Annotated in this window: 100 protein-coding genes and 1 tRNA gene (2 of these 101 cut by a window edge); 47 read left to right on the forward strand and 54 right to left on the reverse strand. The window is 69.0% G+C overall.

What is annotated here, in order from left to right:
• Window positions 1-2,038 carry the 3' portion of a helix-turn-helix transcriptional regulator gene (locus BT341_RS41145; RefSeq protein WP_072481364.1) on the forward strand. Its footprint begins 335 nt before the window's first position, so the window shows 2,038 of its 2,373 coding nt (coding positions 336-2,373); the start codon falls outside the window, past its left edge; its stop codon occupies window positions 2,036-2,038.
• A 187-nt stretch (window positions 2,039-2,225) separates the two neighbouring features.
• On the opposite strand, the gene BT341_RS41150 is transcribed toward BT341_RS41145, so the two are convergent.
• Entirely contained in the window at window positions 2,226-3,701 is a 1,476-nt protein-coding gene (locus tag BT341_RS41150; protein WP_072481365.1) for an FAD-dependent monooxygenase, read from the reverse strand.
• A gap of 76 nt (window positions 3,702-3,777) precedes the next feature.
• Between BT341_RS41150 and BT341_RS47160 the strand changes: the two genes are divergently transcribed.
• Window positions 3,778-4,788 carry a TetR/AcrR family transcriptional regulator C-terminal ligand-binding domain-containing protein gene (locus BT341_RS47160; RefSeq protein ID WP_245805265.1) on the forward strand — a complete coding sequence of 337 codons (1,011 nt, stop codon included), beginning with the start codon at window positions 3,778-3,780 and terminating at the stop codon, window positions 4,786-4,788.
• Between the two features lie 325 nt (window positions 4,789-5,113).
• Here the strand turns inward: BT341_RS47160 and BT341_RS41165 are convergent, their stop codons facing one another.
• From BT341_RS41165 to BT341_RS41190, 6 genes are all read right to left on the reverse strand, one after another.
• Window positions 5,114-5,560 (reverse strand): nitroreductase family deazaflavin-dependent oxidoreductase, encoded by a 447-nt coding sequence (locus tag BT341_RS41165; protein WP_072481366.1) that lies wholly within the window; start codon window positions 5,558-5,560, stop codon window positions 5,114-5,116.
• A 32-nt stretch (window positions 5,561-5,592) separates the two neighbouring features.
• The gene (locus BT341_RS41170; protein ID WP_072481367.1) at window positions 5,593-6,030 is read right to left on the reverse strand and encodes a VOC family protein; all 438 of its coding nucleotides are present in this window, start codon (window positions 6,028-6,030) and stop codon (window positions 5,593-5,595) included.
• 106 nt (window positions 6,031-6,136) lie between these two features.
• Window positions 6,137-8,758, reverse strand: coding sequence for a fibronectin type III domain-containing protein (locus tag BT341_RS41175; protein WP_072481368.1), 2,622 nt, complete (start codon window positions 8,756-8,758; stop codon window positions 6,137-6,139).
• An 87-nt stretch (window positions 8,759-8,845) separates the two neighbouring features.
• Entirely contained in the window at window positions 8,846-9,589 is a 744-nt protein-coding gene (locus tag BT341_RS41180; protein ID WP_072481369.1) for a ferredoxin reductase, read from the reverse strand.
• The gene (locus BT341_RS41185) at window positions 9,559-10,158 is read right to left on the reverse strand and encodes a sulfite oxidase-like oxidoreductase (RefSeq protein WP_072481370.1); all 600 of its coding nucleotides are present in this window, start codon (window positions 10,156-10,158) and stop codon (window positions 9,559-9,561) included. The genes BT341_RS41180 and BT341_RS41185 overlap by 31 nt, the downstream gene beginning before the upstream one ends.
• Before the next feature lie 31 nt (window positions 10,159-10,189).
• Complete coding sequence (locus BT341_RS41190; protein WP_072481371.1) at window positions 10,190-10,801, reverse strand: pentapeptide repeat-containing protein; 612 nt, start codon at window positions 10,799-10,801, stop codon at window positions 10,190-10,192.
• 178 nt (window positions 10,802-10,979) lie between these two features.
• Between BT341_RS41190 and BT341_RS41195 the strand changes: the two genes are divergently transcribed.
• The gene (locus BT341_RS41195) at window positions 10,980-11,234 is read left to right on the forward strand and encodes a hypothetical protein (RefSeq protein WP_003083120.1); all 255 of its coding nucleotides are present in this window, start codon (window positions 10,980-10,982) and stop codon (window positions 11,232-11,234) included.
• Between the two features lie 1,122 nt (window positions 11,235-12,356).
• Window positions 12,357-13,181 (forward strand): hypothetical protein, encoded by an 825-nt coding sequence (locus BT341_RS41200; protein ID WP_072481372.1) that lies wholly within the window; start codon window positions 12,357-12,359, stop codon window positions 13,179-13,181.
• A gap of 90 nt (window positions 13,182-13,271) precedes the next feature.
• Here BT341_RS41200 and BT341_RS41205 read toward each other — a convergent pair whose 3' ends face one another.
• The 6 genes from BT341_RS41205 to BT341_RS41230 form a co-directional block, all read right to left on the reverse strand.
• Window positions 13,272-14,765 (reverse strand): carboxylesterase/lipase family protein, encoded by a 1,494-nt coding sequence (locus BT341_RS41205; RefSeq protein WP_072481373.1) that lies wholly within the window; start codon window positions 14,763-14,765, stop codon window positions 13,272-13,274.
• On the reverse strand, window positions 14,765-16,186 hold the full coding sequence (locus BT341_RS41210) for an ATP-binding protein (protein WP_072481374.1): 1,422 nt from the start codon (window positions 16,184-16,186) through the stop codon (window positions 14,765-14,767). The genes BT341_RS41205 and BT341_RS41210 overlap by 1 nt, the downstream gene beginning before the upstream one ends.
• On the reverse strand, window positions 16,183-17,835 hold the full coding sequence (locus BT341_RS41215) for a response regulator (RefSeq protein WP_072481375.1): 1,653 nt from the start codon (window positions 17,833-17,835) through the stop codon (window positions 16,183-16,185). Before BT341_RS41215 ends, BT341_RS41210 begins: the two co-directional genes overlap by 4 nt.
• 10 nt (window positions 17,836-17,845) lie before the next feature.
• Entirely contained in the window at window positions 17,846-18,772 is a 927-nt protein-coding gene (locus BT341_RS41220) for a ribonuclease Z (RefSeq protein WP_072481376.1), read from the reverse strand.
• A 13-nt stretch (window positions 18,773-18,785) separates the two neighbouring features.
• Window positions 18,786-19,355, reverse strand: coding sequence for an HdeD family acid-resistance protein (locus tag BT341_RS41225; protein ID WP_072481377.1), 570 nt, complete (start codon window positions 19,353-19,355; stop codon window positions 18,786-18,788).
• A 134-nt stretch (window positions 19,356-19,489) separates the two neighbouring features.
• On the reverse strand, window positions 19,490-21,472 hold the full coding sequence (locus tag BT341_RS41230; protein ID WP_425426451.1) for an RICIN domain-containing protein: 1,983 nt from the start codon (window positions 21,470-21,472) through the stop codon (window positions 19,490-19,492).
• A 221-nt stretch (window positions 21,473-21,693) separates the two neighbouring features.
• Between BT341_RS41230 and BT341_RS41235 the strand changes: the two genes are divergently transcribed.
• From BT341_RS41235 to BT341_RS41245, 3 genes are all read left to right on the forward strand, one after another.
• A tRNA-Ala gene (locus tag BT341_RS41235) sits at window positions 21,694-21,766 on the forward strand.
• A 407-nt stretch (window positions 21,767-22,173) separates the two neighbouring features.
• A complete protein-coding gene (locus BT341_RS41240; RefSeq protein WP_281256045.1) occupies window positions 22,174-23,268 on the forward strand; it encodes an AbiJ-related protein in 1,095 nt (364 codons plus the stop codon).
• Window positions 23,269-23,313: 45 nt separating this feature from the next.
• Window positions 23,314-24,129 (forward strand): TIGR02391 family protein, encoded by an 816-nt coding sequence (locus tag BT341_RS41245; RefSeq protein WP_072481379.1) that lies wholly within the window; start codon window positions 23,314-23,316, stop codon window positions 24,127-24,129.
• A gap of 163 nt (window positions 24,130-24,292) precedes the next feature.
• Here the strand turns inward: BT341_RS41245 and BT341_RS45790 are convergent, their stop codons facing one another.
• The gene (locus BT341_RS45790; RefSeq protein ID WP_177329015.1) at window positions 24,293-24,562 is read right to left on the reverse strand and encodes a hypothetical protein; all 270 of its coding nucleotides are present in this window, start codon (window positions 24,560-24,562) and stop codon (window positions 24,293-24,295) included.
• A 141-nt stretch (window positions 24,563-24,703) separates the two neighbouring features.
• On the opposite strand from BT341_RS45790, the gene BT341_RS41255 reads away from it, so the two are divergent.
• Window positions 24,704-25,900, forward strand: a complete 1,197-nt coding sequence (locus BT341_RS41255; protein ID WP_072481380.1) for a tyrosine-type recombinase/integrase — start codon at window positions 24,704-24,706, stop codon at window positions 25,898-25,900.
• Window positions 25,901-26,007: 107 nt separating this feature from the next.
• Window positions 26,008-26,304, forward strand: a complete 297-nt coding sequence (locus tag BT341_RS41260) for an OST-HTH/LOTUS domain-containing protein (protein ID WP_245805266.1) — start codon at window positions 26,008-26,010, stop codon at window positions 26,302-26,304.
• A gap of 19 nt (window positions 26,305-26,323) precedes the next feature.
• Here the strand turns inward: BT341_RS41260 and BT341_RS41265 are convergent, their stop codons facing one another.
• Window positions 26,324-26,962, reverse strand: coding sequence for a hypothetical protein (locus tag BT341_RS41265; RefSeq protein ID WP_177329016.1), 639 nt, complete (start codon window positions 26,960-26,962; stop codon window positions 26,324-26,326).
• Window positions 26,920-27,234 (reverse strand): hypothetical protein, encoded by a 315-nt coding sequence (locus BT341_RS45795; RefSeq protein WP_177329017.1) that lies wholly within the window; start codon window positions 27,232-27,234, stop codon window positions 26,920-26,922. Before BT341_RS45795 ends, BT341_RS41265 begins: the two co-directional genes overlap by 43 nt.
• Before the next feature lie 1,384 nt (window positions 27,235-28,618).
• On the opposite strand from BT341_RS45795, the gene BT341_RS44950 reads away from it, so the two are divergent.
• The 4 genes from BT341_RS44950 to BT341_RS41280 all read left to right on the forward strand — a co-directional run bounded on the left by BT341_RS44950 (window position 28,619) and on the right by BT341_RS41280 (window position 32,972).
• Window positions 28,619-28,942, forward strand: coding sequence for a hypothetical protein (locus BT341_RS44950; RefSeq protein ID WP_143168797.1), 324 nt, complete (start codon window positions 28,619-28,621; stop codon window positions 28,940-28,942).
• A gap of 201 nt (window positions 28,943-29,143) precedes the next feature.
• Window positions 29,144-30,205: a serine/threonine protein kinase gene (locus BT341_RS41270; RefSeq protein WP_177329018.1), complete on the forward strand. Its 1,062-nt coding sequence runs from the start codon at window positions 29,144-29,146 to the stop codon at window positions 30,203-30,205.
• Window positions 30,202-30,855 carry an ABC-three component system middle component 2 gene (locus tag BT341_RS41275; protein WP_072481383.1) on the forward strand — a complete coding sequence of 218 codons (654 nt, stop codon included), beginning with the start codon at window positions 30,202-30,204 and terminating at the stop codon, window positions 30,853-30,855. Before BT341_RS41270 ends, BT341_RS41275 begins: the two co-directional genes overlap by 4 nt.
• A 41-nt stretch (window positions 30,856-30,896) precedes the next feature.
• Window positions 30,897-32,972 carry a hypothetical protein gene (locus BT341_RS41280; RefSeq protein ID WP_218177823.1) on the forward strand — a complete coding sequence of 692 codons (2,076 nt, stop codon included), beginning with the start codon at window positions 30,897-30,899 and terminating at the stop codon, window positions 32,970-32,972.
• A gap of 280 nt (window positions 32,973-33,252) precedes the next feature.
• On the opposite strand, the gene BT341_RS48040 is transcribed toward BT341_RS41280, so the two are convergent.
• From BT341_RS48040 to BT341_RS41300, 4 genes are all read right to left on the reverse strand, one after another.
• Window positions 33,253-33,849 carry a transposase gene (locus tag BT341_RS48040; protein WP_425426452.1) on the reverse strand — a complete coding sequence of 199 codons (597 nt, stop codon included), beginning with the start codon at window positions 33,847-33,849 and terminating at the stop codon, window positions 33,253-33,255.
• Window positions 33,788-34,153 (reverse strand): IS5 family transposase, encoded by a 366-nt coding sequence (locus BT341_RS47555; protein ID WP_281256030.1) that lies wholly within the window; start codon window positions 34,151-34,153, stop codon window positions 33,788-33,790. Before BT341_RS47555 ends, BT341_RS48040 begins: the two co-directional genes overlap by 62 nt.
• A gap of 485 nt (window positions 34,154-34,638) precedes the next feature.
• A complete protein-coding gene (locus BT341_RS44955) occupies window positions 34,639-34,839 on the reverse strand; it encodes a hypothetical protein (protein ID WP_143168798.1) in 201 nt (66 codons plus the stop codon).
• 103 nt (window positions 34,840-34,942) lie between these two features.
• Complete coding sequence (locus BT341_RS41300) at window positions 34,943-38,182, reverse strand: RHS repeat-associated core domain-containing protein (RefSeq protein WP_245805267.1); 3,240 nt, start codon at window positions 38,180-38,182, stop codon at window positions 34,943-34,945.
• 789 nt (window positions 38,183-38,971) lie between these two features.
• On the opposite strand from BT341_RS41300, the gene BT341_RS41305 reads away from it, so the two are divergent.
• The 5 genes from BT341_RS41305 (at window position 38,972) to BT341_RS48045 (ending at window position 42,536) form a co-directional block, all read left to right on the forward strand.
• Window positions 38,972-40,054, forward strand: coding sequence for a hypothetical protein (locus tag BT341_RS41305; RefSeq protein ID WP_072481386.1), 1,083 nt, complete (start codon window positions 38,972-38,974; stop codon window positions 40,052-40,054).
• Between the two features lie 125 nt (window positions 40,055-40,179).
• Window positions 40,180-40,596, forward strand: coding sequence for an IS110 family transposase (locus tag BT341_RS44960; RefSeq protein ID WP_143168799.1), 417 nt, complete (start codon window positions 40,180-40,182; stop codon window positions 40,594-40,596).
• Complete coding sequence (locus BT341_RS41310) at window positions 40,590-41,015, forward strand: hypothetical protein (protein WP_072481387.1); 426 nt, start codon at window positions 40,590-40,592, stop codon at window positions 41,013-41,015. Before BT341_RS44960 ends, BT341_RS41310 begins: the two co-directional genes overlap by 7 nt.
• A 620-nt stretch (window positions 41,016-41,635) precedes the next feature.
• The gene (locus BT341_RS47560; RefSeq protein ID WP_281256030.1) at window positions 41,636-42,001 is read left to right on the forward strand and encodes an IS5 family transposase; all 366 of its coding nucleotides are present in this window, start codon (window positions 41,636-41,638) and stop codon (window positions 41,999-42,001) included.
• Window positions 41,940-42,536 carry a transposase gene (locus tag BT341_RS48045; RefSeq protein ID WP_425426452.1) on the forward strand — a complete coding sequence of 199 codons (597 nt, stop codon included), beginning with the start codon at window positions 41,940-41,942 and terminating at the stop codon, window positions 42,534-42,536. The genes BT341_RS47560 and BT341_RS48045 overlap by 62 nt, the downstream gene beginning before the upstream one ends.
• Window positions 42,537-42,686: 150 nt before the next feature.
• On the opposite strand, the gene BT341_RS44965 is transcribed toward BT341_RS48045, so the two are convergent.
• Window positions 42,687-43,226, reverse strand: coding sequence for a hypothetical protein (locus BT341_RS44965; RefSeq protein ID WP_143168800.1), 540 nt, complete (start codon window positions 43,224-43,226; stop codon window positions 42,687-42,689).
• Window positions 43,227-44,404: 1,178 nt separating this feature from the next.
• Here BT341_RS44965 and BT341_RS41325 point away from each other — a divergent pair.
• Window positions 44,405-45,202, forward strand: coding sequence for a S46 family peptidase (locus BT341_RS41325; protein ID WP_143168801.1), 798 nt, complete (start codon window positions 44,405-44,407; stop codon window positions 45,200-45,202).
• Window positions 45,203-45,254: 52 nt separating this feature from the next.
• A complete protein-coding gene (locus BT341_RS41330) occupies window positions 45,255-46,229 on the forward strand; it encodes a hypothetical protein (protein ID WP_143168802.1) in 975 nt (324 codons plus the stop codon).
• 206 nt (window positions 46,230-46,435) lie between these two features.
• Here the strand turns inward: BT341_RS41330 and BT341_RS44970 are convergent, their stop codons facing one another.
• Window positions 46,436-46,699, reverse strand: a complete 264-nt coding sequence (locus tag BT341_RS44970; RefSeq protein ID WP_143168803.1) for a hypothetical protein — start codon at window positions 46,697-46,699, stop codon at window positions 46,436-46,438.
• Between the two features lie 884 nt (window positions 46,700-47,583).
• On the opposite strand from BT341_RS44970, the gene BT341_RS47165 reads away from it, so the two are divergent.
• The 4 genes from BT341_RS47165 to BT341_RS41345 all read left to right on the forward strand — a co-directional run bounded on the left by BT341_RS47165 (window position 47,584) and on the right by BT341_RS41345 (window position 53,282).
• A complete protein-coding gene (locus BT341_RS47165) occupies window positions 47,584-48,387 on the forward strand; it encodes a DUF4231 domain-containing protein (protein ID WP_245805268.1) in 804 nt (267 codons plus the stop codon).
• Between the two features lie 1,665 nt (window positions 48,388-50,052).
• Window positions 50,053-50,919: a hypothetical protein gene (locus BT341_RS44975; protein ID WP_143168804.1), complete on the forward strand. Its 867-nt coding sequence runs from the start codon at window positions 50,053-50,055 to the stop codon at window positions 50,917-50,919.
• A 49-nt stretch (window positions 50,920-50,968) separates the two neighbouring features.
• A complete protein-coding gene (locus BT341_RS48050; RefSeq protein ID WP_425426506.1) occupies window positions 50,969-51,613 on the forward strand; it encodes an 8-oxoguanine DNA glycosylase OGG fold protein in 645 nt (214 codons plus the stop codon).
• Between the two features lie 1,360 nt (window positions 51,614-52,973).
• Window positions 52,974-53,282 (forward strand): hypothetical protein, encoded by a 309-nt coding sequence (locus tag BT341_RS41345; RefSeq protein ID WP_072481391.1) that lies wholly within the window; start codon window positions 52,974-52,976, stop codon window positions 53,280-53,282.
• 277 nt (window positions 53,283-53,559) lie between these two features.
• On the opposite strand, the gene BT341_RS41350 is transcribed toward BT341_RS41345, so the two are convergent.
• Window positions 53,560-54,267, reverse strand: coding sequence for a class I SAM-dependent methyltransferase (locus BT341_RS41350; RefSeq protein WP_177329019.1), 708 nt, complete (start codon window positions 54,265-54,267; stop codon window positions 53,560-53,562).
• Between the two features lie 1,968 nt (window positions 54,268-56,235).
• Between BT341_RS41350 and BT341_RS44980 the strand changes: the two genes are divergently transcribed.
• From BT341_RS44980 to BT341_RS41390, 6 genes are all read left to right on the forward strand, one after another.
• The gene (locus BT341_RS44980) at window positions 56,236-56,496 is read left to right on the forward strand and encodes a YbaB/EbfC family nucleoid-associated protein (RefSeq protein WP_072481394.1); all 261 of its coding nucleotides are present in this window, start codon (window positions 56,236-56,238) and stop codon (window positions 56,494-56,496) included.
• A 242-nt stretch (window positions 56,497-56,738) separates the two neighbouring features.
• On the forward strand, window positions 56,739-57,263 hold the full coding sequence (locus tag BT341_RS41365; protein ID WP_072481395.1) for a hypothetical protein: 525 nt from the start codon (window positions 56,739-56,741) through the stop codon (window positions 57,261-57,263).
• Window positions 57,230-57,868: a DUF3558 domain-containing protein gene (locus BT341_RS41370; protein ID WP_072481396.1), complete on the forward strand. Its 639-nt coding sequence runs from the start codon at window positions 57,230-57,232 to the stop codon at window positions 57,866-57,868. Before BT341_RS41365 ends, BT341_RS41370 begins: the two co-directional genes overlap by 34 nt.
• 1,454 nt (window positions 57,869-59,322) lie before the next feature.
• Window positions 59,323-60,738, forward strand: a complete 1,416-nt coding sequence (locus tag BT341_RS41380; RefSeq protein ID WP_072481397.1) for a polysaccharide lyase 6 family protein — start codon at window positions 59,323-59,325, stop codon at window positions 60,736-60,738.
• A gap of 109 nt (window positions 60,739-60,847) precedes the next feature.
• The gene (locus BT341_RS41385; RefSeq protein ID WP_072481398.1) at window positions 60,848-61,117 is read left to right on the forward strand and encodes a hypothetical protein; all 270 of its coding nucleotides are present in this window, start codon (window positions 60,848-60,850) and stop codon (window positions 61,115-61,117) included.
• 730 nt (window positions 61,118-61,847) lie between these two features.
• Window positions 61,848-62,981 carry an alkaline phosphatase family protein gene (locus tag BT341_RS41390; protein ID WP_072482462.1) on the forward strand — a complete coding sequence of 378 codons (1,134 nt, stop codon included), beginning with the start codon at window positions 61,848-61,850 and terminating at the stop codon, window positions 62,979-62,981.
• Between the two features lie 601 nt (window positions 62,982-63,582).
• Here BT341_RS41390 and BT341_RS45800 read toward each other — a convergent pair.
• Window positions 63,583-63,858 carry a hypothetical protein gene (locus BT341_RS45800; protein ID WP_072481399.1) on the reverse strand — a complete coding sequence of 92 codons (276 nt, stop codon included), beginning with the start codon at window positions 63,856-63,858 and terminating at the stop codon, window positions 63,583-63,585.
• Between the two features lie 128 nt (window positions 63,859-63,986).
• Window positions 63,987-65,039: a YeiH family protein gene (locus BT341_RS41400; RefSeq protein WP_245805269.1), complete on the reverse strand. Its 1,053-nt coding sequence runs from the start codon at window positions 65,037-65,039 to the stop codon at window positions 63,987-63,989.
• A 96-nt stretch (window positions 65,040-65,135) separates the two neighbouring features.
• Here BT341_RS41400 and BT341_RS41405 point away from each other — a divergent pair, with 96 nt between their 5' ends.
• On the forward strand, window positions 65,136-65,891 hold the full coding sequence (locus BT341_RS41405; protein WP_072481401.1) for a GntR family transcriptional regulator: 756 nt from the start codon (window positions 65,136-65,138) through the stop codon (window positions 65,889-65,891).
• A gap of 257 nt (window positions 65,892-66,148) precedes the next feature.
• On the forward strand, window positions 66,149-66,751 hold the full coding sequence (locus BT341_RS41410; protein WP_072481402.1) for a hypothetical protein: 603 nt from the start codon (window positions 66,149-66,151) through the stop codon (window positions 66,749-66,751).
• On the opposite strand, the gene BT341_RS41415 is transcribed toward BT341_RS41410, so the two are convergent.
• Window positions 66,742-67,245, reverse strand: a complete 504-nt coding sequence (locus BT341_RS41415) for a helix-turn-helix domain-containing protein (protein ID WP_177329020.1) — start codon at window positions 67,243-67,245, stop codon at window positions 66,742-66,744. The two genes, BT341_RS41410 and BT341_RS41415, sit on opposite strands and share 10 nt — an antisense overlap.
• 1,701 nt (window positions 67,246-68,946) lie before the next feature.
• Here BT341_RS41415 and BT341_RS41420 point away from each other — a divergent pair.
• Window positions 68,947-69,189 carry a hypothetical protein gene (locus tag BT341_RS41420; RefSeq protein WP_072481404.1) on the forward strand — a complete coding sequence of 81 codons (243 nt, stop codon included), beginning with the start codon at window positions 68,947-68,949 and terminating at the stop codon, window positions 69,187-69,189.
• 407 nt (window positions 69,190-69,596) lie between these two features.
• Here BT341_RS41420 and BT341_RS41425 read toward each other — a convergent pair whose 3' ends face one another.
• The gene (locus BT341_RS41425) at window positions 69,597-72,848 is read right to left on the reverse strand and encodes a helix-turn-helix domain-containing protein (protein ID WP_177329021.1); all 3,252 of its coding nucleotides are present in this window, start codon (window positions 72,846-72,848) and stop codon (window positions 69,597-69,599) included.
• A gap of 746 nt (window positions 72,849-73,594) precedes the next feature.
• Here BT341_RS41425 and BT341_RS41430 point away from each other — a divergent pair.
• The gene (locus tag BT341_RS41430; RefSeq protein WP_245805270.1) at window positions 73,595-75,199 is read left to right on the forward strand and encodes a glycoside hydrolase family 44 protein; all 1,605 of its coding nucleotides are present in this window, start codon (window positions 73,595-73,597) and stop codon (window positions 75,197-75,199) included.
• A 7-nt stretch (window positions 75,200-75,206) separates the two neighbouring features.
• Here the strand turns inward: BT341_RS41430 and BT341_RS41435 are convergent, their stop codons facing one another.
• On the reverse strand, window positions 75,207-76,088 hold the full coding sequence (locus tag BT341_RS41435) for an oxidoreductase (RefSeq protein WP_072481407.1): 882 nt from the start codon (window positions 76,086-76,088) through the stop codon (window positions 75,207-75,209).
• A 64-nt stretch (window positions 76,089-76,152) separates the two neighbouring features.
• Here BT341_RS41435 and BT341_RS41440 point away from each other — a divergent pair, with 64 nt between their 5' ends.
• The gene (locus BT341_RS41440; protein ID WP_072481408.1) at window positions 76,153-76,743 is read left to right on the forward strand and encodes a TetR/AcrR family transcriptional regulator; all 591 of its coding nucleotides are present in this window, start codon (window positions 76,153-76,155) and stop codon (window positions 76,741-76,743) included.
• Here BT341_RS41440 and BT341_RS41445 read toward each other — a convergent pair.
• The gene (locus BT341_RS41445) at window positions 76,697-77,278 is read right to left on the reverse strand and encodes a CGNR zinc finger domain-containing protein (RefSeq protein WP_072481409.1); all 582 of its coding nucleotides are present in this window, start codon (window positions 77,276-77,278) and stop codon (window positions 76,697-76,699) included. The genes BT341_RS41440 and BT341_RS41445 overlap by 47 nt on opposite strands.
• A 91-nt stretch (window positions 77,279-77,369) precedes the next feature.
• Between BT341_RS41445 and BT341_RS41450 the strand changes: the two genes are divergently transcribed.
• Window positions 77,370-78,521: an epoxide hydrolase family protein gene (locus BT341_RS41450; RefSeq protein WP_072481410.1), complete on the forward strand. Its 1,152-nt coding sequence runs from the start codon at window positions 77,370-77,372 to the stop codon at window positions 78,519-78,521.
• A 6-nt stretch (window positions 78,522-78,527) separates the two neighbouring features.
• On the opposite strand, the gene BT341_RS41455 is transcribed toward BT341_RS41450, so the two are convergent.
• Window positions 78,528-79,010, reverse strand: coding sequence for an ArsR/SmtB family transcription factor (locus BT341_RS41455; protein ID WP_281256046.1), 483 nt, complete (start codon window positions 79,008-79,010; stop codon window positions 78,528-78,530).
• Between the two features lie 93 nt (window positions 79,011-79,103).
• On the opposite strand from BT341_RS41455, the gene BT341_RS41460 reads away from it, so the two are divergent.
• Window positions 79,104-80,288, forward strand: coding sequence for an MFS transporter (locus tag BT341_RS41460; protein WP_072481411.1), 1,185 nt, complete (start codon window positions 79,104-79,106; stop codon window positions 80,286-80,288).
• 9 nt (window positions 80,289-80,297) lie between these two features.
• On the opposite strand, the gene BT341_RS41465 is transcribed toward BT341_RS41460, so the two are convergent.
• From BT341_RS41465 to BT341_RS41480, 4 genes are all read right to left on the reverse strand, one after another.
• Window positions 80,298-81,122, reverse strand: a complete 825-nt coding sequence (locus BT341_RS41465; RefSeq protein WP_072482463.1) for a DUF72 domain-containing protein — start codon at window positions 81,120-81,122, stop codon at window positions 80,298-80,300.
• A gap of 97 nt (window positions 81,123-81,219) precedes the next feature.
• Window positions 81,220-81,432 (reverse strand): hypothetical protein, encoded by a 213-nt coding sequence (locus BT341_RS41470; protein ID WP_143168807.1) that lies wholly within the window; start codon window positions 81,430-81,432, stop codon window positions 81,220-81,222.
• Window positions 81,433-81,518: 86 nt separating this feature from the next.
• Window positions 81,519-85,433 (reverse strand): CHAT domain-containing protein, encoded by a 3,915-nt coding sequence (locus BT341_RS41475; RefSeq protein WP_143168808.1) that lies wholly within the window; start codon window positions 85,431-85,433, stop codon window positions 81,519-81,521.
• A gap of 118 nt (window positions 85,434-85,551) precedes the next feature.
• A complete protein-coding gene (locus tag BT341_RS41480; RefSeq protein ID WP_143168809.1) occupies window positions 85,552-86,529 on the reverse strand; it encodes a hypothetical protein in 978 nt (325 codons plus the stop codon).
• Window positions 86,530-86,664: 135 nt separating this feature from the next.
• Between BT341_RS41480 and BT341_RS41485 the strand changes: the two genes are divergently transcribed.
• Window positions 86,665-88,713: a hypothetical protein gene (locus BT341_RS41485; protein WP_072481415.1), complete on the forward strand. Its 2,049-nt coding sequence runs from the start codon at window positions 86,665-86,667 to the stop codon at window positions 88,711-88,713.
• A 6-nt stretch (window positions 88,714-88,719) separates the two neighbouring features.
• Here BT341_RS41485 and BT341_RS45805 read toward each other — a convergent pair whose 3' ends face one another.
• Genes BT341_RS45805 through BT341_RS45005 form a run of 8 tightly spaced genes read right to left on the reverse strand, consistent with a single transcriptional unit; the run spans window position 88,720 to window position 96,556 of the window.
• Window positions 88,720-90,345, reverse strand: coding sequence for a hypothetical protein (locus BT341_RS45805; RefSeq protein ID WP_072481416.1), 1,626 nt, complete (start codon window positions 90,343-90,345; stop codon window positions 88,720-88,722).
• Window positions 90,345-91,106 (reverse strand): hypothetical protein, encoded by a 762-nt coding sequence (locus BT341_RS41495; RefSeq protein ID WP_072481417.1) that lies wholly within the window; start codon window positions 91,104-91,106, stop codon window positions 90,345-90,347. Before BT341_RS41495 ends, BT341_RS45805 begins: the two co-directional genes overlap by 1 nt.
• A 15-nt stretch (window positions 91,107-91,121) precedes the next feature.
• The gene (locus BT341_RS41500; RefSeq protein ID WP_072481418.1) at window positions 91,122-92,663 is read right to left on the reverse strand and encodes an AAA family ATPase; all 1,542 of its coding nucleotides are present in this window, start codon (window positions 92,661-92,663) and stop codon (window positions 91,122-91,124) included.
• Between the two features lie 13 nt (window positions 92,664-92,676).
• A complete protein-coding gene (locus BT341_RS41505) occupies window positions 92,677-93,195 on the reverse strand; it encodes a hypothetical protein (protein ID WP_072481419.1) in 519 nt (172 codons plus the stop codon).
• Window positions 93,196-93,200: 5 nt separating this feature from the next.
• A complete protein-coding gene (locus BT341_RS45810; RefSeq protein ID WP_177329022.1) occupies window positions 93,201-93,365 on the reverse strand; it encodes a hypothetical protein in 165 nt (54 codons plus the stop codon).
• 2 nt (window positions 93,366-93,367) lie between these two features.
• Window positions 93,368-95,107, reverse strand: a complete 1,740-nt coding sequence (locus BT341_RS41510; RefSeq protein ID WP_072481420.1) for a hypothetical protein — start codon at window positions 95,105-95,107, stop codon at window positions 93,368-93,370.
• Complete coding sequence (locus BT341_RS41515) at window positions 95,104-95,562, reverse strand: hypothetical protein (protein WP_143168811.1); 459 nt, start codon at window positions 95,560-95,562, stop codon at window positions 95,104-95,106. Before BT341_RS41515 ends, BT341_RS41510 begins: the two co-directional genes overlap by 4 nt.
• Window positions 95,563-95,620: 58 nt before the next feature.
• On the reverse strand, window positions 95,621-96,556 hold the full coding sequence (locus BT341_RS45005; RefSeq protein WP_143168812.1) for a hypothetical protein: 936 nt from the start codon (window positions 96,554-96,556) through the stop codon (window positions 95,621-95,623).
• Window positions 96,557-96,723: 167 nt separating this feature from the next.
• On the opposite strand from BT341_RS45005, the gene BT341_RS43955 reads away from it, so the two are divergent.
• Window positions 96,724-97,395: a hypothetical protein gene (locus tag BT341_RS43955; protein WP_084743157.1), complete on the forward strand. Its 672-nt coding sequence runs from the start codon at window positions 96,724-96,726 to the stop codon at window positions 97,393-97,395.
• 42 nt (window positions 97,396-97,437) lie between these two features.
• Here the strand turns inward: BT341_RS43955 and BT341_RS47565 are convergent, their stop codons facing one another.
• The gene (locus tag BT341_RS47565; protein WP_281256031.1) at window positions 97,438-97,566 is read right to left on the reverse strand and encodes a hypothetical protein; all 129 of its coding nucleotides are present in this window, start codon (window positions 97,564-97,566) and stop codon (window positions 97,438-97,440) included.
• Between the two features lie 288 nt (window positions 97,567-97,854).
• On the opposite strand from BT341_RS47565, the gene BT341_RS41530 reads away from it, so the two are divergent.
• Window positions 97,855-99,156 (forward strand): DUF1800 domain-containing protein, encoded by a 1,302-nt coding sequence (locus BT341_RS41530; RefSeq protein WP_072481423.1) that lies wholly within the window; start codon window positions 97,855-97,857, stop codon window positions 99,154-99,156.
• A 5-nt stretch (window positions 99,157-99,161) separates the two neighbouring features.
• On the forward strand, window positions 99,162-100,355 hold the full coding sequence (locus BT341_RS41535; protein WP_072482465.1) for a DUF1501 domain-containing protein: 1,194 nt from the start codon (window positions 99,162-99,164) through the stop codon (window positions 100,353-100,355).
• A gap of 6 nt (window positions 100,356-100,361) precedes the next feature.
• On the opposite strand, the gene BT341_RS41540 is transcribed toward BT341_RS41535, so the two are convergent.
• Both BT341_RS41540 and BT341_RS41545 read right to left on the reverse strand, forming a co-directional pair.
• Window positions 100,362-101,666: a sensor histidine kinase gene (locus BT341_RS41540; RefSeq protein ID WP_072481424.1), complete on the reverse strand. Its 1,305-nt coding sequence runs from the start codon at window positions 101,664-101,666 to the stop codon at window positions 100,362-100,364.
• The gene (locus BT341_RS41545; protein WP_072481425.1) at window positions 101,663-102,343 is read right to left on the reverse strand and encodes a response regulator transcription factor; all 681 of its coding nucleotides are present in this window, start codon (window positions 102,341-102,343) and stop codon (window positions 101,663-101,665) included. Before BT341_RS41545 ends, BT341_RS41540 begins: the two co-directional genes overlap by 4 nt.
• A gap of 208 nt (window positions 102,344-102,551) precedes the next feature.
• Between BT341_RS41545 and BT341_RS41550 the strand changes: the two genes are divergently transcribed.
• Together BT341_RS41550 and BT341_RS45815 are read left to right on the forward strand one after the other, a co-directional pair.
• Window positions 102,552-103,325 (forward strand): non-reducing end alpha-L-arabinofuranosidase family hydrolase, encoded by a 774-nt coding sequence (locus BT341_RS41550; RefSeq protein ID WP_245805271.1) that lies wholly within the window; start codon window positions 102,552-102,554, stop codon window positions 103,323-103,325.
• Entirely contained in the window at window positions 103,297-104,148 is an 852-nt protein-coding gene (locus BT341_RS45815) for a hypothetical protein (RefSeq protein WP_072481427.1), read from the forward strand. The genes BT341_RS41550 and BT341_RS45815 overlap by 29 nt, the downstream gene beginning before the upstream one ends.
• A gap of 38 nt (window positions 104,149-104,186) precedes the next feature.
• On the opposite strand, the gene BT341_RS41560 is transcribed toward BT341_RS45815, so the two are convergent.
• Together BT341_RS41560 and BT341_RS41565 are read right to left on the reverse strand one after the other, a co-directional pair.
• Entirely contained in the window at window positions 104,187-104,657 is a 471-nt protein-coding gene (locus BT341_RS41560) for a hypothetical protein (RefSeq protein ID WP_072482466.1), read from the reverse strand.
• A 111-nt stretch (window positions 104,658-104,768) separates the two neighbouring features.
• Window positions 104,769-105,476 (reverse strand): TetR/AcrR family transcriptional regulator, encoded by a 708-nt coding sequence (locus BT341_RS41565; RefSeq protein WP_072481428.1) that lies wholly within the window; start codon window positions 105,474-105,476, stop codon window positions 104,769-104,771.
• A 52-nt stretch (window positions 105,477-105,528) separates the two neighbouring features.
• Between BT341_RS41565 and BT341_RS41570 the strand changes: the two genes are divergently transcribed.
• A complete protein-coding gene (locus BT341_RS41570) occupies window positions 105,529-106,968 on the forward strand; it encodes an MFS transporter (protein WP_072481429.1) in 1,440 nt (479 codons plus the stop codon).
• Window positions 106,969-106,972: 4 nt separating this feature from the next.
• Here the strand turns inward: BT341_RS41570 and BT341_RS41575 are convergent, their stop codons facing one another.
• The 3 genes from BT341_RS41575 to BT341_RS41585 are packed head-to-tail and all read right to left on the reverse strand — an operon-like array spanning window position 106,973 to window position 109,177.
• On the reverse strand, window positions 106,973-108,208 hold the full coding sequence (locus BT341_RS41575; protein ID WP_072481430.1) for an RNA polymerase sigma factor: 1,236 nt from the start codon (window positions 108,206-108,208) through the stop codon (window positions 106,973-106,975).
• Window positions 108,205-108,528: a YciI family protein gene (locus tag BT341_RS41580; protein WP_072481431.1), complete on the reverse strand. Its 324-nt coding sequence runs from the start codon at window positions 108,526-108,528 to the stop codon at window positions 108,205-108,207. Before BT341_RS41580 ends, BT341_RS41575 begins: the two co-directional genes overlap by 4 nt.
• Before the next feature lie 46 nt (window positions 108,529-108,574).
• Window positions 108,575-109,177 (reverse strand): dihydrofolate reductase family protein, encoded by a 603-nt coding sequence (locus tag BT341_RS41585; protein WP_072481432.1) that lies wholly within the window; start codon window positions 109,175-109,177, stop codon window positions 108,575-108,577.
• Between the two features lie 151 nt (window positions 109,178-109,328).
• Here BT341_RS41585 and BT341_RS41590 point away from each other — a divergent pair, with 151 nt between their 5' ends.
• A complete protein-coding gene (locus tag BT341_RS41590; RefSeq protein ID WP_072481433.1) occupies window positions 109,329-110,051 on the forward strand; it encodes a dienelactone hydrolase family protein in 723 nt (240 codons plus the stop codon).
• Window positions 110,052-110,102: 51 nt separating this feature from the next.
• Here BT341_RS41590 and BT341_RS41595 read toward each other — a convergent pair whose 3' ends face one another.
• The 3 genes from BT341_RS41595 to BT341_RS41605 form a co-directional block, all read right to left on the reverse strand.
• Complete coding sequence (locus tag BT341_RS41595) at window positions 110,103-111,500, reverse strand: glycoside hydrolase family 10 protein (protein ID WP_072481434.1); 1,398 nt, start codon at window positions 111,498-111,500, stop codon at window positions 110,103-110,105.
• A gap of 185 nt (window positions 111,501-111,685) precedes the next feature.
• On the reverse strand, window positions 111,686-112,126 hold the full coding sequence (locus BT341_RS41600; protein WP_084743159.1) for a MarR family winged helix-turn-helix transcriptional regulator: 441 nt from the start codon (window positions 112,124-112,126) through the stop codon (window positions 111,686-111,688).
• A gap of 12 nt (window positions 112,127-112,138) precedes the next feature.
• Window positions 112,139-113,554 carry an MFS transporter gene (locus BT341_RS41605; protein WP_245805272.1) on the reverse strand — a complete coding sequence of 472 codons (1,416 nt, stop codon included), beginning with the start codon at window positions 113,552-113,554 and terminating at the stop codon, window positions 112,139-112,141.
• 104 nt (window positions 113,555-113,658) lie between these two features.
• On the opposite strand from BT341_RS41605, the gene BT341_RS41610 reads away from it, so the two are divergent.
• Together BT341_RS41610 and BT341_RS41615 are read left to right on the forward strand one after the other, a co-directional pair.
• Window positions 113,659-114,693 carry an FkbM family methyltransferase gene (locus BT341_RS41610; RefSeq protein ID WP_072482469.1) on the forward strand — a complete coding sequence of 345 codons (1,035 nt, stop codon included), beginning with the start codon at window positions 113,659-113,661 and terminating at the stop codon, window positions 114,691-114,693.
• Between the two features lie 204 nt (window positions 114,694-114,897).
• The gene (locus BT341_RS41615) at window positions 114,898-115,230 is read left to right on the forward strand and encodes a lytic polysaccharide monooxygenase (RefSeq protein WP_245805273.1); all 333 of its coding nucleotides are present in this window, start codon (window positions 114,898-114,900) and stop codon (window positions 115,228-115,230) included.
• Here the strand turns inward: BT341_RS41615 and BT341_RS47170 are convergent.
• Window positions 115,166-115,343 carry the 3' portion of a lytic polysaccharide monooxygenase gene (locus BT341_RS47170; RefSeq protein WP_425426453.1) on the reverse strand. Its footprint extends 35 nt past the window's final position, so the window shows 178 of its 213 coding nt (coding positions 36-213); the start codon falls outside the window, past its right edge; its stop codon occupies window positions 115,166-115,168. The genes BT341_RS41615 and BT341_RS47170 overlap by 65 nt on opposite strands.

Genomic DNA, 115,343 nt, shown 5'->3' on the forward strand with positions numbered 1-115,343 from the left:
CGAGGACGTCGCCCGGCTGATCGAGACGGTCACGGGCAAGCCCGCCGACCCGGCGGCCGCGGCCGACCTGCACGCACGCAGTGGCGGGGTGCCGCGGCTGGCCGAGCGGGAGCTGCTCGGGCGGCTGGAGGACTTCCGGCCGGAGCTGGACGAGCTGGACGACGACGTGCTGCGCTACCTGATCGCGGCCGAGGCCGGCGCCGGGCGCAACCTCGACCTGCTGGGCGCGCTGCTGGACCGCCGTCCCGACGAGCTGCCCGCGATCGTCGAAGCGGCCCGCGCGACGGGGCTGCTCGGCCCCGACGACACGCTGCCGCCGCTGGCCGCGGTCGCGGTCCGCGACTTCGGGCCGCCGGCGCGGCGGCTGGCGACGGTGCAGCGGCTGGTCGAGCTGCAGCTGGCGAACGGTCTCCCGGTGCTCGACCTGGCCCGCTCGCTGCTCGGGACGGGCACCTCCGGCGCGTCCGCGGCGGCCGCGTTCGCCGCGGCGGCGGCCGAAGCGCTGCCGTCCGACGCGCGGCTGGCGACCCGGCTGTTCGAGGCGGCCGCCGAAGCGGGCGACCGGTCCTCCGCGGTCACGGCGGGCTGGGCGCGCGCGGCCGCGTTGTCCGGCGATCTCGACACCGCGTTGCGGCTGGGCGACGGGATGCTCGGCGCGGCCGACCCGGAAACCCGCGCGTCGGGCGCGGCGATCGCCGCCACCGTGCTGGCGCACCGCGGCGAGCTGGCCCGCAGCGCGGAGCTGTACCACTGGGCGGGCCGCGGCGACGCGTTCGCCGCGACGGCGTTGGTCGGCACCGGCGATCTCGAGGGCGCCCGGCGGCTGCTGGACTCGCCGTCCCCCGGCGTCGCCCCGACGTTGTTCGCGGGCGCGGCCACGCGGATGGCCCGCGGCATCGCGGATTCGGTGTCCGGCTGCGCGACGGAGACGTTGTCGACGCTGCTGGGCGCGGCGGCGATGCTGGAGCCGGCGCTCGGCGGCACGCTGCTGCCGGACAGCCCGGCGGCCCTGGCGGCCATCGCCGCCCTGCACACCGGCGAGCTGGCGCTGGCGGAGTCGGTGCTGACGCGCGCACTCGACGGCCGGATCGGCGGCGACCTCCTGGCGGCCCGGCACCGGCTCCTGCTGGGCTGGGTCGCGATGACGGCGGGCGATCTCGCCACGGCGGCCGAACACCACGACGCCGTGGCGGGCCGGACGTTGGAGGCGCGCGACGAGCTGTTCTTCGCGACACTGGAGCTGGGCCTGGCGCGGCGGGCCAGTGACCTGGTCGGGCTGCAGCGGTCGTGGAACCGCGCGTACCAGGCGTCGATGCGGCAGCAGACGGACCTGTTTTCGCTGCTGCCGCTGGGTGAGCTGGCGATCGCGGCGGCCCGCACCGGCGCGTTCGCCAAGCTGTCCGGTCAGCTGGACCGGGCGCACGGCCTGCTGGAGAAGCTCGGCGAGCCTCCACTGTGGACGGTCTCGCTGGTCTGGCACGAGCTGCACGCGGCAATTACGCTGGAGGACCGCGAAGCGGCCGAGGCGCACCTGGCGACGTTGACGACCCACGCCCACTGCGGCCGCTACCCGAGCGCACTGGCGGCGGCGGCCCGGAGCTGGCTTTCGGTGCTGGGCGGCACATCGGACCCGGACGCGGTCGCCGCGGCCTCGGCGGAACTGCACGACCTGGGCCTGCGCTGGGACGCGGCGCGCCTCGCGGGCCAGGCGGCGATCCGGACGTCGGACCGCAAGGCGATGGTCCAGCTGCTGGAGGCGGCCCGCCAGTTCCAGGGCACCGCGGCCCGCCGCGACCAGGGAGCCCCGGAACCGGCGGCCGGAACGGGCCTGGCGGCGCTGAGCGAGCGCGAGCTGGAGGTGGCCCGCCTGGTGGTCGAGGGGCTGACGTACAAGCAGGCGGGCAGCAAGCTGTTCATTTCGGGCAAGACGGTGGAGCACCACATGGCCCGCATCCGCGGCAAGCTGGGCGCGACGGACCGCCGCGAGCTGCTGGCGACGCTGCGAGAGCTGCTGTCACGACCGGACGCGGGGGCTTAGGACGCGGAGGCGATCTCGGCGAGGCCGGATACACGCCCGGGCGCCGCGCACCCAAAATCGGCAAGGCAGGCCCACGACCGACCTCACCTAACCCGCGGCGCAGCCAAGGTCGGCGAGGCAGACCCGCACGGCCGACCTGACCCGCGGCGCACTCGAGGTCGGCAAGGCAGACCCGCACGACCGACCTCTAACCCGCGTCAGAACCGATCCCGGCGAGGTACTCGCGCACGGCCGAAGCGTCACCGGCGTCGGAGATCAGCCCGACATAACCATCCGGGCGGATCAGCACCAGCGTGCGACCACCCGCGCCATAGGCGGCCGCCAGGTGGCCCGCGGTGTCGGCGATCTCGCCCGGTCCGGCCGGGTCCGCGACGACGCGGAAAGTCCGCATGCCGTCCGATGCGGGCGCGCCGCCGAAGTCCAGCAGCGTGAACCGGCCGCCGCGTGTCAGGTCGAACAGCCTGCGTTCGCCCTCCGCCGTCGCCAGCCCGGGCGCGTCCGGCGCGCGGTCGCCGGCGCGGAGCGGGGCCGTGTCGTCGCGGTCGTCGCGGGCCAATGCCGAGCCGCAGTAGTTCACGGCCAGCTGCGTGGTGCTCGCGTCGCGGTGGATCGGGATGCTCTGCTGCTCGATCGCTCGCGCCAGCCGTTCGTCCGACAGCGCCAGGACACCGGCGGCGACCGGCCGCCGCTCGGCTTCGTAGCTGCCGAGCAACGCCGCCGGTGCGCCCGCCGCGAGCTTCCAGCCAAGGTTGTACGCGTCCTGGACGCCGGTGTTCATCCCCTGGCCGCCGGCCGGCGAGTGGATGTGCGCCGCGTCGCCGGCGAGGAACACGCGACCCGCGCGGTAGCGCTCGGCGAGCCGGACGTTGGCGCGCCACAACGACGACCACGCCGGCGCGTGGAGCCGGATGTCGGTCCGCCCGGTCCGCCGTTCGAGGACCGCCTGCAGGTTCGCGAGGCGAAGGTCGGCGTCCTGGCCCGGCGCGACGGCGGCCTGGTACTGGAAGACACCGGTCGAGGGCAGCGGGCAGAGGTTGACGAGACCGTCGGCGTGCTGCCACATGTGCCAGGAGTCGCGGTCGAGACCGTCGACCGCGACGTCGGCGACGATCATCCGCACCTCTTCGCGCGTCTCGCCTTCGAACGCGATCCCGGCCTGCTTGCGGACGGTGCTGTGCCCGCCGTCGCAGCCGACCAGCCAGCGCGCGGTGATCGTTTCGGTCACGCCGTCGTTGACCACCGCCGCCGAGACACCTTCGCCGGTTTGCTCGAATCCGGTGAGCGTGGTGCCGAACTCGACTTCGACCGCGCCGCCGAGCCGCAGCGCTTCCTCGACACGCCACTCGGGCGTGATCAAGCTTGCGGGGTAGGGGATGTCGGGACGCGGCCGCGGCGGCTCGACGCCGACGGTGGTCACCGAGCCATCGGACGCGACCATCCGGATCGGCATCGCCATCCGGCCGTGGGCGAGCACGCGGTCGACGATGCCCAGGTCGTCGAACACCTCGAGGGTCCGCGGCTGGACGCCCTTCCCGCGCGAGCCGGGCCGCGGCCCGGGCACGGCCTCGATCAGCCGGAACGAGACGCCGCGGCGGGCGAGGTCGCAGGCCAGCGTGAGCCCAGTCGGGCCGGCGCCCGCGATCAGCACGTCGATCATGGCCATCCCCTAAGAAAGTATTCCCTTTCTAACGACGATAGTGACGGTTGCCGAGAAAGGCAAACCTATCTAGGCTGACGGAATGGTCGCCGGTCGCCGTCATGGTGAGCAGCTCGAGTCCGCGCTGCTCACCGCCGCGTGGGACGAGCTGGCCGAGGCCGGGTACGCCCGCCTGACGATGGCGTCGATCGCCGCGCGCGCCCGCACCAGTGAGGCGGTGCTGTACCGCCGCTGGGCCAACAAGGACGAGGCAGTGCTGGCCGCGATCCGCCACCACCGGCAGTCGAACCCGGTGCCGGTCCCCGACACCGGCACCCTGCGCGGCGACCTGCTGGCGTACTTGACGGCGGTGAGCGAGTCGCTGGCCGGTTTCTTCGCGATCGCCACGGCGGCCGCGTTCGCGGGACTGCCGGCGGGCACGGGTCTCACACCGGCGCAGGTGCGCGAGAAGGTGATGGTCGCCGAGCCTTTCCCGCGCACGATCTACCGGCGCGCCCATGATCGCGGCGAGATCGACCTCGAACGCGTCCCGCCGGCTGTGCTGGCCATGCCGTTCGACCTGGTGCGGCACGACATGCTCATGGACCTCAAGCCCTTGGAGCCCACGCGGATCCGGTCGGTCGTCGACGAGCTGTTCCTGCCGCTGATCCGGCGTCCACCAGTTCAACCACAGATAGTTAAGTCATTAACAGATTGCCTGCGCTCCATCACGGCAACCCAGCGCCGGGCGGCCGAGGAGTGGGTCCGCGACCGGGATCTGACTTTCGAGCAGGCGACAGCGCTGGAGTACCTGCGACGACACCCGGGCGCCATCCAACGCGACCTCGCAAAGATGACCCACACGACCCCGGCGAACGTATCGACCCTGCTGAAGGGTTTGGAACACCGCGGGCTGGTGGAGCGCCGAACCGAAGCCGGCGACGAACGCAGCAAGCGCGTCTACGCCACGCCGGCGGGCATCGACCGCATCGCGGGCTTCGACACCGCGATGGCCAAGATCGCCGAGACGATCTTCGCCCCGCTCGACGAGGGCGAGCGGGCCACGCTCAACGCCCTGCTCGCCAGGATCGACCCGCGGCTGGCCGAGCTGTAGGGCAGCCCCGCCCGGCCCAGTCCTGCGGGCGCGAGCCCGGCAAGACCACCCGCGGTCGGCCGCAAGGCAGCCCGCGCAGCTCAGCCCGGCGCGCGAGCCCGGCAAAACCTCCGCGGGCACCCCCAGAGGCATCCCGCCCGACCCAGCCCTCCGAACGCGAGCCACCCCGCCCGGCAAGACCACTGCCGACCGCAAGGCAACCCCAGCTCAGCGCTGCGGGCGCGAGCCCGGCAAGACCCCCAGGCATCCCGCCCGACCCAGCCCTCCGAACGCGAGCCGTCCCGGCAAGATCCACCCGCAACCTGGCCGAGGCATCCTCCCCAGCTCAGTCCTGCGGCGTGAGCAAGACGATCGGGATCGTGCGCTCGGTCTTCTCCACATACTCCGCATAAAGCGGGAAGATGCCCCCCATCTGCGCCCACAGCGTCTCGCGCTCGGCCGCCGATGCGACCCGGGCGCGGGCGGTGAACCGGCGTGGGCCGACCTGAACCCCGACGCTCGGCTCTGCCTCCAGGTTCTTGAACCACTCCGGGTCCTCGTCCGCGCCGCCCTTGGACGCGACGACGACGAAGTCCTCCCCCGACGTGCCGTAGATCAGGCACGTGCGGCGGGGCAGCCCGCTCTTGCGCCCGGTGGTGGCGAGGATGAGCGTGTACAAGCCGTTCGACTCGTGGCCCTCCGTTCCCCCGGAGGCCAGGTACGTGCGGGTTTGCTCGGCGACCCAGTCCCACTTCGAGTCGGTGGCGCGGTCGAGGTCAGCGGCGACGGCCATGGTGGCGATCCCTTCGGGTGAAGGTCAGTACGTCAGCCGAGCTCTTCGACCGGTCCGATGATGACGCCCGCGGGGCCGCGGACGTACGCGTACCGGCAGTAGGACTCATACCGCACCACCTCGCCCACCAGCTGGGCACCGTAGGGACGCAGGCGCTCGAGAACGTCGTCGAGCGCGTCGACGGCGAACGTCAGGCGCGGGATGCCCGGCGTGTTCACCGGCTCCCACGGCGCGGTGCCGGTGGGCTCCGGCGTGCGGAACATCGACAGCTCGATCCGGCTGTGGCCGTCCGGGGTCCGCACGAAAGCGAGGTCCGCGCCGACGCCGTCCAGCCCGATCAGCCGGTCCACCCAGTCGCCCTCGACCGTCGTCTCACCCTCCGGCTCCAGGCCCAGCTCGACGAAGAACGCGACCGCGGCCGCGCGGTCCTCGACCACGAACCCGGCGTGATCCATCCGGCGGACTGTCATGGTTGCCTCCCGTGTCGGCGACGGCCCTCGTGACCGCCGCCGACCCTGGGACGCGGCCGATGCCGCGTTCTCGACATCGGCGACCGAACTTTTTTTCCGGCGCTGGTCAGGCGGCCGCGGTCGTCGCCGTGAACGTCGCCGCCGGGCCGGTTCCGGTCGCCGTCACCGCGGCCACCGTGAACGTGTACGCCGTCGCCGGCTTCAGGTTGTCGACCACCCGCGTCATGCCCTTGACCGTCGGTTGCGTGACCAGCGCGTCGCGGCCTTCCACCGCGATCGTCCGGCCGTCGGACACCGTGATCACGTAGCCGAGCACCGGGGTGTCCCCCGTCGCCGCGGGCGGGTTCCAGCGGATCGAGGCCGCCGTCGCGCTCGGGAGCGCCCGGGCGCTCGTCGGGACGCCCGGCAGCGCGCCCGGCCGCGGACCCGGCGTCACCGGCGCCGCGCCCAGCGACGGCTCACTCACGCCGTACGCGTTGCGCGCCGCGACCGTCACGGTGTACGCCGTCCCGTCCGTCAGGCTCGAGATCTCCGCGTACGCGCGCTTCGCGAAGTCAGCCGCGGAGACCGTCGTCGATTTCGTGGTGCCGCCGCCCGTCGCCGTGACGACGTAGTCCGTCACCGGGGCGTTGTTGAACGCGAACGTCGGGTTCCACGTCGCGTACAGCTTTCCCGGGGCCGCGAACGTCCCGACCCGCGACGGCGCCTCCGGCGGCGCCAGGCCGCCGACCTGCCGCGCGAGGAGGCCGCGGTAAGCCGGTTCGAGGCCGGCGTTCGCGACGATCGCCGCCGGGGCGTCGGACGGGTGCGCGAGGATCGTGTTGTTCCGCGTGATCGCGCCCTTGTCGGACTTGTCGCGGTCGCCCTGCTCCCAGTAGTTGCCCTCGATCAGCGTCGGGTCGTTGTTGCCGAGATCGTCGCGGTAGTCGACGTGCACCGTGCCGACGTTGAAGTACGCCGTGCGGTAGAGGACGTTGCCGCGGATCGTCTCGTAGGTGTTGCCGTTGTCGGTGTAGACGCCCTTGCCGAGTCCCCACTGGTCGTGGATGACGTTGCCGGTGACCTTCTCGCCGTCGTCGAGCGAGCTGCCGGTGATGCCCTGGGTGTAGATGCCGCCGCCGTCGTCGAGCATGAGCATGTAGTCGAAGATCAGGTTGTCGGAGACGGTGTTGTCGTGCGAGAGGTTCGGCGTCGCCGGCCGCTTGATCTTGTCCGGCCAGCCGCCCCAGCCGACCGAGATCGCCGAGTAGCCGACGTGGTCGATCTGGTTGTGGGAGATGGTGTTCCGCACGGTGTAGCCGTTGACGATCGGTACCCCGCCGTGGAACTCGCGCGGCAGGCCGTAGAGGTGGTTGTCGGTCACCACGACGTCGCGCACGACGTCGGCGTCGGTGTCCGTGACCGGCTTGTCCACGCCGCCGACCTGGACGCCGTTGCCGGAGATGTCGGTGAAGACGTCCCCGCGGACCTGGGACTCCTTGGTGCCGTCGATCAGGTCGAGCCCGGCGCCGCCGAGGTGCGCGAACACGCTGTCGGCGAATTCGACGCGCTGCCCGTGGGACACGGAGACGTTCGCGGGTTCGCGCGTCCACGACGCGTACGGGCAGGTACCGCCGGGCACGAACTGGCAGAGTCCCTGCACGGCCCAGCCGTTCGCGCCGGTGATCGTGTAGCCGGCCTGGATTTCGGAAAAGCCCTCCGGCGAAGACGGCGTCAGCCACGTCGCGTATGAGAAGCGCAGCCCGCGGAAGGCGACGTCGTGAATCCCCCGCGCGTCGACGAGCTTTTCCAGCACCGGCATCTCGACGTCGGCGCGGCGCAGGTCCTGGCCTGCCTTGGGCAGGTAGTAGACGACGTGCGCGGCGCGGTCGAGGTACCACTCGCCCGGGGTGTCGAGCAGCTCGAACGCGTTTTCCGCGTAGGTCGGGTGGCGGCCGTTGGTGAGGTCGGCCGGGCCGACCATGTTGACGCTGCGGCCGGGGATGTCCGGGAACAGCACGCGTTTCGTCGAGTTGTCCCAGCACGGCTGGGCCATCGTGATGGTCGTGCCCTCGGCCGCGGCGAGCGGGCAGCGCGGTTCGGTCCACTGGCCGAGGCCGTCGCGCTGGATGTTCCAGAGCGCCTCGCCGGCGGTGTAGACGAACTCGATGTCCTTCGGGTTGCGCCAGTGCGCCAGCGTGTCGGCGCTCGCGGTGTAGCCGGTTTCGGTGGCCTTGACGGTCACCGGCAGCGGGCCACGGGCCCGTTGCTCCCGGACACCGTCGACGTAGAGCTGCCGCGTGTTGTCCAGCCCGGCGGGCGCGGGCGCGGCGAACAACCCGAGACGACCGGGCACCGGCCGCCAGCCGGTGACGCGCACGCCGCCGTTCAGCTCGGTGTCGCCGCTGCCCTGCCAGATGACGCGGTGGCCGTTGCCGCCGGAGTCCCGGGCGTCCAGGCGCAGGGGCTCGCCGAGCCGGAACACTCCGGGCGCGAGGTGCACGGTGAGGTCCCGGGTGAGGCGCGGCGCCCGCTGCCGGACGAGGTCGCGTGCCTGTTCGAGGGTCCGCACGGGGTGGCGTGCGGTGCCCGGGGCGTGGTCGGAGCCGGCGGGCGAGACGTAGACGTCGCGGCTCGCGGCGTCCGGATCCGCCTCGGCCACCGGACCGGTCGTGGCGAGCAGCGCGCCCACGGCCAGCAGAACGGTCATCGCGGTGCGGCGCCGCTTCGAGCCCCACTTGGTCAGCATGGGACGAAACATAGGATCTCTACGCGCCGGTGTCGACAATTTCCCGCTCAGCGGGGCACGGTGTCACCTATTCATCGGAGGGGTCGGTCAGTCGCGGCTGGGCCCGAACCGTTCCGTGCGGATGCGGTGGGGGTCGTGGCCGAGGGCGACCAGGATGTCCGCGACGGTCTCGACGAAACCGGTCGGCCCGCAGACGAAGCAGGACGCGCCGAACTCCGCCGGCCAGCCCGCCGTGTTGAGCGTGGCGACGTCGATGCGCCGCGGGATGCCCGGGCGGCCTTCCGGCAGCTCGCGGGTGTAGACGTACGTGACGTCCAGGCCCGCGACCGGCGTGCGCAGCTCGTCGGCGTAGTACCGCTCGGCCGGGGTGCGCAGCGAGTAGATCAGCTTGAACGGCGTGCGGACACCGGCGGCCCGGCGGGCGCGGATCATCGCCATCAGCGGGACGATGCCCGACCCGCCCGCGACGAGCAGCACGGGCGCCGGGTCGGTGGGCCGCCAGACGAACCAGCCGCCGACCGGGCCGCGGATCTCGACCGGGTCGCCGATCGCGTACGGACCGGTGAGGTGCTCGGACACTTCGCCGCCGGCGACGCGCTGGACGGTCAGCTCGACGCGGTCGCCATCGGCCGGCGCGGCGAGCGAGTAGCTGCGCTGCGCGCGGTAGCCGTCGGCGGCCGTCAGCCGGACGTCGACGTGCTGCCCCGCGAGGTGGCCCGGCCAGCCGGGCAGGTCGAAGACGAGCGTGCGGGCTGTCGGCGTCTCGTCGCGGAAGCCGGCCAGGCGGGCGATCCGCCAGGCTAGTCGCCCTGATACCGCTGTTCGCGCCATGGATCCCCGTAGTCGTGGTAGCCGGCGTTCTCCCAGAAGCCCGGGTCGTCACGGGTCTTCAGTTCCAGTCCGCGCACCCATTTCGCGGACTTCCAGAAGTACAGGTGCGGCACGAGCAGCCGCGCCGGGCCGCCGTGCTCGGGGGTGAGCGGCTTGCCGCCGTACTCGTAGGCGATCCAGGCCTGGCCGTCGAGCAGGTCGGCGAGCGGCAGGTTCGTGGTGTAGCCGCCGTAGGAGTGCACCATGACGTAGTCGGCGGCGGTGTCGAGCCCGCCGACGAGCGTGTCCACCGCGACGCCGCGCCAGCGAGTGTCCAGTTTGGACCACTGGGTGACGCAGTGGATGTCCACTGTGGGCTTTTCGCTGGGCAGGGCCATCAGCTCGGCCCAGTTCCACGTGTGCTTCTCGCCGGTCTCGGTGGTGACCGTGAATTCCCAGGTTTCGGTGCGCACGCGCGGGGTCGGGCCCGCGGAGAGCACGGGGAAGTCCTCGGCCAGGTACTGCCCGGGTGGCAGGCGCGGGTTGCCGCTGCGAGCCCGGCCGTGGAAGCCCGGTGTCACGACGCCCATGCGGTGGCCCTCCTTCCCGGTCGGCCCGAGCCTACGCCCGGACGCGCAGCCCGAGCGACGTGACGAGCACCGCAGCCTGTTCGGGTGACACGATCGCGCCGGCCAGCTCGGCGTTCAGCGGGTCGAGCGCCGAGAGGTCGCTGCCGCGCAGGTCCGCGCGCGGCAGTTTGACGGCGTGCAGCATCGCCCCCGACAGGTCGACGTCGGCGAAGACGGCGTCGGCACAGTCGGCCCCGGTGAGGTCCGCCTCCCGCATCCGGACACCGTGGAAGGCGACGGCCCGCAGATCGGCACCGGCGAGGCCGGCGAACGACCAATCCCCGCCGGTGACGCGCAGCGGCCGCAGCTCGCACTCGCTGAAGGTCGCGCCGACGAGCTTGCAGCCGGTGAACTCGGCGTCGAAGAAGTCGCACCGTTTGAAGGCGCAGCCGGTGAAGGCCGAGTCCGCGTGCTGCGACGCGTTGAAGCGCACGTTCCCGAACACGCAGTCGGTGAAGACGGAGTTCCGGGTCTGTGTCTCGGAGAAGTCGACTTCGTGGAACTCGCACCGCACGTAGTGCCGTCCGGTGATTTCTTCCCCGTACCAGTCGTCGCGGACGAAGCGCTGCTCTTCGACGGGCGGATCCTGCGTGGCATCGGGCACCCGGCCAGGCTAACGGCTGGACGCGGTGCCGCTGACGCGGTGTGCGCGGCGGGCGCCGGAGAGCAACAGAAGCGGCCGAACGGCGCAATCTGCGCACGGGCGCGTTTGATCAGTCACCCGATCCGGGAATTTTCGGGACATGTCTCCTTGGCGAACCACCACCAGACGGAACACGGCCGTGCGGGTCATCACGGCGATCGGCGCGATCTTCGCGGGGATCGAAGTTCTCTACATGATCATGGTGCTGGCCGGTGCCAACGCCGGCAACGCCTTCTTCCAGTTCATCAAGTCACTGGCGGTTCCTCTCGCGTTGTTCTGGCCGGGCTTGTTCCCGGTGGACAGCCCGAGCCTGGCGGTCATCTTGGACTACGGCCTGGCCGCGGTGTTCTGGCTGGTCGTGACCGGCATCATCGCCCGCTTCGCGGGCCGGTGACGGCTGTCGTCGGGTAGCCGCGCGGGCCTCTTGCCGCCGCTGGTGTCCTTGAGGGACATCGGTCGGGGGTTGGGGGTCGCGCGGCTGCGGGTGTGCCTGCCGGAGCAGGTAACCCTGCGGCTGCGGTGGGGCCATGTCAGCCCGCGCTGCGAGCGGACTGCTGACGGCTTCCTGGCCGCTGCAGAGGTCTGGCGAGTTGGCCGTGCGGGCGTGGTTGCGGCTTGCCGAGCCATGCCACGGCAGGCTGAGCGCACGGCCGAGCCGCCGCCCGCCGGCCGGGGGTCGGCTGCGAGCCACAGGCGGCCGACGCGGGAATGGAGATCGCCGCTGCTCCGGGCTGGGCCGCACGCCGAGCCACGCGGTGGCGCGGTAGCGACAGCGATTCAGCCATGGACCGCCAGACCGAACCCGGCCCGCCGGTGGCGGACAACTGGAGGCCAGTGGGCCACTAAGCGCGGTGGCCCATTCCGGCCAGCCGATCCAGCGCGCGACAGCCAGCCGGAAGCTGAGCGCAGGTGCCCTTGGCGGATAGCCGAGTTCTCCCCACCCGGAGCCCGGCAGCCCGCCAAGCGGATCGGCTCAGGCGGACCAGCCCGGTCGACCCAGCCCAGCGACAGCCAGCCGGCCGCCGGGCACAGGCCCCCTTGGTGGACAGCGGAGTTCTCCCCACCCGGAGCCCGGCAGCCCGCCAAGCGGATCGGCTCAGGCGGACCAGCCCGGTCGACCCAGCCCAGCGACAGCCAGCCGGAGGCTGAGTGCAGGTGCCCTTGGCGGATAGCGGAGTTCTCCCCACCCGGAGCCCGGCAGCCCGCCAAGCGGATCGGCTCAGGCGGACCAGCCCGGTCGACCCAGCCCAGCGACAGCCAGCCGGTTGGGTTCAGCGAATGGCAGACAGCCGGAGTCTGGCGCTCACCCAGCTCCACCGCCCGAATCCGGCCCGCACCCGTGCGGACAGCCGAAGTTGACCACTCGCGGGCAACGCCAGCACGAACCCGTCATCCCCTCGGCGGACAGCGGAGCCCTGTTTGTCCCGGAGCACGGTGCACCGTCAAGCAGAGAGTCTCCTCACCAAGCGACCGCCCCAGAGCGGCGGTTGTCCGCCGCTTCGGCGACACTTGAGCGATGAGTGACGGCAGGTGGTTCGATGGCTGGTCGCCCTGGCCTGAGCTGGCTGGGCTCGCCGCCGCTGGGCGGTCTTTTCTTCCCCACCTTCCCGTCACTCCCGCCGCTCTTGCTCGTACCGTCACCGAACAACTCGTCGGGCGCCGGCTCACTGCCACCGTCGGGGACCGTGAGGTCGGGCTCACCCTCGCCGAACTCGACTACCCCGCTGACAGCCTTCGCCTCGCCACCGGGCGCGTGGGCGACGTCCGGATCGTCGCCCACGATGTCGACTGGCCCGAGCCCGACGCCGGCGGCGGCAGCAGCAGCATTCCGCTGCGGCGCGTCACCGTGCTCGCCGAAGATGTCCGCCTCCGGTCGCTGCCCACTCCGGCCGCCATTCCCGCTCGCGTTCAGCTGCGCATCGCCGTTTCCGCGGACGTGCTGCGCGAACGCGTTGCCGCGGTCCGGCCCGGGATCGTGGCCGCGCCGGCCGGAAACGGGCTGCTGCAGGTTCACTGGGCCAAGCACCCGCATTGGGGGCACCTGACCCTGCGGCCGCAGGTCGAAGACGACACCGTGGTGCTCCTGCCGCAGACCCTCCACATCGGACAGAAGGAACTGCGGGCGCCCCGGCGTTTCCGGCCCATCGTGCTGCCCCTGCCGGAACTCCCGCCAGGCATAACACTGACGAAAGTCGAGCCGCGGCAAGACGAACTCGTGCTCCACACAGTGGCGACCGAATGGCCGGAACGGCTTTCCCGCATTCCCCTGGCCGACCTGCTGAGCTGGCTGACGACCGCCGCGATGACGCTGACCCTGCCGAAACTCGGTACCCGTTCATGACCCCTCCTCGATGAGCCGGACACCGATCACGCTACTCGAACGCGCGTTCGAACATCATCACTCACACGGGTAGAGCGATCAAAAGAGTCGTCAGGGGACCGGAAACCAGGTCCCGGACTCCCATTCCGTGTCGCCCCAAGCCTTTCGCTCGTCGGCGCGCGGGTCGAGCACCAGATCCGTGTCCTCCCGGAAGACCAGCACCGGCCGCAGATCCGGGCCGTACGGCGGCCATTCCGGCCCGTCGGCGTCTGCCACGCCGTCCCGCACGAACCGCACCCAGCTGCGGTGGATCAGCAGCGCCGCGCGCTCGCGGGCCGGGTTCACGGCGGTCGCTTCGGCGTACAGCGGCAACGGCGTCTTCCACGCCATGGTCGTCTCGGTGCCGTGCCCACCGTCGAGCTGCTCGGGCACGCCCGGCGCCGCGATGTCGATGCGGTAGCGGTAGACGGGCGCGTGTGCGGACTGCGCGTCGGCGAGACGCTGCGTCGGAATGCCGTACCGTTCGTCCCCGAGCGCGGCGATCTTCGCCGACTTGAGGTCGGGGACGCGGCGAAGATACGTCTCCAAAAGGTGCGCAGCACCTTCGGGGCCAAGGATTTCGGAAAGCACATTCTTGGCGGGCGCGGTCGCGACGTCGTCGCCCAGCATCATCGCGTACGTGCTGCCTTCGTTGCTGTTGTTGCCGATCAGCAGCGGGATCCCGGCCGCGCTCCCCCGCCGGATCGGCTCGATCGGCACCTCCGGCAGCACGCGGGGATGCAACGTCGGCCGCCACAGCCACAGCGCCTGGAAACCGGACAGAATGCGTTCCTGTGCTTCGACGAATTCCTTGGCCGGAATCGCCCGCAACATCGAAATGTCGTGGCAGCCGATCTCGTCCAGGAACCGGCGTGCCAACGCCGTCCCGGCCTCCGGCGTCGCGACGTGGTCGGCGCCGCCGCTGCTGCTGATCGCCTGCGCGAACAACCCGGCGCCCAGCGGGCTGCCCATCAGGTTCCCGACGCTCTTCGCGCCCGCCGACACGCCGTACACGGTGATCCGCGCCGGGTCGCCGCCGAACGCGGAGATGTTGCGGCGCACCCACTTCAGGGCCTCGACCTGGTCGAGGAGTCCGCAGACGCCGGCGTCCGCTTCGGATTCGCCGAAGACGCCGCCGAGGTGCAGGAAGCCGAGCGAGCCGAGCCGGTAGTTGATCGTGACGACGACGATCCCGGCGCGGGCGAACTCCTCGCCGTCACCGAGCTGCTCGCCGTGCCCGACGCGGTAGCCGCCGCCGTGCAGCCAGAACAGCACCGGCCACCCGCCGTCGGGCGCGGGCCCTTCGGGCGTGCACACGTTGAGGTACAAGCAATCCTCGTCGCACACGGCGGACGGATTCATCGGATCCGGTGATTGCATCGCGTGCGGCCCGTACTCCGTCACGACGTGCACGCCACCCGAAAGCGCAGGCGGCTGCGGTGCCTTCCACCGCAGCTCGCCGACCGGCGGGCGGGCGTACGGGATCCCGCGCCAGACGCGGACACCGTCACCCGCCAGCCCCACCAGCGCCCCGAGCTCGGTCGTGACCGCCGGGACGGAAGCCATCAGAGCGAGGCCTGCTCGACCGTCGGCAGGCACACCTCGAACCGGGTATTCCCCGGCTCGGACTCGACGCGCAGGTCACCCTGGTGGCGTTCGACGACGATCTTCCACGAGATGTCCAGGCCCAGCCCGGTGCCTTCGCCGACCGGTTTGGTCGTGAAGAACGGCTCGAAGATCCGCGGCTTGATCTCCTCGGGGATGCCAGGGCCGGTGTCGCCGATCTCGACGCGCACCTGGTCGTTCTGGCCCCACGTCCGCAGCGTCAGCGTGCCTTCGCCCTTCATGGCGCCCAGCGCGTTGTCGATGATGTTCGTCCAGACCTGGTTCAGCTCGGCCGGGTACGCGGGGATCTTCGGCAGGTTCCGGTCGTACTCCTTCACGACGCGGACGCCGCCGCCGATCTTGCCGGCGAGCATGACCAGCGTGGAGTCGAGACCGTCGTGGACGTCGACCCACTGGTGCGGCGCCCGGTCCATCTGCGAGTACTGCTTGGCCTTGCCGACCAGCGCCGAAATGCGCGTGGTCGAGTCCTCGATCTCGCCCATCAGCATCTCGGTCTCGAGCGCGTACGCGAGCCAGCGGACCGCGCCGTCGATGAAGGTGTCGCCGACCTGCTCCAGCACGTTGTCCAGGTCGGCGGTGGTCAGCCCGGCCCGGACGTAGATGTCGGCGAGGTCCCAGCCCTGGTCGATGCCGTGGTCGTCGAACCAGTCGGTGATCTCGTCCTCGCGGTCGGCCTGCTGCATGGCGGTCAGCTTCTCCGCTTGCGCGACCTGCTTGACCAGGCGTTCCTGGACGTCGATGAGCTGGTAGAGCAGCTCGGGCTCGATGTCCTTCTTGGCCAGGAAGGCGAGCTTGTGCCGCATCCCGGCGACGCGCTCGCGCAGCGCCGCCGTGGCCCGCACGGCCGCGGCGGCCGGGTTGTTCAGCTCGTGCGTCAGGCCCGCCGAAAGTTCGCCGAGGGCGAGCAGGCGGCGGCGCGAGCCGATCACGGTGTCGCTGTTGCGCCAGCCGAGGTACATGCCCTCCAGCAGGTGCGTGGCCATCGGGAACCACCGGCGGAACTCGATGGCGAACTCGTTCGCCGGCAGCGCCAGCAGCGTGACGTCCGACAGTGCCCGCACCGACGCGCCGTACCGGTGCTCGGCCTCCTGGTGCACGAAGAACTGCGTCGCGCCGAAGTAGGCGCCGCGCTGGTCGGACCGGTTGGTCTCCACCTCGGTGCCGCTGACCAGGCGCGTCATCCGGATCGCGCCGCCGAGCAGGACGTAGAAGCAGGTCGCTTCGCCGCCTTCGCTGATGATCGTGGAGCCACCCTCGTGCTCCTCGAGCACGGCGTTGGCGGCGACCCAGTCGAGCTGCGCTTCGGAAAGGTGTTCGAACAGGAAGAGCCCGCGAAGCTCTTCCCGCGGCAGTGCGCTCATTGTTCCTCCAGGTACCGGTGTACCAGCGTCACGGCCATCGCGCCCTCACCGACCGCGGACGCCACCCGCTTGACCGACTGGGACCGCACGTCACCGGCCACGAACACGCCCGGGATCGACGACTCGAGGTAGTACGGATCACGGTCGAGCGGCCAGCCCGCCGGCCGCTGCCCGTTCGCCATCAGGTCCGGGCCGGTGCAGACGAAGCCGTGGTCGTCGCGCTGGAGGCCCTCGCCGAGCCAGTCCGTGCGCGGGGCGGCGCCGATGAAGATGAACAGGTGCCCGGATTCGACCGTTTCGGTGACGCCGTTCTCGCACAGCGTGATCCGCTCGAGGTGGTCGCTGCCGTGGACCTGCTTGACCGTGGTGTGGGTGCGGACGTGGATGTTGCCGATGCCCGCGATCTGCTCGATCAGGTAGTGCGACATGGACGCTTCCAGCGACGCGCCGCGCACCAGGATCGTGACGTCGCTGGCGTGCCGGGAGAAGAACACCGCGGCCTGCCCGGCGGAGTTGGCGCCGCCGACGATGTAGACGTGCTCGCCCTTGCACTCGGGCGCCTCGGTCGCCGCCGAGCCGTAGTAGACGCCGCGGCCGGTCAGCTCCTCGACCCCCTCGGCCTCGAGCGCCCGGTAGGTGACGCCGCTGGCCAGGATCACCGAATGCGCGGCGATCTCGCTGCCGTCGCCGAAGGTGACGACCCGGGACGAGCCGCGGGCTTCCAGGCCGACGACGTCACGGGCGGTCAGCACCTCGGCGCCGAACTTCTGCGCCTGGCGGCGCGCGCGGTCGGTCAGCTGCGCGCCGGAGACGCCGTCGGGGAAGCCGAGGTAGTTCTCGATCCGCGAACTCGTCCCCGCCTGGCCACCGGTCGCCTTCTTCTCGACGAGCACCGTGCGCAGCCCCTCGGACGCGCCGTACACCGCGGCGCCGAGGCCGGCCGGGCCGCCGCCGATCACCACGAGGTCGTAGAACTCCTGCGCCGGGCGCGTGGACAGGCCGACGGCGTCGGCGATCTCGCTGCCGCCGGGCTGCTTGAGGACGGTGCCGTCCGGGGTGACGACCACCGGGATGTCCGCTTCAGTCGCGTCGGCGGCCTGCAGGATCCGGCGGCCCTCTTCGTCGTCGACGGAGAACCAGCGGTAGGGCACCGCGTTGCGCGCGAGGAAGTCGCGCATCTGGAACGACGGGGAGTTGTATCGGTGGCCGATCAGCTTGACCTCCTCGACCGGCCGGTCGCCGACCGCCTTCCAGGTCTCGACCAGCGCGTCGATCACCGGGTAGAGCTTCTCCTCCGGCGGGTCCCACGGCTTGAGCAGGTAGTGGTCGACGTCGACGACGTTGATCGCCTGGATCGCGGCGTCGGTGTCGGCGTAGGCGGTCAGCAGAGCGCGGCGCGCGTGCGGGAACAGGTCCATCGCCTTCTCGAGGAAGGCGATCCCGTCCATCTGCGGCATCCGGTAGTCGGCGAGGATCGCCGCGACGGCGTCGCCCCGCAGCTTGATCTCGCGCAGGGCGTCGAGGGCGTCCGGGCCGGAGTCGGCGCGGATGACGCGGTAGTCCTTCCCGTAGCGCCGACGCAGGTCGCGGGCGACCGAGCGGGACACGGCGGGATCGTCGTCGACGGTCATCAGGATCGGCTGGCTCACGACGTGCAGCCTACGGCGCGGGGTGCCCGCCTGGGGAGGACCGCCGTTTCGGCACCTGGACCCGCTCCAGGTCCTCGGCCACCACGATGTCGCCGTCGAACTCGGCTTTGGCCTCCTCGAGAAAACGCGCCGGGTCGGCGTAGCGCTGCGAGAAGTGCGTCAGCACGAGCCGGCGGACGCGGGACTCCGCGGCGACGCGCGCGGCCTGTTGCGCCGTCAGGTGCCCGAAGTCGCGGGCCAGCTGGGTGTCCTCGGCGAGGAACGTCGCCTCGATGACGAGCAGGTCGGCGTGTTCCGCGAGGGCGTACACGTTGTCGCACAACCGGGTGTCCATCACGAACGCGAAGCGCTGACCGGGCCGGTGCGTGCTGACGTCTTCGAGCGTGACGTCGCCGAGACGCCCCTCGCCCTGCAGCCGGCCGACGTCCGGGCCCTCGATGCCGCGTTCCTTCAGCCGCTCGGGCAGCATCGTGCGGCCGTCCGGCTCGGTCAGCCGGTAGCCGAACGCCTCGACCGGGTGGCTGAGGCGCCGGGCTTCGAGGGCGAACTTGCCGGACGCGATCGGGCCGTCCTCGGCGATCGGGTGTTCGCGCAGGTCAGCCGTCTCGTAGAACGCCGTCGCGTGCCGCAGGCGCTCGAAGTAGTGCGCGCCGGAGGCCGGGAAGTGCGCGTGGACGGGGTGGCGCACCTTGTCCAGCGAAAGCCGCTGGATGACGCCGGACAGGCCGAGGCTGTGGTCGCCGTGGAAGTGCGTGACGCACAGGCGGGTGACGTCGGTCGCCGCGACGCCGGCGCGCAGCATCTGGCGCTGCGTGCCCTCGCCGGGGTCGAAGAGGATGCCTTCGCCGTCCCAGCGCAGGAGGTAGCCGTTCTGGTTGCGGTGGCGCGTGGGCACCTGGCTCGCGGTGCCCAGCACCACCAGTTCGCGGGTCGACACCCCCGCACGCTACTCAGGCGGCCGGGGTGGTGTCCCCGAGTTTGCGCAGCCGGAACGCCAGCACCAGCAGCATGATCCCGTAGATCAGGGCGTAGACGCCGACCAGCAGCGCGATGCCGAACGCGCCCGCGATCGGGTTGATCACGATGAGGATGCCGGCGAGCACCGAGATCGCGCCGGCCGCGATGAGGAACGCCTCGCCGTGGATCTGCTTGCGCAGCCGGACCGCCGCGGCGATCTCGGCGATGCCCGTGACGATCGCCCACAGGCCGACGAGCAGGGCCAGCAGCAGCACCGTGATGCCCGGCCAGACCAGCACGAGGATGCCGGCGATGATGCCCAGCGCACCGAGGATCCCGTACGCCGCGCGGTGGGCGGCGTCACCCGGGCGGAACGCCTGCACCAGGCCGCCGATGCCGTCGATGATCGCGTACACGCCGTACAGGATCGCGAGGACGAGCACGGTGGCGCCCGGCCAGATCAGCGCGAAGAGGCCGAAGAGCACGGCGAACACGCCGCGGACGGCGGCGATCGGCCACGCGCGGCGGGGTTCGACGACGGAGAACGCTGCGAAGGAGGTCATCTGCCGCTCCCGGATCGTTGGGGACCTCAGTATCGCGGCGATTACCCAGCGTCGGCTCCCCGAACACCCCGTTCGGGGGTATCCACAAAGGACCGGCGTGCGCCGCGGCCGCCACCACGGCGCACGCCGGTTGCTCAGGGGTAACTCACCAGGTCGACGGCTTCGGTCCCGGACGGCGTGGCCGGGCCGGTGTTGTTGATCACATGGGTGATCGTGCCCTGGTGGTTCAGCGACACGGTCACCATGTCGTGGAACCGGGCACCCCGCGTGTTCGGCGCCTCGAACGCGTGAGCGCCGACCACGGACGGGTTGGTGCTGAAGTAGCAGTAGCGGCCCAGGCCCCACGCCTCGTGGCCGGTGACGTCCGGGCCCACCCGGTAGGCCGAGAAGCCCGGCGTGGAGCCGTTCATCCAGCTCGGCTGGTTCGGCACGTCGTAGGGCATCTCGTTCTGGAAGAAGGACGTCCGGCCGCCGTTGCCGTTCCGGACGACCTGCGTCTTCTGGTAGTGCTCGACGAAGAGGCCGTAGGCGTTGTCGGCGGCGTGGTCGGCGCTCGAACCGGCCGGACCGACCTGCATGAGCGTGGCCGAGTCGGTCGTGCCGGCGTCGACGAGCAGGCCGGCGATCTGGACGCCGTTGTCGGGCGCGAGCGTGGCGATGCCGAGCCCGAGCACGACGGTGTCCGGCCGGGTGACGTGCAGCGCCTGGTTCAGGTGGTAGACCCCGGGCGTGACCAGCAGGTTCTTTCCCGCGGCGAGCGCGGCGTCCAGGTCCGCGGCGGTGGTGCCGGGCTTGGCGGTGAAGAACTGGCCGATCGGGATCGACGTGCCGGGCGCGGCGCCGTTCGCCCAGGTCGTGCCGGACGCGCTGGTCCTGGTGGCCGGCACGAAGACCTGGTAGTTGCCGGTGCCGTCGAGGTAGAGGAACGGCTTCTCCCGCACGACCGGCGTCTGGCCGACGGTGGTGCAGGGCGGCGCCGGGAAGGTGTTGGCGGGCACGCCCTGGACGCCGGCGAAGACCATGTTCCAGTTCGAGCCGTTCCAGCTGCCGAACTGCGAGGTGCGGGAGATCCACTGCTGCTGCGAGCCGGAGCGGACCTGGCCGTCGACCTTGCTGTCGGAGATCCAGCCGCCGCTGGCCCAGCCGCCGTCGTCGAGCTGCAGGTCACCGCGGACGTCCATGCGCCGGTAGGGCGCGGCCTGGCTGACCGCCCACCGGTCGGCAGCCCCGTTCGGGTTCACGGACAGGTTCTCCGCGCCGCGCCAGAAGTTCTGGGTGGCGTTCTGCGGCGGGAACCAGCCGGCCTCGACGTGCACGGCACCGTTGACCGTGACGGCGTCGGGGCTCAGGCCGAGGCCCAGGACCTGCGTGTAGAAGCCCACGTTGACGTCGTTGGCGTAGGTGCCAGGCTTGAACATGACGGCGTAGCGCCGGCTGCCGAACTGGTTGCGTTCCCGCTGGCTGAAGATGCTGTTGAGCCGGCTCTGGATGGTGGAGCTCGGCGTCGACGGGTCGAAGATCACGACGTTCGGGCCGAAGTCCGGCCGGCTCGTGTCGACCGGGGTGAGCGTGAAGGACTGGGCGGCGGTGCCGTCGCAGGTGTACTGGAGCTGGACGGAGTCGGCGGTGGACGCGCCGGGGACGTCGAGGCACTTCCCGCTGTTGCGGCTGACGAAGCGGTACCGGCCGGCGCCCTCGTCGACGGCCTGCCACTGCTGGTTGGCGCCGTTCGAGCAGGACCAGAGCTGGACGAGCCCGCCAGCGGCGGCGGAGATGCCGGTGACGTCCCCGGCGGCGGCCGGGTTGGTGCGGGCGTTCACGCCGTCGCCGGTGGACTGGAACTGCCGCTGTTGCGAGGCGGTCTGGTTGCAGGAGTACTGCTGGACGACGGTCCCGTTGGCGGGCCCGGCAGCCCGCGCGTCGACGCACTTGCCACTCCCGGCGGCGGTGACGGTGTACCAGCCGTCCGGCGTGACCGCGGCGTGGGCTCGCGTGCCGGCACGGTGCCGGCGACCAGGGCGAACGCCGCCGAGAGCAGCGTGACCACCCGCCGTCCCGTCTTCATGCGAACCTCCTCTGCCGCACCGGGCGGCATCCGCAGGAAACGGCAGAGGCATGCCCGGGTCTGGGAGTAGACGCCGCGTAACGGGCGGGGACCTCGGCGTCACAACCGCGCCAAAATGTAACGGCGGCCACACCCGGAGTCAATACACGACTAAAAATAAGGTGTAAAACCGCAGGTGATGAGGCTGGAGGCGATGCGGGGACCCCCGTGCGGAGGGGTGCCGGGCGGGGTGTACTGTATGGCCATACGAGATGCGGAGTTCACCTTCGCTCCGGGGCTATGGCGCAGCTGGTAGCGCACCTCACTGGCAGTGAGGGGGTCAGGGGTTCGAGTCCCCTTAGCTCCACAGTGACGAAACACCGCCCACCGGATCTAAAGGTCCAGGTAGGGCGGTTTTTTCGTGGTACCGGATCTTGAGTTTCGTCATGAAGAAGTTCAGCTACCGGCCGGTAGCTGGGGCAAAACTGGGGCACCGCGCCGGTGGCGGCGAAATGGGGTCACGAAAAGTGCCCCAGCAGCGTCCCCCGAATAGGTGAATCTGAAAGGCGCTCTTGGACCCGCGCCGACCATGCTCCGTCCGGGCTACCGTCCCCGCCTCTCGCGCCTCTCGCCGACCTGAAGCAGCCGGCGAGAACTGTCGGTCCCCTTCCCTACTCTTATGGAGGAGTCGACCGAAGTTCGTTCTGAGGAGGCAGGAAGTGAGCTCGAGCTCGTGGTTCGCCTGCGAGGTGCACTATCGCTGCTGAAAACCGCATCACCGAAGTCACCCGCCGCCGGCTCGTCAACGGCTTGCGGACCACTGCCTGGCACGGCCTCCTCGACGAGATCGATTTCCTCGAGCGCCTCTACGACCTCAACGCCCTGCCTACCCACGATGATCGCTTCCCCACGGCCAAGGGCGACATCATCCAGCACCGCTGCAACAACCCCGAAGACTGGGACGACGACTGGATCTTCCATGACTCGCGATTCGGTCTGAAGGACGACGATGCCTCACTCCTCCGGTTCCTCGCCGAGATGCTGCACCCCGACGTGCGCCTGGACTCCGACGAGGTCCAGAAGCTACGGACCTTCGTAAATGAGACACTGGTCCACGACGGGTACGAGCTTGTCGAGGTCGACGCCATCAGCGGAGCACCAGTCTTCGCCGCGCACCGAATCGGCACAGGCGTGCCCGGCCCCGTCAAGAACCTGATCTTTGCCGCCATCGGCCCAAAACCGGAGATCGTTCTCAGCGACGCCCTGAACAACGACGTCCTCGTGGTCAAGAACGGGGAGAACTGCCTGACTTACGATCGACCGCTGCGGGCGAACGGGCTCACCTGGGCCGAGCTGACCAGCTGGTGGGCTGCCCTCACGCACATGTCGGTCACCTCTGAACGCGAGGTATCACTCAACCTGTACCGGAGGCTGCAACGATCGCTCGGCGACAACGAAGCAGAGTCGCGAGTCCTCCGCACCTACGCGGAACGCTACGGTCGCCTGGGAGCTGCGATCCCGGCGCTGATCCCGCAGGTCTACCTGCACTATGACCCGTACACCCGTGCCCACCACCGCTCCACAGGTGTCGCCGTACCACTTCCACGTCAGCGCATGGACTTCCTGCTGCTATTTCCCCAAGGCATCCGAGTTGTGATCGAATGCGACGGAGTCCAGCACTACGCCAACCCATCCACCCGACGAGCAGACCCACGTCGTTATGCCGAGATGGTGGCGGAAGATCGCGAGCTGCGACTTCGCGGATACGAGGTCTACCGCTTCGGCGGCGACGAACTCACCGACACACAGACGAACCAGCAACGTCTAACCACCTTCTTCGACCGACTCGCGGACCGATACTCAGTCTGAAGCAGACGCACGCCAGCCGACGAACCCGGGCAGGAAGGACGACCCGTGCCGCAACACCACAGCCCTTGGGACAGTCAAGCCATTGAAGGCGTCGCTGATGTACTTGGTGAGACTCGGACGGGACTGTCCGGTCCCCAAATCGGCAGCTTGCTCGCCGAGTTGCGTATTCCCGACCCGCTCGACGGGCATACCAAGCGGCTCCGGCTCCGCGTCGCTCTACAGAACCGGCAAGATCGAGACGGTGCCTCGAACTGCATAATCGCGTTCATCACCAAGGCGATGGCGCCCGTACGGTACCGAGACAATCCCGGCTTACGAACGCTCCGCCAAGACGCTCTGAACGAGGTGCTCGTCTACGAAGGACTTCGAGTCAACGATGAGGGCAAGATCGCCCGCGGGCCGAAGGCAACCACGCTGAGCCAAGCCGCCCAGCACGCCAACAACCTGCGAAACGAACTTCGACGGCGCAGCACGCACCCGGACGTGCTGCTCTACTGCACCGCTGAACTCCTGATGAAGAACAGCTTCCACGCCAGGCTTGAAGCCACCAAGAGCGTCTTCGACAAGATACGAGCCCTCACCGGCCTCAGCGGCGACGGCGCAAGCCTGGTCGACGCTGCACTTGCCCTCGGCAGGACGGGCACACCCCGGCTAGCGATCAACAGCTTGGCGACCCAGACCGAGAAGGACGAGCAGACCGGCTTGGCAAACCTCATCAAGGGCCTATCGAGCATGTTCCGAAACCCAGTTGCTCACGATCCGCGGCTTCACCGCACCGTCACCGACGACGAGCTACTCGAGGTCATGACCACACTGTCGATGGTTCATCGACGACTGGATGCAGGAAGTCTGCTTCCCTGAACTCTGATGTGCTCTAGCCCGCACTCGTGGCAGTTGTGAGTCGTTCTGTCTCCCTTAGCGCAACCGGCCGGAGTTAGGAGGGACAACACCACCTCGCTCCCAGCGGAGTCGTCATGCGCACAGATCAGCACAGCCTCTCAAAGGGCTCGACCTTCAACGGCCCTCACCAGCCAAATGTGACTCCCGACGACGACATTAACGACGACGAAGCGGCACCGCCAGCAAAGCCCGCGCCGCTGTTGTACACGCCGGCAGCTGCAGCCGGGCGGTTGACCATCGGCGAGTCCTGGCTCCGGCGCAAGCCGGCCAGCGCCTCATCCCCTGCACCTTCGTCGGCAAGCACCTGCGCTTCACCGAAGACGACCTCCGCGGCATCGTCGCCGCCGGCCGCCGCGGACCGAGTAACCGCGACCAGAGCACCCGACCAGGGCACCGTCGTCGTTCTCGGCGCTAGCACCCCGATCCGGTCACACAACGAGGTTCTTCGCCGAATCAGCTTCCCCTCTGTCGCCTATGGAGCGGTCCTGGACACGCACCACCACGCGACCCCCTCACCACAGCGCAGGAGTTCACCGTGCCCTGGACCGAACCCGCCGGCGACGACACCTGGCGAGTCCGCTACCGCCGCACCGACGGCACCAAAGGCGCCATCTCCGGCTTCCCCAACGCCACCGCCGCCGAAGACCACATCACCACGATGCTCCACGAACAACGCACCGGAACCTGGATCGACCCCGAAGACAGCCGCACCACCATCGCCGAATTCGCCCCCGCCTGGCTCGACTCCCTCGACATCGACCAACGCACCGAAGAGAACTACCGCAGCTTCCTCAAAGTCCACATCCTCCCCCGCTGGGGCACCACCGCCTTCGCCGAACTCACCAACCTCAGCATCCGCACCTGGGAGAAGAAACTCCGCGCCTCGGGCCTAGCTAAGACCACGGTCGACAGCATCATCAAATGCTTCTCGCTTCTCCTCTCCGACGCCGTGCCGGAGAAGCTGATCGCGGCCAACCCCCTCGTCGCCCGCCGTCGCGGACGCCGCCGCCGCGCGCAGCGCACCCCGCGCAAGATCTGGGGCGAACCCGCCGAGGTCCTCCACGTCGCCGATCAAGCCGCGCTCAAGTACGGTCCCTGCGGCGCCGTCCTCATCGTCACTGGTGGCTGGACCGGAGCCCGCTGGGGCGAACTCACCGGCCTCGACCGCGACAACGTCCACCTCTACGACGACCACACCGGCTCCATCTATCTCGACCCTGACGTTGGCGCTCTCCACGAACCCTGCAGCGGCCCGCTTTATCTCGGCCATCTCAAAACCGACGAGTCCGAACGCACCATCAGCCTGCCCCCATTCCTCGTCCGCCTCCTGCGCTGGCACCTGACCACCCACAACCACCGCCAGGTCTTCGTCACCCCCAACCTCGAATGGCACCGCCGCAGCAACTTCTCCCGCCGGGCCTTCCGCCCCGCCGCCGACGGCAACCTCCACATCCCCAACCCGGCCATCCGCCTCCAACCAGCCAAACCCGGCCTCACCTTCCACGGCCTCCGCCACAGCCACAAAACATGGATGATCGACGACGGCATCCCCGAAATCGCCCAAGCCCTCCGCCTCGGCCACGTCCTCCAAGACAAAGTCCAAGAGACCTACTCCCACGTCGCCGCCGCAGTCGAACAACGCCTCCTCGACAGCCTGCAAGCCCGATGGGACAAAGCAGTCGCCGACTCCGAAACCACCGCTGTAGACGCAATGTGGCGCGTATGCGCATGAGATAGTGAAATAGCCTAGGCTCGGCCTATCACGACGCCGAGGCGGTTTCGATCGGTTCGACCGAGAACCTCACTTACCCCCACGGCCCGACCGCACCACTGGAAGCTGTGCCCAAGCCGAAAACCGCCATGGCTGCCGCACAGCTCAAGGCAGACACCGCGCTGGTGAACCAGCTGCGCATTGCCGTCGAGGCTGCCTCCGACGACGACGGCTGGGCTCCGATCGCCTCCGTGGGCAACATCACCAAGCAACGCCCGGATTTCAACTCCCGCAACTACGGATATGCCAAGCCCAGCGACCTGATCACCGCGACCACACTGTTCGAGCTGGATCGCCGCAGCCCCGGCGACGGCAAGCCAGCCGTCATCTACACCCGCGACAAGTATCGCCAACCTGATGAGTAAGGCCAGCCGCTCCCACTGGTTATGCCCATACCTTCCACTCGTCGCTGAACGATTGCCAGGGATGCGGTCCGGAGTCGTGGCGGTCGATCAGCCGCGAGACGCCTTCAGCCCACATCGGGAGGTCTGCCATCTCGAGCAGTAGCCGCCGCTGCATCTCGGCCCAGCGCAGCTCGATGGTTCGAGTGCCGCGGTGCGCCCGAAGTACGACCTCGTCCGGCTGGAGGGTTTCCTGATCGCGAGGGAGTACCCACTCCGCGGCGAGACCGACATCGTCCAGCGCGGCGAGCAGTGGCTCGCTGGACATCGTGACGAAGTACATGGCGTAGTCGGTGATCAGCCGCGCGCACAACGCGGGTGACAGTGGGTAGATCGACCACGGAGGCATCGTCGGCGAGCGCGCCACGAAGTCATCGCTGCGCGCCCAGACCAGATGCCCGACGTCCAGGATGCGAGCCCGTTTCACGGCCTGGCGGTGTTCGGCGGCCGTCCGGTCGATGAATTCGCGTTCTGGCCACAGTTGGTAGCCGCGCACGATGTCGGTCGCCACTAGTGCCCGGCCGCCAGGAACCTTCATCCCCTGGACGCCACGGTCGTGGGCGAGGTCGAAGGCTGTACTCAGCAGGTCAAGGTGCGTCTTATACGGGATGTCGAGCGGCACCAGTCGGCCCGGAAGGTCGCCCGGCAGCGGTCCACCGGAGCGGATCGCCTCTTCAGCCATTGCTTCGCGACGCGCCGGCACCCTGCCCGATGTTCCTGGACCTCCAGCACTCGTGCGAGCAGGTCCTGCTGGAAGTCGTAGAAGTCCTCGGCACTCCGACATCGCCGCAACGCGGTGATCAGCCGCACCAGGGTGCCGACCCCGTCCTGGTGAATCGGGTGTCGGAAGATCTGGTTCGTTCGCTCGAGCGGCATGTCGTTGAGCAGCGGCACCAACGCAGCCTCCCATGACATCGCCGAGCACCAGGTCAGTCAGCTCGCCGCGCCGCACCAAATCCGGCCGAGACGGCTCTGAACAGGGAGAATGGGTGCAGCGAGTTCTGCGCGATGAGTCGATCTTGATCGGGGTCGAGGTGAACGGGACCTCGCCCCTTCGCGAACCGCGTGCTCCGATATCCTCCGCAGCGACGCGCCACTGACCGGACGATGCCCGACGCCACGGCTGGGAAGCCGCTCGTCGTTGTCGACGACGACCGCGAAAGCCTTCTGAACAGTGCGTTTGACACTCCAACCTCAAGAACGGGCTGAGACGGAAGTGCCGCTCGGCAAGCTCGCGCCCCGCTGTTGCGAGAAGACGCGTCATCGAAGCATCGACCTCGTCTGTGGCGGCCGACGAGGGTAGCCGGCACCCCGCCGAACAGGGCTTTCACCTCAGAACGTCGCGCTCCGCCGAGCCGTGGGAGACGGTAGGACGACGTCGACGGCACGATAAGGCGACTACCAGGGCGTTCACGGAGGCCAGGTATCACGCAGTGTCGCGGGCTGGCACAACAGCAACGATGGCCGTCCTTTGCGGACACTCGAGGCACGTCGACCAGGGACTTTAGGCAGCGGCCGTCCGGTGTGGATGCGCTCTGAGCAGCAGTTCCGGACAGTTTTGACCTCCAAGCGAGGGGTTGCACTGCATCTCGCGTCTGCTCCGGTCCCTCGACGACCAACGATGTCCGATTTATCCGGAATTCTTAACCCCGCCTGCTTGTGCTGCTCAGAGCCTATTGTCGGCGCGGCCGATGTCGACGGCATGGCCCCTGGCCTGGATTGATGCGTTCCGGCGACGCGTTCCCGAGGCGTTGCGATGGTCACGTCCGTGAGCGGCGGAAACAGGAGCGACCGGCGCCAGAACGAGTGTTTTTGCAGGTCAACAGGGGTGCGGGCGACCCTGGTCCCAACAGGCACGATCCGCTCAAAATCGGTGACGCAACTCACCTTCGAGAGGCAGCCTGACCGAACAGCGTGCGTTGCCGATCGTCCGCCGCGGTCCTCCATGATGGAAAGGCCCCGGCGAGAGCGGTGACAGGCCACCACCAGCGTTGCTCTCGCCCCCGGCACGTCGACAGCCCTCAACCGCTGACACCCAACTGGAGTGACCACCTGATGTCCGCATTCTCGCTTTCGGGGCTGATGCCGCCTCGCACAACGTGTGGTGCCGCACCCCGCGCTCAGATCATCACCCTCAGCGTCCTGGCCGTATTCGTCGTCGTGATGGTCGTGCTGGGCCAACCGCTCACCGTCGCTGCCGGTGTCGCGGGATGGCTGGTCACAGTGACGGCCCCGGCCCCAGCCACGAGGCGGAACAAGCGACGGAACGAGGTCTGATGTGACGACGATGAGCATTCCTCCAACGCAAGGCAAGCCGATCAACGGCCGCGGAGAAGCGTGGCGCCCAGATGCCGAGCTGCTGCGATCGACCTTGGTGCGGCTATGCGAACGGCCTGTCTCCGGTGCGATCTGGTCGCCGACGCTCCTAGCCTTCGAAATGCGCCTGCCGATCACCGAGGTAGAACTCGCCCTCGATCCTGGCCGCCAACGCGACCGCGCCTCGAAGCCGGAACTCGCCACCTGGTCGGTCTACGAGCAACTGCCCTCTCGCGGCCGGCTCGTCACCGCTAACGACGTAGCTGCCATCTTCCCGTCAACCTGACCGGAGCTACCGCTCCGCTTCTGGCTGCGAGGCACTCATGACCTGTTCGAGCACAATCGGGTTACACGACCTCAGTCGAGCGCTCGCGTGGAGTGATCAACGGTAACGTGGTGCGCCGATCACCCGATGCGCTAAACGGCACGGCGCGAACTCGGTCGAGTCGTCGTCGGGTCGTCCTCGACCAGTTGGAGGTGGCCGCCGATGTCGCAGGATGCTGTCGCGGTGGCCCCATCGCTGGCAGGAGTAACCGCCGGTGAGGCACGCATCAACTTCGCGGCGCATCAAGCGCGGGCCAATGCGCAGGGTGCCCGGCAGGATTTCGAAGAGATGATCGGCCAACTGGTCCGAGCTGTCCGCCCTGGTGTGGTCAAGATGGTCGCGGCGAATCCCGGCGACTGGGGTATCGACGTGTTCATTGGGGACCTCGGAGGTTCCGTGACCGTCTGGCAGTCCAAGTACTTCATGCCGGAGGTCAGCAAAAGCCACCAAGCGCAAATCCGGGAGTCCTTCGACTCGGTGGTCGCAAACGCCGCAAAGGAGGGCTTCACGCTCACGCAGTGGATCCTTTGCGTTCCGTCAAGCATGGATGGTCCCACAACGAAGTGGTGGAGCACCTGGAAGCGAAAAAAGGAACGCGATTTCGGACTGGTGATCGACCTCTGGGATGAGACAGAGCTGCGCAGCTTGCTGATCTCTCCCGATGCGGAGACGGTGCGTCGGCACTACTACGAGCCCGCCCAGGCGACACGGCCGGAAACCTCCGTCGTCGGCCTCGCCGACGAGGACGCCGAGCGGCTAGAAACAGCTCTATTCGTTCGACAATTGCGGGAAGCTGGGCATGTCGAGGTCACGTCGTCCAAGCAGCAGTTCTTCAATGCCGAACTACTGGCACGCGAGATCGTGGACAAAGGCGTTCCCGCCGAAGTCGCCGCGCTGTCCTCTGCCGACGCAACCATCCACGGCGTCTGGGAAGATCACTTCAACGAAGCTTGCCAAACCGACGAGAGCCCTCGTCTGGCCGGCTTGCACAAGTCCGTCATGAGCGAGATCCGTGCCCAGCACGCAACCTTGAGCAGCGGCCTTCCCTGTGGTCCTGTGCACACCTGTGGGCTGATGCATCGTGTCGTTGACAACCGCCGGGCAGGTTGGGTGCGGCACTGGCGTCAAATCGCCGACGAGCACGTACGGAGCGACGGGGAACAATCACAAGACACCACTACCGCTATCGCACTCAACGGACCACAGCCGGCGAGCCCCTCGTGACCGCCCCTCACGTTCTCAGTTCAGATGCGAGCCGCCCCTTGCCGGTCGTCGTTCCGGAGGACGACGTCGTCTTTCGTCTCGCTCAACTACTGCTCTTGCTCGCATCATTGCAGCGTCAACAGCAGCCTGGTATCTCGCTTGAGCGGCTAGGTTGCTACGACTTCCTCGTCGCCAACCCCCTGCTGGTACTCACGGACGAGGACGACGTCGATCGTAAACGGCTGTTGATGGCTGGCTTCGACGGTCGTGCGTTGAGCTACGCCAGCCCGGCGCACCGTTTTACCACCCGGCGAGAACGACTTCAGCACGACTTGGCGCTACTGGTCGCCTACGACTTGGTTTCCCCCTCCGTCAATAGGAGTGTTCTCTACGCGGTCACCCCGGCCGGTCAGGACCTCGCCGGAAGGTTCACCGCGGTATACGCACGGTCCTATCGCTTGTCGGCGGAGATACTGGTCCGCCGCCTATCGCGCTTGACCGACAAGCGCCTCCGCGAAGCGGTACGTACGTGGACCACGGTAGGACGCGACACGCCACGCCCCGAAGCGCTTGACCTCCTTGACGCCGTCGACCTCCTGCACGACGACGCAGATGCGCAGCGGTTCACGAACACCGCGACGTCACCGCCAACTGACGGACAACTCACATGAGGGCCCCAAAAGAGCCCGCCGCCAATGGAGCCCCGCAAGCCATGTCCATTAAGGACCAAGCTGACTCCGCCTCGGACATCAAGCAGGCAGCGAGCTCGCGGCAGGGAATCCGCGTGCTCCGCCTTCGCCTCAAAGGCGTCGATCGGGACTACGAAGTCGACTTCCGCATCAGCAAGAGCGACGTCGCCCGGTCGGTGTCAGTCATTGCGGGCGCGTTCAGCACAGGCAAGTCGTCCGTGTTGGAATTCATCGCCTACTGCTTGGGCGCCAGCCACCACCCACAACATCCCGAAATCCTGCGCAAGGTCCGGTCGGCCTTGCTTGAAGTGGAACTTAGTGGGCAGCCGCACGTGATCGAGCGTGCCGTGGGCGAACCGTCGACAGCCGCGTTCGTCCGCCCAGGACGGCTCGGCGAGATCGAAATACCGCCGATGGAAAAGCGTCCGATCAAGCCCGCTGGCGACCCGGCGAGTCTGTCGAGTCTGCTGCTCTCATACTGCGGCCTTGAAGGTGTCGAGCTGAAGGAAGCGCCGACACAGCCAGAGTCAGGAACAGACCCTCTGAGCTTCCGCGAGTTGCAGTGGCTGTGCTTCATGCCGAACGAACGCCTCGACGATAAGAATCTCTTGTTCGAGAGCGCGCACATGAAGAAGCTCAAGCTACGGCAGGTCGTAGATGTCGTGTTCGGAGTCCACGACGATAAAGCCGTCGAACTCGGGAGCCGCATCAAGGAGTTGGAGACAAGGCTTAGCCGAGCACGCAGCGATTACGCCACGACTCAAGCATTCATCGACGAGCAGGAGTTGGGGACTCGAATCGAGGTCGAACTCATACGCGATGAGGCGGAGAGAGCGTCGGCCGAGACAGAACGCGCCCTTGCTAATCTGGACAGCCAGGTACGTGCGGCGTCGACTTTCGCCACCGATTTGCGCACTCGGCACCGCGACGCATCGCGCCGCGCGCAACAAACCGCCGCCCTGCTTCGAGACCGTGAGACGCAGCTGCGGAGATTCGTCCCTCTACGAGCCCAATACGCAGACGACATCACCAAATTGACGATGCTCGCCGAAGCGCGAATGCTCTTCGACCCGCTCCAAGTGAAGGTGTGCCCGGCGTGCCTGACCACCCTTCGGGGAGCACCGCACATCGCCGACGGCCAGTGCACCCTCTGCACCTCCGAGATCACCGCACCAACTGCCGAACAGACACCGGCTAGCGAAACCCGAAACGGCAGCACCTCGGCTACAGTAGCGGGCTCTGATGGGATCATGACGGAGGCCAAGTTCGACGTCTCATCGGAACTGAGGGCGACCAAAGCACGTCTGGCGGAGATTACGCAGTATGTCGAGGAACTCGATGCCGAGCTAGGCCGGCTACGGGTCGCGGCTGAAGAAGCCGAGGTCGAGGAAGCCGAACTCGCGCGTGCGGTCGACTCCGCGACCAACGAGGCTGTTAGCCCGTTCCTCAGCCAGCGCGACGACCTCATGCAACACCGACAAACCGCCGCCGCGACCCTGGAACGAGCACGCACCGCCATCAAGATGTTCGACAGCCTCGACCGCCGCGGCGCGACGGTCACGCGACTGGAAGCCTCCCTCAAGGCCCTCCGTGGCGAGTTGGAACAAGCCACGATGCAACCCGACCGCAACGACGTCATCCATCGCATCAGCGAGAGGTACGCCTCGATCCTTACATCGTGGCGGTACCCCAAGTTAGAGCAGGCGTTCGTCGACACCAACCTCGTGCCGCATATGCGCGGCGTCTCCTACACCCACGCCTCGTCGGGCGGGCGGACGCTCATCTCCCTGGCATGGATCCTGGCCATCTTCGAGATCGCCTGGGAAACCGGTAGCGCTCACCCTGGCTTCCTCATGATCGACAGCCCACAAAAGAACCTCGGCCAAGGTGGCGATCGCGACGCCGATTTCGCCGACAGCGTGGCCGTCGCAGACTTCTACAAGCACCTTCACGACTGGCTGGCAAGTCCAGGGGCAGGTGCACAGATCCTCGTCGTGGACAACGCACCACCTGCGTCAGTTGAGAACGACATCGTTGTTCGATTCTCTCGACGAGCCGACCAGCCGCCGTACGGATTGATCGAGGACGAGGTCTCCTGATTCGGGGCAGCGCTCCGGCGGATCAGCGGTATTCAAGATCGGGGCCGCCCGTGGGAGTCGCGGGTCGGGATACCGCGCTCCCGCAGCTTGGTCAAGACCGTGGTGTGGTCCACGACGTTCAGGTGCTGGCCGACCCGCGCCAGCGACCAACCAAGATTGTAGAAGTGGATGGCGTCTTCGACTTAGTCGGCGGACAGACCTCGTCGGCGCATCCGCACACCGTTGCGGTGGAGGATGTTGCAGACCGTTCGCGATCAATGCAGAACGAGGTGCCCAGCTCCTAGGGCGTGTTTCTTGGATCAAAGGACGGGGTCGCGGAGCCAGATCTTGATCGAGGCGATGTCGATGGTGCCCTGGTAGATGATGTCGAGCTTGTCGTATCTGGTGGCAACCGCCCGAAACGCTTTGAGCTTGTTGAAGGCACGCTCGACGGTGTTGCGGTCCTTGTAGCGCTCGGTGTCGAAGGCCGGTGGCCGGCCACCGGCCGAGCCGCGCTTGCGGCGGTTGGCTTCTGGTCTTCCTTGACCGGAATGACTGCCTTGATCCCGCGCTCGCGCAGGTAGGCGCGGTTGGCCTTGGAGGAGTAGGCCTTGTCCGCCATCACCCGCGCAGGCCGGACCCGGGAACGGCCCAGGCCGCGACGCCGGATCCGGATCTGCTGCAACAACGGCACGAACCGCGGCGAGTCACCATGCTGGCCTGGACTGGTCAACCGGGCAATCGGCCGGCAACGCCGGTCGGCGACCAGATGAATCTTGGTGGACAGCCCACCGCGCGAACGCCCCAGGGCCTGACGACCGGCCCCGGCTTTCGTGTCATTCGAACCGGCCCCCTGTGTCAGCGCCGGCGGCCTCGTCGTGGCGAGCTCCGGCAGCATGCTGGTGCGCGCGGATCACCGTGGAGTCCGCGCCGACCGTCCAGTCGCTCCCTTCGGCCTCGTCGCACCCGGCCCGCAACCGGTCCAGGACCGCCGCCCACGTCCCATCCTGCGACCACCGGTTATGCCGCTTGTAGATCGTCACCCAGTTTCCGTACTCGGCGGGCATGTCCCGCCACGGGCACCCGGTGCGGGCCCGCCACAACACCCCGTTGATCGTGGCCCGGTGATCAGCCCAGCGGCCACCCCGGCCCGGATCCGCCGGCAGCAACGACCGCAGCCGCTCCCATTCCTCATCACGCAAGTCATGCCGGTCAAACACCCAACACGATCTACCGAATCCCTAGATCAAGATCCAGGAAACACGCCCAAGTGCGGTGACGCTGGGGTTCAAGGTGCAGATTCCATTCCGTCTTGCTGCCCTCGGGTCGCCGGGGGGCTCGCGCCAGGCGTTGACGAACTGAGCCAACACCACGCCGGCCGCCGTGATTAGCGGTGCGCCAAGTGCGACGACGACCGCGAGCCCATACCGGGACTTCTATCGTCTTCATGCCTGGAACTTATCGCGGTCGTTGGCATCGAGGTGCCGTCGGCGCGACAAACGGCCCGTTCAGGCCGCGTGACTGAACTGTCACCTATTGGTGCAGCAGACCCCACCTGGCCAGGTTGCGGCCGAAGATGGTGGCTTTGTCGGTCTGATGTGACCGCGGATGTCGGCCCGTTGGCCGTTATCCACGGCTCACCCCTTGGCACACCAGTGGTCTCGACGACGCTTGATGCAGCGGCAGCCTACTCGCTGTTCTTTGGCTGGGACCAGGAGACGATCAAGGCAAAAGCCGTCAGGCCTACGACACCCGCGATGGCATACGGCAACCATTGCCAGCCACCGTCGCTCATCAGAGCGCCGCTGACGATGCCTCCAGTCAGGGCCACCAGAATCAAAAATCCAATTATTGCCCTACGACCGGCGGTCATTTTCGGCTTCAACACTATCGATCTCCTAGTCGAGCAAGAGGGACAAGGCTGCGGCGGAGCTGCGGGCTGTCTCCGCGGGCGCTCCGCCGCAGCCGCTAACAAGCGGTCTTGCTGTTTATCACTTTCGACAGTTGGGGCAGGGGTTGTGCAGGAGCGGAATGCGCTTGTAGGCAACGATACCGATGCCGACCACAGCCCCGATCGCACCGACAACAACGCTTCCGGTGCCGGCGCCCGCCGCGCATCCCACCGGCCCCACGACACACGCCACAAGACCGCCTGCTGCACCAATGCCGGCTGCACCTGCGGTCACCTTGCCGATCGTGTCCAGGTCCCCGATGAAATCGTCGAGGCTGTAGTCCCCGTTCGCGTCGCTGCGGTTGACTGGGTCACCCTGCCCGTAGGCGTAGGCGTTGTCTTCCTGGCCGGTGGTGTCGGGTTGGGTGAAGCGGTTGTAGGCGGGGTTGTAGTGGCGGTAGCCGGTGAGGTATTCGCTGCTGGCGAGCTGGTAGCTGCCGAGCCAGCGGAGCCGGTTGGCCGAGCCGGCGGGGCCGGTGATGCTGGTGTTGAACCCGTAGGGGGTGTAGCCGTAGGTGGCCGTCACCGCGCCGGTGTCGTCGACGAGGGCGAGGACGCTGCCCTGGTAGTCGGTGATGGCGTTGTGGTGTTTGCCCGCGTTGTCGACCAGTCCGGTGAGGGCGCTGCCGGTGTCGTGGGCGTAGGTGGTGGTCGCGCCGTTGTCCACGGTGCGGGAGATACCCAGGGCTGTGCGGGTGAAAACGTGCGTCGTGCTGCTTGACCCGGTCTGCTCGGTGATCGTGGCGGGTTGGGTCTGGTCGAGGGTGTCGTAGTTCCCGGTGAATGCGGTCCCGGTGCTGGTGGTGATGGAGGTCAGCTGGTTGGTGTCGCTGTAGTGGGCGGTGCCGCCGGGGTTGGTGGTGGTGAGGTTGCCGGCGCCGTCGTAGCCGACGGTCGTGTTGCCGATCGAGGTCATCTGGTTGGCGTCGTTGACGGTGTATGTGTGGCCGTCGCCGGCGGTGATGTTGCCGGCGTTGTCGTAGCTGTAGGTGCGACTGCCGGCCTTGGTGAGGCGGCCGAAGCCGTCGTAGGTGTTGTCGGCTGTTCCGGTGGCGTCGGTGCGGGACTGGAGCTGGCCGGTGTCGGTGCCGTCGGGGCGGGTGTAGCGGTAGGTGGTCGACAGCAGCGTCGTGCCGGCCGGGTTCTTGACCGTGATGCCGGTCTGGCGTCCGGACTTGTCGAGGGCGATGGTCTCGGTGCTGCCGCCGGGCAGGGTCGCCGAGGTGCGGTGGTCGGCGTCGTCGTAGCCGTAGGTCGTGGTCTTGGTGGTTTGGTCCTTGACCGAGGTGAGGCGGTTGGCGGCGTCGTAGCCGTAGTAGATCCAGCCGGTGGGGTCGTCGATGGCGGTGAGGTTGCCGGCGCGGTCGTAGTGGTAGGTCGCGGTACCGGTGGTGGTGGCTGCGGTGCGCACGACGCGGGTCAGGAGGCGCCGTTCGTAGCTGTTGGTGAGCGTGGCCCCGGCGTACTGCGCGATGGTGCGGTTGCCGGTTTTGTCGTAGGTGTAGGCGGCCAGTCCGGTGCCATCGGCTTTGGCGACGGAGACGACCCGGTCGAGTTTGTCGTAGCCGTAGACCAGCTTGACGCCGTTGCCGTCGGTCACGCTCGTGACCCGTGAGAGCGAGTCGTAGGTGTAAACGGTTGGCTTCAGCGGCAGCGGCGGGGTCACGGTGGTGAGGTTCCCGGCGGGGTCGTAGCCGTAGCTGGTGGCGTGGTTGTTGCCGTCGGTGGCCTTGGTGACCAGGCCGTTGGTGTAGTCGTACTTGGCGACGTCGGCGTTGAGGGCGGCGGAGTGCACGGTGGTGACGTTGCCGGCCGAGTCGTAGCTGCTGGTGACCGTGTGGCCGGAGAAGTCGGCGATCTGGGTGGGCAGGTGCGGGTGGGCGGTGTCGGTGTAGCCGGCGCTCATCGTCGCGCCGGTCGGGAGTTTCCCGCCCTTGAGGTTGTTGAGCGGGTCGTAGTCGTAGGTGACGGAGTTGTTCAGCGAGTCGGTCAGCGACGCGACGTCACCGTGGGCGGACCAGGCCTGGTCGCGTTCGTGGTTGAGGGCGTCGACGGCCTTGGTCTGCCGGAAGCTGCCGTCGAAGGTGTAGGTGGTGTCGTGGCTGTTGGGGTCGGTCACCGTTGTGGTGTGCGTGTTGGTGCCGGCGTCGTAGTTGTAGGCGTACTTGGTGGTGCTGGCGACGCCGTCGTAGTTGGGTTCGTCCACCTGGGTGATCCCGCCGCCGTCGTTGTAGGTCAGCTTGTAGACCCGGCCGAGCGTGGTGGTCAGGGTGGTGATGCGGTTGTCGGCGTCCAGGCCGAAGATCGTCTTGTCTCCGGCGCGGTTGGTGATCGTCATGGTCTTGCTGGTGGAATCCCAGCTGTAGGCGGCGGCGGTCTGCCCGGTCGGGTCGGTCACCGACTGCAGCGACCCGTTGCTGTCGCGGTTGAGGGTGGTGACCCGGTTCTGGGTGTCGGTGATCGAGGCCAGCGACCGGTCGGGGTTGTAGCGGTAGGTGATGGTGTGGCCGTTGCGGTCGGCCTGGGAGGACATCTGCCCGTCGGCGGTGAACGACTGCACCTGGCCCGAATCATCCTGGGTCAGGTGGTAGGAGCCGTCGTTCAGCTTCGTCAGCGTCGCGTGCGAGCCGGAGGGTGTGGTGTAGCTGCCGTCGTCGTTCTTGGTGTATTCCGAGCAGTACCCGGTCGCGTCGCGGACGATGACCTCGTACATCATCACCTGGAGGCCGACGCCTCTGCCGGCGGAAACGGTCCAGTGTCCGCCCAGGTCCCAGCCCCACTGGTCTTCACTGTTGTAGGTCACGTCGAGGGACATGTCCAGGCCGGTGCCCTTGATGGTTAGCTCGCGGTCGGTGAGGACGGCGTTGCCATCAGCCCGGTTGACCAGCAGTTCCATGCGGTCGGAAATCGGGTAGCGGTCCATCGGGAACCACGACTGGGTCCCCACCGGGCCGCCCATCGCGCACGTCTCGACCCGGGGCGACTGCGATTTCGGCACCGGGGCTGCGGATCTCGCCGGGATCTGGTCGGCGAGCAGACCGATCGGGGTGCGGTTGACCTTCGCCGGCGGGGCCCACGACGCCGGCAGTGGCACCCCTTTCTGCGCCGTTTCGGGGGCCGCGGATGCAGCGGCAGGAATCGCGGCGATCAGGACGACGGCTGAGGTCACCGTGATTGTGCGCAGCACACAGTGCTGCAACGACTTACGTCGCATGAAAAGGCATCTCCCCTCGGAGCCTGTCGGCTCCACCCAATGGTGTCTGCGGATCAGGGCGGCCATACGAGCCACCCGCGGCAGTTCGCGGTGTTGACCGTTCAGCGGGCAGCGACTGCCGATTTCTGGTATCTGAGGCAAGCGGCCGAGGACCGCGGCGGAAGTGCCAGCCACACCTCGGGACCTGAGAGTGGGCCACAGGGCGCGTCGACACGAGCACGCACCACAACGGACATTACGCGTCGCGCGCCGCAGCGGAACAGGTCCGTTTGGAGGGACATGTCACCGTGGTGGTTCTACGCGAGGTGGTTCAGATGTTCGATGTCCACTCGTTTGGCCGATACCCCGTACGGCTTGATCGCTTAAGCTGCTTGGGCTCGGCTCTCGAACGACGTGGGAGCAGCACCCAGGGGAGGGGTTCAATGAGCGCGCTTGCCGGCCGGGTGGCCGTGGCGGCTGGGGGTCTGACCGGGCCGGGAAACCTGTCGAGGTGGTCGGCGCGGCGAATGTGCTCGTCGGCAAGGATCCGGGCCTCACGAACGCTCCGCGGCGGAAGTCCGTGCGTGCCGGGGTATCCAGGGCCCGTGCCGTCTCTTGCGTGTGTCATGGAGACGTAGGTCGACGCGATCCACTGTTGTTCCTGGAGTAAAACCGCAGCGCTGCGACGTGCCGCGACCCGATCGGTGCCGGCCGTTGGCACTACGAGTGTCCAGCGATCACCCGCTCTTCGTGTCAATTCCGTTCTGAAACTCGGCCGCGACGCTGCTTTCACCTGGCCTGTCCGGAACGTCCAGTTGAGCAGGCAGCCGGACGACCCGCAGGCGTACCACAACTGCATCAGTTCCAGGAGTGGTCATGACCACGAATCGCCCGAAGAGCAGACGCCACGAGGGGCAGTGGCTCGCTCTCGACGAAGACAGCCTGCTCTACTCGATCGGAGATGTTCTTTACACCGGAGTTTCCCTCAACAACGCCGACATCGTCGCCAGGAAGGTCGTCGCGCCGCTGATCGAAAGTGCTCGAAAGAGCTGCTCCGAGCAACGCGCGACGGTGCACTTCGGCGGCGACCTCTTCGATGTCCGGGTCAAACCGGCGCTGGGAGGCCGTGATGGTTCGCTGGTCGCTCTGCAAGCGTGCTACGTCCCCGTCGGAGAGCGCTTCCCGACTAGGCCACTGCTCGCGGTATGGGAATGGGAGGAGCCGTCGCTCAACAGCGGTGAGCTGCTGCCCCGGCATTGGTGGGGCGAAGAGGCGCCGCGGTTTTACGGTGTCGAGGCGCCGAACGCCGACTGGCACGGTGGAACAACCGGCCGTGATCCCTACCGGTTCCTGGACAACGTCCTGACTGGAGACTCCCGGCTGGCCATCACCGCATTCATGCAAGACTTACACGACGCGGAGATCGACAAGCCACTGATCATGTTCATGGAACAGTGGCACGTCGCCACGCGGGCGCGGCGGGGCATCCGAGCGGTCGGACGCAGGAAATCGAGCCGCTATTACGCCGGCTTCGCGGCGAACGTCAGCCTGGGCCGGGTGAACCAGGCGATGTCCGGTCCGCTGATGCGCCAGATCGGAGCCTTGGCGGCGATCGTCACCGACCCGCTCATCGTGGTGGACGCGGTGCACGAGTCGGTTGTCGTCACGAGCGACGACTTCACGCGCCTCGACGTTCCGGTGCCGGCGAACAGCAGTCTTCGGGCCATGGTCCACATGGACCACATCGAAGACGTGCTGGACCTCATCCGGTACTCTGCGAATCACCCCGGTAAGCGCAGCCTGCCGGTACGCGGGTCCCTCAAAACCCGCTCAGGTGGTCGGCTCGACGTCCTCGTTCATGCCGTCGGAACGAACAACAAAGCGAGAACCAAGACGAAATTCGTCATGTGCCGGCTCGAGGCGGCCCGAACTGAAGCCGACAACCGGACGTCGGCATGAGCATGCAGCCCCATAGAGGCCCGGTCAGCGGCATAGACAGATGTTCTGCGTGTCGGTGCTCGACGAAGGAATGTCCTCCTGATGCGCTGTCGGGCTTGGTGTCCCATCGCAGGAGGAGGACGTTTATGGGTAACAGTAGTGGGATCTCCCGGGGCGATCGCAATCGCAACGTCCGGCTGGCCCGGCTCCGCGCGCTGGTCCCCGCCCAGAACGCGATCGTGGGCATCGACCTCGCTGATGCCAAGCAGATGGTCGTCGTCACCGATCACGACTCGAAAGTGCTGGCACGTAAAACTTTCCGCTGCCGCGCTTGGGATCTTGGGACTGCGCTGGACTGGGCCGCCCGGCGAGCGAGCGAAGCCGACTTTTCCGCGGTCACGGTGGCCTGCGAGCCGACCGGACATCGGTGGCGGGTGCTGGGCCAGCTCGCCGCCGACCCGGGGCATGCTGTTCGTCTGTGTCCAACCGGCGATGACCTCGTGGTCCCGGCGCGCCGAAGGACCTCACCCACGACAAGACCGACGAGAAAGGCGCGGTGCTGATCGCCCGGCTGACCGCGCAGCTTCGCTGCTATATCCCCGAACCTGTCGACGAGGTCTGGGGCAGGCTGCGTCACCTCGGCGCCCGCCGCGAGCAGCTGATCGTCGAGGTGACCAGTCAGATCCAGCAGATCCGTGCCCTGCTCGAATGTGTCTGGCCCGCCGCCCTGGACACCGCCCGTCAACCCTTCCGGTCCCGCACCTGGGCGGCAGCCCTGGGCGTGATCTGCGGCCGAGACCACGGCGACCGCCTGGCGCGCGTAAACGTGGGCGTCCAGGCGGCCAACCTCCGCAGTCAGGTCCACGTCGCCTCGGCGGATCGTGGGCCCGAAACGTGCAAGTTGCCGACAGCGACTACTGGCCGTGATCATTGGTGTAGTCGGCAGGCCCGCAGCGCCGGGGGTATGGATGATCGATTCTGATCTGCTCCGGACGGTAAGTCCAGGAGTGTTCGCGTTGTTGGGTACAACGTTGGGGGTATTCGGGTCCTCGGGGATCCAACGCCGTACTGCCCGTCTGGAGCGCGAGAAACTTAACCACGCGGTGCCTGGCCGGGTAAACGCGCTCAGTGTTGCCGTCTTCAGAGAGTTTCTCGCAGCTTGCAAGGAAGTCGAGCGGCTCGGTGAGCAGCGAGAGGCTGGCGACCGGCTCGACAGCGAACAGGTCCGCGTGAGGACGTCCGCGATGTGGCTGCGATGGGAGGAGGTCGTTGTCTTCTGCGACTCTGCCGTTGAGAAGCCTGGTCGAGAATTCGTGAACGCTTTACAACAGGTTGCTTGACATGCACCCGAGGAGGAATCCGTCACCGCGTACCTCCGGCCCCGGCGGCGGGACCTCTTTGAGATCGCCGGCCCAATCTTCAAGGAGCTGACGCCCGGAAGATCGGGGCGTTGATCGCCCGATCTCCTCTTGGTGACATGAGAGCGTGGCGCACGTCTGCGACGGCATGTCTGTCGCGTGAACGTAAATGGCACTTGGGCGTGTTTCCTGGATCTTGATCTAGGGATTCGGTAGATCGTGTTGGGTGTTTGACCGGCATGACTTGCGTGATGAGGAATGGGAGCGGCTGCGGTCGTTGCTGCCGGCGGATCCGGGCCGGGGTGGCCGCTGGGCTGATCACCGGGCCACGATCAACGGGGTGTTGTGGCGGGCCCGCACCGGGTGCCCGTGGCGGGACATGCCCGCCGAGTACGGAAACTGGGTGACGATCTACAAGCGGCATAACCGGTGGTCGCAGGATGGGACGTGGGCGGCGGTCCTGGACCGGTTGCGGGCCGGGTGCGACGAGGCCGAAGGGAGCGACTGGACGGTCGGCGCGGACTCCACGGTGATCCGCGCGCACCAGCATGCTGCCGGAGCTCGCCACGACGAGGCCGCCGGCGCTGACACAGGGGGCCGGTTCGAATGACACGAAAGCCGGGGCCGGTCGTCAGGCCCTGGGGCGTTCGCGCGGTGGGCTGTCCACCAAGATTCATCTGGTCGCCGACCGGCGTTGCCGGCCGATTGCCCGGTTGACCAGTCCAGGCCAGCATGGTGACTCGCCGCGGTTCGTGCCGTTGTTGCAGCAGATCCGGATCCGGCGTCGCGGCCTGGGCCGTTCCCGGGTCCGGCCTGCGCGGGTGATGGCGGACAAGGCCTACTCCTCCAAGGCCAACCGCGCCTACCTGCGCGAGCGCGGGATCAAGGCAGTCATTCCGGTCAAGGAAGACCAGAAGCCAACCGCCGCAAGCGCGGCTCGGCCGGTGGCCGGCCACCGGCCTTCGACACCGAGCGCTACAAGGACCGCAACACCGTCGAGCGTGCCTTCAACAAGCTCAAAGCGTTTCGGGCGGTTGCCACCAGATACGACAAGCTCGACATCATCTACCAGGGCACCATCGACATCGCCTCGATCAAGATCTGGCTCCGCGACCCCGTCCTTTGATCCAAGAAACACGCCCTAGGTCGTGGCACCGTCCAGGTAGCCTTGGATCAGCGCTTGTATCTGGGCCACGTCGAGTTGCCGTGCACGACCCTGTTTTGGCCGGTCGACGGGCAGGCCTGCGCGGCAGCAGCATGCGGCCACCGATCGACAGGCCGAGACAAGCAGAAGTTTAGCTCGTCAGCAGATCGAAATGAAATCCGATCAGGAAAAGTAAAAATGCCAACCATCTGACGGGATGCCATGTTCGCTCACCTTTAAGTAGATATATCAATGCTGGTGCAATTAAGAGAATCACAAGCATGGTCTGCCGAGTGAGTAAATTAAGTAAATTGATTAGTATCACAATGACGCCAAGCACGATCGTCGTGACAGTGATTATCTGAGAGTTGAGAGCCGTCGCAAGGGCGGCCATCATGCTCACTTCTGCAACTATCCAAACTGTTCGCGCGAAGTTATCGACAAAGGAAACGAATCGACGGATTTCCCAGTCTAGGAGGCCCTCAAAAGCGATTGTTGCGGCACGTACGTACTGCTGTATGCGGTCCTGCCCTGCCAGGTCGAGTAGGACTGTCAAGCCGCCTGCAAACTCCAGCAACTTTCCGATCCTTGCCCATGTGACGGTTGACAGTTGCATGAAGACCGTGCTGTCATCGAGTTTTTTACCAGACCACCACACTTGCCAGGCTTCCCAGTAGCTGATCCAGTGCATGGGCGAACCTCCTCCTTCCTGGGAGGTCGCAGTTCGCTCGGTCTCGTTACGGAGCCTTCTGACGGCGGCAGGTTGTCCGCAGTCCGCTCAACTTGTGACGAGGGCGGCCATGGGCCGATCGCAGCCGGTCGACAGTGCCATCGAATGCTCAATTACACCAGCAGAGATCTGGGGAACGGGACCTTCGGGCGGTTATTGGTGTAGCTTATCCACGCTGGCCGCCGGACGCGCAGTTCAGCCTGTCCCGTTCGCCTTCCTCGGCGGTCTCAATCGCCTGCTTTCCGGTGACGCCGCACCGGTTCCCGGGTACGCCTCCAACCAACCCGCCGAAGTCTTGCCGTGATCACGCAGACCCGCTCCCTTCCATGAACCTGAGCACCCTGACCATCCCCAAGTCGGTTGCGCCAACTTCGGCATCCAGCCCGCCGATGGTTGCGCCCTAACTCCGCGCCGCCCTTGGCAGGAATTGGCGGACAAGGCATAGGCGGTGATCTCGCCCCGAGTCGCGTGGTCGGGGCGGAGCATCCCTCGCTCGTGGGCCCGCTTCCGACATGACCGTATTCGCTGCGGCCGGCCATCTGAGGGCGGCTGCCCGTTGATCGCCTCATGGACTGGTGCAACCGTGGCGGAGATCGGTCGGCTGCCACTGCACCGATTGGTCATAGACCGACTCCGACACGGCACGCCTCGGTATCACTACGACTCCGAGGTTGACAGTGCTCGAGCCTCTAGTCCGTGACCTGGACTCACTGTCGTGCTGTAACGCATCGCTCGTGCGATGCGACCTTGTGGATTGCCTGATAGGTGAACGATTGAGGGCGGATGAATATCACTGAATTCGCGGATCTGTACATCGGCACCGACGGTGCCGCAGAGGGCGTCGGACCAGAGACCCGAACGTTCGCTCGGGCTCTCCGCATTGAGCCGGATCGCGCCGAACTCATGCTCGCCGCCATGCTCTGGACGCGCACTGACCCAGGACCGGGTGGCCAACGGTTGCCCTTCACGCGTCGTGATCCGCTCACGCGTCGTGATCTGCGACGACGGGGCTTCCTGGCGCCGCCTGAGCGTATGGGCTGCCCCTGCGCGATCAACTGATGCTAGCGGGTGCTTCGCGTGGCGTCTTTTTCGATGTCAAAACCCTCCTGGTACCCCACGCTAACGGTCGCCGGTATGACTTGGCAGTCCTCGACCCCGGAATGCCGCCGTATGCGAGGCCGATTGTGGTCTACATCGACATGTTCGAGTTCGCCCTCGAGCGCGGCCGTCGAATACCCGACACAGAATGGAGAGTACTCCGGCGGCTAGCCGACCGCTCGAGCGAGTACGACGTCCTCGACGTCTTCGAGCCGGCAATGCGAGAGGTCGGCAGACGACGGGCGTACGCGGCAATGGTCGTTCCCGCGCCTGAGTTCGTCCCGATGACCACCCAGCCTTGTCTGGGCATCAGAACGGTGGGCGAAGAGGATGCCATAGGCACGGTGGGCATGGCGGCCGTGACCGATGTCGGCGAAGCCGTCCTGACCACGGCGCGGCGCGCGGTCGCCAACCGAGCGGACCTCTACATTTCAGGCCATCTCACCTCCGTGATCGGGAGCAGCGAGATTATTGACTGCGCCTTGCTCACCCATCCCTACCAAGTTCACGTGGGTTCACCGGGCCGCGGAGTGCTGGGCGTGCCTCCCCGGACACAGGTCTTCGCGACCTTCGACGGCGCGCGCTCGGGCCCCACCGAGACGATGGTTCGCAGTTTCGACATGAGGCTCATGTCGGAAGTGCGCAACACCGCGCTGTGCGTGCTGACGGACGCCGACACAGCAGGCGGCGACTCGGGCGCTTCACTGTACGACAGCGACGGCAAGCTCATCGGCTTCTGCAGCGAACGGACAGAACTCGGAGCTCCATTCGAGTGCACTAGCTGGATCTGGGCACGGCAAGTCCTGCAGATGATGCGACTCAAGCCATCGGAGGAATAACCACATGGGATTGTGGCCCGCGGCCGTTAAGTCTGCCGCCAGCCCCTGGACGGTGCACGAACTCGCCCCAGACGACGCCAGAGCAGACCTGGTCCGCCGCGCGGTGGAGAACGAGTATCTGCACGTCCACCTCTTAGCCGTGCGCCTGCCGTACGAACGGCGGTGGACGTCGCGGTACCACTGCTCGCTGACCAGCTACATCCGGCTGGAGCACGCCAGCCTGACCCCTGCCGAGTTCCTCCTGACTACAAGCCCTGCGTCAATGCGGGGCATCACCGGGGACAAGCTCGCCAGGGTGCCGATCGGCCCGACACGGCTCGCGGGCCCAGTCCCCTACCTTGGCGGGCCGCTCGACATGGAGATCGGACTGTTCGCCATCAAAGAAAAGGACCTGGCCGAGCCCTATCTCAACTTCCTACAATCAGTCGGTGAGCTGGCCGGCGTCTCGTTCGTGGCGCCGGCGCTCAGTCTCATCCGGCCGCTGAAAGACGGCGTGAACGCACTGATCGGCACCCGCGATTCCGTGCTGGAGGTGGGCGCTGTCCGAACGTTTACGCCGGTACGTACGGGAGTTTTCGCGGTACTGGCGACAACGTTCGCCGCGCTCGCCGGGAGGCGATGCGTGCTGTCTGACGATGTGCTGTGCTGGCGTGACGGATCGCCAGTGACGGACGTCGCCCACGTTGTTTTCAGCATCGAAGCCAGCACGACTCGAGCAGACTGGGCACGACTGCCCGAGGTCGGTTCCGTGTATGCCGCCTTGATGAGCGCAGCGCGCGCGGACCGGCTGCAAGCCGCGAAGAAGCTACTCGCGCAATTCGAGCGTACGGTATTGCTTAGCCCCGATCTGATAGAGAGCGATGCTGAGACGATCATCGCCGCCGCCAAGCGCAAGATCGAGCGCGCGATGCCCGCGGCTGGCCAGACTCTCTCGCACATCGACCTGCCGGCCTTCGTAGACCTCGGCGTCTTCCCCGAAGCAGCCTCCGAACCCGCAAACCGGAATCTCGTGACAGTACCCGACTAAGCGCGGCTCCTGCGTGTGCCAACCGGCGGCAGTACAGCCCCTTCGGCAGGCTCGTCCCGGCGCTCGCGGCCCGACGATCTACCTACAGTTCACAATCCGGTGAAGTTCCACAATTGAAACTGCACGCGACGCGGCCGTGTCCGACAGTAGCCGATACCTGAAGGACCTGCCGGCACATCACGAACGTGGCGAACACCGTCAGCATGTCAACCAGCGGAGCCAGGCGCTCTCTTTTCGCTGATACGGACAACTCTGCCATCAGGGTCACGTATTTCGACCGCGCCGCCACCTGAAGACACCTCAGGAAATTCGGCTTCAATCCGGCTGACCATCGCGGCAAGGTCGTCGACAACCAGATTAACCCGGCTTCGGTAACTCTCGATCGTCCGCGGATCCAGATCCAGCGACCGGAACCACCGCGCCACCCACTCGGCCAACGTGACCGCGCTGTCGGCCGGGTCGATCCACACCCGCCGACGTTGATCCACCTCCAATCCCGCGGCGTAAGCCGCTGCGTCACGCCGCGAGCCGAATCCGGACACCGACCGAACACCGCTACCCGACCGCCGATATCTCACGCGCCAAGTCCGGCTGCCACACTGTTCCACCCACGCCACAACAACCTCCACCCGGACGAGAACAACGAAACGTCGCCCTCAACGACGCTGCAGGCGCCGACCGCCATCCAGGATGCGCAGGCCGGGACAGCCGGGGCCACACGCACTCTCAAGTAGCCGATGAGCGCGCCGATCATGGGGCTGGCAGGACCACCTCCACGACATCAGCCTGCGCGACTAGCCGGGCCACCGGCTCTTCGCCAGGCGTAAGTAGCGTCGTCACTTCCAGCGCGCCAGAGGCGCGTCATGGCCTTCCCGATGCAGGTCTGGCCGGAAGGCCCAGTGCGACCGGTAGCCAGAGTGGATCGGCGCGCGGCGACCACCTTGTTCCGTGGTCAGGAGCCGCAACCGTGCGCGAACGTACCCACGCTCGTATTCCGTCGCCGTCCATTGGTCGTGCTCACGGTCGGGATCCATGCCGAGATTCTGCCCGTCTCTTGCTCGCTCATGGCTCCCCTTTATGTCAAGGGGTGGTAGAGCGGCCGGACTGGAGCAGGCCCAAGGTGGTTCGGCGTGGTGCGTCGGGGGCCGCACTCGAGCTGCGGCGTCGGGTTTGCCGTAGGCATCGGGAATCTCCAACGGGGCAGTGATGATCACAGAGTGTGGTAGCTGCATCCTCAAACCTGCCGTCCGCTAGTCCATCCGGGCTGTCTTGTCGAATCCTCTGGCATGACCCACTCATCCCAAATAGGGTATCGATCCGATTACGCTGTGTTTACTGTTCGAGGGGAATTCGGGTGACGGAGCAGCCATTGTCGGAAACCGGCAGCGACGACAGGAAACGCGAGGCAGCGCATGAAGTCTCGCAACAGCAAAGCGCGCTGCGGGAAGCGAAAATTAGGCAGCGGCTTCGCTATGTCTGGCTCATCGGCAGTCTGATCGTAACAATTGGACTCGGCGGGGCCACCGCTTACGGATTCTGGATCACCAACCGGACGCCGTTCAGCTACGTAGGCCTGATCGCAGGTGCGGCATCGACGACTGCGGCCGCATGGCTGATCCTGCGGAACCGGCCGGACATCGCTGATGAAGCCTATCAATTGTCCGAGCGCGAGCACAAACATATGTTGCTGGTTTCGGCCATCTCCCGTGAGGCCAAGAAGTCCCTGCGGGTGTACAGAGCTCTATCCTGGCGTGACATCGACGTCTACCGGCGCAAGGCCACCAGAAACCGCCGAGTCCACAACCTGTTCCAAGCAATCATCATCGTAGGTTCGATCGTGGTGACCAGCCTGACCAGCGCGGGCCTCACCGAACCGATACTGCGCTGGGGTGGTGCCGGTATCGCCGCCTTGGTCAGTGTCTCGGCCGGGTTTACCGGCTATTTCAAGTTCCGTGAACGCGGGTTCAACCAGCAACAGACCGCCGACGCGATTGAGAAGGAATACAACGCCGTCGAGCTCCGCGTTGGCGACTACGACATCCCCGATGAGGATAAGGCTCTCAAGATCTACGCGCAGAAGGTTGAGGCGTTGAAGGAGGAGCAACGTAAACGCGAACTACAGTTGGAACAAAGCTCCTCGCCCGAGGAAAAACAGTAGTCGATTCTGCTGCGCCCGCGACTGGGGTTCACATCGTCCAGACGTAGAAGGTGTCACGCGGTGGGGGACGGTGCGGGCGCAGCAGGTCAAGTTCGTCGTCGGCGAGGTACAAGCCGCTGCCCTCGTTAGCGGCAAGTGCGCCCGTAATACCGCGGTACAGATCACGCCCACCGCCGTGGCCAGCGGTGGCTTCGGGAGGTCCGGCACGTGCGCCCACACCAACGCCAAGGCATCAGCGATCAGCAGGGCCACCCGTTCCTGCTGATCAGTGGTGAGTGACACGTCGGTGCGCGCCTGCACTTTCCACAACAGTCGTCAAGAGATCACCGGCCACGAACAGGCGCCTCACTCCGGTCCGACCTCGGCCGCCCACCCGACGCGCACCCCTAGGTAGCGGAGGAACCGCCCGTGCGACCCGAAGACCATCGCCCGCGGCGCCGAGTGCGGCCTGTCGGCCCGACCACCCGGTCGAGCGCCGCCGGTCGCCGCCCGCGAAGGCCACGTCGACCTCGTCCACGTCCTGGGTGAGTTCGACGATCCGATCACCGAAGATGCACTCGGCGCAGTTGCGAGCGTCGTCGTGGAGCACCCGAGACAAGTCCCCGCGCCGGATCTGATGTCCGCGAAGTGCCCGTCGTCGTCGACACTGAAGGTCTCGAGCACTTGCCCGTCCGCGTCACGGTGTGCGCGCCGGCGGTGTCGGTGCACGCCGCGTGCACCGCCGCGTCCAGTCCCATGCGCCCGATGACGACCTTGACCACACCGCGCGGCGCCCGCTTACCCACCGGGACGCAAGCGGTGCCCGCTAACCGCTGAACACCTCGCTAACATATTCACATTCAACAGGGCGGCCATCTACCTAAACCGCTATCCCGACGACGCGGTCGAGCACGGGCCCGAACTGCGATCACCGCAGCAGCCATCGCGCTCCGGCTGTGCTGCTTGCGCGGCTGGTATCCCGCTGATCAACGATGCCGCGCTGAAGCAGCGATCGCCGGCTTGCCCCAGCCCGCAGCCACCGGCTCGCTGGCCCGGATCAGGCAGCCAGTGGTCCGGCACGTCGGGGGTCCACGACATCGCCATTGGCGCCCCGGCCTGGCCGGCCGGCACCTTTCCGGATCGGCAGTGTCACCAAGTGTTCACCGCCGCCCTGATCTTCCAACTGGTCCAGTAAACACCGAGTCCAATTCGACGAGCCGGTGCAGCGCTACCTGCCCGGCGTGTAGCGCGCCCCCTGGCTTCAGTTGCAGAACTTCACTATCCTGACGCTCCTCGCTTCCAGGGAGATATGATGACGACCCGAGCAGTTATCGTTCTATTAGCCATGCTTACCACTGCAGTAAGTGCAGGATGCACTGTTCCGCAGGACCCTACACCACGAACACCGCTTCCAGTGGGCGGCGACACAGGGATCTCCCCTCTTGCAACCTCAGTGACCACGACCAGAACTACGGACGACAAACTAAATCCGAGTTCCCCCGTTGAGAATCCGAGCCCAGCTCCTTCAAAGCAAGCCGCAGCACCTACCTTGCCGATAATATCAGCTTCACCCAACACGTCGCCAATTCCCAGGCCTCCAAACCCGAGCACAACCACTACCCAGCCGTCTCCCACCAGTACAGCACCACCGACTGTCCAGCCGCCCCCCGGCTGGGGATGTGGCTGGTGGACATGTCCTTGAACTCTGCTGAAACGGCTCCTACCGCGTGGTGGGCCCGCGCGCCCGCGATCGTCCTGGACGTTGCCGTGGGAACGGCGTTGCTCTACTTCCTGGGGTGGGTTCGCACCGATGCCACGTACCGGACACTGAACGTCAACGTGAGCATGCTCAGCCTCAACCCAGCTGTCTACGTGTATCGCGGCTTCATCGTGCTCTTGCCCGCGATATTGCTTTTGGGCTTCATCGTTGTTGTGGCCAGCGCATTACACCGCCGGTTCGTGGTGCGGACGCCTGATACCCACAAGGGCCAGGGCCGTGTCCGTCGAGCGCTGATCGCGATACGATCCGCGGGTTGGCTCGGATTGACTACTACCGCCACAGCGACCATCGCCGTCGTATCGCAAGGCGGTGCGCCGCCTTACTGGCTACCATACGTATTGGCAGCGAGTTCCGCCGCCTTGGGTTATGCCGACCAGAGCGCTGCAGCCAAGACTCACAAGGGTGGACGATCACGTGGTGTACGCGCGTCGGCGCTGGTGGTGCTGTCTGTCGCGGGCACACTCATGATCATCATGTCCTACGCTGAGCGTTTAGGAGTCCAGCAGGGACAGCAATTCCTCGCTACAGCACAGGATCAACCAACTGTGACATTGCACACGAAAGAGCGGCTCAGTATTGCCGGAGCCGGAGTCAAAGTCGTCCGAATGACCGACGAAGGCAGTGAATTCCATTATCGTTATACAGGTTTGGTCCTGCTGATCCGCAGTGGAGACGACTACCTGCTTGCACCTCGCGGGCTGACCCCTGATTCGCCTCGGCCCGTCTTCGTCGTACCAAGAGACAAGGGGCGACTAGACCTCGGCACTTGGTAGTTTGCCGCAAACGCCAAGATGTAATGAACGCCCGCTGCTCGGCGACTTCATGTTCGTGTCACATGGTGCGCTCCCTGGTGAGCCAGGCCCAATTCCGGTCGACGTCACGAGGTGGGCAGCAGGACTCCCTCCCGGCGCGTGGCCGGCGGGCTTCGCCTCAACCGGGAATGTCTGGCGTAGCGAGGTCTTCGCCCTCGCTACGCCGGCGCTCGCGGAACGTCTCAAGCGTGCAGCTCGCGGCAGGCGTGCTGGCCTGGGGACACGGAGCCGCGGGTACGGACCGTTTCGGATCGGCCGCATCCTCACTCAAGAGCGGGCCGGCGATCTGCTGGAAGCCGCACTCGGAGGACTGCGCTCGGACGCCGTCACTCCGGCTGTAGTCGAACGCTGCTACGAGCGGTTCAGGACCACCGCGAAGCTCCCCGGCCTCGGAGCTGCGTTCTTCACGAAGTTGCTCTACTTCGCCGGCTATCGCCGTGGACAAGGAGGGATCCAGCCGTTGATCCTGGACCGAGTCGTGGAGGGCCGGCTGCCCGCATCGGCGGGACCAGCCGGGAAGTATCGGACGGAGCGGTGGACCGGCACCTGGCTGGCCTATCTGCACTGGGCGGCGGATCAGTCCGTCCGTCCCGAGTTCGGTGACGAGCCGGACCGCGTCGAGATGGCAGTCTTCGCCGGTTCCTGGTCACCCTGACCTCTCTCCAGAGCTTCAAGGCCGCGACGACTGCCGCTACACCCGCTCAGCCGCAGAGCGTGCGCCTCGGCAAGCGGCGCTCGGCAGCTCAACGCGGGGAACCGGCCGCACCACCGACATAGCTCGTCAGTGCGGGTTCCGTCTACACGGCGCTGCTCGATTTGACCCCGCTCGGCTGGCTCTTGCCCACCGTCGTGTGCCGACCGCATGGTTCTTCGAAACGAACGCGGGCGGTCCTCTCACCAATTTCACTGGGGCACAGCTGGGCAAACCCCCCTGTCACAACCGCACTCAACAACACACAGTTGCCAGCGACGGCACCGAAGCGCATCATTTAACCAGGCGATTCTCTATCGCCGCAGGTCAGGACCATGATCGACCTGGCAGTGAGGGGGTCAGGGGTTCGAGTCCCCTTAGCTCCACTCTCTCGCAGAACCCCTTCGATCACGCCGTCCCGGCAGGTCGGAGGGGTTTTCTGCGTTCCGGGTTTGATCTTCGGCGATCTTCTTACAGCGTGATGTTGTGCTCCTGGTGGGGCAAAACTGGAGCACTGCTCCAGCCCCGATACAGCATCCGCCCGGGCACCACTGATCCGCATTCACCACGCTCGGGCGCTTGCAGAGCTCGATCGTCACCGGGATCGACTGACTCACGGCGGCACTGGCGTCGATGACACGGTGGTGTTCGGCTCTCCGGGTGTGGCCGATCACTTCGGGATCGACAACACCGCCGCCGCTCTGAAGTGCCGCAGGGACACCCTTACAACATCAACGCCGATGGCGACCGGGTTGCACATTGGGTGCCGGAGACTGGCGGTACGGTCGAGCCCCGTACGCGATGGACGGCAGGACTCAGTTGTCGGCCGACACGGCGACCGGGCCGGACGGCGCGTCGCTGGCGGCGTCGCACGGGCACAGCGAGTACACCCGCACGACCCCGGAGGGGTCGACAGCACCAGCACAACATCGCCGCGAATGTGGCCGGCAAGCCGCAGCTGAGGCCGCGGCGCTGGCGGCCGTTGTGACGTCGGCTGGATGTAGCGATGGCCACCCGTATCTTGATCCTCAACCGACGAGACCGTCGATGTCGAAGCCACAGCACCACGCGCAGCTGGCGACCAGGCCGACACTGGATGAGGCGATCGTCGGCTACGAGAAGCTGCGCACTGCGCTGCGAGAACGTCTGACGCCGACTTCGGCGTCACAGGGAGGACTGAAGAACCCAACTCCGCCGAGTTCAGTGGCGGGCTGCCATCTGATCAAGAAGTAGGCTCGGGTCGCAATCGCGTACTCAAGGGATCCGCGTGAACAGGACACCATCTTTCGGGCTTGACGGCGGCGAGACACCGACGGCGCGCCGGGTGCTGTTCGCGGCGGCGTGCTGGCTGCTGGCCGTTATTACCGGTGTGGGAGCGGTGGTGCTCGCCGCGGCCGGGGTCATGAGCAGCGACCCGTGCAGACCCGACGACACGGCGTTCATCTGCACCGATGCGGGGCAGAGCCTCGCGTGGTGGCTTCCACTCGCCGGCTGGGCCGCCTCGGTCCTGCTCGCCTGGATGATCGTCGCGAGAGCCGGCCGGCGGTCCGGACTTCGCAGCGTCGGGCCTGCGACCGGCTTGGTGCTCTATTCGGGCGTCGTGGCCGTCGAGTGGTGTCTCGTCATCAGGTGAGTTGCGTCCGCCTGGATGCAACCCCGGCCGAAGCCGCACACCATGCCGGTGCACTGCCGCGCAGCGTATCCGCTACCTCACGCGGATCCCGCGCTGGCTGCTGGCCGCACCGACCTCTTCGCCCAGCAGGTCACCGCCGCCACCCCGGATCCGTCTCTGGAGTCCGTCCTGACGCGGTCACCTACGAACCGGCTTGCCGCAGGTGGGGTGCCGCACCCTCGTCACTTCGGTCAGCTGCCCCGCACCAGCCACACTCCCGTGACGGCGAACGGGCTGCTCAGGTTGGCGACCACGGGACTGCGCGGGGTGCGCGTGCCGTGGCGAGGACCCGGCGCAACCCGTCAAAGGTCGCGAGCACGCGTTGCCCCTCTTCCTGCATCGACCGCAGTGCAGGGTCGTCGCTGATCTCAACGGTGAGGGCTTCGCGCCACAGCGCATGCTCGGCCCGACGCCACACCGGTTTGTCGGTGACCTCGACATCCACGAACCCGGCACGCGGCAATTGCCGGGCCAGATCCAGCTGCCGCAGTCGCGGCGACAGCCGTTCGTCGTCCGCGTCGAGGGCTTCCCAGCAGGTGACAATCACACGTCCGCCGGGGCGAACGATTCGACGGCACTCTCGCAATGCGTCCGGTAGCGGCTCGGCGAACTGGATGGAATCAACGATGAGCACCGCGTCGACCGACGCCGTGCTCAGTCCCGTAGCGGTCAGCTCACCCACGCGGAAGTCAGCGCGATCCGCCAGCCCCAACTCCCGTGCCCGGCGCTGGGCCTGCTCGATCGCGACGACGGAAAAGTCGATCCCCACCACCCGACAACCACTGCGTCGCGCGATCTCCAGCCCGTATCCGCCGCGACCGCACGCCAGATCGGCCAGAGTTCGCTCAGCACACAGGTCGAGCGCCGACACAACTTCATCGAGCCCAGCTTCGCCCAGCAGGCTGGTGGACTGCAGATCCGGCGGAAGCCCCAGCACCCGCCGCACGAGCTCATCGGCTATCGGCGACTCGGCCCGATCCGCGTACCAGCTGTCAAACTCCCCAGCACTCCTCGCCACCCTTCGACCATCTCACATCTCTCCACGCCCGGATGGGTGCCTGCCCGAACGGTCCGGCCAAGGACAGATCGGGTACGAATCTACCGGGGCGGGTACCCAAAAAGCTGGGTGACCACCAATAGCGTCGTCTGCCGGGGTCGCCTGCGTCATCCGTCGCGACCCCAGCCCGTTTGGTGCACGACATGCTGTGCCGGGGACTACCCGCGGCCGTAGCGCGGCTTGCACTCGACACTTCTGCCGCAGAACACGTCCAGTTCGATAGGATTTCGTCGTGCTCCGTGCCGCAGGTGCTGATATCTCGGAGCCGGTCTCAGGCGATGCCACAACCATTGATTCGCTCGCATCGGCCGCGATACACCGGGCGTGCGAGCAGCCAAAGTGCAGGACTGGTCGCCTGACCGCCTGCTCGACCACATGACCGCGGTGTCCCTCGGTCCAGATGGCTCGAACACCAGCTTTGACCCTCTCGCCGCAACATTCAAGCTCGTCGCTCGCTGACCGGCATACGGCTCACCGGTGACCTCGTTCGCGGAGCGAGCTGGCCAGCAGAATTCCTTCCGCGCCACCGCAGACGCGAGCCAGTCTGACATCGCCAGCACGGTGAACCCATCCGAGCCGGTGTCGGATCAGGCACTCGCACCGGAAATGGACACAACCCAGAACCGAAGTCCAGAGCAAGTCTGGAGCGGGCGCCGCGCGGGCCGGGCGGTTCCACGACGTCCCGCTGTAGCCATGGGTCTGGCCGCAGTACCTGCGCCGCAGCTGCCGGAGGCCGGACGATCAGCTACGACCACTCGGTCAACTTGCGCACGACCACGTGCAACCTCCGCGAGGAGAACCACCTCGACCGGCGACGTGGCTGGAGCTCCCCGTCGATCCAGGAGATCGATCGCAGGCGTCGCCCGCTGACCTCGTGATCGATCTCAGAGCATCGAAGATCCAGGGGACGCGCACGGAAATCGTCTTGGGACTGGACGGGAACCAGGTCGGCGGGCTGAGCGTGCACTTGTGCGATGCCGACGGACACACAGTGATCTGCCAGATCGAGGTCAGCGCGCCCTATCGACGTCGTCGCGTCGCACCCTTAATTCCTGGCGCCGCACGCTGAGCATCTACGGCAAATTCCGCTATCACGGTGCCGACGACCTGCGTCGCCGTCTCGACACTCTCACCGCAACCCGCCGTAACCGCAATGTTTGACTCTTCAGTCGAGTCCAAAGCCAGCGTTACCGCCTGCGGATACCCCACGAACGGCCCGGTTCACTCACCTCATGGCGGTTTCGTGAGTTCGCCGACTCCATGCCTTCGCCGCCACAGCAGGGTCGTCCGCGGCGGCCACCACTTCGACGTACGAAGGTGTCGACGCGGCTCGGAGCCTGTTCTCCTTGGTGTATCCCCGAACTACACACCGCCGGGACTCGACCAGGAGCCCATAGCGTGCGTGGCGGGTGATCGAACAGTGGACGATGTCGTATCGACGTCGTATCGGTGACTCCAGGGACCTCCTGCAACGTGTCCGTCTACGGCTTGTTGGCTCGTCATTCGCTCGTGGTGGTGGCCGTGTACACGATGGCGGGTGTCCGGTTGTTGGAGGGCTTGGTGCGGATCGCGCCCTTCGTCGGTCGAGGGACGGAACCGCCGAGTGGCGGAGCTGGGTTGCGCGCTGTGCACGGCGGTGGCAGGGCCGCTGGTTTCGAGGTCGGGTTCGAGCCTGCTGAGAGAGCATTCAGTGGACGATGACAGTCGCGACGTTCCTCGCGCCCGCCTGCGCCGCGGTGATATCGACCCTTATTTCTCAGTTTTGGTTGCGCCACGGCGGAGTCACAGTAGGGTGCTGCCCGGGCACGGTCTGTCATACGGACAGGACCGGGAGCAGGGGAGCGTTATGCGTAGGCCGTGAATGCTCTGGGCCGCGATCTGCGGCTGGTGCAGCAGCAAGCCGGTGAGCTGGACGCGCGGCTGGCGGCCGCCCGGCACACGGGACGTCCAACCGATCAGCTGGTCACCGCCGTGGTGACCGGCCAAGGCGCACTGCTCGATCTGCGCATCGAGAATCGGGCACTCGCCGGTACGAACGCGCACAAGCTGGGCTGTCGATCGTCGAAGCGGTCCACGCCTCGCGCGCCGCGGCCAGCGCGGCGGCGGCACCGCAGTTGAACGCCCTGTTCGGCAAACAGCCTCCGGCCTCACCAGTCAGCCCGCCTCCACCGGCGAGCGGGCTCGCTGCGACGCCGCGGCCGGGACCAGCGCCGGAACCCGTCCGCCGCCAGCCCATCGCCGAGGACGACCCGAGCTTCGAGGAGCTCGATTTCCTGACCGACGAGGAGCCGCAGCGGGACGGTGGTCGCTGGTGAACAGCGAAGAGCAGCTCTATCACCTGTCGAAGGAGATCGACGCGCGTGGCCGCGGTGGAGCAGGCGGCACGGACCGGTGAAAGCCTGCCCACCAGGGTGCCCATCGGCACCGGGCTGGGCACGGCGACCGTCGACGGGCTCGGCGGTCTGGTCTCGGTCGAGCTCGACCGGGACGCGATCGCCGGGCAGTCCGGCATCCCTTCCGGCATCGCCGACTGCGTGATCGAGACCTACGGCAAGGCGATCGAGTTCATCGGCACCTGCGCCGTCGAACTCGGCAAACTCGGCTACAAGACGATCGTCGCGATCGTGACCTCGGCCATCCCCATCGTCGACGTCTTCGCCTCCAAGGACGTCATCGACGCGGTCGTGGACGCGTTCGCGACCCTCATCAACTCCATCAACGGATTGTTCGCCCAGGCCATCACCACGCTGGGCCACTTCCGCGGGCAGGCCACCGCCCTCGTCCAGGGCAACACCAACTTCCCCGACATCCCCCCGATGCCCGCCAACTCCGGAATGGACAACGAGAAGCAATGGCGCGTCGACCCGACGGCGGCGCCGGCATGAGGACGGCAATCCTCGGCTGTGCGGCACTGGTGTCGGCGAGCCTGCTCGCCGGGTGCGGCCCGTCGGAGCCCGAGCGCGTGCTCGCCCAGCCGCCCGCGCCGGTGCAGACCGGCGCTCCACTGCCCCCGGACCACGTCGATCAGCCCGTCGACCTGACGAAATTCGACACCGACCCGTGCAGCCTGCTCACCACGGAGCAAGTCGCCGCGGTGGTGGCCGATCCACCCGACGGCGTGCGCCCGGTCAGGCAAACCACCGCGCCTACCTACGGGTGTTCGTGGGTTGAGCCCTTCGGTGCGAATGCGACCGCTTCGAAACCGGCCAACGGCCCGCGCACCCTCACCGAGCTGTCAGCGACGGAGGCGAGGAAACACGACGAACTGGAGCCGTGGACCGAAACATCCATCGACGGCCTGCCCGCCATCGTCTACCACCAGCGCGGCAGCACCGATGACTGCTCGGTGGCGGTACAGGTCACCGACCAGCAGATGCTCACCTTCGAGATCGTCGGCAAAGACCTGCCGGGCAACTACTGGGCCAACGACCGCTGCGGCGGCGTCGCGAAAATGGCCGAAGCCGTCATCGGCAACCTCCGCAAACCCTGACCCGGCACAACCACCACGACAGCACATGACCGGAGCCAGCCCGGACGCCACCGCCCTGTGAAGGAGCGCATCGACTCCAGCTCGGCGAGAGCGTGCGCCGCCGGCGGCGAGCCCTCGAACGAGCTCGCCGCCAACGCGACTGGCTCGCTCAGCGCACCGAGGACGACTTCGTGCTCACCGAGACCGGCTCCGGACCTGGCACCCAGCTGATCGCCCAGTCCTACCGCGACGCGGCGTCATGCTGCTGTCGAAGGTCGAATGCACCGTGGACCCATCGGCACGGCGATGCCCTACCTGCCCGGCATCGCGGTGAACACCGACAACGGTCCGTTGCGCATCCTCGGCGCCTGCGTCCCCTCCCGCCTAGGCCACGGAAGCAAAACCACCCGCACCAGAGATCACCCCGCTCGTCGACGAACGCGCTGTCATGCCGAATCGCGTGCGTCGAGGGCCTATGGTCGTGTGCCCGGCTCCCCCGCCGGACGCTCAGGTCAGCGGTCCTTCTCTTGGGGAAGAAGGGCACGCAGCACCCGAGCAGCGCCGGTGGGGCTCGCCTCGCGTACGGCGGGTTCGCCGAGGGTGACGGCGGTGCGCGCAGGATGGTCAGAAGGGCGGCGTCGCGTCGATTGTCACAGAGTGAAAGCCAGGTGAGCACGGCTCCGCGGGCGGTCGCGTGGATGACCGAGGCCGCGAACTCCTCGTCGACGCGCAGTAGGCCGCCGGCGGCGAGGCGGTGGATGCGTCCGCGCAGGATCTCCATGCCGGCCTGATAGGCGGCCGAGTCCGTGCCGCGTCGTTCCCGCGCGCACCGGTCGCGGTGACTTGCTGGTCGCCGGCGGCCAGGGCCGTCCGGCCGGTCACGTGGCGCGGCACACCCGGCGGTGCCGATGACGCGGCACTGGTCGCGATCGACGACACGGGCGGGCGTCCTTCCCTTCTGGACGGCCGACCGGATCGCCCGGCGGAAGAAATGCACGGAAAGCGCGTCGCGCACGCCTGAAAGCCTGGCCCTGGATCCGCTGACCGCATTCGCACCCGGTCCGCCCACCTTTCGGAACTGATCTCACCATCACAGAGAGATAGGATCTCTGGCGCGCCGAATCGCGAGGTCTCCATCGCCTGACCGACCGGCAACAAGACGCGTGTTCGCATGTACCGCTCGGTGGCACACGTGCCGTCAAGCGCTGCGCATGCAGGTCGTCCAGCTTGACTCATCCGATCTTTGGTGGTTCCCTGAGTGGACCGCCGCGGAAGTCACCGGGACTGACTGTCACCCGATTCCGGGAGTGCGGATGAGCGTATGGCGAATACGGAACCGGACCGGAATCCTCCCCCGTCCGGGACGGACCGTCCGGAATTCCCCGCCGTCACCGCCTTCTCCCTAATCGGACATTCGCGGCCAGAAGGCGCTTTCTCGCCGGTACTCTACTGAATTCACCATCCGAGGAGCTGACATGGTCCCCACCCTTTCCCCGACCCGAAGTCGCAGCGCATTGGCCGCGGCCGGCGTCGCCGGACTGCTCGCCGTCTGCGGTCCGATGGCCGCCCCGGCCGGCGCGGCCGCCGGGCCCCGGACACTGACCGCGTCGTCACCGGGCCAGCTCACCGCGGCTCTGGCACAGGCGCGGCCGGGCGACCGGGTCGAGGTGGCCGCCGGCGCCTACGCCACCGGCCTGATCCGGGTGCCGCACTCGGGCACCGCGCAGGCGCCGATCACCATCGCCGCGGCCCAGCCCGGGCAGGTCCGGTTCACCGGGGCCGGCGGGCTGGACCTGACCGGTGCGTCCCACGTCGTCGTGCAGGGCTTCGCGTTCGACAACGACGCCGGGCTGACCGTGCCGGGCAACGCCGCCGCCAACCGGATTACGCGGAACACCTTCAGCGGGAATCCGGGCGGCGCCGACCTGACGGTGAAGGCCGACGACACCGAGGTCGACCACAACACGTTCCAGAACCGGACGACGCAGGGGGTCTACCTCCAGGTCGTCGGACCCGGCGCGCACGACATGGCCCAACGAGTCCACGTGCACCACAACTACTTCTACAACCACCAGTACCATGGCGCAAACGGCGGCGAGTCGATCCGCTTCGGTCTCTCCGGCCGCCAGCACGCGGTGGCGAACGGGCTGATCGAGGACAACCTGTTCGCCAAGGCCGACGGCGACTCGGAAGCGATTTCCATCAAGTCGACCAGCAACGTGGTGCAGTACAACACGATCGTCAACAGCCGGGGAACGATCTCTTTGCGGCACGGGTGGAACACGCGCGTCGAGGGCAACATCCTCATCGGCGGCAGCACCGGCATCCGCTTCTTCGGCAACAACCACGTCATCGTCAACAACGTCGTCGAGGACACCACGGGCCCGGCGATGGAGGTCGGCGGCGGCGAGGTCCGCGACGACACCACCAGCGGCACCGATCACGAGGCCGCCGACCACTGCCTGGCCGCGTTCAACACGCTCTCCGGCAGCGGCCCGCTCGTCTGGTACAACAGCGGCAAGCCGTTCCCACCGTCGGACGACACGCTCGCCGACAACATCCTGCTCGGCCACGGCCAGCCGGCGGCCAAGGAGAGCGGCACGTCCTCGCACTTCACCGGCAACATCCTGTTCGGCTCCCCCGCCGGCACCCTGCCCGCGGGCGCGTACAAGACAGTCGACCCGAAGCTGGTGAAGGACGCACACGGCCTGCTGCGGCCCGCCGCCGACAGTCCGGCGATCGGCGCGGCGACCGGCTCGTTCCCGCAGGTGACGCTCGACATCGACCAGCAGACCCGGCCGGCCGCCAAGGACACCGGCGCCGATCAGCACAACATCGCCACCCCGGCCCGGCCGCTGACCCCGGCCGACGTCGGCCCCAACGCGCCGTAACCCCTGCATGCCGGGCCTCGACGCGGACTCCAGCGCCGAGGCCCGGCGTTCTTGCGTCGCTCGCCGAGTGCCGTGACCGGGCAGCAACTCAGGAAGAGGGGGCCTAGACATGCAACGACCTGCTCAGGTCACGGCATCGCGGACCCCGGCGCCCGTCCAGGCGGCGCGGGTACTGCTGACCGCCGTAGCGATCAGCCACCTGGTCGTGCCCCTGGTGATGGGGCTCAAGCAGAACACCCTGCTCGCCCAGATCGCGATCCAGCAACCCGATTTCGGCGCGGCTGAGGTCGCCCGGTCAGCCACTATCGCCGTGACGTCCAGGGCCACCTTGCTGTCCATGGCGTTCAGCGTCGTGTCTTGGTCATCCTCGCCGTCCTGAACGCACGCTTCTGCCGCGATGAAGGCTTTTCACTGATCGCGCTCTGGACTGGCTGACAGTTGCGACCCCACCGCTCTCGATGCGTCTACCTGCAGGACGAGCCCCATCATCGACCGGGAGGCGGGCCACAGCCCACTGCATGCTCAGGCCAGCAAGGCTTGCAGCTTGGCTTCGTTGGCCGGCTGATCTGGCGCACGGCGTTCCCGAGCAGCGCGATCCGGCCGCGTGACCACGAGTCCATCCGGATCTGGAACACGAAGTCCGGTGCGGCTTGCAGCGCCCGCAACAGCCGGGGAACCTCCCACCCGCCACCCGAGAACCGTTGCACCACAAACCCCGGACTGGGGTCTCGCTCGCGCACGAACCCTGGCCAGCGGGCATACCCGTGACGACACCAGCCCGGAGCAGGGCTACTTCCCTCTGGACGAACCGACCGTCCAGTCGCCGACGCGATCCTGCACATCAACAACGCAGACACTCTCACGGCAAGCGGCATGGAGGGCGACGAGTACCCGGTCCAGTTCACCTACGCAGGCGCCAACGAGTCGACGGGCGGAAACCCGGCTCCACGGCGATCTCCTGCCGCTCGGTCAAGTCCGCGCCCCGAGCACGGACTCGGCGGTGGTCCAGTCGTCCAGCACGTGCTTGCTCTGATCGGGGAGTGTGGATGGCGGAGGGTCGGCGGCTGGGTGACGATGCCGCTGAACCGAACAACCCGGAAGGACTGACCATGGCTGTCACCGGCCCGATCTCTCACGTCGTCATCATGGTCCAGGAGAACCACACCACCGACAACTACTTCCGGTCCATGGCAGCCTTCGGCGCCAACGTCGCGAACCGGTGGCCCACCTCGCCGAACCCGCCGAAATCGGACCAGCCGCACGACCGGCACGCCTACTACCGCTGGCTGACCAAGAAGATCACCGGCGCCCATGTGCAGTTCGACACCGTCAAAGATCTTCCGTTCTACGCCTGGCTCGCCGCCCGCGGCGCGTTCATCGAGAACCATTGCGCCGGCTACGGCACCAACTCCACGCCGAACCACCTGCTCATCGTCGGCGGTCAGACGCCGACGCTGCGCAACCCGCCCCCTGGTCAGGCTCCGCCGCTGTGGGACATGCCGTCGCTGCCCGGCCTCGCCGCCGACCACGGCCTCAGCTGGAAGGCCTACACCGGCAGCAGTGGCTACCCCGTCGAGTTCTACCAGCAGCTCAAGGGCTCCCCGAACATCGTCCGCTCGGCCGACATCATCACCGACGCGCAATCCCGGACCTTGCCCGCACTGTCGATGGTCTGGCACGACTCGCCCTACGACGAGCACCCGCCCGCGAACGTGAGCAACGGGATGGACGCGATCTGGCAGATCGTCGACGCGGTCGTGAAGGCGGGCGCCTGGGAATCGACCGTCTTCATGCTGACCTGGGACGACTGGGGCGGCTACGACGACCACGTGGTCACACCCAACGTCGAGACCAGCCTCGACGGCGTCCAGCTCGCCTACGGACCCCGCGTCCCGCTGCTGATGTTCGGCGGACGTGTCCGGCCGGGCATCGACCACCGCTGGTCGTGGCACCCGAGCATCCCCAAGACCGCCATCGACCTGCTGGGCCTGCCCAAACTCGGCGTGCCCAGGATCGACGGCGACAAGGGCCTCGCCGACCTCGTGGACCTCTCCGGCTCACCGGAACTCAACCCGGCCCCGCCCGCGCACGGCACGAAGATCACCCAGCCCGTCCCGCCCAAGCCCGCTCCGACGCCGGCCCCGGTGCCCCCTCCCCCGATCGCCAAGCCCACCACGGTCGGCCCCATCGTGCTGCGCGATGGCTCCGCCTTGCCACCACCCGATGACGTCCCACTGCGGTGAACCCGGCAACCCCGCGTCTTCCAGACGACGTCGTCTGCGGCGTCGGCCACGCGCGGCTCGCTCGGCACCGCGGCCACTGGGCGCGGTGGCGGGCATCGGGTAGCCCAGCGGTGCCGGGTCAGCGGGATACGCACTCCCCTGCCGGACGCCGGACACCTCGGGCCGGTCACCGACCACCGAGGTCACGCTCGCCGCGATCGAGCGGCGATCTCGCGCAGCTGCACACCGGACGGGCAGGCACCGGCGTGAGGTCAGGCGGCGAGGTCGCAGACGGCGACGACCGTCAACGCGTTCTGCGGATTCGTCTCCCGGTTCTTGCGTGCCGCGTCGCGGCCGTCGACGTTGATCTCGCAGCCGAACGTGTCCGGCAGCTCGGGACGTGACCTGCCTGCTCGGGTTCCTCGCGCAGCTGCTGCCGTACTCGTGCCGGGTCAACCCCTCCCCGGCACGTCCCCACCGATTGCCTCGCAGGCGGCGGCCTTCCTGCGCCACCACGGCCGAGACCGGGTCGTCGTGCGTTCGGCGGGCTCCGCGCCGGACGACGCCGTCAGCTCGGCCGTCGTCCAGGTTATGCCGCCGCGGCATCCCGGCCGGTTTGCCCTCATCGCAGGTTCGCCGCTGCTAATGTCCGGCCGGTGAAGGTGTGGTGGTGCGGTTTCGCGGCGGGCGCCGGCCTGCTGCTTTCGGCGTGCGCGGGAGGCGGGTCAGGCACCGGCGTGGTGGTCACACCGACGACGACGGCGCCGTCGACGACCCAGGCACCATCCACATCGGACTCGCCGGCGACGACCACGGCCCCGGCGACCACGCAGACGACAGCCCATCCACCGACGGCGACCACGACAAGGAAGCCGACGACCGAGCGCCGCCCCACCACCCGGCGGCGTCCCCGCTGACCTCAACTGCGAGGCGTCGCCACGCTGACTCGGCACACGCGCCCGCGCTCGGGCATCCGATCGAACGGCTCGCGCAGGAGAAGGGGGTGACCTATCACACCGTCGCCGGTCAGAGGGTGCCGGTCAGGGCTTGGAGGGCGAGGCTCGCCGCCGCGACGGCGACCCAGAGCAGGCCGCCCAGCAGCAGCGGCCGGGGCCCGGCGCGGCGCAGGTCGGCCGGGCGCATCGCGAGCCCGATGCCGGCGAGCGCCGTCGTGATGAGGAACGTGCCCAGCACCGACAGCGCGGGGTGCCAGGAGCCGGGGACGACGCCGAGGGTGTTCAGCGTCGCCGCGGCGATGAACCCGAGCAGGAACAGCGGGACGATCTTCCGCCACGGCAGCGCGTGGACGCCGGAGCCCGGCCGTCCGGCCTCGCGGCGTGCCTTCAACACGGCCAGCACCATGACGATCGGGATCAGCGTGAGCGTGCGGGTCAGCTTGACGACCAGGCCGTACGAACCGGCGTCGCCGCCGTAGGCGTAGGACGCGGCGACGACCGACGAGGTGTCGTTGATCGCGGTGCCCGCCCACAGGCCGAACGCGTGCGCGTCCAGGCCGAGCAGATGCCCGAGCGGCGGGAAGAGCAGCACGGCCGCGATGTTGAAGGTGAAAATGGTCCCGATGGCGTAGGCGACTTCCGCTTGCCGCGGCTTGATGACCGCGGTGGTGGCCGCGATCGCGGACGCGCCGCAGATCCCGGTGCCGACGCCGATGAGGGTTTGCGTGTCGCCGCGGACGCCGAGCCACCGGCCCAGCAGCCACGCGCCGCCGAGCGCGACGGCGAGCGTGCCGAGCATGACCGGCAGCGACTGTCCGCCGACCCGCAGCACCTGCGACAGGGACAGCCCGGTGCCGAGGACCACGATCGAAGCTTGCAGTACCGGCTTGGCCGCCACCGCATAGCCCGGCGCCCACCGCTCGCCCCGCAGTGCCGGGACGACGGCGGCGGTGACCGCGCCGAGCACGATGCCGAAAACCGGGCCGCCGACGACCGGGACCAGTTCGCCGAGCGCGGTCGCGACCGCCGCGACCACGACGGCCACCAGCACGCCCGGCAGCGCCCGAGACCGGCGGGCGGGCGACGCCGGCGCCGCCACCGGTGCGTCTCGGAATGTGGTCACCAACGCCTCCCTGCCCAAATGTACGTACAATTAAGCTAGATGATGTTCGGACATTTGGCCACCGGTAGGGTCCGGCGGGACAGTCGGGAGGAAGCCATGGCGCCGCGGACGCTCAGCCGCTCGGGCACCGAGCCGCTCTGGCGCCAGCTGCAGCGCGAGCTGCTGACCAGGCTCGACGCCGGCGAGTTCGCCGACCGGTTCCCGGGCGAGCTCGCACTGGTCGACGAGTACGGCGTGAGCAGGCACACGGTCCGGCAGGCGCTGCGGCAGCTGCGCGCGGAGGGCGTGATCGTCGCCGAGCGCGGCCGGCAGCCCCGCGTGGCGCCGCCGGCGGAGATCGCCCAGCCGATGGGGGCGCTCTACAGCCTGTTCGCGTCGGTCGAGGCGGCCGGGCTGTCGCAGCACAGCGTCGTGCGGACCTTCGACGTCCGCGCCGACGCCCTCGTCGCCGAACGGCTGAACCTGGAAGCCTCCACCCCGCTGATCTACCTCGAACGGCTGCGCCTCGCCGGGGACGAACCCCTCGCCCTCGACCGGGTCTGGCTCCCGGCCGACCTCGCGCAACTGTTGCTGCAGGCGGATTTCACCCACACCGGCCTCTACGCCGAACTGGCCCGGCGCACCGGGATCAAGCTGGATCACGGCCGGGAAGAGGTGCACGCGGTCATCCCCACCGCCGCCGAACGCGCCCAGCTGGCGTGCGCGCACGACGTCGCGGCATTCGCGATCAACCGGCTCAGCCACGCGCGCGGGCGACCGGTGGAGTGGCGCCACACCCTGGTCCGCGGCGACCGGTTCGCGCTGACCGCGGAGTTCTCGGCGGCGGGCTACCGGCTGCTCGGACCCGCCTGAGCGACCGTCGGGCCGTCGGAGCCCGGACCAAGGTCGAAGGCAGCGATCGCGCCGCCCGCGATCCGCCCACCCTCCGAGCTGATGTAAACCGTGCCGCAAGACCCGGACTTCTCCGCTGGCCGCCCCGGCTGCGGCTCGAGCCCACGCGGAACTCAACGGTGAGCACTTAGGTCGCGACCTGGCTTGTCCTGGTCGCCCTGATCGTCCGTCTTCTGCGCAAGAGCGGCAGGCGTGAGCAGCTCGACCGGTACCGCATCATGCAGTTCGCGGCGCGCAATGGGCTGGGTTACCGGATGAAGGTCGAGGATCCGGAGCAGGCTGCCGGGATTTTCGCGCTCGGGCGGGGACGGGTGGCGTCCGATGTGGTCGTGTCCGAGGTGCCGCGTCCGATGGAGTTCGGCCGGTACCAGCATGTCACCGGGCTCCGCGAGATGGCGGCTCTCCTGGCCCGGTACGCCGAGCGCCCGGTCGACCTCGAAATCATCCAGAACCGGCTTTGCTTCTTCGCCAAGAAACCCTTCGTCACCACCGACCCGGATTCCTGGCGCTGGTCATTTCCCTGCTCGTCGACACCGCCGTACGCCGCTCGCCGATTGGTTGCGCTGTTGGCCGTGCGAGGACAGGTAGACGAGCTGGAACGGCAAGTGGCGGCGGGAACCTTCGACTGCCGCTACGTTGTTCAGCTGGCGCCCAGCCAGGTGATCGCGGCCGCCGCGGCACCGACAACGGTGGCGAGCAGCACCAGCCGCACCTTGACCTCGGAGTGGACACTCAGCGGGCGGCGGACGACAGGCAACATGGCAACCTCCGTGGCTGTTGTTCGAGTTGATCACGCAAGGGAGTCGAAAATTCAGCGATAAAGAGCGAAGAGCAGACGGCGGATGTCTTCGACGCTCGAGCCGCTCAGCGTCGCCAGCGGGGCGAACGCGTACTCGGGAACCAGCACCTCCGGCGTCGAAGCGTCCCGGAGCCGGACGCGAGCCCAGCGGCGCAGCGACTCCAGCGGCGCGGACTCGTCCTCGGCGAGCCGGTTCAGGTCCAGCGGGACCGGCCACTGGCCGCTCATGCCCAAGCGATCACCGACTCGCTCCAGCAGTTCGTGCGCCGATTCGCCCAGGGCCACGCAGATCTCGCTGAGCCGCAGCACCGCACACTGGCGAACGCCGGACTCGTATGCCGCCAGGGTGGAGGTCGAGACCGTGCCGTCCAGTTCCGCGGTCAGCTGCTGACGGGTGAGGCCTCGCCTTCGCCGTGACCGCTGCAGCTCGCTGCCCAGAACCCGCCGGTACTCGGTGAGGTCGAACTGGCGAGTTACGGGCACGGCTTCGCCGGTGGCCATCGCGCGAGCGGTCATACCGAGGCGACTGCACCCTCGTGCAGCCATGACGACGATTCCGCCCAGTAGAGCCAACCGTCACCCACACGGGTTAGCTCACATGCGACTCCGCCAACGGACTGCTCTGCCGGGGCTGCGGCGCCGTCCGCACCGATGAGGTCGGCTACCGGTGCCTGCGCGCGCTCGCCATCGGCATGAGCGCCGGCTCTGAACCCGTCTTGCCTGCGGACGGGACCGTCGGCCACCCGAGGTGCGCACTCGCCGGGACCAGACGGCGAGGTGGAATCAGGCTCGGCGTTGAATCAGGCGGTTGCGCCGAGCCGGCGAACGCCGACTTCGGCAAGCACGAGGTCGAAGTTGGGGGTGGCCGCCGACTCGGACTGGATTGCCTCACCACTGCTGTTCATCGGTGCGTCCCGTGCCGAGCGGCGCGGGCGCGCGGGCGGCGCCGGTCGCTGCGAACGTGCCCCTTGCCGGCGCGGCCGGACGTCATCAGTCCGCTGAGGACAGTCGCGGGCAGACCGACGATCGCTAACGCCATGGAGGTACTCCCGTGGGGTGCTGTGTTTCCGGACGCGCGGCGTGCCAGAAAAGCGCGAGGTCATGGGCGAGCTGCGCGGCAGGCAAACAGGCGGCGCGATGGGCCGCATCAGGCACAAGCCGAGCTGAGCTGGAAAGGACTACGTCGAGTTCGACCGCGAGTGCGCGGATGGCAAGGCGGATCGCGTCCGCGCGGCACGCGCCCGCCCTCGGTTCCACCCGGCGCCGGCCGTCGGGCAGATACCCGCTGGGCACGACGTACAAGGTCCTCGGCGAGGTTCGCGGAGCGAGATACCGGCTCGCCGCAACGTGTATAGCTCGCGTGTAACTCGCGAGCGGGCCGGCGGCACCGCACGGGCCGGCCAGCACCACCGCCGCGTTCGCGGCGGCGGCGAATCCCTGCCGCGAGGCCCGAAGCACCGGACCGGCCGCAGCCGGGCGCACGGCACGCAGACGTCCGGTACACGCATCCAGCTGCGCCAGCGCCGTCAATTTCGCTTCGATGACAACCGCTGTCCGCACGAGCTCCATAGGGCGAGACAGTACGGGCAGGAGGTATTGCACCGACGGGCGATCGGAGGACAACCCAGACGCCAAAATCCCACCGTGGAGCACTAGCCTCGCCCCGGAATCGTCACTCGATCAGGTGACGTGGAGGGGTCGAGCCTACGGTAAGCAGATCCGCGTCGACGACGAGATCTTCCGGCGACCAACAGGCCACCACGGCAGCCACCGACACGACGACCTACGCGCTACTGCTGGGACCTGGCTCTGCGTACTCGCAGGCGTCCTGGCCTTGCCCCTGGCAGGCTGCGCGGCCACTTCCGGCGACGACGCCACGCAGAGCAGCCCGGCACCACCCAGCACCCCGACGCCACGATCGGCCGCCGCCGCCCCGGCCGCATCCGGCGTCCCGATGCCCAACCCGCAGGCTCCCGCCTACACCGGACTGGGAGCGCACCTCGCCGTCGTCGAATACGGGGCTGACGCGACCAGCAGCTCGCTCACCCCGCCGCCCAACGCGTTCGAAATCGCGAACCTGCCGCCCGAACGGGAAGCACCCGCCAACGAAAACCGCGGCAGCAGCGGCGAAATCGAACCGCGCGCGGATCCGGCCAAGACCGAGCTGGTCATCTGCCTGACCGCCGCGCGGCCGACCGCTACGACGCCGGCCGGCAGGTGCCGGCTCTCCGAAGTCGACATCCCCTCACCTTCGACGTCTACCCGGCAACCTACGACTTCACCGTCTACGAGGCCCGCACGGGCACATCCCTCGCGGCGTTCTCCCTCCCCGGCGACGACGCCGTCGCGCAGTCCTGGCCGAGCAGCGCGAACGTCGTCGGCTCCGAACACTTCGGCCCGCACATCAAGCCGGCGACCTTCACCACGCAGGTGCGCGACCTGATCACCCGGACACGCTGAACCGGGCGGGTGCGGGCCGGGTTTCCGGGCACCGGCGCGTCCGCACCAGCCGAAGGTTCTGGGCAGCCGGCCTGGCAGGGCCGCCGCTCCTGTTGCCGCGTTGGGTGTCGCGCCCGGCCAATTAAGCCGTTCGATGTCCGGCAAGTCCGCCATCGCACCCGCCTTGCTCCCCTGGGTACTGACGGTGCCGACTCTCCCGTGGTTCCGTTACCGGTGCAAGTTCCGAAGAAAATCCGCGTCACCGAAGCCCATGTCGCGCATCTTGTGCGACGGATACGCGCTGGCACTCCGGAGGCTCCGGGATGGCCGGTGAGCAGTCCGGCGCCTAGTCCCATTGCGCCGGCTCGGAGGCGAAATTGTGGACGTCCCAGTAGCCCACACCATGAGCCGGCGGCCGCGGAGGCCGCTCAGCCTCGCCTCGAAACGCGCACCTCGAATGCGTAGGTGTTTCTGTTGCCCTCCACGGTGAATCGGTCGCCTGACTCGCTGAACCAGCACGCTACCGCCGGCTCCTCGAGCACCACCGTGCACAGCGGGCGGAACGTGCTCAGTTCGTAAGCGGTGATCCGGCCGTCTTCCGTCGTCGTGACCATGACCGTCCGATCCGGGTTCACCGCCAGCGCGCGGGGTTTCGGCCACACGATCTCCGCCACGAGCGCGCGGTCCGGGACGGTCCGCAGCTCCAGGCGCTCGTCCGGCCGGCCGAAGACCTTGCGGGCGGCGTGCGGCAGGACTCCGTAGTCGGTGCAGGCCTGCGCGCTGCTCATGACCCACGAGAACCCCTCGGCGGTGCAGGCCTCCACCGCCAGCAGGCCGTCGGCGCTCGTCACGACGAGCGTGTCCTCGGTGGCTGTCGTGCCGCTGACCAGGGCCCCGGACGGCAGGGGCCGGAACACGACCCCGGGTGGTGGTTCCGGTGGCCGAGCGACGTTTCCGGACAAGGGCTCGATCCGGTCGATGGCGTCATTGCCGAACAGGCGGACGGTCGAGTCGACCGATGCCGCGGCCAGCACGCCTCCGTCGGTGCTCCAGGCCAGGTCCGTCACCGCGGCCGTCCGGATGTCGGCCACGACGATCGGGGCGTCCGGGGCGAGATCGGTCAGCGCGACCAAACCCCCGCCCCAGTAGCCGCCGTTCCCGGCGATCGCGAGCAGCTCACCGTCCGGCCGCCAGGCCAGGCTCGAGACCGTGTCGCAAGCCGATTGCACGTACTTGACCAGCACCGGCCGCCCTGTCGCGGCGTTCAGCACGGCGACCGCGAAGTCCATTCCGACCGCGATCAGGCGCCCGTCCGGGCTCCAGGCGACCGAGCGCATCGTCATCTCTGCGTATGCGGGTCTGTACTCGATCTGCCTGGGCGGGTCCGGGGAAGCCGGATCCGCCCAGACGTACAGCGCGTGGTCCGAGATCGCGACCAGACCGGCGTCCGGGTGCCAGCTCAGCGCGTAGACCGGGATGTCGTGGGTCCGGGTCGGGGCCGTGCTCGGCTCTGCCTGCGGACGCCAGACCCGCAGGCGCCCGCCGCCGGCGACCGCGAGCTGCGTCGAGTCCTCGTTCCAGTGCAGGTCGGCGACGCCGTTCAGGAACATGTCGAGCCAATGCAGGTGGTCGACGGCGAGCACCGAGCCGTCTCGCGTGTCCGTGACGACGGTGCGCAGCACCCACTCGGGCTTGGTGCCTGGGTGTCCTCGGCCGGCGAGCGGATGTTCGTGGAGGAGCTGGGCGAGCCACCGGCCGTCCGGGCTGAGCCGGGCACGGAGGACGAGGTGCTCGGACACGTCGACCGCCGGCCGGGCTCGTCCGGTCTCGGCGTTCCACACCCGCAGCGTGCCGTCGTCGCCGCCGACCGTGGCCAGCGTGCCGTCCGCCAGCCACTGCACCGACGACACCTGGCCGCGGTGCCCGGCGAGCGAACGCAGCAGAGCGCTGCTGCCGCATTCCGGCAGCGGCTCGACGGGCCGGAGAGACCAGGCGGGCAGTGCCTCGTCCACGTGCGTGACGGCGACGCGGCCGGACAGGTGGCAGTACAGGCTCAGCGCCGAATCGGTGCCGTGCAGCAAATGGCCGTACGACCTCAAGATCCTCAGCAGTGTCGCGAGTTCTGCATCATCTTCCTGCGTGGCCAGGCAGGCGGAGACGTCGGCTTCGGCCGCGTGCACCCCGTCCGCGTCGACGCGGCGAGCCAGATGTCTCAGGTCGACGCAAAGCGCCGCGAGCTCGTCCGCCGCCCCGGCGCCGATGAGGTGGTGGGCGAGTTGCTGCCGCACGGCGCTGCCGGCGCGGTGCCAGCCGTCCGGCGGCCGGACGGCGTCCAGCAGGCGACGGCTCGCCTCGCGAACCCGTTCCGGGTGCGTGCGGCGCAGGTGATCCCGGATGACGTCGTGCAGGCGCACGCCGTCTCCGGTCAGCTCGGCCAGCAGGGAATGGCGGAAGAACCGGTCGCACTCGCTGGTCATCGACACCGTGTCCAGACCCCACAGGGCGGAAAGCAAGCCGTAGGGCACCGGCAGCCGCTCGGGGAACGCCGCCAGCATCAGGTACCGCTCCAGCGACGCCGCACCGCACGGGGACGTGGCGACCAGCTCGTCGAAGCTCAGGCGGAGGGTGGCGGCGACGCCCGGGCCGCTGTCGGTGTCGGTGAGTTCGTCGAGCAGCGCCACCCCGGACCGGGTCAACGCGGCGTCCAGTTCCCGGAACGCCAGCGCCGGCGGGAGACGCCGGCGAAGGAGGCTGATCAGCACACCGTTAAGCAGCGACAGCGCCAGCGGCCACCGGCCCACTCGGTCCAGCAAGCTCACCGGTGGTTCGGCGGACGCGTCGACGTCCCGGCACAACAGCGCCCTGGCCTCGGCCTCGGTCATCGCGTCGACCACCCGCTCACGTCCCCGGACCAGGCCCGTCCGCCGGGTCGTCACCAGGCGTACGCAACGCGGGCCACCCACCAGGAACGGCGCCAGGTCGGCCCGGTTGCGCACCCCGTCGATCACGAGCAGCATCTTCCGGTCGCCCAGCGCCGCCGCGAACGCCTCGGTCGCGCCGGCCACCGAGGAAGCCCGCTCCGGGCGCCGGCCGGTCAGGACGGCCACGGCGTCGCACAGCTGGCCGATCACGACCGACTCGTTGGTCGCGCTGCCCAGGCGGAACCAGTAGACGCCGTCTCGGAAGTGCTGCTGCAGCCGCGCGCACGCCCAAGACGCGACCGTGGTCTTGCCGAAGCCGCCGGCGCCGACGAGCACCACCGGAGCCGGCTGCCCGGCCGTCAGCGCGGCGAGCAACCAGGCTCCCAGCTCGGGACGTTCGACCGTTCGCGGGTCGTCCTCGCACCGGGGAACCGGGCGGGCGGCCGTCCGGCTGCCGGGTTCGGGTGCGCGGCTCGCCAGCCGCCGGACCAGGTCGGCGTGCTGCTCCTTCCACCACTTCAGCTCGCCCAGCCGGCGCGTCTCCTCGGCCCGTGTTCCCGGTGGCAGCGCCGCCACGCAGACGCCGACCAGGCTCGACACCCGCTCCCACGGCGGCACGCGCACCCAGCCGCCCCGCAGAAGATCGCCCACCGTCGACGACGACAGCCCCGCGCGGCCGGCCAGCTCGGCAATCGACAATCCCGCGTGCCGCCGCAACTGATCGAGATCAGCGGCGAACACCGCCTGCAAGCGCGCCAAACCGCCCTCCCCGGCTTCGGTCGACCGGAAACCAGCGGAATCCGGTGCCCGGAATCCGGCCATGAGCAGCTTAAACAATTCCGACGGCCGAGAGCGACCGGGAACGGTTCTGCCGCGTGGTCCGGGTGGCCAGAGTGGTCACCACGTGTTCCCCCATTTGACCTAGGAGCAACTGATGACCGATGCCCGCGATCGCAAAGTCCGCCCTCTTCTCCGCGCTGTGCTCAGCGGAGTTGTTTCCGGGATCACCCGCGCTGTCGTCACGTGGATCGCCGGCCAACTCGGCCGGTGACCAGCGGTTGCTCCGGCCGGACAATCGTGCGGACTCGACCGGGCTTCCTCGCGGGACACGTTTCTGCCGGCCTGACTGCCGCCGGATCAGTCCCAGTAGTTGAAGAGCACTTCGCCCAGATCTGCCGGCTCCCAGTACTTCAGGTCCGCCGAGGTCAGCACCTGGAACTCCCGGAACTACGCCAGGACCACGACCAGCTCCGGAGCGTCGACGAACGTCAGTGGTCTGCCGGTGACCGCCGCCGCGTCGATCGCCCTCGGCTCGGCGACCGCCACCACCGGTTCCGCGCGTGTTGGTTCGCGTCATCGGTTTTCCACGGCGCCCGAGTACGGCGCGTCCGATCGACCGATTGACGAGCGGCGCTGGGCCGGTAGCGTGTGGGAGCGCTCCCAGAAGTCGACGGCAGGAGTCTCCGATGGTTGGTCAACGACGACGTCGCCCGCGGACCGGCACGGTGAGCGGTGGTGTCCTGGCCGCGTTGCTCGTCGCGCAAACCGTCGCGGTGCCACCGGCTTCCGCGGCCGGGCCGAGCCTGTCCGTCGACCTGTTCGCCGCCCGGCACGCCATCAGTCCCGACATCTACGGGATGAACGGTGGCGATCCGGCGCTCGTCGCCGAGCTCGGCATTCCCGTCTCGCGCTGGGGCGGCAACGCGACCAGCCGCTACAACTTCAAGAACCACACCTACAACACCGGCAGCGACTGGTTCTTCGAAAACATCGTCGCCGGGCCGGACAACACGCTCGAGGCGTACGTCCAGCGGAATCGGGCTCGTGGGACCAAGCAAGTGGTCACCGTGCCGATGACCGGCTGGGTCGCGAAGGACTCACCGGCGTCGCCGCACGCGTGCGGCTTCCCCGCCGCGCGCTTCCCGGCCCAGGATTCCTTCGACCAGTGGGACGCCGACTGCGGCAACGGCCGGCTGGACAACACGAACCTGACCGGGGCCGAGCCGGCGGACACCTCCGTCCCGGCCGACGCTTCCTTCGCCGGCGAAATGGTGTCGCACCTGGTCAGCCAGTTCGGCCCGGCGGCCCGGGGCGGCGTGCCGATCTACGAACTCGACAACGAGCCGGTGCTGTGGAGCTCCACCCACCGGGACGTGCATCCCCAGCCCGTGTCCGACGACGAACTGGGCACGAAGAGCACGGCGACCGCCGCGGCCGTCAAGACGGCCGATCCGCGCGCCGCCGTTCTCGGGCCGTCCGGCTGGGGCTACTGCGAATGGGTCGCCTCCGGGCTGGACGGCTGCGCGCCCGGCGCGGACGCCGCCGCCCACGGCGGGCTCAACCTGTCCCAGTGGTTCCTGAAGAACATGAAGGACGCGGGCGACGCCCGCGGCCGGCGTCTGCTCGACTACTTCGACCAGCACTACTACCCCCAGATCAGCGGCGACAAGACACCCGAGGCCGACGCGTGGCGGCTGCGGTCGACGCGCTCGCTGTGGGATCCGTCGTACGTCGAGGAGTCCTGGATCGGCCCGAGCGGCGTCAACGCCCCGCCGCTGCAGTTCATCCGCACGATGAAGAAGTGGGTCTCGCAGTACGACCCCGGCACCAAGACCGCCATCACCGAGTACAACTGGGGTGCGCTGGACGACATCAACGGCGCGCTGGCCGAGGCCGATGTCCTCGGGATCTTCGGCCGCGAAGGGCTCGACCTGGCCACCATCTGGGGCGAACCGAAACCGGCGGACCCCGGCGCGTACGCGTTCCGGATGTACCGCGACTACGACGGCGCCGGGAGCCGGTTCGGCGACGTGAGCGTCTCGGCGGCCAGCAGCGACCAGGGACAGCTCGCGATCTACGGCGCGCAACGCCGCTGCGACGGCGCCGTGACCCTCATGGTGATCAACAAGACGGGCGCCGACCTCACCGCGCCGCTGTCGATCGCCGGTGTTCCCGGCGCGGCCACGGCACAGCGGTTCACCTACGGCCCGGCCGACCTGTCGTCGATCGTGCGAGGTCAGGACCTGCCGGTGAGCCGCGGCCAGGTCACCACGGCGTACCCGGCGAACTCCATCACCCTGCTCGTCCTGCCGCGCCACGGAGGCCGGTAGCCGCGGCCTACACCGGGGAGCGAACGCCGGTGAGCTCTTCCGACAGCACCCAAAGGCGACGCGCGAGTTCGGGATCCCGCGCGACGGCCGTCCGGTCGATCAGCTGCGGCGCGCCGCGCAGGTGGGCGAAGCGGCTGGGCCCGGCGAAGCTGTTGCCGGGAATGTCGGCCACAGCCGCGTAGAGCACCGGAAGCGCGCCGTGCTCGGCGTCCTGGGCAAGCAGCTTGAACGCCAGCGCCCAGAACAGGTCGGCCGGACGGCGAGGTCCCGTGCGGCGGTAGATGTTCGTCGCGACCAGACCGGGGTGCGCCGCGTTCGCCAGGACGGCCGAGCCGGTCGCAGTGAGCCGGCGTTGCAGCTCCGCGGTGAACAGGAGGTTCGCCAGCTTGGAATTGTTGTACGCCCGGCTTTGCCGGTACGGCCGCTGCCGCCGGCCGAGGTCGTCGAGGTCGAGCCGGGCCAGGCGTTCGGCCTGCGACGCGAGCGTCACGATCCGGCCGGTGACGTGCTCCAGCAGCAGCGTGGTCAGGGCGAAGTGGCCCAGGTGGTTGACCCCGAACGTCGTCTCGAAGCCGTCCTTGGTGTGACTCAGCGCCGGCATCGAGACGCCGGCGTTGTTGATCAGCAGGTCGATCGGGCCGGTCCAGCTGGCGGCGAACGCGCGCACGGACGCCAGGTCGGCCAGGTCGAGTTCACGGACTTCGGTGCGGCCGGGGGTGTTCGCGGCGGCCTCGGCACCCTTGCCGACGTCTCGCACGGCGAACACGACACGGGCACCGGCGCCGGCCAGGGCGTGGGCCGTGGCCAGTCCGATACCGCTGGTGGCGCCGGTCACGATCGCGGTCGTGCCGGTCAGGTCCGGGACGGCCCCGGCATCGAATGTAGTCATGAGCAACAATGTAGACAGTGACAACTATGTCGTCAACGACTACTTCGGTTGTTAGGGTGGCGTCGTGGAAGACCGCGCGTATCACCATGGCCACCTGCGCACCGTGCTGCTCGAGGCGGCCGAGCGCGCGCTGCGCGAGCACGGCGTCGAGCGCCTCTCGCTGCGAGACCTGGCCCGGCAGGCCGGCGTGAGCCACGCGGCACCACGGCGTCACTTCGCCGACCGGCAGGCTCTGCTCGACGCCCTCGCCGAGCGAGGATTCGCGCGCCTGGCCGACGAAGCAAGCGCGGCGATCGACGACGCCGGCGCGGACCACCAGGCACGGTTACGCGGCGCGGCGACAGCCTTCGTGCGGTTCGCGATCGGCAACGCGGCGTTGCTGGAATTGATGTTCACCCGGAAGAACGACGAGCCGTCCGCCGCCCTTCAGGAAGCGTCCACGCGCCTGTTCACCACGATGGGCGCGGTGATTCACGACGCGCAGGAAGCGGGCACGCTGCCCGCGCACGATCCGGAACGGCTGAACCTGCTGTTCGCGGCCACCCTGCAGGGCATCGCGGTGCTCGTCACGTCGGGCCGGGCCCAGCCGGAGCAGGCGGACCTGCTCGTCACCGACGCGGTTCAGCTGTTCGCTTCGGGCCGGCTTTCGCGTTGAACCGGGCCTTCTTCTGCCGGTTTCCGCACGTGTTCATGTCACACCACCGGCGGGTCCGGCTCTGGCTGGTGTCGAAAAAGGCGGCCCGGCACGTCGGCGACGCGCACAAAGCCAGTTTTCCGTCCCGTTCACCCGAAATGATGTCGATGGCGTCGGCGGCGATCACGCCCAGCGCGTCTTCCACCGGAGACGCCGGACCGAGCTGCCACCGCCGATTCCCCTCGGGGGTCAGGACGGCCGCGGCCCGGCCCTGAACGCTGCGGTCATTGATGATCCGGACAGCAGACCCGGGCAGAGCTTCGTGGAGCGCGGCCGCTGTCGCGGCGGCGTGGATCGATTCCCTCAGTTCCCGGGCGAGTTCGAGCTGCGCGCCGGTGCAGGAATCCACGGCGAGGCCGTTGGCTTCGAGCCAGTCGACGAGTCGCTGCGGCGTGGGAATGCGTTCCACCGGCGTGCCGAAACGCTCCGACAGAGTCCCCGTGAAGCTGGTCGCCAGCACGCTGCCGAGGCGGAACGGCGGGAACTCACCGGGCATGGAACCAGCTTAGCAGGTTGCCGGTTGCCCGCGGGCCGTGTTAGAACCGTCTTAGCTGGTTCACCACCGGTCCCGACGACGAGGAGGCCTCATGCCCACCCCAGCCGGCGACGTGCACGCGTTCTCCGCCCACGCAACCGACGCCGACCTCGACGAGCTGCGCGCGCGGCTGGCTGCGGCGCGGCTGCCGGAAGCCGAGACGGCCACCCGGTGGGACCAGGGCGTTCCGCTGGCCGACCTCGTCGACGTCGTGGCGTACTGGCGGACCGGGTACGACTGGCGGGCGTTCGAAGCACGTCTCGACCGGATCGGCCAGTTCCGCACGACCATCGACGGCCTGGAAATCCACTTCCTGCACCGGCGATCCACGCGTGCCGACGCCACTCCGCTGATCTTGACGCACGGCTGGCCGGGCAGCGTCGCCGAGTTCGTCGACGTCATCGACGAGCTGGCAGACCCGGCAGACGCCGACGCGCCCGCGTTCCACGTCGTGGCGCCGTCGTTGCCGGGTTTCGGTTACAGCGGCAAGCCGGCCACGACGGGATGGGGAACCGAAAAGATCGCGGCCGCCTGGGTCGAGCTGATGGAACGGCTCGGCTACCGCAGGTTCGCCGCGCACGGCGGCGACTGGGGCGGCGTGATCACCACGATCCTCGGCGGCCGGTTCCCGGCGCAGGTGCTGGGCATCCACACCACGACCGCGCAGGCACCGCCCGGACTGCCCACGGACGGGCTGACGGCGGAGGAGCGCCGATGGACCGAGGAAACCCGCGATTTCTGGCGCGAGCGCGCGGCCTACGCGAAGCAGCAGGCGACCCGGCCGCAGACCATCGGGTACTCGCTCGTCGACTCACCGGTCGGGCTGCTCGCCTGGATCCTCGACAAGTTCGCCGAGTGGACGGACACCGAAGACAGCCCGTTCGAGACGGTTTCCCGGGACCGCGTCCTGGACGACGTCACGCTGTACTGGCTGACGCGGACCGGAGCGTCGGCAGCCCGCATTTACCACGAGAGCCACGATTCGCTGGACCCCGAGCTGCGAGTGGACGTGCCGTCGGCGATCACGGTGTATCCCCGCGACATCGAGAAGTACCCGCGTCCCTTGGTGCAGCAGCGGTTCCGGCAGATCGTCCGCTGGCGGGCGCCCGGGACCGGAGGACACTTCCCGTCGTTGGAGGTCCCCGGGTTCTTCGTCGAGGACCTGCGAGAAGGACTCGCCGCGGTGCTGGCCGCCCATCGGTGAACGCCCTCAGCGCAGTACGGCCGCCAGCAGGTCCGCGCCCAGCGCCGTCAGATCGGGCAGGTTGACCGTGTACCGGACATAACGTCCCTGCCGGCGGGACGTCAGCAGGCCCGCTCGGCGCAGGACCGCCAGGTGGCGAGAGACCTCCGGCGGCGAAAGCTCCCACGCGTGCGCCAGCTCGCCGGTCGTGTGCGGGCCACGGGCCAGGGTGCGCAGCAGCCGCAGGCGTACCGGGTGCGCCAGTGCCTCCAGCCGGGCGGTGACCGTCTCCAGCGGCACCGGCTCCGGCCGGGCCGGCGCGGCCACCGGGTACTGCACCACGGGCTGCCACCCGCGCGCGTGGATCGCCACCAGGTGCGGGCGGCCGAAGACACTCGGGAGGAACGTGACCCCCGTGCCGCCGGCGGACGTCGCGTTGTCCTGCAGCTTGTCCACGATGATGCTCGTGCCGTCCGGAGACAGCGTGACGGCGCCGGAAACCGACGCCAGTTTCTCACCGCCCGGACGCCCCGCGGCCGCGCCGGTTGACGGTGTTCGTCAACCGGCGCGGCCGGTCCGCCGTCCGGACGGACCGTTGACGCCATGGCGACCACCACCAAGATCCGGCCGCGCGCGCTCGTCCGTGCCTCCGGCGGCCCCCGCTACGCCCTCGCGCTGGCCGTGGACGCGCTCGGCACCGGCCTCCTGCGGCCGTTCCTCCTGCTGTACGGCGTGACGGTGCTGGGGCTGTCCGGGCCGGTCACCGGCATCGCCATGACCGCCGGGGTCGTCGCGGGGCTCGGGTGCCTGCCCGTGGTGGGCCGGTGGCTGGACCGCGGCGCGCGCAGCACGGTCGTGGCGGCGTCGATGCTCGTGCGGGTGCTGGGCGTGGCACTGCTGCCGGCCACCCCGGCGGGCAACGCCTGGCTGTTCGCGACGGCGGCGTTGTTCCTCGGCATCGGCAACCAGGCCTGGCCCGCCGCCCACGCCGCCCTCGTGGCCACGATCGCCCACGGCCGCGAACGCGACGCCGCTCTCGCGACCGCCCGCACCCTGCGCAACGCGGGCTTGGGCGCCGGTGGCCTCGTCGCCACCGCATGCCTGGCGGGCGGCACCACCGCGTTGCAGGCACTGGCGGCCGTGACCGGGCTCGCCTACCTGACGGCGGCCGCCCTGGCGTGGTCGGTCCACGTGCAGGCACGTCCGGCCACGGCCGAGGCCGGCGCCGACGAGCCCGCGCCCCGGATGCGGGCGCTGCTGGCCGCCAACCTGGTCTACGTCTTCTGCCTCAACGTCCCCGAAATCGCGCTGCCCCTGGTCCTGGCGACGCAGCTGCACGCCTCGCCGGTGTGGTCGGCGGCCGTCTTCGTGGCCAACACGGTCCTGGTGGTCACCCTGCAGGTCCCGGTCACCGTCCTGATGTCCCGCTTCCCGCGCCGGACCGTGCTCGCCGTCGCCGGCGTGGTGCTCACCGCGTCCTACCTCGGTTTCCTCGCCGCCACTTCGCTGGGACACGGCTGGGGCGCGCCGGCCGTCGCCGCGGTGTCCGTGGTCTGCACGCTCGGCGAGATCCTCTACGCCGGCAGCGCCACCGCGCTCGTCGCCGCCCTCGCCCCGGTCCGCGTCCTGGGCCGCGCCCTCGCGCGTTTCCAGCTCTCCACGGGTTTCGGCCTCGCCGTCTCCCCCGCGGTCATCACCGCTCTGGCCGCACGCGGGCCGGCCGCGCTCTGGGGCGGTCTCGCCGCCGCGACGCTCCTCTCGGCCGCCGTGGCTGGAGCAGGCGGGTGAACCCGGCGGTCAGAACAGGGTCGCGGGCTCGACCGGCCCGGGCTCGGGCAGTGGGTCGAGGCCGGGCACCAGGGCGCGCACGTCGTCGTGGAAGCGGCGGGCGAGCGCGGGCGCGTCGACGTTGTCGGGTGTGTGCACGAAAACCGTCGGCGACCGGCCCTCGCGCAGCCAGCCGGCGACCACTTCCGTCCACGGCCGCCAGCCCGCGGCCGTCTCCTCGGCCGAGTCCCGGCCCAGGTAGCGGACGATCGGCCGGCCGGTCAGCGCCCGCGTCCGCCGCGGCAGCCGCGGTTTCCTGGTCCAGGACTCCTGCTCGGCCTCGCTGACCGGCGGGCTCCGGAAGAAGACGGTGGTGTCGAACGGCACCCACTCGGCGTCCGCGGCGGCGAGCGCCCGCTCCAGCGACGACGTCGCACCGACGTCGCTGAAAAAGGCAGGGTGCCGCACTTCGACGGCACGCCGGCGGTCGGCGGGGAGCCGGCGCAGGAAGCGGACCAGGGCTTCGACGTCCGGCGGCCCGAACGAGCCGGGCAGCTGGGTCCACAGGACCGCCCGGTCACCGAGCGGCTCGATCGCGTCGAGGAACGCCCGCATCTCGGTCTCGACCCCGGCGAACCGGCGCTCGTGCGTGACGAGCTTGGGCAGCTTGACCACGAACCGGAAGTCAGGACCGGTCTGCTGCGCCCAGCCGGCGACGGTGTCCCGGGCGGGAGTGGCGTAGAAGGTGGTGTTGCCTTCGACGGCGTTGCACCAGCCGGCATAGGCCCGCAGGCGCTCCTTGGCCGGCAGCGACGGCGGCAGGAACCGCCCGGGCCACGCCTTGTGGGTCCACATCGCGCAGCCGACGTGCAGACGTGCCACCGCGTCAGCTCCCCTCGGTCGCCGGTCAGATTACCGGACACCGGGATTGCCCATTGCGGGATCGCGCCGGTCATCGCTGCGCGGGTGCGTCGTCCTGTTCGGTCGCGCGCTTGATCAGCCCCACGACCAGCGCCACGGGCCAGAAGGCAGTGACGGCCATCGCCTTGAGGAACCAGCCGATGCCCATTTGCGAAACGGAGATGCGACCGAAGTGACGCACTCCGGCTCGACGACGGACAACGACGCTCGTCACGAGCATGCCAATGATGTAGACGATCGCCAAGAAGGCACCCATGAAAGTGTTCCAATCTGAGTTCGGCGGAATCCGGGAGTACCGCTTCGGTCGGTTGACGTGTGAATCCGGCTACTTCAGCAGCCCTGATGGGTGAAACCGGCCCAGTGTTCGATAGCGAATTCGCCGGCGTCGGACCGGCGAAGCTCCTTCAACTCCTCCGGCATGCTCCTCAGCGCGCGCGGCTCGGACTCCAACATGCCGATCTGTGCCTTCCGCAACGCTTCAGCCGGGGGTAGCCGCTGGTGGCACAGGTTGTGATGGAACAAGAACATCATGTGAGCGGTCGCCCAGCCGGCCGGGACCAGCCAGAGCGAGCCGACCACCGTCCGCGCGCCGATCGCCAAGAACGTCGTGGAAAGGCTCAGCGCTTCGTCGTAGTCCACGCCGGTCACATGGGTCGTGCAACCCGCCAGCACGACTACGGAAAGTTCGAGCGGCCGGGTGGGGCTCAGCTCCAGCAGTTCCGCAGCGGACAGATCACTTCGGGGTGCGCCGGCGAGCTCGATGCTCGACCGCAACGGTTCCCGCACGTTCGCCACGGCATGGCAAGCCAGATGAAGGACGCGCAGCGGGCTGCGCAGACGTTCGAGAATCTCCTCGGGCGTACCACGGCCGTCGGGGGACGGCGTCCAGCGCCGGGGTGCTTGCCCGGTTCCACCCAGGAACACTCCCTGCTCGTAGCAAGCGTCCCGAATGGCCTTGGCCTCGACGGCACCCGCGAGCAGGTTACGGCCGGGATTGCCGACCAACACAGCGTTGTGCGAAAGAATTTCGGGGCGCTCGACAGCCTCACAGAACAACCGTCCGGAGGGCGCGTACGAGATCGTCGCGTCTTGCACCAGGTAGCGGTCGCGGCCACCGATCGGCCGCCAAGCGGCGTGCCAGGGCACCAGGCCGAGAATGCCGATCGGCACCAGGACGATCCGCGGATCGCGATCGCCCGCGTGCCGCCTGCCGAACTCCAGCAGGTTCCCGGCAACCGCCCGCCACGCCCACTCGCATACGCTCCTGAGCGTGTGCCGCCAGGTGTCGTACTCAGGCCCCTTCCGATCGGCGGCGTTGTCCCATGCGTCGTAAGCGGCCTGGTACCGCTCGACCGGAATACCCATCCCCAGATCCGGCAGCATCCGCACCACCGGCTCTCCCCTTGCGGGAATCATGACGGCCACGGCCTCGTGCCGGCCGTTTGCCGGCACCAGGTAGGCCAGGACGTCAGAGCCTTGTGTCCGCAACGTCTTCTGCAGCTCTTCGATCGTCGGCGGGGTCACCAGGCCGTCGGGATCCTTGGTCAATGCCGTCAGCACCTTCCGGCGCAAGACGCCCCAGCCCGTGCCAGGGCCGCCGTGCTCAGGCAACAACGCCTCTTCGACGCCCCCGGCGGTCTCCCACTCTTCAGCGAGGTCCGCGTGGCCGAGCGCAATGAGGCGCGCCGCGACCGACCGGGTGGTATTCGCGGCGCGCAGTACGAGGCTGCGCCGAGAATCGAGCGTCCGGACGAGATCGGCGGTCGCGCCGTCGGACAAGCACCAAGCGACGAGCTCCTGCACGGCCGGCACGGCGGTGCGCGCGACTTCCACCGCCTCGGCGCTGCCCGACTGCAGCAGCACCCGCCACCCCGCGTTGGTGACGATCTCGATGCCGATCTCCCGGCTCCGCGCGAGGTCACCCGGCCCCCGGCGACGCCGCAACGCTTCAGCCAGGGAGAACAGGGGATCTTCCAGCACCGGAGAACCTTCGGCGGGAAGTTCGACTGCGCGGGTGTAGGCGTCGATCGTCTTGTCGAGCACATCGCGGTTACCCGGCTCCATCTTCGAAAGCTGGTCGAGGGCCGCCGCACGCATTCCGTGGACTGCCATCGTCACGTCGCGGTCGACGCTGGCCTCGGCCAGGCGATCGAGCCTGTCGCAAATGGCCCGGACGCCCGCGGCGTCGTTTCGCGCGGTGGCGTTCAGCAGGTCTTCCGATACGGTGAACGGTTCGAGCAGGTGGCGCATCCACGCTTCCTCGGCCACCACCGGGTGGAGCGGCGGCAACGGTTCCGCGCCTGCCATCCGCGTGAGCGGGCGCATGAAGACGTCGAACATAAGCAGAACCGGCGCAATCCCCGGGGAGTGCGGAAGTTCGGCAAGAAGCTCCCACGCTCTACGGCCGAGGACGAACAGCCGGGCCGGCTTCACTCGCAGGTTAAAAGCCCGGAAAACGCGGAACACGCACGCCAGGGCCTCCGCTTCACGGCGCTTCTCCGCGTCCGTCGCACGCTGCTCGACCCTGCCGAGCAGGTCGATCCCCGCATCGAGGGCGCGAATGGAGCCGGACACGGATCCCGCCATGAACAGCAGCATGGCGACCGCGGCGATCAGATCGTGACGTTCCTCGCCGAGTTCTGGGTGGGCGAGAACCCGCTGCAGATTTGTGAAGTCGGCGGTCCCGTCGCGGTCGAGCACCCGGCGCATGTTCGCCACGATCTCGCCCATGGTGTCCAGCAACAGCACCAGGTCGTCCTCGAGATCGGAAATCTCGACCGCGGACCGGAACAGCGGCTCCATGGTTTCGAGCAGTTCGAACAAGTCCGCCGGATACACGACGACCTGGTTCGGCGCCACCATCATCATCCTGAACCAGGACAGACCGACGGTGAACGCGAGCAGTTCGGTGGTTTCGGTCGCCTCGCCGTCCCGGCCTTCCTCGACGGTACGCTGGGCCGCCCGGAGCCAGTCGAGCACCGGATGCTCCGCCACGTAGGCGGCAAGGTCCGGGCGATCTCCGTCCTGGAATACGGTGACCAGCCGGCGCCAGTGCATCTCTTCGACGAGATCGTGTCTGGGCATCGGGAAGCCGAGGGTCCGGGTGGCGCACTCGACGGTCAGGTCCGCGTGTTCCGGCTCGCCGGTGATTTCGAAGAGCCTGCTGTGCGCTTCGGTAAGCAGGCTCCAGGCCAGCCAGGCATCCTCGCCCGACGAGTCCTGCTGTTGCGCGTAGCACCGCAGCCAATGGGCCGCCGCACGAAGGTCGGCGGCGTCCTGGTTTTCCCGGCCTCGATCGAGAAGCTCGTCGCCGAGCACGTACCACGTGTACGCGCCGACGTCTCCCGTAACCGCAACCGACAGGCTGTCGATCAGGCGGTCGCGGTCATCGGGGTCCGGCGACTCCCGGAGGTCGTTCCGCGTCAACAGCAGCCGGGCCAACAGCAGGTGCCGGTCCGGCCGCACCGGGTCGGCGTATTCGGTCGACTCGACCGCGCGAACCGCTGCTGCCACTCCGGCCTCGAGGTGAGCCTCGTCCTCGGAACGGAGGTACTGCGAGTGGCGCAGCTCGGCGAGCAGGCTCCATCCTGCGGGCAGGTCGGGATGCCCAGGAGGCAGCAACGGCAGCGCGGTGTCGAACAACGCCAGTGCACGATCCAGATCGGCTTGCTCGGCCAGCACCTCGAACCGGGCGGCCAGCAGCCGGGCGCTCTGCAGGTCCAAGCACGCCTGGTCGACCGCGTCACCGAGCGTGCCGTCGAAGCCGCGCAGGATCGCCGAGACTTTGTCCAGCTCGGCGATGCGCTCGGCGTCGGACGAGTTCTCGTCGTCCCAACCGCTCTCGAGCCTGGTCACGTGAGTATTCGCCAGCTCGAGCACGGCTTCGGCGTGCTCGTCCGGGTTTCCGGCCGTCGCCACGGCGGCTTCGGCCCAACCGAGGGCCTCCTCCCATTCGGCACCGTCCCCGACGCTCGCCCGGTGCGCGTACGCCACCGAAAGGGACGTCCGCCACGCGTGCGCCAGCGGATCGGCCGGCGCGAATTCAACTCCGTGGCGCAGCAGGCGGATCGCCTGCTCGAGCCGCGCGTCGAAGTCCGGATGCGTGTTGTCCAAGATGTCCAGCAACAGATAGCCGACAGCGCCGAGGGCGACCGGATCGGCGACCGCGGGGTCGTGGTCGGCAATCACCGTCAGACGGTCCGCTTCGGCACGAATTTCCGCCGCGCTCCACCGTCGTTCGTTCATGACGCTCCTCGGGCTGCCGACTTCGTAATCCGCAGGATCGAGCGCGGCGACCGCGATGTTTCGGTCCGGACAGCGAACCACCCGGACGGCCCACACAACGTCCTCTGTGGATCCTTCGTCAAGGCAGCCTCCGCGACACGTGCTCCAGGCGTTCGAGTACGTCCTGACGGCCGTCGTCGTCGGCCAGCAATTCCAGGGCACGCCGATGCGGAAGGAGGCCTCTGCGGGCGAACACCCGGATCACTTCGCACAGGGCGTCGTCGCGGTCGGTCCCGGGCGCCGGCCACACCTCGGTAAGCAGAAGCGCCAGGACCGCGTCGTCGGTCAGCGCGGCGATCCGGTCGAATTCTCGCGAAGTGTCGTGGTCCAGGATCTCGGGCTCCTCGCCGGTGGGGCTGTCGGGATCCGGGCGCCGGCCCAGCGGCCGTTCCACGTACGCCTCCCACCAGGTGACCAGCTCCGGCGCGGAAACAGTTCCGACGTTCACCCGCGGCCCGGTGCGGCACACCCGTTCCACGGTCCGGAGAACCTGCGGGAGCCGTGCCGCGTGAGTGGCCGCGTGGCCGCCGAACTTGTCGGCGCACCGATCCGCGAGCCTGCCGAGCAGGCCGGCTTCGCCACGCAGCGGCCCCCGGGCACCGGCCTCGTCGGCGAGCATCACGAACACCTCGCGGTGGAACTCGTCCGGCAACGCCCGGCCGTAGCGGTTGTCCCGCACCGTCTGGGGCTTGACCGGTGCACCGCGGTCGCGTCGGGCGCGCCGGTCCAGCTCGACCAGCCGGAACCGCAGGTCCGTGCGCACGGCTCCGGCCAGGTTGTCGAACCGGTGCCCACGGTCGGCGACGAAGGCCCAGACGACCTCGAACGCGTCGGCGACCAGGTCGCGACACGGACAACCGCCGGAAAGCCGGAACCCGCCGTCCGCGGTGGACGAGCCGCGCGCGCTGAGACGTAAACCGGCGATACGCAGCTCGGTGTCGCACAGCCCGACGTGGTGCGACCGGTGTGTGGCGGCGCGAGGACCACGCAGCTCGGCCCAGAAGGCCCGGGCGAGTTCCGGCGTGATCACAGGGTCGGACGAACGTCCCGCAGTCATGGCATACTTTTATATGCGAACTGTGATCGACTCCAGGCTCGCACTCATACTGTGACGGAGGACACATTGACGCACACCTTTCCCTACCGGCGGGTATAGAAGTGCCCGTGACCGGATCGAAGTGAGACGACGACGATGCCCCTGCTGCCCGCCGTCGTCCCTCTGACGACCGAGAAACGAGCCGAGCGCGTGCCCGCACGGCTCGCGCGCAACGTCGCGCCTCTGTTCGGCGTGCCGTTCGCCGAAGGCCCGTTCGGCGAGATCAGCTGGCTTTGCGACTTCACCAGGATCACCGTCTCGGAGATCGCCCGCGGCGCACCTTCGCCGACCCGCGCGGAGGCAGCCGAGACGCGCGAGCAGGCCGCCGACGGGGGTTGGTTCCTGTATGGCCGCGCGGTCGTCGCGCGGTCTCTGCCCAACGAGATCGTCAACGCGACGACCAACCGGTTCGGTCCCAACACCAAGGCTGCCGTCGTCCTGACGGCGGCAAACGTTCTGCTGGAGCCGGCGACAGCGGCTGTCGAAACGGCACTGTCGCTGATCCAAGGTCCCGACGGCGAGCTGCCGACCGCGGTGCGGATCGCGGTTTGGGCGACCTGCCTCGTCGAGGTGTTCCGTTCGCAACCCGCACTGGTCGCCGCCGCCGCAAAGGCCCGCGCGATCCAACGGGAATCCTTGGACGGCCCCCGCTTTCCCCGCGCGGCCCGCCTGCGGGACATGCCTGCGGCGCGGTGCGAGATCGGCGACACCGACGTTCGGCCGGAACCGGCTACCCATCCCCGTGACCTCAACGTCTTCGACCGCACTGTCGCCCGTCTCCGGCTGCCCGGCGCGGTCGTCGAGCCGACCGGGATCGACCTCGACGACGACGATGCCTGGACGTCGCCGGGCCGCGATCTTGCCGACGAGCTGGTCGACCGCTTGATCCGTCTGCTGACCGATGCCAGCGAACCGGACGGGACCGGCTATGTCTGGATCAGCGAGCGGGCTCCCGGCCAGGTGGTCGCCGAAGCTCTGCTGCCGGCATCCGGTCTGGTGGCGGACCTGCTGGAGTACTGGTCGTCGGTGCACGGAGACGTCACCGAACCGCGGGGGACACTTCCGCTGCGGCTTCCGTCCCCCACCGAGTTCGCCGGATTGCCCCAGCAGGCTCGTCGCGCGATCGTGCTCGGCGTACTCGGTGTCGCGCGTTGGCTACGATCGCGGGCCGGTTCGCCGGAGTTGCCCCTCAGCCACTTCCTGGCCGTACTGGACGCGGTCGACACGCTCATTTCCGCGGGCCTACCGGACACCGACCCGGCAGCGGCGGTGGTGCGGGCCCGGCTTGCCGTGCTCCGGGTGACGGTTCTCCGGCACGACCGCGCGAACTCGCTGGCGGAGCCGCTCGGAGCGCTCATTGCCCGCACAGAACACTGCCTGACGCTGCTCACCGACGGAATTCTCGACCGTGGCGCCGCGGCCGACGTCCTCAGCGCCGCGTGCGTCGAACTCAACGCCGTTCGCTGGACGAACGCCGAGGATGCCGGTTCCGGCCTGCCCGCGCCCGCCGAACTCGATGAGCTGGTTCGCCGTTATTGGGCCGGTTTCGGCGAGATCTTGGAACTCGACCTCGCGTCGCTGGACGGCGATGACAGCCGGGGTGTGGGGCACCACTTGCACAACTACGCGGCCTTCCTGGGCAGTCACCAAGAGAACGTCGGTGACCTGACCGAAGCGGTCAGATTGTTCCGAACCACGGTGATCCCGTCCCGGCAGAGGCTCCATCGGCGAACCGGTGCTTTCGGCCCGCTGGGCCGCACTTATTACGTCGCCACCGGTGCCACGACCAAGCTGGCCGAGACGGCACTGGCCGAGGGCCGCACCGAGGAAGCCAGTGGCTGGGCGGCACTCGGGTTCGAGTGGATCAGCCGCGTTCTGGAACACCGGGAGTTCGACCGTCTCCAGGACGGTTCGGGTGACCAGGCCGGCTTGTTCGCCCTCCGTGCCGCGGCCGCGCTGGTGCTCGCGCTAGAGCTGGACGTCCCCGGCACCGGCCCGCGTGAGCTCGGCCGGCTGCAGCGGGTGCTGGCCACGATCGACCGCTGGCAGGCGAACACGACGCGCGGCCGCGCCGAGAACTACGTCCGCCACCAGGAGGTGGAGCTCGTCCGCAAGCGGGCGGCCGAGCTCATGGCCACCCGCTGACGGCGATCACCGAACCTCGCGCAGCCAGTTCTCCCACAGTCCGGTGTACCGGCGGATCTGCGCGCGAGTCGCATCCGAAGTGGACAGTTCTGCGTAGGTGGTCAGCGTGGTGTAGTCCTCGACCGCGCCCCACTCCTCCCACGTCCGGTGTGGACAGGCCTGTTCGGGTTCGACCGGCTTGCGGGTTGCCGGTACCCGCCGCCCACGCGCACCGCAGAAGCAGGAGGCCGGCCGCTCCGGAGCCGCGCGCAGCACAGCTTGAACCGGGCCACGGACGACGATCGCGGCGACCAGCGCAGCCCGGGACGCGGTCGTCGCGCTCCGCTCCATGCGCACCCTGAGCCGGCTCTGCACGAGTTTCACGGCCGCCGACCTGCTGGTCCACAGCGGCGGGAAAATGCATTCGGCGATGCCGATTCCGCTCACACCGAGGCGAAGCGCGTCGGACACCTTCGCCGACACCATTCCGAAGTGCCTGCGAACCTCGGGTTCGAGCGGCGGAGGGAAGTCCTGCGGCCGGCCGAGCCGGGCGGCGACCCGCCGGACACGATCGACCAGAAACGGCAACTCGGTCTGCTCGTCCGGACACCGGTTGCCGGTGAGCCACTGCGTCACCAGCGCCTGCCGCCGCCCCGCCCCGGTGTACAACGCGTCGAGCACATGACGCGTCACCGTGTCGGCGTCCACGACCGCCTCCTCCACCGAGCCGGCGCGCCCGGTGTCCCCGGCACTGTCCGGCCGCTCGAACGGGACGATCCGGCCGGCCCCCGCGGACATCGGGGCGAGCTCGGGGTGGAGCGCCCCAAAAACGTCCAGCGCGGGCGCGTCTCCGATGATCTTCGCGAACTGCCGGAACGTGACGACGATGTCGGGCTCCGTTCCGGCGCGCCACCACGACCGCCCGGGCGAGCGGGTCAGTCCCTGGCGCAGCCGCGCAGTCACCAGCGCGGTGACTTCCGCGAGTGGCTCGACGGGCGTTCCGGCGGCCTCGGCGACGGCAATCCGGAAGGCCGCGACCTGGCCGACGATGTCGAAGTTGCCGAAAACCGGGAACGCCGGATCCGGCCCGTTCGCCGGCTTCAGCTTCGCGCGATGCTCGGCCGCCAGGTCGTCGGCCCGGGTGAGCACGGCACGCACCTTCGCCGCCGCTTCAGGCGTTTCCGGCCCCAGCCGCGCCAGCAGCCCGGCTGCCACCATGGTGACGAACATCGGCGGCACGTCGGCCGGCTCGACCTCTGCGGTGACTCGGGCCGTGGCGACGAGCAGTCCGGTCAGCGACTCGTCCTTGAGCCGGCGACACGGAATCGCCAGGTCCGCGGGTACCCGCCGAGCCAGCAGTTCGTCGTGCACCTTGACGACGTTCGACACCTTCTCCTGCACGGAGGGCCCGGACCGAACGGCGAGAACGGCCGCGGCCAGCAGGTCGTACTCGCGCTCCGGAAGCGCCCGCCCCCGGCGAGCGAATGATTCACTCACCGAACGGGCCCGGGTGGTCATCAGGCCGACCACCTCGTCGAGCGTCCCATACCGGTCCAGCAGGACCTCGACAGCCTCGTCGGTGAGGTGTTCGATCGCCGAGACCGCACTGCGGCGGAACCGGGCCTCGCCGAACGGTGTCCGCGTGGTCGTCATCATTCCTCCGTGCCGGTGCGGAAGCGGAGCGCCGGTTCGCCCGCGGACTCACCCAGCGGAAGGTCCGCCAGGAGCTCGTCTGCTTCGTCCCCGGGCTCGAACGCGATCCACCTGCCCGAGCCGTCGTCCAGCCCGGCGAACAAGCGGACCTCGCCGGCCACACGCGCCCGGACGACGATCCCGCGTGCCTCCGGCTCCGCGTAGGTTGCCCAGGCCAGCTCCGGTTCGACCCCCGCGGCCGCGGCCATCTCCGGTGGAAGCGTGAAGCTGTGCCAGACGACCTCGCCCGGCCGCCGGAAGCCCTCACCCGTCATGGCGAGCGCACCCACTGCTTCCCGCAGGTCCCGGCCGGCGACCCACGTCCACAGCTCACGGGCCCAGCTGCCGACCGAGGCCCGCGGAGGACCGGCCTCGGGAGCCAGTACCCGGTCGCGGTAAGGAGCCCAGGTGCCGGCGATCTCTTCGAGCTCGACCAGGTTCAGCCGGCCGGCTCCCGAGAGCCGGCCGGCATCGACGACCGACGTGACGAGCGTGGCCAGCCGGTCACCGAGGAGGATCCGCACGTCGTCCGTGAGGCCGCCGGTCAGCGTGAACTCGGCGAATGCGGGCGGCCCGGACGCATCGTCCTCGACGAAAGCGCAGGCCAGACCCCGGTGCAGCCGCCGGTAGATCGTCCGTTCGGCCGTCAGCAGCGTCACCTGCAGGCGAGCGGATTCGACCAGCCAGCCTAGCCGGACGTAGCCATCCCAGGTCGTGAGCATCGGACGCTGCCCCCTTCAGCCCAGGACGACGCGTCGAGCGCCGGCCTTCTCGGGCACATCGCGGACCTTGCCCGACGCCGGGATCGCCCGGTCGCGCAACTGCCGGACTTCGTCGATCCGTTCCGGGGCGGAACGCAGCAAGGGAACGATGTTGCGGAAGGCGCTGCGGTAGTAGTCGACCGGGACCGAGTCGTCGCCGATGCGGATCGCCTCGTAGCCGATCTCGGCGACCGCCGCCTCGACGTCCGAACCGGCGAACCCGTCGCTGAGCCGCACGAGCTCCTCGACGAGATCGTCGGGTACGGGTATCCGCAGGTACTTGCGCAGATAGATTTGGATGATCTCCCGCCGCTCCTCGGGGTCGGGCAGATCGACGAAGAACATGTCGTCGAACCGGCCGCTCCGGAGCAGCTCCTGAGGCAGGGCACGAACGTCGTTCGCCGTGGCGACGACGAACACCCGCGCACGGGATTCCTGAAGCCAGTACAGGAACTGGCCCACGAGCCGGGTCGTGACGCCCGTGCTGTCGGTGCCCGAGCCGGCGAGGCCCTTCTCGATTTCGTCGATCCACAGGACGCAGGGGGCGACCGCGTCCGCGGTGGCAAGCGCTTCACGGAACCGGCCCTCGGATTGGCCGACGTAGGTCCCGAGCACCGATCCGATGTCGAGCCGGTACAGCGGAAGCTGCCAATCGCTTGCGATCGCCTTGGCGGACAACGACTTTCCGCAGCCGGGGACGCCCACCAGCAGCACTCCCCGCGGTGGCCGCATCCCACGGTCACGCAGGTCCATGGTGAGCAGCGGGCGCTTGCGGTCCAGCCACTGCCGCAACCCCGCGAGGCCGCCGACCGGATGGTCACCGCTGCGCACAGTGACGCGTTCGATCCCGGCCAGCTCGCTGAAGATCGAGTCCTTCGCCCGGCCGAGCTCGACAAGTTCCGCTTTCGTGATCGACTTCTTCACGACGAAGGTGGCGAGGATGTTCAGCGCCTCGATCTTCGTGACACCCGTCAGGATCGACGCTGCTTCCTCACACTCGGCGGCCCCCCATTCTATCCGGATCACCGACTCGTACTGGCGGAGGAAGTCTTCGATCGCCACCCGCATCTCGTCGACGTCGGGCAGGTCCAAGGTGACCGCCATGCCCATGCGCTGCAACGTGTTCCATGTCGGGTCGGCGGTGATCACCATGATGCATCCGCCGTGCTCCTCGGCCAGCTGGGCGAGATCGACGAACCGCCGCGAGATGTCGTTGTCCTCGCCGAGGTGCTGGACGTCGGTGAAGACGACGGTCAGGTTCGCGCGCGACTGGAACCACTCACCCGCCAGGTCGAGTGCGCCGAGGAGCGACTTGTCCTCGGAGACGATCTGCTTGCTCCGCAGATCCCGCAGGCCCTGGCTCAACGTGTGCACGATGACGTCGAGCTGCTTTTCCTTGGCGAGCTCGCCGAGCATCTCCAGCGCGCGGCCGCGTTCGACCGTGCGCACCGACACGAACGGGATCCGGGCGAGCAGGTAGGACTCGATCCGGGCCTTGGTCTCAGCCCCGTTGGGCATGCCAGTCCTTTCGTCACTTGAGGATGACCCGGCGCCGGGTCGGCGAGCCACCGGACGGCCGGGCAGCGGCGGTCCGGGCGAGGGCGGGCACCAGGCTGTTCTGCCGTATCGCATTCCGCAGTTCGGCCGGTGCGTCCCGGGCCGAATCCTCGAGGCTCTGCTGGGACGATCGCACCGTCTCCTGCAACGCGGCAGTCAGGCTTTCCTTGAGGTCCGCCGGCAAAGCGGGGTGAGTGGTCAGCGCGACGAGCGGGCCCAGCCGCTTCCGCGCATCGGCCATGATCACCGCGATCGCCGTCACTGCGCGCGCGGGATCCGCGAGAAGCATCTGCTGATCTCGGATCAGGGCGTCACTCCAGCGCCGCTGGCGTGCGTGGAACGCCTCGGCCAGGTGGCGAGACAGCCGTTCCAGCATCTGCGGGCCCAGCTCGATCCCGACGGCGACCAGGTGCGCCGAGGGCAGGTCCTCGCCACGGCCGAAGGCTTCGAGCCAGCGGACCCAGGCCGCGTACGGGCCGGGAGCGCGGTACATCCGCCTCACCTCCCGCGATGGCGTTCGATGAACTCGGCAGGGGGAAGCAGGTCCCACTCGGGCAGTTCGAGTGCCACCTCCTCGTCCTTCAGGACGCGCGCGGGACGCGAGTCGACCGGGACGAGCGGCCGATGTCCGTCGCCGGGTTGTGGCTCGATGGGTTTCGGCACGTTCAGGCTCCTCGTCTCTGATCCGGCGCCGGGCCGGCGAACGCCGCGCTGGTCAGCCCGTTCAGATAGGTCCGCAGGCTCTCCGCCGATGCGAGCTCGCGCTCCCACTCCGTCCGCAGGTCGACGAGCTCGGCGATCCCGCCCCGCAGCTGCGCCACCGCGACCGCTTTGCGCTGTTCGCCTTGCCTGCGCAGCTCGACACGGCGCGCGGGGAGGCCGCGCGCCTGGTAGCCGGACCAGGCGCCGGCCAGCCCGGCGCCGACGAGCAGTACGACTGCGAGCCCCACGTTGTGGGCGAGCCCGGACCAGAGTGCGAAGATCAGGCCGAACCCGGCGACGATCGCGGCGGTCAGCGGTGGACCGACGAACCTCACCCGCGCGACGGCCGCTTCCGTCTCCGCGTCGATGTGGGCCGCGAGGCCGGCGACGAGGTCGTCCTCGCGTGTGGTGGCGTCGATCCGATCGGTCCAGCCTTCGACCTCGAGTTCGACGGCAGCGGGCTGAGCCGACAAGTTGGCCGCTTCGAGCCGTCCGGCGCCCTGCACGATCCAGTCCTTCGCCAGCGCGACGGCGAACCGCCGGGTTCCGAGCGACGCGCCGGATGTGCCGGAGCCGACGGCTGCGTTGCTGATCAACGTGAGGAAGTCGACGGTGTTCTCGTGCAGCGGAGCTGCCGCCTGGACGGCTTTCGCGGCGACGTCCTTGTCGCCCTCGGCCTTGACGATCTCCTGCAGCTCGTGTTCCCTGCGTCGCAGCGGCGCCTCTTCGACGTCGTATCCGGTGACGAGCCCGTTGAGGATGTCGTCGACGCGTTCACGCAGATCATCGCTCTGCGGCACCGGCCCGGTGAACATCGCGCGGAACTTCTGCTCCGCCTCGCTGTGCACCGTCGCGCCCTCGTAGAGTTCCTTCAGCTGCGGCCAGGTAGGGCTGATCTCGGCCAGGATCGTGTACCGGGGGTCGATGCGCCGCCGGTAGGTGTCGAGCAGTTCGGCCCAGCGGCCGACCTGCCTGTCGACGGTTTCCCGGTCGCCGGACAGCCGCTCGTACCAGCCACCCATCTGGGCCATGACCAACGGCTTCGACTCGTGGCCGAAGGCGCCCTGGCTCACCGCGTCGAGGATCACCGTGAACTCGCGGGACAGCTTCGCCGGGTTCTGGCGCGCGGTGTACTGCCGCAGCCACCGGGCGGTGGCCTCGTTGCGCCGGTTCCGGCGCAAGATCAGTGCGAAGAACAGGGCCGCTTTGTCGTTGTCCCGGCGAGTCGCCTCGGCCAGTGCCTTCTGCGCAAGCGCCGGGTCGTCGCGGATCCAGGCAGCGACGGCCACGAGCGCCGGCGCCAGCCAGTACCTCGGGGTCTGCAGCATGAGTTCTTCGGTGAGGCTGCGCATCGTGCCGTGCGTGACGATGCCGACGTCGAGGGCCTGCAGCGTGCCGGTGGCCAGCCGCCGCACCTCGCCGAAGTGGCCGTAGTCCGTCTCCAGTTCCTGCCGCACCTGGATGATCTCGGTGTGCGCGACCTGCAGGTTGTGCCGCAGCTCGTCGCGCCGAAGGTAGTCGTGGAACTCCCGGCGCAACTCGAGCAGCTCCTGCTTGGTCTGGTCCTGCGCGTCGGCGACTTGCCCGATCGAGGACTGCAGCAAGTCCTGCTTGCGGTGCAGGACTTCTTGCGCGTCGGCCACTTGACCGATCATCCGGCCGAGTTTGCTGAGATCCCCCGAATCCACCTGGACCAGGTTCATGAGTCACTCTCCATGATCACGATCGAACCGTCGGCACGGGCGCAGACCATGCGGTCGGGATACACCTCGACGGCAAGATAGGCGGGTGACACGGCCAATGCCCGTGCTCGTTCGAGACCACCCGGCAGAACCTGTCCCCGGTGATAGTGCTCGAGAATCGCGCCGTCAAGCGCCAGCGTGTGCACCTCGAACGGTTCACCCAGATAACACTTCCCGACGATCCCGACTGGAATGCTGCAGTACCTGTCGGCAAATTCCTTCCGGATCGCGTCGACGAACTCGTCGACATCCACCGCGCCGAGACTGCCCGAGCCGTCGAGCGCGCGCAACGCCTTTCGATAGTTTTCCGAACGATTTCCGTCATGCAACCGGCCACCGGCGCCGGTGGAGTTCCTGCGCACCGGAACAGATCTCGCGAATGCATCGTTACGGCGGTTGGTCATCGGTCTCGGCACGCCGCCGTCTCCCTGGATTCCGTCGTTTCCGCTGTAGTCGTCCTTGAGCCGGAAGCCGTTACCGGATCGAGGCGACCAGGAGCGCGCACGCCGTCGCGGCCCAGACAGCCACCGCCGCGCATTCGGCCGCACGTTGGAGCCGGCAGGCGATCGGGGAACGAGGTGTCACGATGTCGCCGGTACCTGCGGAAACCAATTGACGCACAACGATCTTGCCCACTCGATCGCGTCGGCCGTACACCTCGACCATGGCGCCGGCGGCCGGCGGGCGAGGAACGAACGTGCCCCGCGCCACACAGGTGTGTTCGGCGCCTTCGACATCCTTCACCACGATGGACGAAACCGGTCCGGTGTCCGCCCCTGCCGCAGGGCGCAACGGCAACGTCCACGGCCAGCCAGGGCCGCCCGCCGAACGCCGGACCGACGCGGACATCGAGGACCGCAGCAGGATACCGGGCACGAGCAGCGACACGGCAGCACCACCCAGCACCAGCAGCAGCTCACCGGCCGGCGCCCGCGCGGCGACGGCCGGCACTACGGTCAGCGCGGTGAGCACCGCAGCTATCCGTGCGGCCCACAAGAAGTTCCGGCTCATGATCGGTTCATGACGGACGACGGCGCTTCGCACCACCGTCCCGGTCGCGACCCGGCCGGGCACGCTGGACGGTGGTCCGTCATTCACCGGTGCCGCGGAGACCAGAACCCGGCGCGGCGGCGGTTCGGCGGACGTCTGCCCTGCCTGAGTACCGCACGCCGGACAGTGGGTGTCCGCGCTCCCCAACGGTACCCGGCACGAAAGACAGAACGTGTTCATGATCGGAAGTCCTTCACCTTGAACCGAAACGAAACGCGGACCATCGGCGATTGTGTCGGGTGCCGGCATGTTGCGGAAGTCTCGATCCGAAAACGTTCCACCTCCCTCGCCGGCGAACGCGAAAGGTGTCAGCAGTGGATGGCTCCCCGGAATCCAGCGGTTCAGGAAAACCTCCCGCACCAGGGCGTTCGTTGTGGGGTCCGGCGCGCGTCGCCGGTGATTGCCCCGCGCCACCGGTAATCGACGGACCGCCGGACCCTCCGCCGGCCGAGGACCCGCCGCCGGTTTTCGGCCCGGGCGAAACATCGGCAAGCACCGAGCGGGAGGCGCGGCGACCATACGCTGCCATGGCCGCCGTCGGGGCCGGCATCGCCGCATTCGTCGCCGTGACCGTCGTGGTTGTCGCCGCTGGCCGGGACACCGGCACGCCGCTTGCCACCTCGGCGGACGGTGCCGATCCGCTCGTCGCCACGACCTATCCCACGGTCATTCCGACCGCCACGTCTACTTCGACGTACTCGGCCACGACACCCACCGACACGTCCCAGGCGACCGGCAGCCGGCTGTCTGCCGGATCGGTACCGTCCGGATACCGGAGAATTTCCGGCCCGGCGGGGATCGAAGTGACCATTCCGGAGGACTGGCCGGTCAAGACGGGCAGCATCCCGTCGAACGACCAAGCCGACGCACCCGACGGCTCTGGCACGTTCCTCCGGTACGGCGGCACGCCGACGCCGTCGATGGCGTTGCAGGACGCGGTGGCTCAGAACGAAGTCACGAACACCGGCATCCGTGCCGGTTACCAGCGGCTGCGGCTGGACTCCGTGCCCAACGGCGGTACCGAAACGGTCGTCTGGGAGTTCTTGTTCACCAAGAGCGGCCAGCAACGTCACGCTCTTGGCTGGTTCTGGCGGGCGAACGGCTACGACTACGTCGCGTACGCCTCGGCCGCGGATTCACGCTGGAACCAACTGCAGCCCGTCTTGGACGTCTTCACCCAAACCGCCGGACCTCGCTGACGTGCTTGGCCCGTCACCCGAAGGTGACGGGCCAAGTCGTGATCAGCTGTCCAGCCACCGCCGCAGCAGCGTGATGATCGCCGCGATCAGAGCGGCGATCCGCCCCAACGCCTGCAGCACGGTGGCCCGGCGTCGCTCCCGGTCGCCCGGACGCTCTTCGTCCTCGTTCATCGGTTTCTCCTCCAGGAGCAGCGGTCAGGTGTTCGGGTCGTCCTCGTCGCCACCGCGCATCGAAACCACCTCCGTCTGGCTCGGGGGCCCCGGGGCCCGTCCGGTCGGTTACGACCGGATGGGCTGCGGCGTGATCGGCGGCCGGCTGTTCGCGAGGCACGGACCGTGGGCACGCACCTCGGCATCGACGTCGACCGGACGATCATCTCGACGCTTCAGCTGTGGGTTGGCTTAAGAACCGCCTCCGGGCCTCGCGCCCGCCCGGGGGTGGCGCGCACCATCGGGTGCATGGTGGTGCTCTCCGAACGCGCGGCCGTCCGGCGGCTGCACGACCGCCTCGGGTTCGGGCCGCGGCCCGGCGATCTCGACCGCGGGTTCGCCGAGACCCGGGACCGGCTGCTGGCCGGTGGACCCGACGCCGGGGCGGCCGCGACGCCCATGCCCGGCTTCGGCCCGCCGCCCGGCAACCCCGGCAAGAACGCCGATCAGGCCGCGAAGCAGCTGGTCCGCAAGCAGGTGCAGGCGCAGGCGACGCAGGCCGTCGCCTGGTGGCTGGACCGGATGGCCGCCGCCGACGTCGCCTCCGTCGAACGGCTCACCTGGTTCTGGCACGGCCACTTCGCCACCGGCGAGCAGAAGGTCCGCAGCCCGGGGCTGATGCTCGCGCAGAACCAGACCCAGCGCGACCACGCCCTCGGCAGCTTCACCGACCTCGCCAAGGCGATGATCGTCGACCCGGCGATGCTGCTCTGGCTCGACGGCAACAGCAACAAAGCGGGCAAACCCAACGAAAACCTCTCCCGCGAGTTCATGGAGCTGTTCGCGCTCGGCGTCGGCCACTACACCGAGGACGACGTCCGCGAAGCCGCCCGCGCCCTCACCGGCTGGACGGCCAAGCGCGACGCCGCCGGTGCGCAGCTGGTCGCCAAGCGGCACGACGACGGCGTGAAGCGGATCCTCGGCGCCAGCGGCGACTTCGACGCGCAGTCCTTTGTGGACATCGTGCTCGGCAGGCCGGAGTCGGCGCCGTTCGTGGCCGGCCGCGTCTGGTTCCGGCTGGTGTCCGCGACACCGCCGCCGCCCGACACGCTCAACCGGCTCGTCGCCGCCTACGGCAGGAGCCGCGACATCCGCGCGCTGCTGCGGGCGATCACCGACGAACCGGCGTTCCACGACAGCGGGACGTCGCTGGTCAAACAGCCCGTCGAATGGCTGGCCGGGCTGCTGCGGGCGCTCGGCGTCCGGCCCGGCGGGCTCGACGACAAGACCCGCACGCAGCTGCTGGCGGCGTTGCGCGGGATGGGGCAGGTGCCGTTCCAGCCGCCGAGCGTCGGCGGCTGGGCGGCCGGCGGCGCCTGGCTGACCACGTCGGCGGGCGTGGCGCGGCTGCACGCGGCCCAGCTGGTCGCCGCGCACGCGGACCTCGGCGCGGTGGCGAAGGCGCGGGACAAGGTCGCCGCGATCGGCGACCTGCTCGGCGTCGATGCCTGGTCGGACCGGACCCGCGCCGCCCTGGCCGGCGTCGCGGGCGACGTCCGTCAACTGTCCACAGTGGCCGCTTGTGCCCCCGAATACGTAGTGAGCGGGTGACGATCATGCAGGTGAACCGGCGCAGGTTCCTCACCGCGACCGGCGTGACGGCCGCCGCGGCGCTCGCCGCCGGCGCCACGCAGGTCGACTGGGACCGGCTCCTGTCGGCGGCGCAGGAGAACCCGCTCGACCCCGGCGCGGGCGTGCTCGTCGTCGTCACCCTCTACGGCGGCAATGACGGGCTCAACACCGTCGTCCCCGCGAGCGATCCGGCGTACCGGAACGCCCGCCCGGAGCTGGCGTACGAGCCGCACGAGGTCCTGGACCTCGGCGAAGGCCTCGGGCTGAACCCGGGCATGAAGGGCCTCAAGGGCCTGTGGGACGCCGGCCGGCTCGCCGTCGTGCGCGGGGTCGGCTACCCGAAGCCCGACCACAGCCACTTCCGGTCGATGGCGATCTGGCAGACGGCCTCGCCCGAGACGTCCGTGCCGACCGGCTGGCTCGGCCGCTGGCTGGACGTCACCGGCGACGACCCGCTGCGCGCGGTCTCGGTCGACCCGGTGCTGCCGCCCCTGCTGGCGGGCGAGCGCACGGCGGCGGCGTCCCTGCCGGTCGGCGGCCTCAAGCTCCCGGACGGCGCGCTCGGCAAGGCGTTCCAGGACCTCGGCGCGGCCCAGCCCGGTGAAGGCTTCTGGCAGGCACGCGCGGCGCAGTCGGTCTCCGATCTGCACCGCGCCGTGCAGACCCTGCGCGCGCCCGGCAAGACCGAGCCGCGCAAGGGCGAACTGGCGGCGCAGCTCGACGTCGTGGCGGGGCTGATCGAGGCGGGCGTGCCGACTCGCGCGTATTCGGTGTCGCTGGGCGGGTTCGACACGCACGCCGACGAGCGCGGCACCCAGCAGCGGCTGCTGACCGAGCTGGACGGCGCGCTGACGCCGTTCGCGCAACGGCTGGCGAAGTCCGACCGCGGCAAGCAGGCGACGGTGCTGGTGTACTCGGAGTTCGGCAGGCGTGTGACGGCGAACGCGAGCCAAGGCACCGACCACGGCACGGCCGGGCCGGTGTTCGTCCTCGGCCCGCGGGTCAAGGGCGGTTTCCACGGCGCGGAGCCCAGCTTGACCGACCTGGACGACGGCGACCTCAAGCTGACCACGGACTTCCGCGACGTCTACGCCTCGCTGCTGGAGAACGTGCTGGGCACGGACGCGGGCAAGGTCCTGCCCGGCCACGCGGGACGGCTGGACGGCCTGTTCGCCTGACGCGGGCTACGGCGCCGGCGGCAGCCCGGCCAGCCGGAACCGCGCTCCCCCGCCCGGCGCGGCCTCGCACCACAGGTCCCCGCCGTGGGCACGGGCGAACCCGCGGGCGATCGGCAGCCCCAGCCCCGATCCGCCCTGGCCGCGGGCGGTGTCCAGCCGGACGAGCCGGTCGAAGATCCGTTCCCGCTCCGGCCCCGGCACGCCCGGTCCCGTGTCGGTCACCGTGACGCCGTCGCCGGTGACCTCCAGGGTGAGCGTGCCCCGGCCCGCCATCGCGCGGACCGCGTTGCCGGTCAGGTTGGCCAGGATCTGGGTGAGCCGCGCGCGGTCGCCGAGGACGACCGTGTCGGGCCCGGTGACGTCGACGGTGACGTCCGGCGCGGTCAGCCGCACCTGCTCGGCCTGCGCGGAAGCCAGCTCCCGCAACGGAACCGGGGTCCGCTCCAGCTCGGCGCCCGCGTCGAGCCGGGCCAGGTCCAGCAGGTCGGCGACGAGCCGCCCGGCCCGCTGCGACTCGCGGATGACCAGCAGCTCCAGCTGTTCCCGTCGCTCGTGCGGCGCGTCCGGGGGCTGCTGCAGCAGCGCCTCGGCCGCCGCCTGGACGCCCGCCAGCGGAGTCCGCAGCTCGTGGGCCGCGTCGGCGACGAACTGCCGGGTCCGCTCCTCGGAAACCCGCGCCGCCCGCTCCGCGCCTTCGAGCGCGTCGAGCGCGGAGTCGAACGCCGCCGCCACGCGTCCCAGCTCGGTGCCGGTCCGCTCCGGCGAGAGCCGGCCACCCCGCTCGCCGGAGACGATCGAGCGTGCCAGCCGCGTCATCGCGTCCAGCGGCGCGAGCGCGAACCGGACGGCCAGCAGCAGCGCGACGGCGGCGACGACCAGCGCGGCGACGCCGGTGCCCAGCAGGACCAGCCGCAGGCTCTGCTCGGCGGCCGCGATCAGCGACTCGTCCGCGGTGAGGGTCAGCTTCGCGCCGTTGATGCGGGCCGGACCGGACAGCGTCGCCCGCACCTGGCGGATCCGGGTGTCCGGCGGCAGGCCGGCGGCGCCGACGAACGTCCCGTCGGGCAGGGACAGCGAAGCCTGCACGCCCCGCGTCTCGACGCGGCGCACCAGTGCCGGCGGCGCCACGTTCTGCTTGGCGAGCTGCTGAGCCAGCTGGACCCGGGCGGTGAGCACCGCGTTGACGTCCCGCTCGGCCTGCGCGCGGAACACCGCGTCCACCACCAGGCCGACCGCGACGAGCACCACGGCCAGCACCGCCAGCACGGTGACGGTGACCCGCCGGCGCAGCGACGCGGTCTTCAGGCTCATGGCGCACCGCGCAGGACGTACCCCTGGCCGCGCACGGTGTGCACGACGCGGGGTCCGTGCGCTTCGAGCTTGCGCCGCAGCGTGCTGACGTTGACTTCGACCAGGTTCGGCGCGGAGTCGCCGTAGCCCCACACCGCGGTGAGGATCTGCGTCTTGGAGACGACCCGGTCCCGGTGCTGGGCCAGGTAGAGCAGCACCTTCCACTCGGTGGAGGTCAGCTCGACGTCCGCGGTGCCGTAGCGGGCCCGGCCGCCCTCGACGTCGATCACGAGGTCGCCGACTTCGACCGCCGGCCGGGTGCGGCCGGTCCGGCGCAGCACCGCGGTCACCCGCGCGACCAGCTCGGCGAGGACGAACGGCTTCACGACGTAGTCGTCGGCCCCTTCGCCGAGCCCGCGCAGGCGGTCTTCGACGCCGTCCCGCGCGGTCAGCATCACCACGCCGGCGGCGCAGGTCCGCCGGATCACCCGCAGCAGTTCGAACCCGTCCCGGCCGGGCAGCATCACGTCGAGCACCACCAGGTCGGGCCGGAGGCGGACGAGGTCGCGCTCGAGACCGGTGCCGTCCGGCAGCGAGCGCACCGAAAACCCCGCGTCGGCCAGTGCCGACTCGACCGGCACGCGGATCGCGTCCGCGTCTTCGATCACCAGGATGCGCGGCGGCGCCGGGTCCTCCACGGGCTCCAGCCTAGAGGCGTCCCGCGCCGCGGCATCCGCTGGGCGAAACCGGCGACACTCCTTGACCCCGCCATTGGCAGTCCTTCACAGGCCAAGAACTGTTAGCGGTAACAGAGGCCGGGGAAAGGAACGATGCGATGCCGGCTGGGTTTGCGCGCACCGCGAGACGGCGTCGCCGGTGGCCCCCACCGCGGCGTCGGCCGCCACAGTGGACACCACCGCCTGGCATGTCCTGCTGAACCGCAACAGCGGCAAGGTGGTCGGCGCGCAGGGCGCGTCGACGGCCGACGGCGCCGCCGTGGTGCAGTGGAGCGACGGCAACAGGGGCGACCAGCAGCGGCGGCCGCACGCTGCCCTCGACGTACCGCTGGAGCTCGACCGAGCCACCCCGAAATCGGGCCGGGTCTCGTTCAAGGACTTCACGAACGTCGTCCACAACGGCAAGCACGTCGTCTACGCCACGACGCACGACACCGGGTCGAGCTGGGGATCGATGAGCTTCACGCCCTTCACGAACTGGTCCGACATGGTGTCCGCGGGTCAGAACACGCAACGTCTGGGTGCTCGCGTACCAGCGGGCCCGACGACCTTCTCCTACCGCACCTCCGGTGAGCCCATCGACCCAACGGCTGGTCGACCGCGCAGACGCTGTTCACGGGCAGCATCCCGGCGGCGCCCCTCTTCGAAGCGGTCGAGGCGGACATGGTCCAGGGGGACCCCGCAGGCGGCCACGGAGCGCGTGCTGACATTGCAGCGCCAGCCCGGTGAGCGGGCGGGCCCGGCGTGGTGCCGGATCCGCCCGCGCTCGTTCTTGATCGTTCCGACGGATACGGCCGGAACGGCGAACCGGTTGTCTCGGACCGATAACGAATGTCTTTCTGTTGCCAGGTTTACAAGTGCGGCTGGGATTTCTAGTATTCCGCGAATGTTTCCTGGGACAGGGAGGTTCCGGCATGGCGCGCGCCCAGCGGCGACGGGCTGATCGGCTCTCGGTCGAGGATCTGGTGCGGCGCGCCCGGGCGATGCGTGACGGCCGTCCAGATTCCGTCGTGGCGCCGGTGAAAGCGGTTTCCGATCCGGACGAGCACCGGCTGCTGCTCGAACGCCGGGCGCGGGAAGCGGCGTCCGCGCAGCTGCGGGCCGGCGCGTGGATCCGCTGGATCGCCGGTGTCGTGGCGGGCGCGGTGGTGGCGGTCAGCCTGGTCCTGCTGGCGACGATGCCGCACAGTGCGCCGCCTCGGCAGGCGGCCCTGTCGTCGGTCCCGCTGCTGCCCGCCACCACGCCGCCTCGGCGGCCGGTCCCGGCCGAGCCGGCGACGGCCGTCACGCCACCGAGCACGTCGAGCACCCCGGCACCGACGCCGACGCCGACGCCGGCCCGGTCGAGCGTCGCGCAGCCGCCGGTCGTCCCGGTCGCCGACCGCTGCCCGAACCCGCGCACGGCCCGGCTCAACGACGACGCGCCGGGCATCGGCTACGACGGCCCCTGGAAAGTCAGCCGGAACCGCGGATTCGGCGACTTCGCCGACGACGTGCACTTCACGACGACGGACGGCGCATCCGTACGATTTTCCTTCACCGGCACGGGAATCGCGCTGTTCAGCGAAACCAACGGCGACGAGGGCCGCATCGACATCTACGTCGACGGCACGTTCCGCCGCACGGTCGACGCGTCCGCGGCGACGAGGACGGCACAGCAGGCGGTGTTCAGCACGTGCGGCCTGCCACCGGGCAGCCACGATCTCCGGGCGGTGAAGCGTGGCGGCCAGTACCTGCTGGTCGACCGCATCGACGTCACACCCTGACCGCGCTTTGCCCGCGCCGCCACGCCGGTGCCGCCGGCTCAGCTGTTCGGCATCCCGCTCCCGGGCCGCGGCTGCGGGGCCGGCCCGCCCGGGCCCGGCTGGGAGTAGCCGGAAGCGGGGCTCGGGTAGCCCGCTTGCGCGGGCGCCGGGTACGCGGGCGAGGCGAACCCGGGTGACGGGCGACGGCCACTCCGGACGACCGCGAGAGCGACCAGCAGCCAGGAGAGCACCGCGGCGGCGTCGAGCGGAAGACCCACGCCCAGGAAGATCAACTGGATCTCGTCGGCCGTCAGGTGGCTGGACGCACTCCACGACGCCGCGTTCAACGACACGAACTGCCAGACGACGCCCGCCGCCGTCGTGACGAGCATGACGACGAAGGCACCCACCATCAAGCCGGAGACGCCCCTGGCGCGCCCCTTGATCGAAAAGACCAGGCCCAGCAGACCCACCACGAGCTGGAGCAGCCGCGGGAGGACTCCGATGCTCGCCAGGGTGAGGGGTGTCACGGAAACCTCCACAGCTGTTCGCCGGCGATCAAGACGTCCCGACCACGACGGGCCGATCTTATTCGGCGGCACCGCCCCGCGCGGCGTTTTCGGCGACGAACGCACCACCCGCTACGACGGCAGGTGGTCGATGATCAGCCCGATCGTGAACTCGAACCGGTCGTGCCCGGTGCCGGACGTCAGCTCCGCCGCGTGGCGGCGGGTGTGCGGAAACCGGTCGGCCGGCAACGCCGAGAACCGCTCGATCAGCTCGTCGCGGCCGAGGACCCAGCTGTCGTCCTGATCCCGCTGTCGCTTTTGGACCAGGGAACGTTCCAACGCGTACGCGCAGACGTAGAGCGTGAGCGAATCGAGGGCCCAGGCGGCCGTCTGCGGGTCGATGCCGCCCGCGAGGAGGATCGCCAGGATTCCTTCGCTCACCCGCAGCGTCTCGAGGTGCGTCGGGACCATGGCCAGCGCGGCCCGGGACACGCCCGGGTAGGCCAAGTACACGTCACGGAGCTGGGCGTAGACCTCCAGCACCTGCGCTCGCCACCGGGCCGGGTCCGGCTCGGGCAGCCGGATACCCGCGCAGAGCCTGCCGATGATCAGGTCGTCGAGGTCCTCCTTGCTGACGATGTGCGCGTAGAGCGACGACGGCCCGGTGCCCAGCACGGCCGCGACCCGGCGGATCGTCAGCGCGTCGTAGCCCTCGGTGGCGATGACCTGCAGTGCGGCATCGGTGATCCGGTCGGGCGTGATCGGCGGCTTCCGGGGTGTGGCCGACGCGGGGTCCGGGGCGTGGCGGGCCGCGCGGCGCTGCCTGGGGTCGGGGGGCATGCCCGCCAGCCTACCTTGACACGAACTAAGTTCGTCGCCTAGAACTTAGTTCGTGAATGTAGAACTTAGTTCGTCCGAGCGGCCGCGGGCCGCACCCCTTCCCCTCCCCCGGGCCTGGCTCGTCCTGGTCGTCGTGGTCGTCGCCGAGCTCATGGACCTGATCGACACCAGCGTCGCCAACCTCGCCGGTCCGGCCATCCGCGCCGACCTCGGCGGCGGCGACATGACGCTGCAGTGGGTGCTGTCCGCCTACACCGCGGCCTTCGCGCTCGGCCTGGTCATCTCCGGCCGCCTCGGCGACCTGCTCGGCCGCCGCCGGCTGTTCCTGCTCGGCATGACCGGCTTCACCCTCGCCTCGCTGGCCTGCGGCCTCGCGCCCGGCGCCGGGTTCCTCATCGCCGCCCGGCTGCTGCAGGGCCTGTCCGGATCGGTGCTGATCCCGCAGGGCATGGCGCTGGTGAAGATCGTCTTCCCGCCCGAGCACCTGCGCAAGGCGCTGATGCCGATGGGCCCGATCATGGGGCTGGCCACGGTCGCCGGGCCCGTCCTCGCCGGCTGGCTGCTGCACCTGGACCTGTTCGGCAGCGGGTGGCGCTCGATCTTCCTGATCAACGTCCCGTTCGGCGTCCTCGCCGCCGCACTCGGCCTGCGCGTCCTGCCGCGCCACGGCGGCGAAGACCGCGACGCCCGCCTCGACCTGCGCGGGGCCGGCCTGCTCACCGCCGGTTCGGCGTTGCTGATCGTGCCGCTCATCCAGGGACGCGAGCTGGGCTGGCCCGCGTGGACCTACGCGATGCTGGCCGCCGGGCTGGCGGCGTTCGGCCTCTTCGCCGTCTCCGAACGCCGGAGCCGCCACCCCGTCATCACCCCGTCGCTGTTCGGCAGGCGCGGGTTCGTGGCCGGCCTGCTGGTCGTCGGCGGGTTCTACGCGGCGCTCAGCGCGTTCGTCCTGGTCGTCAACCTGCTGCTCCAGTCGGGCCTGGGCTGGACACCGCTGCGCACCGGCTTCGCGCTGCTGCCCTGGGCCGCGGGCACCGCGGTCGCGACGCTGGCCTCCGGCATGGTGCTCGCCGAGCAGCTCGGCCGCGCCGGCCTGCGCTGGGGGCTGGCCATCGCCGTCGCCGGCCTGCTCGGCCTGTGGTGGTCCGCCGCCCACCGGGGTGCCGCGATCACCATCGGGGAACTGGCCCCCGCGCTGGCGGTCACCGGTTTCGGGTCCGGCCTGCTGTTCATCCCCCTGTTCGACTTCATCCTCGGCGACGTCACCCCCGAAGAGGCCGGCACCGGCGCCGGCGTGCTCAACGCCGCCCAGCAGTTCGCCGGCGCCATCGGCGTCGCCGCGCTCGGCACCGTGTTCTTCGCCCGCGTGGGAGAGCCTTCGACGTCGTCCTATTTCTCCGCCGCGGAGCTGGTTTTCGGTGTCTGCGCGGGACTCTGCGGCGTCGCGCTCGTGCTGGTCGGGTTCCTGCCCCGGCACGCCGGTCGCCCGTAGGCGGCTACCGCAGCTGGTCGCGGCGGCGGGTCAGGTACGCGGTTTCGGCGGTGTTGCCCGCCAGCTCGATGGCCTTGTCGTAGGCCGCGCGGGACTCCTGGCTCCGGCCCAGCCGGCGCAGCAGGTCGGCGCGGGTCGCGTGGTACGGGTGGTAGCCGGCCAGCTTCGGCTCGAGGCCGTCGACGGCCGCCAGTGCCACCTCCGGGCCGTCGATTTCGGCGACGGCGACGGCCCGGTTGAGGGCGACGACCGGCGACGGGTCGACGCGGACGAGCTGGTCGTAGAGGGCGAGCACCTGCGACCAGTCGGTGTCGCGCACGTCGCGGACCGAGGTGTGCACGGCGTTGATCGCGGCCAGGATCTGGTAGCGGCCCGGCGCCGCCCCGGCGACGGCCGCGGCGAGGCGCTCGCGCACCAGCCGATGCCCCTCCGCGATCAACGCCGTGTCCCACGCTCCGCGGTCCTGCTCGGCGAGCGTGACCAGCTCGCCGCCCGCCGAGAGCCGGGCGGGTCGGCGGGCCTCGATGAGCAGCATCAACGCCAGCAGCCCGGCCACCTCGCCGTCGTCCGGCAGCAGGGCGCGGATCAGCCGGGTGAGCCGGATCGCCTCGGTGGTCAGGTCCTGGCGCACCGGGTCGGTGCCGGGCCCGGTCGCCAGGTAGCCCTCGTTGAACACCAGGAACAGGACGGTGAGCACGCCGGAGACGCGTTCCGGGAGATCCTCGGCGGACGGCACGCGATACGGGATGCGCGCCGCCTTGATCTTCGTCTTCGCGCGGGTGATCCGCCGGCCCATGGCGGTCTCCTGCACGAGGAAGGCGCGCGCGATCTCCGGCACGGTCAGGCCGCCGACCATGCGCAGCGTCAGGGCCACCCGGGTCTCCACCGCCAGCGCCGGGTGACAGCAGGTGAAGATCAGCCGGAGCCGGTCGTCGCCGATGGCGCCGGGAGGCTCGGGCGGGTCGTCGTCGTACCCCATCCGGGCCTCCTTCTGCTTGTCGTCGCGCTTGTTCTCGCGCCGGATCCGGTCGATGGCCTTGCGGGTGGCGGTGGTGGTCAGCCAGGCACCGGGGTTGGGCGGGACGCCGTCGGACGGCCACCGCTCGACCGCGACCGCGAACGCCTCCGCCGCCGCCTCCTCGGCGACGTCGAGGTCGCCGAACCGCCTGGTCAGCGCGGCCACCACCCGCGCCCACTCCGCGCGGTGGGCACGGGTCACCGCCTCGTCGACGTCGCTCACCGGAACGGCCGCACCTCGATCTTGCGGTCGCAGACCTTCGACGCCTCGGTGGCGAGCTTGAGCGCCACGTCCAGGTCGGGGACGTCCCACACCCAGAAGCCGGCGAGGTACTCCTTGGACTCCACGAAGGGCCCGTCGGTGAGCACCGCCTGCTCGCCGCGGTTGTCGACGACCGTGGCCGCGTCGGTGTCCGCCAGCCCGCCCGCGAAGACCCAGTAGCCCTCGGCGATCAGCCGTTCGTTGAACTCGCTGATCACCGGCTGCCGGTCCGTGCTGCCGGGGTTGCTCTTGTCGTCGATCACGGAAACCAGGTACTGCATCAGGGGATCCTCTCCGGTCGGCTCGGGTTCGGGGTCATCGGGTGGGTCAGGCCGTGGCGTACCGCGGGCGCCCGGCCGGGCGGTGCACCTGGATCGTCACGCCCTTCGAGTCGACCCACGACTCGAGCAGGTCCAGCCGGCGGTCCGGGCCGTTCTCCGGGAACAGCCGCGCGCCCTGGCCGAGGATCACCGGGACCACGAGCAGGATCATCTCGTCGACGAGGTCGTACGCGAGCAGCCACCGGGTCAGGGTGCCACTGCCGTGCACCTGCAGCTCGCCGCCGGGCTTGGCCTTCAGCTCGCGGACGGCCGCCGCGAGGTCACCGCGGAGCACGGTCGTGCCCGCCCACTCCGGCGTGGCGAGCGTGGTCGAGGCGACGTACTTGGGGGCCGCTTCGAGGGCCGCGCCGATGGGGTGGCCGGGCAGGACGCCCCACGAGCCGGCGAACAGGTCGTAGGTGCGCCGTCCGAACAGGAACGCGTCGGCGCGCTGGTAAATCCGCGTGATGAACGCCCGGGTCGCGTCGTCACCGGCGCCCTTGACCCAGCCGCCGCGGTCGAACCCGTTCCGGCGGTCTTCGTCGGACGCGCCGCCGTTGCCCTGCACGACGCCGTCGATGGTCAGCTGCGTCACGGTGGTCAGCTTCATGGTCGCGGTTCCCTTCGCTCGGGTGGTCTCACCCCTGCTACGAAGACCTCCGCGCCGATCCGACACCGCGTCCGGGATTTTTTCGCACGACTTCCGGGCCGCCGTTCTGCTACCCCTTCCGGGAGCGCCGTCACTCCCGAAAGGCACGACCATGCGATTCACCGACGAACAGCACCTCGACGGCGACGTCCGCGAGCGCGGATTCACGCTCGGCGAGATCCCCGGCATCCTGTGGACCCCCACGTCCACGCCGGCCCCGCTCATCCTGCTGGGCCACCCGGGCGGGCTGGGCAAGATGTACCCCCGGCTGGCGGCCAGGGCCCGGCAGGCGGCAACGGCGGGTTACGCGACGGCCACGATCGAGCTCCCGGGAAGCGGCGACCGCCCCCGGTCGGCGACGGCCGAGCGGGCCCGAGCCGACCTGCACCGGGCGCTGGCGGACGGCCAGCCGGTCGGCGAGATCGTCGAGCGGCTGGTCCTGCCCCTGGTCGAAACGGCGGTCCCGGAGTGGCGGGCCACCCTGGACGCGCTCCTCGAGCTACCGGAGATCGGCGGCCCGGTGGGTTATTCGGGCGGAGTACTGGCGATCGGCACCCGGCTGGCGGCGGTCGAGCCGCGCATCTCGGCCGCGGCGCTGTTCGCCGGCAGTTTCGTGCCCCAGAGCACGTTCGAGGAGGCCCGGCGGGTGACGATCCCGCTGCTGGTCCTGCTGCAGTGGGACGACGAAGGAAACGACCGGCAGCAGGCCCTGGAGCTGTTCGACGCGTTCGGGTCGAAGGAGAAGACGCTGCACGCCAACATGGGCGGCCACACCGGCGTCCCCCGGTTCGAAGGGGACGACGTGAACCGCTTCTTCGCCCGGCACCTGAAGTAGCGGGCGGGGAGGCCGGCGTGTGCCGGCCTCCCCGCGTTTTCCGCTCCGCGCTCAGGACACGCTGCAACTGACCGTCGGCCAGTTCCAGTTTCCGTTGTGCTGGATCGTCACCCCCCAGTTGTTGCCGTTGCCGTTGGGTTTCGCGATGAGGACCTGGCTGCTCGGCCACGTCGCGTTGATGTTCCACGTCGCGCTGATCCTGGCCGGGCTCGGCACCGTCATCGTCACCGTCCACGTGTTGGAGCCGGTCACCGCGACGTTCAGGTTGTACCGGTCACTCCACGCCTGGCCTGCCGACAGCGTCGCCGTGCAGCTTCCGCCCCCCGGGGTCGTCGGGGTCGTTGTCGGGGTCGTCGGCGTGGTCGGGGTTGTCGGTGACGTCGGATTCGTCGGCGTTGTCGTCGGCGTCGACGTCGTGCCTCCGGCGTTCAGCGCGTTCAGCACCGACGTGTACGCCGCCTTCTTGTTGCCACTGCCGTCGAACAGGAGCGGGCTTTCGCTGGAACGCCAGGAGTCGCTGTCACGCACACCCCACACCGTGATGCCCACGCAGCGCGCCACGTTCATGCACGCCTGGGTCAGCGCCGAATACTGGGACGTCGAGGCGTTCGTGACGTCGACCTCCGTGAGCGCCACGTCGACGCCCAGTGCCGCGAAGCTGGAGATCGTCGTCTGGAAGTTGGCCGGGACCGAGCTGCCGCCCGTGAAGTGGGCCTGCAGGCCGACGCAGTCGATCGGCACGCCGCGGGACTTGAAGTCCCGCACCATGTTGTACACGCCCTGCGTCTTCGCGTAGCTCCAGTTGTCGATGTTGTAGTCGTTGTAGCAGAGCTTGACCGACGGGTCGGCCGCGCGCGCCGTCCGGAACGCCACCTCGATCCAGTCGTTGCCGGTGCTCTGCAGGTTGGACTGACGACGGCTACCGTCTTCGTTGAACGCCTCGTTGACCACGTCCCAGTAGGCGAGCTTGCCCTGGTAGTGGGCCATCACCTTCTGGATGTGGTTGATCATCGCGTTCCGCAGCGCGGTGCCGCCGAGGCTCTGCATCCAGCCCGGCTGCTGCGCGTGCCAGGCGAGCGTGTGCCCGCGGACGCGGGACCCGTGGCTCACCGCCCAGTTGTAGACCTGGTCACCGGCCGAGAAGTTGAACTGGTTCTGGTTGGGCTCGGTCGCGTCGATCTTCATTTCGTTTTCCGGCGTGACCATGTTGAATTCGCGCGCCGCGATCGTGGTGTACGCCGAATCGCCGAGCCTGCCCGACGCGATCGCCGTCCCGAAATACCGGCCCGACTGGGCGGCCGCCGCCCCGAGCGTACTGGCCGCGGCGTTCGCGCCCGGCGCTGTCACCAGGACGGCCGCCGCCGCGGCCACCGTGGCCACCCCCGCCACGACCCGGCCGGCCGCCGAGCGCCACCACCCGCCGCGCCGGCTCGACGATCTTCCCGCCATCCGTGGGTCTCCTTCCAGGCGCACGCCCAGGAGCCGCCACCGCAGGACGATTCCCCGCGAGCGACGCGCGCCGGCGGTGAAACCAGGTCGGCGGTGACCTGGACGATCCGATGAAGTTCACTTTCCGCGAGCAGCACAACACGCTACTTCGGTGCCAGGCAAAAACTTTCGGTCAACTTTCGAAATCACGCGGAACCGGCCGGCGGTGCCGCGTTCAACGCGGCGAAGATCCGCGTCAGCGCGGCGATGTCCGCGCGGTCGAGCGCGGCGAGGGCCGGCGGCGGGTCGGTGAGGATGCGCCGGGCGGCTTCGGCCGCGCGGAGTCCGGCGTCGGTCAGGTGGACCAGCCGGCGGCGCTTGTCTTCCGGGTGCGGCTGCCGCCGGACCAGGCCGCGCCGTTCGAGCCGATCGACGGCGACGGTCGCCGCCGACGGGTCCACTTCGGCGGCTTGCGCGATCTCCCGCAGGGTCATCGGCGCCCGCGCCAGCTTGATCAGCAGTTCCGCTTTGCCCACGCCGAGGTCCAGCTCGAGCCGCAGGGCGCGGAGCCGGTCCTGGCCCGTGATGAAGGCGACCATCTCCGTCCAGGCACGCGTCGCCGATGCGTTGTCGGATCCGGGGTTCATCGGGCCACGTCCTCACTCGCGGTTCAGCAGCCGGCCGCTGCGCTCGGCGCGGGCGCGCGCCCAGCGTCCGGTGGAGACCAGGCCGAGCAGCACGGTCGCGACGCCGCAGCCGGCCAGCACGGTCCAGGCGGCGCGGCTCGCCCCCGCCGACCCGGCCGCCACGATCGAACCACACACGGCCACGCCGATCGCCCCGCCGGTCTGGCGGCACGTCGAGGCGATCGCGCCGGCGACACCGGCCTGGTCGCGCGGCATCCCGGACAGCGCGGCGTTCGTCATCGGGGTCCCGACGAGACCGAAACCGGCGCCGAAGACGACGTAGGCGAGCACCAGGTAGCCGACACCGGTCTCGCGCCCGGTCCCGGCGAGCAGGGCGGCGCCCGCCGCCAGCAGCAGCCCGGCCAGCACGAGCGGCAGCCTCGCGCCCCGGGCGGCGACGATCCGGCCGGAGATCATCGCGAACGCCGCGCCCGTCGCAGCCATGGGGATGGTGAGCAGGCCCGCGTGCAACGCGCTGTAGCCGCGGACGTCCTGCAGATACAGCGTATTCAGGAACAGGAACCCGCCCACGGCCAGCAACGCGACCACCGCGACGACCGCCGCGCCGGAGAACGCCGGGCTGCGGAAGAACCGCAGGTCCACCAGCGGGTCGGCGCGCCGCGACGCGGTCACGGCCAGACCGGTCACCGACACGGCGGCCACCACGAACAGCGTGACGATCAGCGGTGAGCTCCAGCCGTGCCGCGGCCCTTCGATGACGGCGGCGGTGACCGGCCCCAGGAACGTGAGGACGAGCAGCTGGCCGAGGGGATCGAACCGCTTCCCGCGCGCCGCACGGGATTCCGGGACGAACCGCCGGGTCAGGAGGACGGCCGCGACGCCGATCGGCACGTTGACCCAGAAGACGGAACGCCACCCGAGGCCGCTGACCAGCAGGCCGCCCAGCACCGGGCCGCAGGCGCCGCCCAGCCCGGCCACCGCGCCCCAGGTGCCCACAGCGCGAGCGCGTTCGGCCGGGGCGGCGAACGTGGTGGCGATGATCGACATCGCCACCGGGTTCAGCATCGCCCCGCCGACCGCCTGGAGCGCGCGGAAGGCGACCAGGCTGCCGAGCGACGGCGCGAGCCCGCAGAGCAGCGAGCCGAGCGAGAACAGCCCGAGCCCGGCCTGGAACACCCGGCGCCTGCCGAACCGGTCGGCCACCGACCCGGCGAGGATCACCAGGCAGGCGAGGACGAGCGTGTAGGCGTCGACCACCCACTGCAGGCCGCTGACCGGCGCGTGCAGGGCCTGCCGGATCGACGGCAGCGCGACGTTGGCGATGGTGGTGTCCAGCCCGGCGACGACCACGCTCAGGCAGCAGGTCAGCAGCACGACGGTCCGGCCACGCGGCGACAGGACGGGCGGAGTGCCGGCGGCGACGCGCACGGAAATGATTGTTGCACATCAACTATTGACTTCGGCGGCGGTCCGGCGCCGGCGCTCCGGCCCGCGGGCTCTAGGCTTTCCGGTTCCCGCTCTTGGAGGTTTCGTTGGAACGTCCGGTCCCCGACGTCACCGGGTTCGAGCCGGCACTGGCCGGCCGCATGCTGGCCACCGCCGCCTGCACCGACGCCGACGCCATCCCGAAGGTCGCCGACGCCGGCACCTGCCGCGAGCACGACGGCCGGCGCGTGCAGGTCATGCACAACGGCCTGCTCGTCGAAGAAGGCGGCTACTACGGCGCCTGGATGGCCGAGGTCATCCGTGCCCTGCGCGGCCACCACGAACCCCAGGAAGAGATCGTCTTCCACCGCATCCTCGAACGCCTCGCCGCCGACGGCGGAGCACCGGCCATGATCGAGTTCGGCAGCTTCTGGATGTACTACGGCCTCTGGTTCTGCCACGCCATCCCGGCCGGCCACGCCGTCGGGCTCGAACCCGACCCCGCCTGGCTCGACGTCGGCCGCCGCAACGCCGCCCTCAACGGCTACCAGGACCGCGTCCGGTTCGTCCAGGCCGCCATCGGCGCCCAGCCCGGCCGGCCATTGGCCTTCACCGCCGAAAGCGACGGGCGGATCCACGACGTCGTCCAGCACGATCTCGCGTCCCTGATGGCCGAAACCGGGCTCGACCACGTCGACCTCGTCCTGGCCGACGTCCAGGGTGCCGAGACGGTCCTCATCGACCGCGCCCGCGGTGACCTCGAAGCCGGCCGCGTGCGGTTCCTCGTCGTCTCGACCCACCACCACACCATCTCCGGCGACCCGCTCACCCACCAGAACGCCCTCGAGCAGCTGGTGGCCGCCGGCGCGCACGTCATCGCCGAACACTCCATCGGCGAATCCGTCAGCGGCGACGGCCTCATCGCCGTCTCCTTCGACCCGCGCGACAAGGACTTCACCGTCCCGGTCACGCACGCCCGCTACTGCGATTCCTTCGCCGGCGAAGTCGAATACGACCTCGCCCGCGTCACCGCCGAACGCGACCACCTGCGAGCCGAGCTGGACCGCGTCCACGCCACCAAACTCTGGCGCTGGGCCAGGAAACCCCGCGAGGTCTACGCACGCCTGACCCGGCGCAGCTGACCACCCGGTCACGAGTCGTGGCCGTTGTTGGTTGAAGTTCCACGACGTGCCCGATACCCTGATGCCTGCACTGGGAGCGCTCCCACATGGATCACCCATCGCTCATCCCGAGAATGGCGGCCCATCCATGCGTATGCGCAGCAGCTCCAGGCCCGTCACCCGACGGCGGAGCGTCCTCCCGCTGATCTCGCCACCCTGGCCGGCATGTTCGTCCTGGTCCCGGCGGCTTCGGCGCACGGCACCATCGTCAGTCCCGCCACGCGCGCTTACCAGTGCTGGCTGGACTGGGGCAGCCAGCACACGAACCCGGCCATGCAGCAGCAGGATCCCATGTGCTGGCAGGCTTTCCAGGCCAACGCCGACACGATGTGGAACTGGATGAGCGCCCTGCGGGACGGGCTCGCCGGCAACTTCCAGGGCACGACCCCCGACGGTCAGCTGTGCAGCAACGCCTTGGCGCGCAACGACTCCCTCAACACGCCTGGCCCGTGGAAGACAACCAGCCTCGGCAGCACGTTCTCGATGCACCTCCGGTGAACGTGATGTCCGTGGCGGGGGCGTACTTGCCCGTCTGCGTGATGAAGTCCAGGTTGCCCCAGCCGAGCCGCTGGGTGGTGGGGTCGAACCCGTTCTTGCTGACGTAGCCCCGG

The organism is Amycolatopsis australiensis (assembly GCF_900119165.1).
In the GTDB taxonomy this organism is placed as follows: domain Bacteria; phylum Actinomycetota; class Actinomycetes; order Mycobacteriales; family Pseudonocardiaceae; genus Amycolatopsis; species Amycolatopsis australiensis.

Excerpts from the sequence above, each read along its gene's own strand:
- BT341_RS41150 (WP_072481365.1), bottom strand. The coding sequence starts at position 3,701 with ATGGCCATGATCGACGTGCTGATCGCGGGCGCCGGCCCGACTGGGCTC.
- BT341_RS47160 (WP_245805265.1), top strand. The coding sequence starts at position 3,778 with ATGGTCGCCGGTCGCCGTCATGGTGAGCAGCTCGAGTCCGCGCTGCTC.
- BT341_RS41165 (WP_072481366.1), bottom strand. The coding sequence starts at position 5,560 with ATGGCCGTCGCCGCTGACCTCGACCGCGCCACCGACTCGAAGTGGGAC.
- BT341_RS41170 (WP_072481367.1), bottom strand. The coding sequence starts at position 6,030 with ATGACAGTCCGCCGGATGGATCACGCCGGGTTCGTGGTCGAGGACCGC.
- BT341_RS41175 (WP_072481368.1), bottom strand. The coding sequence starts at position 8,758 with ATGCTGACCAAGTGGGGCTCGAAGCGGCGCCGCACCGCGATGACCGTT.
- BT341_RS41180 (WP_072481369.1), bottom strand. The coding sequence starts at position 9,589 with ATGGCGCGAACAGCGGTATCAGGGCGACTAGCCTGGCGGATCGCCCGC.
- BT341_RS41185 (WP_072481370.1), bottom strand. The coding sequence starts at position 10,158 with ATGGGCGTCGTGACACCGGGCTTCCACGGCCGGGCTCGCAGCGGCAAC.
- BT341_RS41200 (WP_072481372.1), top strand. The coding sequence starts at position 12,357 with ATGAGTGACGGCAGGTGGTTCGATGGCTGGTCGCCCTGGCCTGAGCTG.
- BT341_RS41205 (WP_072481373.1), bottom strand. The coding sequence starts at position 14,765 with ATGGCTTCCGTCCCGGCGGTCACGACCGAGCTCGGGGCGCTGGTGGGG.
- BT341_RS41210 (WP_072481374.1), bottom strand. The coding sequence starts at position 16,186 with ATGAGCGCACTGCCGCGGGAAGAGCTTCGCGGGCTCTTCCTGTTCGAA.
- BT341_RS41225 (WP_072481377.1), bottom strand. The coding sequence starts at position 19,355 with ATGACCTCCTTCGCAGCGTTCTCCGTCGTCGAACCCCGCCGCGCGTGG.
- BT341_RS41230 (WP_425426451.1), bottom strand. The coding sequence starts at position 21,472 with ATGCCTCTGCCGTTTCCTGCGGATGCCGCCCGGTGCGGCAGAGGAGGT.
- BT341_RS41270 (WP_177329018.1), top strand. The coding sequence starts at position 29,144 with ATGTCGCAGGATGCTGTCGCGGTGGCCCCATCGCTGGCAGGAGTAACC.
- BT341_RS41280 (WP_218177823.1), top strand. The coding sequence starts at position 30,897 with ATGTCCATTAAGGACCAAGCTGACTCCGCCTCGGACATCAAGCAGGCA.
- BT341_RS48040 (WP_425426452.1), bottom strand. The coding sequence starts at position 33,849 with ATGCTGCCGGAGCTCGCCACGACGAGGCCGCCGGCGCTGACACAGGGG.
- BT341_RS41300 (WP_245805267.1), bottom strand. The coding sequence starts at position 38,182 with ATGGCCGCCCTGATCCGCAGACACCATTGGGTGGAGCCGACAGGCTCC.
- BT341_RS41305 (WP_072481386.1), top strand. The coding sequence starts at position 38,972 with ATGACCACGAATCGCCCGAAGAGCAGACGCCACGAGGGGCAGTGGCTC.
- BT341_RS44960 (WP_143168799.1), top strand. The coding sequence starts at position 40,180 with ATGGGTAACAGTAGTGGGATCTCCCGGGGCGATCGCAATCGCAACGTC.
- BT341_RS48045 (WP_425426452.1), top strand. The coding sequence starts at position 41,940 with ATGCTGCCGGAGCTCGCCACGACGAGGCCGCCGGCGCTGACACAGGGG.
- BT341_RS44965 (WP_143168800.1), bottom strand. The coding sequence starts at position 43,226 with ATGCACTGGATCAGCTACTGGGAAGCCTGGCAAGTGTGGTGGTCTGGT.
- BT341_RS48050 (WP_425426506.1), top strand. The coding sequence starts at position 50,969 with ATGTTCGTGTCACATGGTGCGCTCCCTGGTGAGCCAGGCCCAATTCCG.
- BT341_RS41370 (WP_072481396.1), top strand. The coding sequence starts at position 57,230 with ATGGCGCGTCGACCCGACGGCGGCGCCGGCATGAGGACGGCAATCCTC.
- BT341_RS41380 (WP_072481397.1), top strand. The coding sequence starts at position 59,323 with ATGGTCCCCACCCTTTCCCCGACCCGAAGTCGCAGCGCATTGGCCGCG.
- BT341_RS41385 (WP_072481398.1), top strand. The coding sequence starts at position 60,848 with ATGCAACGACCTGCTCAGGTCACGGCATCGCGGACCCCGGCGCCCGTC.
- BT341_RS41390 (WP_072482462.1), top strand. The coding sequence starts at position 61,848 with ATGGCTGTCACCGGCCCGATCTCTCACGTCGTCATCATGGTCCAGGAG.
- BT341_RS41405 (WP_072481401.1), top strand. The coding sequence starts at position 65,136 with ATGGCGCCGCGGACGCTCAGCCGCTCGGGCACCGAGCCGCTCTGGCGC.
- BT341_RS41410 (WP_072481402.1), top strand. The coding sequence starts at position 66,149 with ATGCAGTTCGCGGCGCGCAATGGGCTGGGTTACCGGATGAAGGTCGAG.
- BT341_RS41415 (WP_177329020.1), bottom strand. The coding sequence starts at position 67,245 with ATGACCGCTCGCGCGATGGCCACCGGCGAAGCCGTGCCCGTAACTCGC.
- BT341_RS41435 (WP_072481407.1), bottom strand. The coding sequence starts at position 76,088 with ATGACTACATTCGATGCCGGGGCCGTCCCGGACCTGACCGGCACGACC.
- BT341_RS41445 (WP_072481409.1), bottom strand. The coding sequence starts at position 77,278 with ATGCCCGGTGAGTTCCCGCCGTTCCGCCTCGGCAGCGTGCTGGCGACC.
- BT341_RS41450 (WP_072481410.1), top strand. The coding sequence starts at position 77,370 with ATGCCCACCCCAGCCGGCGACGTGCACGCGTTCTCCGCCCACGCAACC.
- BT341_RS41460 (WP_072481411.1), top strand. The coding sequence starts at position 79,104 with ATGGCGACCACCACCAAGATCCGGCCGCGCGCGCTCGTCCGTGCCTCC.
- BT341_RS41465 (WP_072482463.1), bottom strand. The coding sequence starts at position 81,122 with ATGTGGACCCACAAGGCGTGGCCCGGGCGGTTCCTGCCGCCGTCGCTG.
- BT341_RS41475 (WP_143168808.1), bottom strand. The coding sequence starts at position 85,433 with ATGAACGAACGACGGTGGAGCGCGGCGGAAATTCGTGCCGAAGCGGAC.
- BT341_RS41480 (WP_143168809.1), bottom strand. The coding sequence starts at position 86,529 with ATGACTGCGGGACGTTCGTCCGACCCTGTGATCACGCCGGAACTCGCC.
- BT341_RS41485 (WP_072481415.1), top strand. The coding sequence starts at position 86,665 with ATGCCCCTGCTGCCCGCCGTCGTCCCTCTGACGACCGAGAAACGAGCC.
- BT341_RS45805 (WP_072481416.1), bottom strand. The coding sequence starts at position 90,345 with ATGACGACCACGCGGACACCGTTCGGCGAGGCCCGGTTCCGCCGCAGT.
- BT341_RS41495 (WP_072481417.1), bottom strand. The coding sequence starts at position 91,106 with ATGCTCACGACCTGGGATGGCTACGTCCGGCTAGGCTGGCTGGTCGAA.
- BT341_RS41500 (WP_072481418.1), bottom strand. The coding sequence starts at position 92,663 with ATGCCCAACGGGGCTGAGACCAAGGCCCGGATCGAGTCCTACCTGCTC.
- BT341_RS41505 (WP_072481419.1), bottom strand. The coding sequence starts at position 93,195 with ATGTACCGCGCTCCCGGCCCGTACGCGGCCTGGGTCCGCTGGCTCGAA.
- BT341_RS41510 (WP_072481420.1), bottom strand. The coding sequence starts at position 95,107 with ATGAACCTGGTCCAGGTGGATTCGGGGGATCTCAGCAAACTCGGCCGG.
- BT341_RS43955 (WP_084743157.1), top strand. The coding sequence starts at position 96,724 with ATGGCCGCCGTCGGGGCCGGCATCGCCGCATTCGTCGCCGTGACCGTC.
- BT341_RS47565 (WP_281256031.1), bottom strand. The coding sequence starts at position 97,566 with ATGAACGAGGACGAAGAGCGTCCGGGCGACCGGGAGCGACGCCGGGCC.
- BT341_RS41530 (WP_072481423.1), top strand. The coding sequence starts at position 97,855 with ATGGTGGTGCTCTCCGAACGCGCGGCCGTCCGGCGGCTGCACGACCGC.
- BT341_RS41535 (WP_072482465.1), top strand. The coding sequence starts at position 99,162 with ATGCAGGTGAACCGGCGCAGGTTCCTCACCGCGACCGGCGTGACGGCC.
- BT341_RS41540 (WP_072481424.1), bottom strand. The coding sequence starts at position 101,666 with ATGAGCCTGAAGACCGCGTCGCTGCGCCGGCGGGTCACCGTCACCGTG.
- BT341_RS45815 (WP_072481427.1), top strand. The coding sequence starts at position 103,297 with ATGGCGCGCGCCCAGCGGCGACGGGCTGATCGGCTCTCGGTCGAGGAT.
- BT341_RS41565 (WP_072481428.1), bottom strand. The coding sequence starts at position 105,476 with ATGCCCCCCGACCCCAGGCAGCGCCGCGCGGCCCGCCACGCCCCGGAC.
- BT341_RS41580 (WP_072481431.1), bottom strand. The coding sequence starts at position 108,528 with ATGCAGTACCTGGTTTCCGTGATCGACGACAAGAGCAACCCCGGCAGC.
- BT341_RS41585 (WP_072481432.1), bottom strand. The coding sequence starts at position 109,177 with ATGAAGCTGACCACCGTGACGCAGCTGACCATCGACGGCGTCGTGCAG.
- BT341_RS41590 (WP_072481433.1), top strand. The coding sequence starts at position 109,329 with ATGCGATTCACCGACGAACAGCACCTCGACGGCGACGTCCGCGAGCGC.
- BT341_RS41595 (WP_072481434.1), bottom strand. The coding sequence starts at position 111,500 with ATGGCGGGAAGATCGTCGAGCCGGCGCGGCGGGTGGTGGCGCTCGGCG.
- BT341_RS41600 (WP_084743159.1), bottom strand. The coding sequence starts at position 112,126 with ATGAACCCCGGATCCGACAACGCATCGGCGACGCGTGCCTGGACGGAG.
- BT341_RS41615 (WP_245805273.1), top strand. The coding sequence starts at position 114,898 with ATGTTCGTCCTGGTCCCGGCGGCTTCGGCGCACGGCACCATCGTCAGT.